Origin of the sequence: Petroclostridium sp. X23 (assembly GCF_030013905.1) — a bacterium.
GTDB lineage: Bacteria > Bacillota > Clostridia > SK-Y3 > SK-Y3 > X23.
This window is the reverse complement of sequence record NZ_CP124862.1, coordinates 2,018,500-2,133,842: the sequence shown is the minus strand read 5'-3', so window position 1 is coordinate 2,133,842 and position 115,343 is coordinate 2,018,500. Positions and strand designations below refer to the sequence as shown.

Annotated in this window: 90 protein-coding genes, 1 pseudogene and 1 riboswitch (1 of these 92 running past the window's edge); of the genes and pseudogenes, 69 read left to right on the top strand and 22 right to left on the bottom strand. The window is 36.5% G+C overall.

Annotated elements, in window-relative coordinates; all coding sequences use genetic code 11:
* The first annotated feature begins 228 nt into the window (after nucleotides 1-228).
* Nucleotides 229-1,863 carry a putative manganese-dependent inorganic diphosphatase gene (locus QKW49_RS10165; protein WP_282867429.1) on the top strand — a complete coding sequence of 545 codons (1,635 nt, stop codon included), beginning with the start codon at nucleotides 229-231 and terminating at the stop codon, nucleotides 1,861-1,863.
* A gap of 108 nt (nucleotides 1,864-1,971) precedes the next feature.
* On the top strand, nucleotides 1,972-3,237 hold the full coding sequence (locus QKW49_RS10160) for a putative glycoside hydrolase (RefSeq protein WP_282867428.1): 1,266 nt from the start codon (nucleotides 1,972-1,974) through the stop codon (nucleotides 3,235-3,237).
* A gap of 153 nt (nucleotides 3,238-3,390) precedes the next feature.
* On the opposite strand, the gene QKW49_RS10155 is transcribed toward QKW49_RS10160, so the two are convergent.
* Nucleotides 3,391-5,100 (bottom strand): methyl-accepting chemotaxis protein, encoded by a 1,710-nt coding sequence (locus QKW49_RS10155; RefSeq protein ID WP_282867427.1) that lies wholly within the window; start codon nucleotides 5,098-5,100, stop codon nucleotides 3,391-3,393.
* Nucleotides 5,101-5,673: 573 nt separating this feature from the next.
* Between QKW49_RS10155 and QKW49_RS10150 the strand changes: the two genes are divergently transcribed.
* Both QKW49_RS10150 and safA read left to right on the top strand, forming a co-directional pair.
* The gene (locus QKW49_RS10150; protein WP_282867426.1) at nucleotides 5,674-6,021 is read left to right on the top strand and encodes a cupin domain-containing protein; all 348 of its coding nucleotides are present in this window, start codon (nucleotides 5,674-5,676) and stop codon (nucleotides 6,019-6,021) included.
* Nucleotides 6,022-6,298: 277 nt separating this feature from the next.
* Entirely contained in the window at nucleotides 6,299-6,910 is a 612-nt protein-coding gene (gene safA, locus QKW49_RS10145; RefSeq protein WP_282867425.1) for a SafA/ExsA family spore coat assembly protein, read from the top strand.
* A gap of 111 nt (nucleotides 6,911-7,021) precedes the next feature.
* Here safA and QKW49_RS10140 read toward each other — a convergent pair whose 3' ends face one another.
* The 5 genes and pseudogenes from QKW49_RS10140 to QKW49_RS10120 all read right to left on the bottom strand — a co-directional run bounded on the left by QKW49_RS10140 (nucleotide 7,022) and on the right by QKW49_RS10120 (nucleotide 10,980).
* Nucleotides 7,022-7,234: a DUF1657 domain-containing protein gene (locus QKW49_RS10140; protein WP_282867424.1), complete on the bottom strand. Its 213-nt coding sequence runs from the start codon at nucleotides 7,232-7,234 to the stop codon at nucleotides 7,022-7,024.
* A 208-nt stretch (nucleotides 7,235-7,442) separates the two neighbouring features.
* Nucleotides 7,443-8,273, bottom strand: coding sequence for an ABC transporter permease (locus QKW49_RS10135; RefSeq protein WP_282868106.1), 831 nt, complete (start codon nucleotides 8,271-8,273; stop codon nucleotides 7,443-7,445).
* Nucleotides 8,263-8,451, bottom strand: a pseudogene (locus QKW49_RS10130) (spermidine/putrescine ABC transporter ATP-binding protein); the annotation flags it as partial. The pseudogene QKW49_RS10130 and the gene QKW49_RS10135, both read right to left, overlap by 11 nt.
* Nucleotides 8,452-8,481: 30 nt before the next feature.
* Nucleotides 8,482-10,092 (bottom strand): recombinase family protein, encoded by a 1,611-nt coding sequence (locus QKW49_RS10125; protein ID WP_282867423.1) that lies wholly within the window; start codon nucleotides 10,090-10,092, stop codon nucleotides 8,482-8,484.
* Between the two features lie 483 nt (nucleotides 10,093-10,575).
* Nucleotides 10,576-10,980, bottom strand: coding sequence for a Nif11-like leader peptide family natural product precursor (locus QKW49_RS10120; RefSeq protein WP_282867422.1), 405 nt, complete (start codon nucleotides 10,978-10,980; stop codon nucleotides 10,576-10,578).
* A 299-nt stretch (nucleotides 10,981-11,279) separates the two neighbouring features.
* On the opposite strand from QKW49_RS10120, the gene QKW49_RS10115 reads away from it, so the two are divergent.
* The 3 genes from QKW49_RS10115 (at nucleotide 11,280) to QKW49_RS10105 (ending at nucleotide 12,044) form a co-directional block, all read left to right on the top strand.
* Nucleotides 11,280-11,552, top strand: a complete 273-nt coding sequence (locus QKW49_RS10115) for a helix-turn-helix transcriptional regulator (protein ID WP_282867421.1) — start codon at nucleotides 11,280-11,282, stop codon at nucleotides 11,550-11,552.
* Nucleotides 11,533-11,712: a hypothetical protein gene (locus tag QKW49_RS10110; RefSeq protein ID WP_282867420.1), complete on the top strand. Its 180-nt coding sequence runs from the start codon at nucleotides 11,533-11,535 to the stop codon at nucleotides 11,710-11,712. The genes QKW49_RS10115 and QKW49_RS10110 overlap by 20 nt, the downstream gene beginning before the upstream one ends.
* 152 nt (nucleotides 11,713-11,864) lie before the next feature.
* Nucleotides 11,865-12,044, top strand: coding sequence for a hypothetical protein (locus QKW49_RS10105; RefSeq protein WP_282867419.1), 180 nt, complete (start codon nucleotides 11,865-11,867; stop codon nucleotides 12,042-12,044).
* Nucleotides 12,045-13,033: 989 nt separating this feature from the next.
* Here QKW49_RS10105 and QKW49_RS10100 read toward each other — a convergent pair.
* Both QKW49_RS10100 and QKW49_RS10095 read right to left on the bottom strand, forming a co-directional pair.
* Entirely contained in the window at nucleotides 13,034-13,423 is a 390-nt protein-coding gene (locus QKW49_RS10100) for a hypothetical protein (RefSeq protein WP_282867418.1), read from the bottom strand.
* 407 nt (nucleotides 13,424-13,830) lie between these two features.
* A complete protein-coding gene (locus tag QKW49_RS10095; protein ID WP_282867417.1) occupies nucleotides 13,831-14,001 on the bottom strand; it encodes a hypothetical protein in 171 nt (56 codons plus the stop codon).
* 361 nt (nucleotides 14,002-14,362) lie between these two features.
* Between QKW49_RS10095 and QKW49_RS10090 the strand changes: the two genes are divergently transcribed.
* The 12 genes from QKW49_RS10090 (at nucleotide 14,363) to QKW49_RS10035 (ending at nucleotide 25,203) form a co-directional block, all read left to right on the top strand.
* Entirely contained in the window at nucleotides 14,363-14,770 is a 408-nt protein-coding gene (locus QKW49_RS10090; protein WP_282867416.1) for a GNAT family N-acetyltransferase, read from the top strand.
* 52 nt (nucleotides 14,771-14,822) lie between these two features.
* Nucleotides 14,823-15,002: a DUF4177 domain-containing protein gene (locus tag QKW49_RS10085; protein WP_282867415.1), complete on the top strand. Its 180-nt coding sequence runs from the start codon at nucleotides 14,823-14,825 to the stop codon at nucleotides 15,000-15,002.
* Nucleotides 15,003-15,136: 134 nt separating this feature from the next.
* Nucleotides 15,137-15,352: a hypothetical protein gene (locus tag QKW49_RS10080; RefSeq protein ID WP_282867414.1), complete on the top strand. Its 216-nt coding sequence runs from the start codon at nucleotides 15,137-15,139 to the stop codon at nucleotides 15,350-15,352.
* A 661-nt stretch (nucleotides 15,353-16,013) separates the two neighbouring features.
* Nucleotides 16,014-17,324, top strand: coding sequence for a putative DNA modification/repair radical SAM protein (locus QKW49_RS10075; protein ID WP_282867413.1), 1,311 nt, complete (start codon nucleotides 16,014-16,016; stop codon nucleotides 17,322-17,324).
* Entirely contained in the window at nucleotides 17,324-18,064 is a 741-nt protein-coding gene (locus QKW49_RS10070; RefSeq protein WP_282867412.1) for a TIGR03915 family putative DNA repair protein, read from the top strand. The genes QKW49_RS10075 and QKW49_RS10070 overlap by 1 nt, the downstream gene beginning before the upstream one ends.
* 139 nt (nucleotides 18,065-18,203) lie before the next feature.
* The gene (locus tag QKW49_RS10065; protein WP_282867411.1) at nucleotides 18,204-18,938 is read left to right on the top strand and encodes a GntR family transcriptional regulator; all 735 of its coding nucleotides are present in this window, start codon (nucleotides 18,204-18,206) and stop codon (nucleotides 18,936-18,938) included.
* 421 nt (nucleotides 18,939-19,359) lie between these two features.
* Nucleotides 19,360-20,397 carry a tripartite tricarboxylate transporter substrate binding protein gene (locus QKW49_RS10060; protein ID WP_282868105.1) on the top strand — a complete coding sequence of 346 codons (1,038 nt, stop codon included), beginning with the start codon at nucleotides 19,360-19,362 and terminating at the stop codon, nucleotides 20,395-20,397.
* A gap of 68 nt (nucleotides 20,398-20,465) precedes the next feature.
* On the top strand, nucleotides 20,466-21,362 hold the full coding sequence (locus QKW49_RS10055; RefSeq protein WP_282867410.1) for a dihydrodipicolinate synthase family protein: 897 nt from the start codon (nucleotides 20,466-20,468) through the stop codon (nucleotides 21,360-21,362).
* 92 nt (nucleotides 21,363-21,454) lie between these two features.
* Nucleotides 21,455-21,907, top strand: a complete 453-nt coding sequence (locus tag QKW49_RS10050; protein WP_282867409.1) for a tripartite tricarboxylate transporter TctB family protein — start codon at nucleotides 21,455-21,457, stop codon at nucleotides 21,905-21,907.
* A 10-nt stretch (nucleotides 21,908-21,917) separates the two neighbouring features.
* On the top strand, nucleotides 21,918-23,393 hold the full coding sequence (locus QKW49_RS10045) for a tripartite tricarboxylate transporter permease (protein ID WP_282867408.1): 1,476 nt from the start codon (nucleotides 21,918-21,920) through the stop codon (nucleotides 23,391-23,393).
* A gap of 61 nt (nucleotides 23,394-23,454) precedes the next feature.
* Nucleotides 23,455-24,429, top strand: coding sequence for a phosphoglycerate dehydrogenase (locus tag QKW49_RS10040; protein WP_282867407.1), 975 nt, complete (start codon nucleotides 23,455-23,457; stop codon nucleotides 24,427-24,429).
* Between the two features lie 12 nt (nucleotides 24,430-24,441).
* Nucleotides 24,442-25,203 carry an aldolase/citrate lyase family protein gene (locus tag QKW49_RS10035; protein ID WP_282867406.1) on the top strand — a complete coding sequence of 254 codons (762 nt, stop codon included), beginning with the start codon at nucleotides 24,442-24,444 and terminating at the stop codon, nucleotides 25,201-25,203.
* Between the two features lie 298 nt (nucleotides 25,204-25,501).
* Here the strand turns inward: QKW49_RS10035 and QKW49_RS10030 are convergent, their stop codons facing one another.
* A complete protein-coding gene (locus QKW49_RS10030; protein WP_282867405.1) occupies nucleotides 25,502-27,937 on the bottom strand; it encodes a helix-turn-helix domain-containing protein in 2,436 nt (811 codons plus the stop codon).
* Between the two features lie 415 nt (nucleotides 27,938-28,352).
* Here QKW49_RS10030 and QKW49_RS10025 point away from each other — a divergent pair, with 415 nt between their 5' ends.
* The 11 genes from QKW49_RS10025 (at nucleotide 28,353) to iolG (ending at nucleotide 41,824) form a co-directional block, all read left to right on the top strand.
* On the top strand, nucleotides 28,353-29,363 hold the full coding sequence (locus tag QKW49_RS10025; protein WP_282867404.1) for a sugar ABC transporter substrate-binding protein: 1,011 nt from the start codon (nucleotides 28,353-28,355) through the stop codon (nucleotides 29,361-29,363).
* 98 nt (nucleotides 29,364-29,461) lie between these two features.
* Nucleotides 29,462-30,958: a sugar ABC transporter ATP-binding protein gene (locus QKW49_RS10020; protein ID WP_282867403.1), complete on the top strand. Its 1,497-nt coding sequence runs from the start codon at nucleotides 29,462-29,464 to the stop codon at nucleotides 30,956-30,958.
* Complete coding sequence (gene rbsC / locus QKW49_RS10015) at nucleotides 30,955-31,905, top strand: ribose ABC transporter permease (protein WP_282867402.1); 951 nt, start codon at nucleotides 30,955-30,957, stop codon at nucleotides 31,903-31,905. Before QKW49_RS10020 ends, rbsC begins: the two co-directional genes overlap by 4 nt.
* Before the next feature lie 76 nt (nucleotides 31,906-31,981).
* Nucleotides 31,982-32,998 (top strand): Gfo/Idh/MocA family oxidoreductase, encoded by a 1,017-nt coding sequence (locus QKW49_RS10010; RefSeq protein ID WP_282867401.1) that lies wholly within the window; start codon nucleotides 31,982-31,984, stop codon nucleotides 32,996-32,998.
* A 250-nt stretch (nucleotides 32,999-33,248) separates the two neighbouring features.
* Nucleotides 33,249-34,250, top strand: coding sequence for a LacI family DNA-binding transcriptional regulator (locus QKW49_RS10005; protein WP_282867400.1), 1,002 nt, complete (start codon nucleotides 33,249-33,251; stop codon nucleotides 34,248-34,250).
* 211 nt (nucleotides 34,251-34,461) lie between these two features.
* Complete coding sequence (locus tag QKW49_RS10000; RefSeq protein WP_282867399.1) at nucleotides 34,462-35,853, top strand: aldehyde dehydrogenase family protein; 1,392 nt, start codon at nucleotides 34,462-34,464, stop codon at nucleotides 35,851-35,853.
* 12 nt (nucleotides 35,854-35,865) lie between these two features.
* The gene (locus QKW49_RS09995) at nucleotides 35,866-36,657 is read left to right on the top strand and encodes a 5-deoxy-glucuronate isomerase (RefSeq protein WP_282867398.1); all 792 of its coding nucleotides are present in this window, start codon (nucleotides 35,866-35,868) and stop codon (nucleotides 36,655-36,657) included.
* 61 nt (nucleotides 36,658-36,718) lie between these two features.
* Nucleotides 36,719-38,653, top strand: coding sequence for a 3D-(3,5/4)-trihydroxycyclohexane-1,2-dione acylhydrolase (decyclizing) (gene iolD, locus QKW49_RS09990; protein ID WP_282867397.1), 1,935 nt, complete (start codon nucleotides 36,719-36,721; stop codon nucleotides 38,651-38,653).
* Nucleotides 38,654-38,773: 120 nt separating this feature from the next.
* Nucleotides 38,774-39,850 carry a transaldolase family protein gene (locus QKW49_RS09985; RefSeq protein WP_282867396.1) on the top strand — a complete coding sequence of 359 codons (1,077 nt, stop codon included), beginning with the start codon at nucleotides 38,774-38,776 and terminating at the stop codon, nucleotides 39,848-39,850.
* A 22-nt stretch (nucleotides 39,851-39,872) separates the two neighbouring features.
* Nucleotides 39,873-40,769: a myo-inosose-2 dehydratase gene (gene iolE, locus QKW49_RS09980; protein WP_282868104.1), complete on the top strand. Its 897-nt coding sequence runs from the start codon at nucleotides 39,873-39,875 to the stop codon at nucleotides 40,767-40,769.
* A gap of 44 nt (nucleotides 40,770-40,813) precedes the next feature.
* Nucleotides 40,814-41,824, top strand: a complete 1,011-nt coding sequence (gene iolG, locus QKW49_RS09975; RefSeq protein WP_282867395.1) for an inositol 2-dehydrogenase — start codon at nucleotides 40,814-40,816, stop codon at nucleotides 41,822-41,824.
* Between the two features lie 312 nt (nucleotides 41,825-42,136).
* Here iolG and spoVB read toward each other — a convergent pair whose 3' ends face one another.
* The 3 genes from spoVB to QKW49_RS09960 form a co-directional block, all read right to left on the bottom strand.
* A complete protein-coding gene (gene spoVB, locus QKW49_RS09970; RefSeq protein WP_282867394.1) occupies nucleotides 42,137-43,711 on the bottom strand; it encodes a stage V sporulation protein B in 1,575 nt (524 codons plus the stop codon).
* 173 nt (nucleotides 43,712-43,884) lie between these two features.
* Entirely contained in the window at nucleotides 43,885-44,874 is a 990-nt protein-coding gene (floA, locus tag QKW49_RS09965) for a flotillin-like protein FloA (RefSeq protein ID WP_282867393.1), read from the bottom strand.
* A 30-nt stretch (nucleotides 44,875-44,904) separates the two neighbouring features.
* Entirely contained in the window at nucleotides 44,905-45,417 is a 513-nt protein-coding gene (locus QKW49_RS09960; protein ID WP_282867392.1) for an NfeD family protein, read from the bottom strand.
* Nucleotides 45,418-45,744: 327 nt separating this feature from the next.
* Nucleotides 45,745-45,836, top strand: a riboswitch (cyclic di-GMP riboswitch).
* Between the two features lie 114 nt (nucleotides 45,837-45,950).
* On the opposite strand from QKW49_RS09960, the gene QKW49_RS09955 reads away from it, so the two are divergent.
* The 11 genes from QKW49_RS09955 (at nucleotide 45,951) to QKW49_RS09905 (ending at nucleotide 57,059) form a co-directional block, all read left to right on the top strand.
* Entirely contained in the window at nucleotides 45,951-47,096 is a 1,146-nt protein-coding gene (locus tag QKW49_RS09955) for an HD-GYP domain-containing protein (protein ID WP_282867391.1), read from the top strand.
* A 786-nt stretch (nucleotides 47,097-47,882) separates the two neighbouring features.
* On the top strand, nucleotides 47,883-48,728 hold the full coding sequence (locus QKW49_RS09950) for a sulfide/dihydroorotate dehydrogenase-like FAD/NAD-binding protein (RefSeq protein ID WP_282867390.1): 846 nt from the start codon (nucleotides 47,883-47,885) through the stop codon (nucleotides 48,726-48,728).
* The gene (gene gltA, locus QKW49_RS09945; RefSeq protein WP_282867389.1) at nucleotides 48,721-50,112 is read left to right on the top strand and encodes an NADPH-dependent glutamate synthase; all 1,392 of its coding nucleotides are present in this window, start codon (nucleotides 48,721-48,723) and stop codon (nucleotides 50,110-50,112) included. The genes QKW49_RS09950 and gltA overlap by 8 nt, the downstream gene beginning before the upstream one ends.
* Nucleotides 50,113-50,736: 624 nt before the next feature.
* Complete coding sequence (locus QKW49_RS09940; RefSeq protein ID WP_282867388.1) at nucleotides 50,737-51,438, top strand: GTP-binding protein; 702 nt, start codon at nucleotides 50,737-50,739, stop codon at nucleotides 51,436-51,438.
* The gene (locus QKW49_RS09935) at nucleotides 51,431-52,204 is read left to right on the top strand and encodes an ATP-binding cassette domain-containing protein (RefSeq protein ID WP_282867387.1); all 774 of its coding nucleotides are present in this window, start codon (nucleotides 51,431-51,433) and stop codon (nucleotides 52,202-52,204) included. Before QKW49_RS09940 ends, QKW49_RS09935 begins: the two co-directional genes overlap by 8 nt.
* Nucleotides 52,205-52,209: 5 nt before the next feature.
* Complete coding sequence (locus QKW49_RS09930) at nucleotides 52,210-53,103, top strand: ABC transporter substrate-binding protein (RefSeq protein WP_282867386.1); 894 nt, start codon at nucleotides 52,210-52,212, stop codon at nucleotides 53,101-53,103.
* A 22-nt stretch (nucleotides 53,104-53,125) separates the two neighbouring features.
* Entirely contained in the window at nucleotides 53,126-53,902 is a 777-nt protein-coding gene (locus tag QKW49_RS09925; protein WP_282867385.1) for an ABC transporter ATP-binding protein, read from the top strand.
* A 17-nt stretch (nucleotides 53,903-53,919) separates the two neighbouring features.
* Nucleotides 53,920-54,516 (top strand): class I SAM-dependent methyltransferase, encoded by a 597-nt coding sequence (locus tag QKW49_RS09920; protein WP_282867384.1) that lies wholly within the window; start codon nucleotides 53,920-53,922, stop codon nucleotides 54,514-54,516.
* 5 nt (nucleotides 54,517-54,521) lie between these two features.
* Nucleotides 54,522-55,556, top strand: a complete 1,035-nt coding sequence (locus QKW49_RS09915) for an ABC transporter substrate-binding protein (RefSeq protein WP_282867383.1) — start codon at nucleotides 54,522-54,524, stop codon at nucleotides 55,554-55,556.
* A 14-nt stretch (nucleotides 55,557-55,570) separates the two neighbouring features.
* Entirely contained in the window at nucleotides 55,571-56,614 is a 1,044-nt protein-coding gene (locus tag QKW49_RS09910; protein WP_282867382.1) for an iron ABC transporter permease, read from the top strand.
* A gap of 217 nt (nucleotides 56,615-56,831) precedes the next feature.
* Nucleotides 56,832-57,059 carry a hypothetical protein gene (locus tag QKW49_RS09905; protein ID WP_282867381.1) on the top strand — a complete coding sequence of 76 codons (228 nt, stop codon included), beginning with the start codon at nucleotides 56,832-56,834 and terminating at the stop codon, nucleotides 57,057-57,059.
* Nucleotides 57,060-57,085: 26 nt separating this feature from the next.
* Here the strand turns inward: QKW49_RS09905 and QKW49_RS09900 are convergent, their stop codons facing one another.
* Nucleotides 57,086-57,373 (bottom strand): hypothetical protein, encoded by a 288-nt coding sequence (locus QKW49_RS09900; RefSeq protein WP_282867380.1) that lies wholly within the window; start codon nucleotides 57,371-57,373, stop codon nucleotides 57,086-57,088.
* 526 nt (nucleotides 57,374-57,899) lie between these two features.
* Between QKW49_RS09900 and QKW49_RS09895 the strand changes: the two genes are divergently transcribed.
* The 9 genes from QKW49_RS09895 (at nucleotide 57,900) to QKW49_RS09855 (ending at nucleotide 68,897) form a co-directional block, all read left to right on the top strand.
* On the top strand, nucleotides 57,900-60,209 hold the full coding sequence (locus tag QKW49_RS09895; RefSeq protein ID WP_282867379.1) for a vitamin B12-dependent ribonucleotide reductase: 2,310 nt from the start codon (nucleotides 57,900-57,902) through the stop codon (nucleotides 60,207-60,209).
* A 374-nt stretch (nucleotides 60,210-60,583) separates the two neighbouring features.
* On the top strand, nucleotides 60,584-61,279 hold the full coding sequence (locus QKW49_RS09890) for a CRISPR-associated endoribonuclease Cas6 (RefSeq protein WP_282867378.1): 696 nt from the start codon (nucleotides 60,584-60,586) through the stop codon (nucleotides 61,277-61,279).
* Nucleotides 61,280-61,300: 21 nt separating this feature from the next.
* A complete protein-coding gene (locus QKW49_RS09885) occupies nucleotides 61,301-63,049 on the top strand; it encodes a hypothetical protein (RefSeq protein WP_282867377.1) in 1,749 nt (582 codons plus the stop codon).
* On the top strand, nucleotides 63,033-63,998 hold the full coding sequence (locus tag QKW49_RS09880; RefSeq protein ID WP_349239103.1) for a type I CRISPR-associated protein Cas7: 966 nt from the start codon (nucleotides 63,033-63,035) through the stop codon (nucleotides 63,996-63,998). Before QKW49_RS09885 ends, QKW49_RS09880 begins: the two co-directional genes overlap by 17 nt.
* Nucleotides 63,979-64,743, top strand: a complete 765-nt coding sequence (cas5b, locus tag QKW49_RS09875) for a type I-B CRISPR-associated protein Cas5b (protein ID WP_282867376.1) — start codon at nucleotides 63,979-63,981, stop codon at nucleotides 64,741-64,743. Before QKW49_RS09880 ends, cas5b begins: the two co-directional genes overlap by 20 nt.
* A 461-nt stretch (nucleotides 64,744-65,204) precedes the next feature.
* A complete protein-coding gene (locus QKW49_RS09870; RefSeq protein WP_282864258.1) occupies nucleotides 65,205-65,591 on the top strand; it encodes an IS66 family insertion sequence element accessory protein TnpB in 387 nt (128 codons plus the stop codon).
* Nucleotides 65,581-65,943 (top strand): IS66 family insertion sequence element accessory protein TnpB, encoded by a 363-nt coding sequence (tnpB, locus tag QKW49_RS09865; RefSeq protein WP_282864257.1) that lies wholly within the window; start codon nucleotides 65,581-65,583, stop codon nucleotides 65,941-65,943. The genes QKW49_RS09870 and tnpB overlap by 11 nt, the downstream gene beginning before the upstream one ends.
* 273 nt (nucleotides 65,944-66,216) lie before the next feature.
* Nucleotides 66,217-67,848 carry an IS66 family transposase gene (locus QKW49_RS09860; protein ID WP_282864256.1) on the top strand — a complete coding sequence of 544 codons (1,632 nt, stop codon included), beginning with the start codon at nucleotides 66,217-66,219 and terminating at the stop codon, nucleotides 67,846-67,848.
* Nucleotides 67,849-67,964: 116 nt separating this feature from the next.
* Nucleotides 67,965-68,897 carry a TnsD family Tn7-like transposition protein gene (locus QKW49_RS09855; RefSeq protein WP_282867375.1) on the top strand — a complete coding sequence of 311 codons (933 nt, stop codon included), beginning with the start codon at nucleotides 67,965-67,967 and terminating at the stop codon, nucleotides 68,895-68,897.
* Nucleotides 68,898-68,983: 86 nt separating this feature from the next.
* Here the strand turns inward: QKW49_RS09855 and QKW49_RS09850 are convergent, their stop codons facing one another.
* The 3 genes from QKW49_RS09850 to QKW49_RS09840 are packed head-to-tail and all read right to left on the bottom strand — an operon-like array spanning nucleotide 68,984 to nucleotide 73,692.
* On the bottom strand, nucleotides 68,984-70,696 hold the full coding sequence (locus tag QKW49_RS09850) for an ATP-binding protein (RefSeq protein WP_282867374.1): 1,713 nt from the start codon (nucleotides 70,694-70,696) through the stop codon (nucleotides 68,984-68,986).
* Nucleotides 70,693-72,843 (bottom strand): Mu transposase C-terminal domain-containing protein, encoded by a 2,151-nt coding sequence (locus QKW49_RS09845; protein WP_282867373.1) that lies wholly within the window; start codon nucleotides 72,841-72,843, stop codon nucleotides 70,693-70,695. Before QKW49_RS09845 ends, QKW49_RS09850 begins: the two co-directional genes overlap by 4 nt.
* 6 nt (nucleotides 72,844-72,849) lie before the next feature.
* Nucleotides 72,850-73,692, bottom strand: a complete 843-nt coding sequence (locus QKW49_RS09840; RefSeq protein ID WP_282867372.1) for a TnsA endonuclease N-terminal domain-containing protein — start codon at nucleotides 73,690-73,692, stop codon at nucleotides 72,850-72,852.
* A gap of 400 nt (nucleotides 73,693-74,092) precedes the next feature.
* Here QKW49_RS09840 and QKW49_RS09835 point away from each other — a divergent pair, with 400 nt between their 5' ends.
* Nucleotides 74,093-75,988: a TnsD family transposase gene (locus QKW49_RS09835; protein WP_282867371.1), complete on the top strand. Its 1,896-nt coding sequence runs from the start codon at nucleotides 74,093-74,095 to the stop codon at nucleotides 75,986-75,988.
* Between the two features lie 101 nt (nucleotides 75,989-76,089).
* Here QKW49_RS09835 and QKW49_RS09830 read toward each other — a convergent pair whose 3' ends face one another.
* A complete protein-coding gene (locus QKW49_RS09830) occupies nucleotides 76,090-76,491 on the bottom strand; it encodes a hypothetical protein (protein ID WP_282867370.1) in 402 nt (133 codons plus the stop codon).
* 473 nt (nucleotides 76,492-76,964) lie between these two features.
* Between QKW49_RS09830 and QKW49_RS09825 the strand changes: the two genes are divergently transcribed.
* The 6 genes from QKW49_RS09825 to QKW49_RS09800 all read left to right on the top strand — a co-directional run bounded on the left by QKW49_RS09825 (nucleotide 76,965) and on the right by QKW49_RS09800 (nucleotide 88,209).
* Nucleotides 76,965-78,152 carry an SIR2 family protein gene (locus QKW49_RS09825; RefSeq protein ID WP_282867369.1) on the top strand — a complete coding sequence of 396 codons (1,188 nt, stop codon included), beginning with the start codon at nucleotides 76,965-76,967 and terminating at the stop codon, nucleotides 78,150-78,152.
* A complete protein-coding gene (locus QKW49_RS09820) occupies nucleotides 78,142-79,923 on the top strand; it encodes a helicase HerA-like domain-containing protein (RefSeq protein WP_282867368.1) in 1,782 nt (593 codons plus the stop codon). Before QKW49_RS09825 ends, QKW49_RS09820 begins: the two co-directional genes overlap by 11 nt.
* A gap of 15 nt (nucleotides 79,924-79,938) precedes the next feature.
* A complete protein-coding gene (locus QKW49_RS09815; RefSeq protein WP_282867367.1) occupies nucleotides 79,939-80,154 on the top strand; it encodes a KTSC domain-containing protein in 216 nt (71 codons plus the stop codon).
* 609 nt (nucleotides 80,155-80,763) lie between these two features.
* Nucleotides 80,764-82,542, top strand: a complete 1,779-nt coding sequence (gene ltrA / locus QKW49_RS09810; protein ID WP_282867366.1) for a group II intron reverse transcriptase/maturase — start codon at nucleotides 80,764-80,766, stop codon at nucleotides 82,540-82,542.
* A gap of 311 nt (nucleotides 82,543-82,853) precedes the next feature.
* On the top strand, nucleotides 82,854-86,927 hold the full coding sequence (locus tag QKW49_RS09805; RefSeq protein ID WP_282867365.1) for a hypothetical protein: 4,074 nt from the start codon (nucleotides 82,854-82,856) through the stop codon (nucleotides 86,925-86,927).
* 328 nt (nucleotides 86,928-87,255) lie between these two features.
* The gene (locus QKW49_RS09800; RefSeq protein ID WP_282867364.1) at nucleotides 87,256-88,209 is read left to right on the top strand and encodes a WYL domain-containing protein; all 954 of its coding nucleotides are present in this window, start codon (nucleotides 87,256-87,258) and stop codon (nucleotides 88,207-88,209) included.
* A 166-nt stretch (nucleotides 88,210-88,375) separates the two neighbouring features.
* On the opposite strand, the gene QKW49_RS26040 is transcribed toward QKW49_RS09800, so the two are convergent.
* The 3 genes from QKW49_RS26040 to QKW49_RS26030 all read right to left on the bottom strand — a co-directional run bounded on the left by QKW49_RS26040 (nucleotide 88,376) and on the right by QKW49_RS26030 (nucleotide 89,638).
* A complete protein-coding gene (locus tag QKW49_RS26040) occupies nucleotides 88,376-88,651 on the bottom strand; it encodes a hypothetical protein (RefSeq protein ID WP_349239102.1) in 276 nt (91 codons plus the stop codon).
* 88 nt (nucleotides 88,652-88,739) lie between these two features.
* Nucleotides 88,740-88,973: a transposase gene (locus tag QKW49_RS26035; protein WP_349239101.1), complete on the bottom strand. Its 234-nt coding sequence runs from the start codon at nucleotides 88,971-88,973 to the stop codon at nucleotides 88,740-88,742.
* A gap of 53 nt (nucleotides 88,974-89,026) precedes the next feature.
* On the bottom strand, nucleotides 89,027-89,638 hold the full coding sequence (locus QKW49_RS26030) for a transposase (RefSeq protein WP_349239100.1): 612 nt from the start codon (nucleotides 89,636-89,638) through the stop codon (nucleotides 89,027-89,029).
* 675 nt (nucleotides 89,639-90,313) lie between these two features.
* Here QKW49_RS26030 and ltrA (QKW49_RS09790) point away from each other — a divergent pair.
* The 6 genes from ltrA (QKW49_RS09790) (at nucleotide 90,314) to QKW49_RS09765 (ending at nucleotide 99,563) form a co-directional block, all read left to right on the top strand.
* Complete coding sequence (gene ltrA, locus QKW49_RS09790) at nucleotides 90,314-91,621, top strand: group II intron reverse transcriptase/maturase (RefSeq protein WP_282863095.1); 1,308 nt, start codon at nucleotides 90,314-90,316, stop codon at nucleotides 91,619-91,621.
* 264 nt (nucleotides 91,622-91,885) lie between these two features.
* Nucleotides 91,886-93,340 carry a hypothetical protein gene (locus QKW49_RS09785; RefSeq protein ID WP_282867363.1) on the top strand — a complete coding sequence of 485 codons (1,455 nt, stop codon included), beginning with the start codon at nucleotides 91,886-91,888 and terminating at the stop codon, nucleotides 93,338-93,340.
* A 15-nt stretch (nucleotides 93,341-93,355) separates the two neighbouring features.
* Entirely contained in the window at nucleotides 93,356-95,818 is a 2,463-nt protein-coding gene (locus QKW49_RS09780; RefSeq protein WP_282867362.1) for a hypothetical protein, read from the top strand.
* Between the two features lie 934 nt (nucleotides 95,819-96,752).
* Complete coding sequence (locus tag QKW49_RS09775; protein ID WP_282867361.1) at nucleotides 96,753-98,117, top strand: hypothetical protein; 1,365 nt, start codon at nucleotides 96,753-96,755, stop codon at nucleotides 98,115-98,117.
* Nucleotides 98,118-98,253: 136 nt separating this feature from the next.
* Entirely contained in the window at nucleotides 98,254-99,309 is a 1,056-nt protein-coding gene (locus tag QKW49_RS09770) for a cell envelope integrity protein TolA (RefSeq protein ID WP_282867360.1), read from the top strand.
* 50 nt (nucleotides 99,310-99,359) lie between these two features.
* Nucleotides 99,360-99,563, top strand: a complete 204-nt coding sequence (locus QKW49_RS09765; protein ID WP_282867359.1) for a hypothetical protein — start codon at nucleotides 99,360-99,362, stop codon at nucleotides 99,561-99,563.
* Between the two features lie 250 nt (nucleotides 99,564-99,813).
* Here QKW49_RS09765 and QKW49_RS09760 read toward each other — a convergent pair whose 3' ends face one another.
* Nucleotides 99,814-101,103, bottom strand: a complete 1,290-nt coding sequence (locus QKW49_RS09760) for an IS110 family transposase (protein WP_282866218.1) — start codon at nucleotides 101,101-101,103, stop codon at nucleotides 99,814-99,816.
* 414 nt (nucleotides 101,104-101,517) lie between these two features.
* On the opposite strand from QKW49_RS09760, the gene QKW49_RS09755 reads away from it, so the two are divergent.
* The 4 genes from QKW49_RS09755 (at nucleotide 101,518) to QKW49_RS09740 (ending at nucleotide 108,351) form a co-directional block, all read left to right on the top strand.
* Nucleotides 101,518-103,218, top strand: a complete 1,701-nt coding sequence (locus tag QKW49_RS09755; RefSeq protein WP_282867358.1) for an S-layer homology domain-containing protein — start codon at nucleotides 101,518-101,520, stop codon at nucleotides 103,216-103,218.
* A 168-nt stretch (nucleotides 103,219-103,386) separates the two neighbouring features.
* Nucleotides 103,387-106,125 (top strand): transporter substrate-binding domain-containing protein, encoded by a 2,739-nt coding sequence (locus QKW49_RS09750; protein ID WP_282867357.1) that lies wholly within the window; start codon nucleotides 103,387-103,389, stop codon nucleotides 106,123-106,125.
* Entirely contained in the window at nucleotides 106,100-106,771 is a 672-nt protein-coding gene (locus QKW49_RS09745) for a response regulator transcription factor (RefSeq protein WP_282867356.1), read from the top strand. Before QKW49_RS09750 ends, QKW49_RS09745 begins: the two co-directional genes overlap by 26 nt.
* Entirely contained in the window at nucleotides 106,768-108,351 is a 1,584-nt protein-coding gene (locus QKW49_RS09740; protein ID WP_282867355.1) for a HAMP domain-containing sensor histidine kinase, read from the top strand. The genes QKW49_RS09745 and QKW49_RS09740 overlap by 4 nt, the downstream gene beginning before the upstream one ends.
* A 270-nt stretch (nucleotides 108,352-108,621) precedes the next feature.
* Here the strand turns inward: QKW49_RS09740 and QKW49_RS09735 are convergent, their stop codons facing one another.
* Nucleotides 108,622-111,120, bottom strand: a complete 2,499-nt coding sequence (locus QKW49_RS09735; protein ID WP_282867354.1) for a LuxR C-terminal-related transcriptional regulator — start codon at nucleotides 111,118-111,120, stop codon at nucleotides 108,622-108,624.
* 218 nt (nucleotides 111,121-111,338) lie between these two features.
* Between QKW49_RS09735 and QKW49_RS09730 the strand changes: the two genes are divergently transcribed.
* Entirely contained in the window at nucleotides 111,339-111,593 is a 255-nt protein-coding gene (locus tag QKW49_RS09730) for a DUF2442 domain-containing protein (RefSeq protein ID WP_282867353.1), read from the top strand.
* Nucleotides 111,594-111,652: 59 nt separating this feature from the next.
* On the top strand, nucleotides 111,653-115,343 hold the 5' end (the start) of the coding sequence (locus QKW49_RS09725; RefSeq protein ID WP_282867352.1) for an S-layer homology domain-containing protein. 4,925 nt of this gene lie beyond the right edge of the window; 3,691 of the gene's 8,616 nt are visible here — the first part of the coding sequence; it begins with the start codon at nucleotides 111,653-111,655; its stop codon lies beyond the right edge, outside the window.

The window sequence follows — 115,343 nt, the reverse complement described above, 5'->3', positions numbered from 1 at the left end:
TTTTTATTTTAAGGAATGATGGAATAATAATCGCGATTTTCAAGCGAGGGATTTTTTGATAGTGCAAGGCGGAGGAGGTGCGAATATATAGATATTTAAGCCGACGACAACGAAGCAATATCGAAAAATAGCCGCTTGAAAAGTGGGAAATTATTATTTTATCATTCCTATAGTTTTAGGGAATACTAAAAAGTGTTTTTACTATTATTTTTTAAGTAGGTGAGGGAAATGGATAAAGTATATGTGACAGGTCATAAGAATCCGGATAGTGATTCCATCTGCGCCTGCATAGGCTATACTGATTTCAAAAAAAAGCTGGGGGCGCAGCAATATATACCATGTAGAATAGGAGAAATAAACGAAGAGACAAAATATATTCTTGATTATTTTAATGTTGATGCTCCGATTTATATTGAAAACGTACAACCTCAAGTGTCGGACATGGATTACTATAATGTAGATGTTATTCCATATGACATGCCTATCAAGAATGCATGGAAGATCATCAGTGAAAAAGGCCAGACTTTACTGCCTATCGAAGATGAAAGCGGAGTATTCAGCGGAATAGTATCGGTAAGTGATATTACGCAGACCTATATTTCTTTGATGGACAATGACTTTCTTGAGAAATATCATGTAAATATCAGATCGCTAATAGAAATATTGGATTCACAGGTTTTATGGGGGGGGGATTTGACGGATAAAATTGCCGGCAGACTTTTTATATACCATAATATCGCTTGGAATGATGCAACTTCTATCAAAGAAAATGATATTATTCTTGTTTCCGGAAATCTTAGCAATGTGATTGAGAGTATGGAATATGACTCGAATTACATATTTGTGGTAGGAGACTTTAAGGACAAGGACGAAGAAGTACTGGCCCAGTATGCCAGCATAAAAAATAAAGTATTGGTGAAGGTAAATTATGATTTGCTATCTGTAATAAGATTAATGAGTCAATGTATTGCTGTAAAAGAGATAATGAAAACTAAAAATATTATCTTTTTTTATGAGAATGAGTATATTGACCGGGTGAAGGATACGATGCTTGAGGCGAAACATCGATATTTCCCAGTGGTTGACTATAATCGACGTATTGTTGGGTCCATATCAAGAAAGCAATTGTTAACCTACAGGAAGAAAAAAGTGGTACTTATAGATCATAATGAAATGAGCCAAACTGTTAAAGGGATAGAACAAGCGGATATATTAGAAATCATTGACCATCACCGGGTAGGAGATATTCAAACAGGAAATCCTATATTTGTCCGGAATGTTCCGGTGGGTAGTTCATCTACGATTATTGGAAATATGTACTTTGAGAATAACTTGAAACCGGATAAGAAAATCGCAGGAATTTTATGTGCGGCTATTATATCTGATACCTTATTATTTAAGTCTCCTACCTGTACCGCTATGGATATAAATACGGCATCATTATTAGCTGAAATTGCTGAGATTGATATAGATACTTTTGGATACGACATGTTAAAGGCCGGTACATCTGTAAGTAAAAAGTCACCTCATGACATATTGAATAATGATATGAAAGAATATAATTTAGGGAAGTATAGATTTAGTATCTCTCAAATTAATACTATGGATCTCAAAGAGCTGCAGGATAAGAAGCTGCAGCTTAGAGAAGTAATGAAAGATAAAGCGGAAAGAGAAAAATATGATGCTGTACTGCTTGTGATTACCGATGTATTGCAACAGGGTTCTGAATTAATAGTAGAAGGGGCGGAAGCAGAAAAGGTGAGGATGGCATTTGGTATTACAGATCTTGAAAAACCAGTATTTCTCGAAGGGGTAGTCTCCCGAAAGAAACAAATTGTACCACGATTGGCAATGACTATCTGAGAAAAACTGGTATTAAAAATTTGCAGGATTTTAGTGTTTTATGTCGAATAATAATATATGCAGGTGTTTATCGATAGGAATGATTATAGAAAGAATATAGGGTGAGTTATGGTAGATTTTATTAAAAAATACAAAGTAATTTTTATTAGTATTGGATTAGTAATAGGGATTGTACTCTTTTCCTATCTAAGCATAGGAAATATCAGTAATCGTTTTTTTTCTAAAAAAGAATCTCCCAAGACTGGACCAATAATTGACCAGGCTGGACAAAAAACTGAGAATATTCCTTTAGGTTTTGAACAATATCTGGTACAGCCAATGGCAAATGTTAAAGTATACCAGCAGCCGGTGAAAGTAAAAGGTATTTATGTTTCAGGATGGATCGCAGGTACAAAAGCACGATTTGATAAACTGTTGCATATGGCAAATACCACTGAATTGAATGCGATGGTCATTGATGTAAAGGAAGATAGGGGAAAACTTACTTATACATCTACCAATGTGGCCTTAGCGAAAGAAGTAGGCGCCCCTGTGAATATGATTGCAGATATCAATGAGATGATGATGATATTAAAACAGAATAACATATTTCCTATTGCACGAATCGTAAGCTTTAAAGACCCTATTGTAAGTGAAAAACGACCTGAACTGGCAATAAAAACAAAAGATGGTTCTATATGGAGAGATGCAAAAGGAAATGCTTGGATGAATCCCTACAACGAGGCATCCTGGCAGTATCTGATTGATATCTCTAAGGAAGCAGCTCAACTGGGTTTTAAAGAGATTCAATTTGATTATGTGCGTTTTCCTACCGATGGAAATGTAAAGATCATCGACTATGGTGAAATTGGCAACACTAAGACAAAAGCTGAGGCAATTTCGGAATTTTTAGCTTATGCAGAAAAGGAGTTAAACCCATTGGGTGTGGATGTATCTGCAGATATTTTTGGTATTGTTCCTGTTGTAAAAGGTGATTATGAAAAAATTGGACAGGATTTAGAGATGATTTCAAAAGATATTGATTATATTTGTCCCATGGTATATCCATCTCATTATGCGAATGTAGCTCAAAATGGTGTAGGGCAAAAGGTAAATGGTGTATTGTTCAAATATCCCGATCTCGACCCTTATGGAGTAGTATATAACACACTGGTTTTGGCAAAGGAACGATTGGATGAAAGCGGAGCAAAGGCTAAAATAAGACCTTGGCTGCAAGATTTTACGGCCTCGTATCTTGGAAGAGGAAATTACCAGGTTTATGGCGGTGAACAAGTAAGGCAGCAAATCAAGGGAACTTATGACGCAGGATTGGAAGAATGGATATTATGGGATCCGGATATGAAATATGCGGAAGACGGATTGATAAAAGATTGATATCACTAATGAAAATGGATTAAAAACCCGAATATTTAGAGAACAGTAATTAATAAGAGATGGGAATCGCCGTAATAAGTTGTTACGAGCAATTCCCATCTTTTTATAACATATGAGCTTATATCATGATCGTGTAAGACTGGAGCATTTTGGTTAACTTATTTTGAATTTCTTTATAGCTTGCAGTAATTCATGAGATATTGTTCGAAGCTCCTCACTCGATGCGGTCATTTCTTGGGCAGATGAAAATTGTTCTTGGGTTGATGCCGCTACATATTCTATTGCTCTTGTGCTTTCTTCAACTAAAGTGGCTATATCATCAATAGTGTCATCAACTTCTTTAGAATTTGCGTCCAAAATTTTGGCCGCCTGCGACATATTATCTATTCGGGTTTTTACTTCTATGAATTCTTGAAGTATACTATTGAAAACTTCTGATATTTTGTCAGTAGCCTCTTCCTGACTTCTGGATATTTGATTAAGATTATTCATTTCACTAGCCGTATAATTTACTGAAAGCTGTATATCATTAATTAAATTCTTGATAGTTTCTGTAGCTTTTTGGGATTGATCAGCTAAATTTCTTACTTCGTCTGCAACAACAGCAAATCCTTTTCCCGATTCACCTGCTCTTGCAGCTTCTATTGCTGCATTTAATGCCAGTAAATTTGTTTGTTCTGCTATAATCTTTATGACATCAATAATCTTGACAATTTCCTTCGATTTTTCTGATAGAGTTGAAACGTAGTCTGCTACTCTTTGTGTAGAATTTCTATTTTCATTCACTTTATTTTTTTGGTGATCAATAACAATTACACTATTGTCAACTGTATTCTTTACGTCGTTTATAAATATTTCTAGTTGCCGGGAGTTATTATTAATCCTATCGATTTCTTGTAATAGCTCGTGAATCTTTTTATTTCCTTTACTAACAGATGACATTTGTTGGTTTGCACTTGTTGCCAACTCTGACATTGTTTGCGCCACTTGCTGAGATATATTGGTGTTTTGCTCAATCATCTCTAACATATTATCAGATGTTGTGCTTACATTGGATCCCATATCAGTTATATCTAAAAACAAGCTTTTTATATTATCTATCATGGCATTAAAGTTGTTAGCGAATATACCTATTTCATCAGTAGTCTTAACATTTACTTTAGCTGTTAAATCTCCGGATCCTAGTTGCTCTGTAATTTGGGTCATTTCTAAAATAGGTTTAATTATTTTAGAAGCAAAAATATAAGAGATTAGCATTGATATAGCTATAATAATCAATGTTGTTATAAGCGTAGTAACCAACAATTGATTTAATTCGGTTTTTACAAAATCCATGCTCATCGATGCATTTATAGTATAATCTCTACCTCTAGCATCTTTAAAGGGAATGGAGACGATATATAAATCACCATATATCGTTTCGAGACTATCTATATGTTTTTTACCTTCTGCTATTGTAATCCGGCTTTCATTACCTAAGGCCTCATCCGGTTGTCCCAAAAATGCATAATGGCCTTCTTCTTTTTCCTTATCAACAGAAGAACCGGAGCTTGTTAGAAGCTCGTCATCTATTACAATCATGGACCATATATATATTAAGTCCAGATCTTTACAAATACTATTCCATCGCCGTACAATATTCATATATTCTTTATCAGATACAGAGTGTCTATTGTAAATTTTATCATGGTATCCGGCCAGCAGATATTTTGCGTTATATACCACAGCTTCTAACTTTTTATCAATTGAATTTAAAAGCGATTTCTTTTGTTTATTATACATTAATAGTCCCAAAATACTGCTAATGAAGATACTGATAAGTATTACGATGAGTATGAATTTTTGTTTCAAGCCTAATTTCATATTATTATATCCATCCTTTCATTTTTAGATAGAAGAGGGTTACAGCTAATGATGAAGGCAGCTCCTAATTATTATCAATAGCGATGACGAATGATGACAGATGAAATGCATGTTGCTATAGGAGGCTGTAATACAATGTGACTCAGCATGTTGAGGAAACTAGGTTAGGGACCGGTACTACTAATATAATTATTCTTGAGGGGTAGATACTCGGACAACACCTATGTTTGATTTCCAAATGGTCAATTACTTTTTTACACCCTCCTATAGCGGTATAAAGAATACTTTTAGAAAAGTATACTTTATTATAATGCAAAATGCGTGCCAAATATGAATGCATCAATAGTCTTTCAATAAAAGCTGAGAAACAGCCTGTTTTTTGAAAAAACAATCATTATTATAGTTGGAAAGAATATATACATACAAAGGAGATTCCCAAAATAAGACCATTGAGTTTTATTTTGGGAATCTTGTGGATAAGTACTCCAGAATTTAATATTGTTTTATCCATATTTTAGTGGTAAAATATACATTATAATTATTTATGCTATATAGTATAAGGGAGGAATGAAGATGTTTAAAAGTCCTGAACAAATGGTTAATGAATATAAGGAAGAGATGAGAGGCGGAAAGGGAACAGTTGAGCTTTTGCATATTTTTCAACAAGATGAGCTTAAAGGTAAATGCCGAATATTTGCAAAAATCACTATGAACCCTGGCTGTTCAATTGGATTACACCCCCATGAGAATGAAGAGGAAGTATACTATATTTTGAGCGGCACAGGTACAGTGAATGATAATGGAAATATAAAAGAAGTCAAGGTAGGAGATGCTGTCCTAACTGGTGGAGGAGCGCAACATAGTATAGAAAATACGGGAGACCAACCGTTAGTACTTATGGCAGTAGTTTTACTATATTAATATGAGATCGTCAATTTTTACAAAGGAGAGTACTCGGTACTCTCCTTTGTAAGTTAGAAAATGTTAACCAAATCATTATAGCAATTTTAGATTTGAGCAAGTTGTTAAGTAATGAGGAAGAAGAGGGATTTGAAAGCATGGAATGTTCAATTCTATAATTTTTAAAATTCTCAAAATTAATAAAATCTTAATTTTATGTTTTTTAATGGTAATTGTAACAAAAAGTAAGTAACATAAAAACATCTCTTTTTTACAAACTAATATAGGAGGTGTTTTTGTGAAAAAAAAGATATTGATCATATTTATAATTGCAATGATGGTTACGGTTCCGGTCTTCGCTCAGTCACTTACCTATACGGTAAAATCCGGTGACAGCATGTGGAAAATCGCAGTGAAATACCAAATAGGACTCAGTGAGATTATCGCTGCGAATCCTCAGATAAAAAATCCGGCACTTATTTATCCCGGACAGAAAATTACAGTTCCCAATATTGACGATATCAAGGTACAGGAAAATGAAGTCATACGTTTGGTGAATGCTGAAAGAGCAAAGAATGGATTACCGGCATTAAAAGCAAATTGGGAGTTATCAAGGGTAGCTAGATATAAGTCTCAAGATATGATTAATAAAGGATATTTCTCACACCAATCTCCAACTTACGGGTCGCCCTTTAAAATGATGGAATCATTTGGAATACGTTATTCTGCAGCGGGAGAGAACATCGCTAAGGGGCAGAGAACACCGGCGGAAGTAATGAATGCATGGATGAATTCACAGGGCCATAGAAGTAATATATTAAGTCCTTCATATACACAAATCGGTGTAGGACTCGCAAAAGATAAAAATGGTGTGGCTTACTGGACGCAGATGTTTATAAAACCGTATTAAATAACTTTAAGTAATAAGAAGACGAATTAATTCATTTATACTATTATAGTATAGAATTAATTCGCTTCTTACTTAATCCTATTACATGTCGGATATCTCTATATAATGAAATTACTGCTGCTGCTGTTGGTTAAGTTGATTATTTTGATTTAAATAGTCTAGTCTACTATTAAGATAATTAATATGTTTGTTAATATCAGATTTCATTTCGTTAAACATATTCTTTGCAGACTGATCTTCAGTAGATAGAGCCATCGTTGCATAACTACCTTTTGCAGCTTCACATGATGCGATTGCTTTTTGTAAATCACTTTGAACTGTCAAATTTAATCACCTCGCTTTCTACCAAAGTTTATTTTAACCAGAATTATATTTTAGATTCTATAAAATTTTAGTAAAATATATATTTTTTAGATGTTCGGTAATACATAAATGCGGATATAAAATTCTAAGATATGTTTGTATTCAGGAAATGAGGTGACATACTTAAACAAGAGGAAACAACGGTGTAATCTCATTGTTTCCTCTTGTTTTATTGTTTCCATTTTAAGAATTTATTTTCAAGCCAAGCGACACCTTGATACATTAGGGCTGCAATAACTGCTAATATAATGACGCTAGTCATTACAAGGTCGAGCTTGAAAACCTGGCCTCCATATACGATCAGGTATCCCAAGCCTGCTTTGGATACAAGAAACTCTCCTACGATGACCCCTACCCATGATAAGCCAACATTGATCTTAAGAGCAGATATAATGGTGGGAACACTTGCGGGAAGAACTACTTTTGTTAGTATTTGTTTTTTAGTAGCACCAAAGGTTTTCAATAGTTTGATTTTATCTTCATCAACTTCCAAAAATCCGCTTAGTACCCCTAGAATGGTTACTACAAACGATATAAACAATGCCATTACTATAATTGCAGGTTGGCCTGCGCCTACCCATACGATAATGATGGGCCCTAAAGCGGTTTTGGGCAAGCTATTCAATACAACAAGATATGGGTCCAGCACTTTTGTAAGAAAATTGGACCACCACATCATAATTGCTACACCTGTACCCAGTAATGTGCCAAGAACAAAGCCAATGACTGTTTCGTAAGTGGTTATGAACGTATGCATATATAAGGAACCGTCATGATGTAAGTTAACTAGTGTTTTCCATACTCTTGACGGTTGGCTCATTATAAATGGGTCAATGATTTTTAGTTGTCCTGCAAGTTCCCATAAGGCAATAAATACAAAGAGTATAGTAATACGTGTTACGTGTATAAGTGCCTGGCGCTGTTTTACCCGTTTGAGCCATAGTAAGTGTTCGTAAGAAGTATTCTCCTGTATATTAATTTTAGTAGTATTATTCAACATGTACATCTAGCTCCTTCCATATTTTATTAAAGTAATATCTGAACTCAGGAGCTTCTCTTCTTCCTAAAGGAGTACAATTTGTGCAGGTAAGTTCTATACTATGTATGTTTTTAATTGAAGCGGGACGTTGTGATAATACCACTACTTTATCCGACATAGACATAGCTTCTGCTATATCTACATAAATGCTACTCTAGATACAAAAAAACTATTCAAAGATCTTTATGTCCAAATGTTTACCATCCCAAATGATTTCTCTTACTATTTCTTTTAATGCCCTTTTCTTTTCATCAAATTCCATATCATCAACAGAACTAGCGAATGATTTTACAAAGTTCTTAATAACCTCAATATTCATTTGCTCAATTATGTTTGATTCCTGGGCATCTTCTGAAGTATTCAATTCATGCTTAATATCCGCAATCTTTTTATCCAGCGTTTCGATCTGCTGGATAATATATTTCGCGGCTGCAGAAGAATTATTCTGAGATAATTGAATGGTTAAGTTACTGATAGAAGTTTCATGTTGCTTAAGTTCCTTCTCTAGCTTTAATTTGTTTGTCGCAGTTTTTTTGGATATCTTAGAAAGTCCTTGCTTCTTATCGTCTAGATCTTTAAGCCACCCATCCGCGTCTGAAGCCATTTTTTTAAAATGCTCTATGACTAATTGTTCCGCTTTTTGTCCATTAAGGTTTTTCATATCACATTGGGTTCCCCGGGAACGCTCTTTCAGTAAACATTTATAATAATGATGCATTATCTCGCCGTTTTGCACTTTATACGATACACGCAGCTTTGATTTACACTTTGCGCATGTAAGGAGTGGAGTGAGTAAGGCAACTTTACTGGTTCCGGTGCGAGGAGCTTTTACACTATTTTCTTCAATCATTTTCTGCACTTTTATCCAATCAATAGAATTGATGATTCCGGGGTGTTTACCAATTGCGATAATCCATTCGCATTTATCTCTTAATTTATTTCTTTTGCCTTTCTTTTCAATATTCTTATTATAAACAAAAACACCATGCTTCCCGTCAAATTCTTTTTTAGTATTCGCGATATCCGAGTTTGCTCTTTCAAAATATTCATATAACAATTCATCAGCTATCGCATATACCGGATTTGTTAGGATAGACCTTAAAGCTGACTTATCGTAATTTTTACTATTTTTCGACTGGATAGTATTTTCAAAGCAGTATCCTTCCAGTTGCGTTAAACTTCCCAATTCAATATATTTAGAATATAAAAGTTTTACCGTTTCAAGTTCTTCAGGGATAGGAGAGAGCGTATACATTTTCTTTTTGTTCATGCTGCTATCATAATATGTTATTGGCTCGCTTTTGTAACCGGTTGGGGTAATACCGCCCAGCCACCTTCCGGATCGTGCGAGCTGCAGCATATTATCCCGTATACGTTCAGCAATCGTTTCTCTCTCAAGTTGGGCAAATACAGAAGCAATGAACATCATCGCTCTTCCCAGGGGCGTAGAGGTATCAAATTGCTCACGTATTGAAACGAATGCTATGTTATTGTCCTGAAGTAAATTAATCAAATTTGAAAAGTCAGATATATTCCTGCTAATACGGTCAAGGCGATAACAAATAAGAACATCGAATTTCTTTTTCTTTGCAGCGTCCATCATTTTTTGGAAATGTGGCCTATCTGTATTTCCGCCGGAAAAGCCTTCATCTTCATATACCAATATATTATCTGCGTTAAAATGCTTTTCCGCATATTCCTTACATAATGATATCTGGTTTTCAACTGATTCACCTTTACCGGTAAACTTAGACTTTCTTGAATAAATAGAAATAATCATATAATCACCCTGAAAAATTAATAGTATCTTTCAATATATACTTATTCATGACAACTGGTTCTTATTTGAAGTTAGATATATTAGTAAAACTTTATCTGCGTTTTTTCAAAAATATGAATCGAGGGCAAGTTATAAAGGTATAAATATCTCTTATTATCTATATCCCAGAGTGGATCCTTTCTTGCCATGAATTTAAATTTCTGCAGTAAGAATTCCGGTGTAACCATAAAATAATCGGCCAGCTGGGGAAGGGAAGTGGAGATAACAATTATATTTTTGTATATGCTTTAGAAAATTAATGAAAGTAAAAGAGAATTGAAAGGAATGGCGAAATAAAAACTTTGACAATTGAACATATGGTTAAGATACATGAAAATACTATGCCGTGTATATAGAAAAAGTATTTCCCTATTATTACACGGCCTGGTATCAAAAGAGACTGTAATAAATATTGTGTATGAATTTGACCAGAAATGAGTCTTTTCAAATCAGATACACAGAATTATGTACACTCCCTTCCGAAGAGAAATATCCTTTGTTACACTTTCGGTATAGCCCGTCAATACTAGAAGTGCATACAAATTCTTTACATTCCTCACATACATCATAAACATATGATTTGCGACACCGTAATGCTATATATAAATTCCTATCAATTTGATGCACAAGATCATCGAGCCAGCTTCCGCCAGCTACTTTATCAAGCTCTTCGTCATATAATTCAGTAACCTTCTGATCAGAGGGTGTAAATTCTTTCAATTCTTCTTGATTGAACTCGTATCCAGCTTCTTTTAAAATAGCAAAAAGTTCAGATTTGGTTTTTACTTCTTTAAGCTTATCTAAAAATACGGGGTCATTTTTAAATTTTTCAATATTTTCTTTTGTCACAATGTTCACCTCGAAGTTTTTTATGTTGTAACTATTTATACGAACCAACTTTTAAAGTAGCTCAATAAGGATGATTAGAAAGTAACTATCGAAATTATTGTTTAAAATCAATCTCAATGGGACCATTAAGTTGCATACTAATCATTTTACAATCTGCACATGCTTCTTAATCTTGAATGTATCTACGATTTTAGAATTAACAATGGAATAAGTCAATGAAATTTTTTTGATAGTAAAATTACCAAATGTATAAGTAGAGATGTTGCGCTTTCCGAAGACATCGCAGAAAGAAAAGTGGGGTGATTCAAATCGACAGTATAGCATCAATCAAAAACAAAATTCAAAAGTATTGTGAACTCAAAGACATCAACCAAGATGATCTTGCACGAGAGTTAGGCATATCAAGAAGCTATCTATCCAAGTTAGAAAATCATAGATATCCTGAGGGGACGGATTTAATAGTAAAGGTATGTTTGTACTTCGGGGTGGGATTGGGGGAGATGTTCTATATTGAAGTAAAGGAAGGGGGTGATGGGGATGGAGAAATTAGTAATGGAGACAGACATTTATAAAGAATATCCAGGGTCATTAGATCAAATTTGTGTTTCGATCTTGAGTAGGCTAAGTAAGGAGCTTAAAGAGATGGGACTACCAGAAATCAGTTCTTTTAAAGGAACATTCAGCTACGACAGCAGCAGTGAAAAAATTACTGTCATAGCAAAAATCAATTAATGTATAGAAAGTTGGGATTAGGTTTTATTTGGGGAGATCATCAAATTATTAATTTACAGTTGATAGCTCTATAAAAATTCAGCTTATTTTTAAGTTGTAGTAATAGGACAAATTTTGCCATTAATACAATTGTACTGATAGGGGTTGAGAGCATGAGCAAGCAAGAAATAGAAGTAAGGATATTTAAACCGTCTGAAGAAAGAGTACGCCAGCTGGTAACAAAAGCTTGGGTTAATTACACAATGGGAAGAATCAACAGACTCCCGGAGGAACAGCGCTTACCAGTTCTTGAAGCTGTAATAGCGGAGGCTAGAAAAACGTTAATTAACTAAACATGACTCATTTAAGGACAATCAGGATAGGGAATGAACTGAGAAGGTTTAGGGTCAGGATGCACCTGCCGCAGGAATGCATAGCCCACATGGGCAATGTAAGCCAGAAGGACATTTCAAAAATGAAAAACGGAAAGAAATACCGCCGGAGTTTTTAAACAACCTAGTGAAAGGTTTCCGGTACGCGGCATCATTGAAAGCGCAGCACGTATTCGAAAAAAAGACGGAGTTCTTCTCGGTACCGTATTTGAATGCGGTGGACAAGCATGTTAGTCAAATTAAAAGATATAAACGGAGCTTGCCGGGGATATGAGCGAAGTCCAAAATGAGAATGTCTTTGAAAGCGATAACTACAAAGTTGCTGACGATGAAGGAAAGAATGAAGACCAAAAGTCAGGACAAGAAAATGAACAGCAGGAGATAAAATAAAAAACCTGCCGGGTTGCCCATCCAGCAGGTTTTGGGGGAAATTAATTATGTAACATGGAGAACATGCTCTTATTACGTCATTGCAAGTTGCTGATACGCCTTTGCATCGTATAGGGGCATGTGACCCAATATTTATAGTATGACCACTTTTATAGCAGATTATTCCTTGTTTTTTTATAAGAGGAGGTATCCGAATGCATATTTTTACACTTATCCATCTTCTGATGGTTCTTATGCGCATTGGGATTTTAGGTTTTACAGCAGTCTTTTTCAAAAAATAATCAGGCAAGATTTGCAGAGCAGCGAATACGGATTATCCGGATGAGGAGGAAATCGAAAGATAAGTGTCGAATATATTAAACTAAAAAAGCTTTTTGGACTATCCTTCTTCATGACATTTGAAAATTTTGCACTGTCCTACTTATCAGCTTACTTTTAACTATTGATGTATAAGTAATATCTGCTATGTTGTAGTGCAAAATATTTTGCAGCGCAAAACTTCCAAATGTCAGCCCTAGAACCGTCCCCGTGTTACATTTTTGAACGAGTATGTAATATACTTAGTGTGACGTATATAGTATGTCAAAAAAGATACCTAGTCTACTGAAAAATAACCAAAAGAATATCGGAACAAGACCAATGAAGTAGAGAAATGTAATTACTCTTGTTACAGAAAACTGTCCTAAAGTCATAAGAAATTTACCTAGAGACACCGATCCGTCAGCATATTGCGTAACCGAATGGAAGTTATGATAGTGACCTCCCGGTGCTTCTATACTTGGGCCAGTAGTAAAGTAGAAATGGTGTATATGACCGTCATCATACGTAGTAAAACTATGCATGATATGCGTATGTCCTGGCATATCACTGCCTGCGTAGGTTACATCAAGATATCTATGTCTGTGCCGGTCATCTAAAGAAGTAGCACCTTCAAAAGTGTGTGTATGCATATAAAAATCACCTCAGAATATTTTATGTTAATCAGAGGTGATATGTTACTAAAGATAGATTAATGGAGGTCTAAGGCAGGACGTAATGCCCTACCTTAGATGAGAGTAAATAAACTGCAATAGTTTGTAAAATAGAAACTTGATCTTACTATGCAACTTTTTTTACCTCCATTATATGGTTAAGTTACATAATATGTTTTGATACTTATATTTGTGTATGTTGAGGCTACATAACAGATTAAACTGAGGGCGAACTATGTTTAATAAGTATGAAGTATATGGAATATATTTTACTGTCTGATAATATAAATAAAATAAATGCTCTTTAAAATATTATTAGCTGGTGTAAATAAAAAACTGCTATTGTGACGGAATAGCAGTTAAAAAATGGAGGGATACTTGTTACCCTAGCTTTTCTTACGATTTTCAAATTGGGATGATAGGTAGATAAGTAAATTTACACCAGTTGATAATAGAAATAAGTCGCGGCTTTTTTCAGAAGGGTTGATAAAAAAATTGGTTAGAGTTCCACTACTTAGGCTCAAAAGAATTTTGGCAAGCACTTCATTCATACTCATTTTGTTCACCTCCTTGTGAACAAATTCAGAGCCTGTGATAGGATGAAATATATATTTGTCCGTATTTAATATTTATGCTTATATGCACAATTTTATGACAAGTTTTATCAAAGAAGACGAGCTTTTATGCTCTTTTTTTATTTGCAAAGGATAGATTAACGTATCATAGTTTCTTGTCGAAATTTGCGATATTTAATTCTTTCTTCTCGCAGGATTTTATATGATGTCCAGAGAATAGATAACTGAATAAAACATACGTAAAACTTAAATTTAATGATGCTGTTTATGCTAACAGCGTATTTTACATTTGTAGAATATTGTGCACCAACAATAATTCACATAATGAAAGGTCTAAACAAACATGGATATAAGATATAACGCACCTTCAGCGATGGAATATATTTCTTTAAGGCTAAAAACAGGAATGGGAACAAAAGATATACTAAAAACAGAGACTGCATTGAAAAACTCATTGTTTATTGTTTCTTTATGGGATAATGATAGTTTAATTGGTTTTGGAAGAATTGTCGGTGACGGAGGTATAACCTATGTTGTTTCTGATATTATGGTAGATCCTGATTATCAACGTAACGGTCTAGGGAAAGTGATTATGAGAGAAATTGATTCTTATTTAAATAAAAATACAGACGAGAATGCATATGTATGTCTGATTGCCAATAAACCAGCAGATATACTATATTGTCAATTTGGTTTTAATTATGTGGATCCTGAGTCATGTGGTATGAAGAGAAAGCAAAATAAAGGGTAAGACGATTTTGCATATGAATAAGATCGGCATGATTTATTGAAAGGGGTTAATTATGTGGGAATATACAACAGAAACTTTTAATAGTCTTTTTGATACGGAAAAAAGTTTAAAGAAAAAAAGTAATAAAGTGCTTGAACAGTATGGAAAAGAAGGCTGGGAACTTGTTAATTTTCAATGTGTGGGTGCATTCGGTTCTATGATGGTATTTGTATTTAAAAGAGAAAAGAAGTAAGAATGAATTATGAGCATAATGTGAAGTACTATTAATTCATTATCTTTTTATTATATTGAACTAAAGTTTAATACGCATTTGTATTATAATGTGCAGTAAAGATTTTTTATATTTTAGCAAAGGAGTTAACATAAATGAAGGATTTTCTTGAAGTCTTTTTAATTTGCTTTATTTTATGCGTAATTGTAACTTTTTTCTTTGGTGGCTTTATTCTAAGCAATATTTGGGCAATTTTTATTGTAGTGGCTCTAATATTAGCTATATTAGTTACCGCTTTTATCAATCAGGATTCCAGGATTGACGAACTGGAAAAGAAAATAGAACAGTTATTGCAAGAAAAACAAAATTAATACACATAAATATGTTGAGACTCTTAAAGCTTCATATATTTTAAACCACCCTGAAGAATATGGAATACCGGTGAGAGGAAAATGATTTACTTATAAAAATAGACTTCATTATCAAAAGTGAAGTCTATTAATCTATATAAAAGAAAACTCTATATCTAAGGGAAGCTTAATATTTATCGTGAATATTAAGCAATGTATGGATATACTCTGCTAGCTGTAAATAATACGAAAACTCCGAATAAAGTAACCATTCCTAAAAAATCTTTCATGTTCTTTCACCTCCTTGAATCTGTATATATTTATTATACAGTGATATTGTTAATTTGTTAACAGGTTATTTTGACAAATATCACAATTTTATATATAAATTTTTATGCATAATGCTAAAAGTATAGGGTTGGCACGTTGTGGCAAAATAGCAATCTAGTGTTAATTTGCCTTCCTTTCCATACAGGGGAAAGAGGTCCAACTATTATAATTATTGTACAGAAATATCAGGTATAAAACTAATTTCTTACTCTATGGAATTAAGTCTTACAAACTGGAATTTAATCTTTCACTTTACCTCTGAATAATTTTATTGATTTTAGGCGAACATACGTTTGAAATATTTATATTTTTATGGTAAAATTTTCTCAGTAAGATATTGGAGGTATTTACCATGGATGTTTTATCTAAACTGCAAATTTTAGCCGATGCCGCAAAATATGATGTTTCTTGCTCATCCAGTGGAAGCACCCGCAAGAATATGCAGGGAGGGTTGGGCAATGCGCATGTGTCGGGCATATGCCACAGCTGGTCGGCCGATGGGAGATGTATTTCGCTGTTGAAAATACTTTTTACCAACTATTGTGTTTATGATTGTGCGTACTGCGCAAATCGGTTGACTAATGACGTGCCTCGGGCAATTTTTACGCCTGAAGAAGTAGTGGATCTCACAGTAAACTTTTATAAGCGCAATTATATAGAAGGCTTATTTTTGAGTTCAGCAGTATACAAAAATCCCAACTATACGATGGAGCTGCTGGTGAAGACTGTGAAAAAGCTTAGAGAAGAGCATCGGTTTAATGGATACATACATTTAAAGGGAATCCCCGGTGCGGATAATCACATTATCCATGAAGCGGGAAGATTTGTGGATCGCTTGAGTGTGAATATAGAGCTTCCGTCCGAACAAGGGCTTCAGCTGCTTGCGCCGCAAAAGAGTAAAGAGTCCATTATCAAGCCGATGGATTTCATACATGCTAAGATTGATCAAAGAGAGGAAGAGAAAAAGCATTTTAAGAAAGTGCCTTCCTTTGTACCTGCAGGGCAGACCACGCAGTTGATGGTGGGGGCAACCGCAGATCATGATATGAAGATATTAAGGCTATCTGAGGGGCTTTATAAACGATTTTCACTAAAAAGGGTATATTATTCCGCGTATGTTCCTGTCATCAGCGGTGCAAATCTTCCAGCCATTACGACAAAGCCGCCTATGCTGAGGGAACATAGATTGTATCAAGCAGATTGGCTGCTGAGATTTTACGGATTTAACGCCAACGAGCTGCTAAATGAAAGTAAACCGGATTTTGATATAGAGTTAGACCCAAAATCTGATTGGGCCATACGAAATCTTGACCTGTTCCCGGTGGAAGTGAACCGCGCGGATTACGATATGTTGCTGCGCATCCCTGGCATTGGTGTTCGGTCTGCCCAAAAAATCGTTTCTGCCCGCAGGGTGTATCCTTTATCTTATGAGAGTTTGAAAAAAATAGGGGTGGTGTTAAAGCGGGCAAGACACTTTATTACCTGTCAGGGGAAATTCTATGGGGAGGTCGGATTGAATGACCGGCTGATACGTCAGTGTTTGATTGCAAAAAAGCCTGAAAAAAAACATGTACCGCCGATGGAACAGCTTTCAATGTTTTCATTATTATCAGGTAACCCTGTACCTGCAGATGCATACACCAGTATTACGGGGGAAATATGATGCTTAACTATATTTATGACGGAACATTCGAAGGTCTGTTAACAGCAATATATGAGGCGTATTACAGAAGGCAGGTGCCGGAGAAAATAGTGTCCCAACACGGTTTTCAACAGGAGTTGCTTTATGAGAATATATATATTGAAACCGATGACGAAAAAGCCGATAAGGTGTATCTATCAATTCGTGAAAAGATATCACCCCAGGCATTACAGCATGTGTTTTATGTCTTTCTTTCGGAATGTGATGAGGCAGGCACGTGGATTTATCAGTACCTCCGTTTAGGATGGAAGGTGGGCAGAAAGGTTGACATGTACGAAGCGGATGACCGTGTATTGGCAATCCACCGTATGAGCAGGAAAGTAAGCGGTGAAGCGCATCGCTTATTGGGGTTGATCCGTTTCAGGCATGTACAGGGAGATATCTATTATGCGCCCATTGAACCGGATTATAATATCATTGCGCTAATGGCTCCTCATTTTGTTAAACGTTTTGGAGCACAAAATTGGATTATTCATGATATAAAGAGAAAGCTTGCAGCTATGTATGATCAGAAGAATTGGATCATTACAGATTTTATTGATAATGCGGACATGAATTTTGAAGAAACCGAGGTTTTTTATCAAAAACTTTGGAAGAAGTATTTTGAGTCCATTGCAATTAAAAGTAGGATAAATCCGCGGCTGCAACGTAGATGTATGCCTGCGAGATATTGGAGATATCTGATTGAATTAAAAAATTAAATTTCTTCTTGAATTGAATAATAGTATGTAGTATAATGGTCATGACCAGATAACCATAAGATGACAGGTACTAGCTGTGATAATGATTGTGTTATTCGGCGATTAATAGAAATATATTGATGATTTATACGGAGGTTTTATGCTTTATCCTGGTAGTGCTAAACCATTATACGAACAATTGAAAGATTATATTAAGCAAGCGATCAGCAGTGGAGAATACAAACAGGGGCAAGCTCTGCCTAGTGAGAGACAGCTCATGGAGAACTTGAGAGTAAGCAGAATTACCGTCAGGCAGGCGATAGGAGAATTGGTCAATGAAGGAGTGCTGTACCGCCAACACGGAAAAGGGACATTTGTAGCGCAAAAGCGTATATTGAGGCCTTTAGCCTCCTTGTTGGGTATAGCGGAAATGCTTAATCTGCAAGGTATTGAGGCGGATATGAAGGTGATTAAAAAGTGTATTACAAAGGCGGATACTGTAATTGCCAGAGAATTAGGCTTGAATACCGGCGATAATGTAATGATGATTAAGAGATTGATATCGACTGGCGATGAACCGTTATTAATCAACTTTAATTATTTATCTCCGCAAGTGGGGATGGTGCTTGATAATGTAGATTTAACCCAAGACCCTATCTTCTCACAATTAGAGCTTTATGGTTACAAAATTAGCGAGGGTTTTCAACGAATTACTGCCAGTAAAGCTACCGGAGAAGAGGCGAGGTATTTGCAATGTGAAAACAATAGTCCTGTACTTATTATAAAAAATACTACCTTTGTAGATAGTGGAAGGCCTATACTCTATTCCAGTGCTATTTTTAGAGGAGATAGGTATGAAGTTAATATTACTTTAAAACGTAATCCCAGTTACTGATTGTAACCGGCCTGTCTGGTTACATATTTAATATTGCAACTGGTAATAACCACATAACCAATTGCGGATATCAGCAGCAAAATTTATATATTAAGCAATACTCCAAAAATCAATACGCATAAAACATACTTTTTTATATTTCAAAAATATCACCCAAATACGCTTGTGTCGTTGGGTGGTAGTCTGTGTGTGAATAACATCTTCTTAGGTATTGGACGGAGGTCTGTAAAGATTAGTTCATGGAAGATGAGATATTCAATAAAACCTAGAAAACCATAAATTATAAGGAGGTGTAGAAAAACATTCACATAGTATTCATTATGTTTTATATAATGAATAAGCAATTTAGCGTCTAGGCAAGAGCAAAAATTGCAGTTAATTCTTGGAATGCGTAACAAAAAAGATTGGAGGAATTAGAGTGATGTTAAGGAAAAAAAGATTCTTGAGTTTGGTGGTTGCAGTCTTTTTAGTATTTACAATTGCTGGTTGTGGGCAGCAGCAAGCGCCTAGGTCTGAAGTGAAGAATGAAGGAACGGCAGAGTCTGCGCCGAAAGAGACGGCAAATAAGAAGGACCTGAATTACCCTAAAAAGCCTATTAAGTTTGTAATTCCTTGGTCAGCTGGGGGAAGTTCTGATTTAATGGCACGTGCATTTAGTTCAATTGCAGAAAAACATCTTGGTCAGCCTTTGGTGATCGTTAACCGTGACGGCGCAGGAGGAACCATTGCCACTACTGAAACAAAGTCTGCTAGCGCTGACGGATACACAATTATCATGGAGGCAGTTGGGGTATTTTCTACTCAGCCTAAAATGAGGAAAGTATCCTATACATTGGATGATTTCGATCCCATTATAGGTCTTTCATATGAACCTATTGTTCTAGCAGTCAATAACGGCTCTGAATTTAAATCTTTTGAAGATTTAAAAAATGCGAAAAGATCTATTAAATTTGGGGGCAATGCGGTAGGTAGTTTGCTCCATATAGGTGGTATGGATTTATTTGCAAAGGCAGGCATTAAAGCAGAGCATGTGCCTTTTCAAGGAAATGCGCCCGGTATTACTGCACTTCTAGGAAAGCACGTTGATGTAGTTGCAGCTCATCCGGGTGAACTAATCAACCACGAGAAAAATGGGGATCTAAAAATAATCGGCATATTATCACCGGAGAGATTTCACTTGATTCCGGATGTTCCCACCTTCAAGGAGCAAGGATACGATGTCGATTACAGCGTATGGAAGTTTATTTTGACACCTAAAGGGGTAGATCCTAACATTACTAAATACCTGAATGAAAAATTCAATGAAATGATCAAAGATCCTGAGTTTGTAAAATTCTGTGAGAATAATAACTTGGAGATGAATCCAATTACCGGTGAAGAGGTAGCAACGAAACTGAATAAAGAAATAACAGTAACCGGAGAAATGATTGATAATCTCGGATTGACAGGTAACAATTAATTCATGATTTCAACAAACTTACCGGGATATCCCGGTAAGTTTGTTGAAGTCAGCATGGAGGAGAAAAAATGGACATTAAGAAGCATTTAACCGGTGTAATTCCTGCTGTAGCTACGCCGCTTACTCATGCAGGAGATATTGATGTAGCAGCTTATAAAAAATTAATCCGCAGACTCATTGAAGCAGGATGTGATGGAGTGATGATTTTGGGAACAGCTGGAGAAGGGACTGTCTTAGATAGAAAAAAATATACTTTAGCTGTTCAGACTGTTGTAGAAGAGGTAAATGGAACGCACCCTGTTATTGTAGGAGTAGGTGCATGTACGTTGGAAGATATTTTTTGCAATATCGAATCAGCCTATAAAATAGGTGCAGATGCGGTATTGAGTGTTCCTCCATTTTACTATCCGCTTCCCCAAGCTTCAATTGAAGACTTTTTTAAGATATTGGCTAAGAAAAGCAAATTGCCGGTTATGGTATACAATATTCCTGCGCTCACCAAAAACAATGTCAGTATCGATACTATCCGAAGACTTAGTCAAGAGGAGAATATTATAGGTATCAAGGATAGCAGCGGAGATTTTATATATTTTCAGCAGTTAATTAAATATGCACAAAGTGATAAGTTTAAAGTCTTTATGGGCAGAGCACCATTGATACTGCCGGCTATGTTGCTGGGAGCGGACGGAAGTATGACTCCCATTCCGAATGTAATACCCGAATTGGAACTGGACATCCATCGCAAGGTAAAGGCGGCGGATATGAACGGCGCGCAGCAAAGCCAAAATAAGGTTATGGAGATTGTAAAGCTGTTTGGATATACCGGTAATCCCGTTAGCATGAATTTAAAAGGTTTGATGTCGGCATTAGATATTTGCGAAAAATATACTGCAGAGACTATTCCGGTGCTGCCGGAGGAGAAAGTAAAGGAATTCGGATCCATTTTCCATGAAATCATTGAATAAATATTCTTCGGTATGATTGGATGCATAAAAAAGGCAATCATTGTTTGTCTGTCTTAATGATTTGGTGAAAAAATGAAGGAGGAATATTGGGGATGATGAAAAGAGATACTGTTTTAAGCATATTTTTCCTTTTGATAGGCTTTTTTATTTGGTTTGCTATTCCCTATCAAATAGAAGATACCGGGATTACTGTGATGGGACCAAGGTTTTTTCCGAAGGTACTTTCTATTATGTTAGTTGTTGTCAGTGGATTGTTTTTGGTTCAAAACATCTTAGCTGGAAAGAAGCAGGGAAAGGAAAAAGAAGATAAAGGTGAGATAAAAGATATTAAGTCAGAATTGAATGTACTTATATTATTTGCTCTAATGATCGCATATGTATATTTAATGCCAATATGGGGATTTATCATTTCAACCATTGTGGTAATTGGGGCTGTTGTTTATTTCCTAGGAACAAGAAAGTGGTATATGTATTTAATTTTTATTGCGATTGTCTTACTTGTTTATTATGTATTTCAAGAGCTTCTATATGTGCAGTTACCATAGGAGGGAAAGTATGTTGGAAAATATTATTTCAGGGTTTATCAATTTGTTTGCATGGAATAACTTTTTGTTTATAAATATTGGATTGGCAGTAGGAATTATATTTGGTGCTCTTCCGGGTTTATCAGCTACTATGGGAGTAGCGCTGTTTATGCCGTTAACGTTTGGAATGGACCCGATTACAGGGATACTGATGCTTTTGGGAATTTACTGTGGTGGGACTTATGGCGGGTCTATTACCGCGATCTTAATTAATACGCCCGGAACACCTGCATCTGCAGCAACTGTTTTGGATGGATATACGATGGCTAAGAATGGCCATGCGGGTAAAGCATTGCAAATGGCGCTTATTGCTTCGACCATTGCCGGAGTATTTAGTGCATTGATCTTGCTGTTTATTGCACCGCAAGTTGCAAGTATGGCATTGAAATTCGGTCCGCCGGAATATTTTGCTTTAGCTATTTTTGGTCTGAGCATTATATCCAGTGTCTGTAGTGACAGTGTTTTCAAAGGAATTATCATGGGAATTCTGGGGATGTTTATATCCATGATTGGAATGGATCCTATAGGAGGGATGCCTCGATTAACTTTTGATTATGATTATTTAGCTGCCGGAATTAATCTTATTCCTGCGTTGATCGGATTATTTGCCATATCGGAAATTTTGAATAAAGTCAGAATATTAGATCATAAAGTTGAACACACAGAAGATTTTATGCATGAGAAAGTATCGTTGAAAGAGGTTGTTTTGCATTTGAAGACCATTTTAAAATCAAGTGCTATCGGAACCTTTATAGGTGCAATTCCAGGGACCGGGGCAGCTATTGCATCTTTTTTAAGCTATAATGAGGCAAAAAGAGTATCTAAAACACCGGAAAAATTCGGTACAGGACATTTGGATGGCGTTGCTGCTTCAGAAGCAGGAAACAATGGTGTGACGGGAGCGACACTGATACCGCTATTGACTTTAGGGGTGCCGGGAGATACGGTTACAGCCATACTTCTGGGTGCGTTGATGATGCAGGGCCTTACACCGGGACCGGATTTGTTTAAAACCCATGGGATTGTTGTTTATACCATCATGATAGGCTTGATATTTGTAAACATATTTATGTATTTGCAAGCCAGCTATTTCATTAAAGGCTTCGTAAGAATTACAAAAGTACCGGTGAATTTTCTGATTCCGATATTGATTATCTTATGTGTTACCGGTGCTTACGCAGCAAATAATACATTGTTTGATGTGAAAATGATCTTAATTTTCGGGGCTTTGGGGTATTTAATGACTCGGTTTGATTTTCCGGTTACTCCAATGTTGTTGGCAATTATTCTAGGTCCCATGGCTGAGGTCAGCATGCGGCAATCCATGATCCTGTCAGAGGGAAGCTACGCAATATTTTTTACAAGACCGATTAGCTTGATTTTTTTGATTTTAGCAGTATTATCGGTAATTTTTTCAAGTATCACAAGATCAAAAAGAATTGCATAACGACATATAAAGTGTATCTATAAAATAATATAATAATGATTGGCATAGGGGGAACATTTTAATGAAAGTACTGGTAACTTCACCTGCATTTAATCAACAGAGTGCGAATATGAGCAAATGCAGAGCACTTTTGGAAAAAGAGGCAGAAGAAGTAGTCTATAATCCGTATGGAAGAACACTGAGCAAAGAAGAAGTCTCTGAAATATGGGAGGGTGCGGATGCTATTATTGCAGGCGTGGAAGTATATGACGCCGAATTTTTGGCTAGAGCACCTAAAACCCTGAAGGTTATTTCAAGATATGGAACAGGTTATGAAGCAATTGATGTTAAGGCAGCAGGTGAACAGGGGATTTTAATAACAAATACGCCGGGAGTTAATGCACCGGCTGTTGCGGACCTGACATTAGGCTTAATGATAGGGGCCGCAAGAAGAATGCCTGCAATGGATAGAAAAATGCGGGAAGGAGAATGGAAACGCCACGTTGGAGTCGGATTGAGTGGAAAAACTTTGGGAATCCTGGGACTCGGCGCAATAGGCAAAGAAGTTGCCCTAAGAGCGAAAGGTTTCTCCATGAATTTATTGGCGTATGATCCGTATATTGATAAAAAATTTGCTATTGAAAATAATATTCAAGTATGTTCTTTGGATGAGATATTTAAACAATCTGACTTTATCACACTGCATTTGCCTGTCACAAAAGACACTGAAAGAATAATCAATGCAGAGAATTTAGCAAAAATGAAACCTGACGCATTTTTAGTTAATGCAGCCCGAGGGAAGCTGGTCGATGAACAAGCGCTATATCAAGCATTAGTGAACGGAAAACTGGCCGGAGCGGGATTAGATGTGTTTGAGCAGGAGCCTCTTGCAAAAAGTCCATTATTTGAATTAGACAATGTAGCAGTATTGCCCCATTTGGGAGGGCATACCCAGCAGGCTGAAGAACTGATGGCAAAGTTGACAATTGAGAATACAATAGCTGTCTTGAACAACAAGCATTGCGCAAATATTGTAAATCAACAATATCTAAAATAAGGAGAATTACTGATGAGCAAATTAAAGGAAAGATTAAAAAACGGCGAAGCAGTCATAGGAACGATGGTAACGCTTTTTGAGAAAGCGGAAATTTCCAAACTTATTAAGGTGAGTGGATTTGATTTTTTTATTATCGACTGTGAACACGGTAATTTTGATTACAGCACGGTAGCAGGTATTTTGGGAATGGCAAGAGAAGCTGGAATTCCTGGACTGGTTAGAATTCCGGAGGTGAAAAGAGAAGTTGTTTTAAAGTATATGGAAATGGGAGCGCAAGGACTTTTGCTTCCAAATACTGAAACGGCAGATCAAGCCAAAGCATTGGTAGAGTATTCTAAATATGCGCCTTTGGGAAATAGAGGTGTTGCACTCATGAGAGAGCACACAGGTTTTGAGAAACCTGAGAGTGTCACAGTGTATATGCAGGATGCAAATGAAAAAACGATTTTGATGGTTCAAATCGAATCAACTGCAGGAATCAATAATATTGATAGTATTCTAGATGTTGAAGGAATTGATGCTGCATTCATAGGTCCTAATGATCTTTCTCAAAGCATGGGTATTATGGGGCAGATAAATAGTCCGGTCTTTATTGAAGCGGTAGATAAGGTAATAGAGACTGCGAGCAAAAAAGGTAAGTTCTCAGGTATTCATTTGGCTTCTCCGGCAGCATTAAAGCCCTGGATTTCCAAAGGAATGTCCTTAAACCTTTGGTCTTCCGATATTAATATATTAATAGGTGCTGCTCAAGAGGGTTTAACAGAATTAAGATAGAAGTTTTAGTGGGATGTTTTATATTCTGCGCTAAAGGAGGCTGTGAAAAAGTGCTTCATCGGTCAGCGCAACACATGGGCGGGGCCCAGGGCCGCAGTCCGGCCAAAAACCAGGCCTGACAGCAGACCAGTCCCCAAGTCTTGCTCTTCTGTGTGCTGAATTAGACTTTTTCAAAACATCCTAAAGATTGGAAAACAAACAAAAAGTCCGAAGCTACTGATTAATAAAGCATATTTCAGTGACTTCGGACTTTGTATATACATGATTTTCGAACAATAAAACACTCGGTCTTATTACCTTATAGGGGTTTAACAGGTTCGTTTTTAAGCATCATCTTACGGTATTGATTAGGTGTGAATCCGTAAAACTTTTTAAATGCGGTGTAAAAATAAGTGTTATTGGAGAAGCCTACGGAATCTGATATTTCACTTACGGGCATCGCTGTGGTTTCCAAAAGCTGTCTTGCTTTCTCCAAACGGAATTCATTAATAAAAGCCGATAAAGATCCGGTTGTCACTTCTTTAAAAATAGTTCTTAGATAATTAGGTGATATATTGACATAATCAGCTATCAATTCGGGTGAAAGAGCCGGATCGGAGTAATTATATTGTATATAGTTGATGGTGTCATTGACCAACTCATTCTTTCTACCGGATTTCTTTTCTTCACGCCGTTGAATGGTGTTGATATATAGATGAAGCAGCCAATTTTTTACTTGATAGATATTCTCAAATTTCTCAAGGTTCCTTCTGAAATAACGGATATCCATATAGAGATTCTCATCGTTAATATCATAAAGCGTTTTTAAAAGCTTTTTTGAATTCACAGTCAATTGGGTAATTGCCAGCAGCATATCTCTATATGAATACTGGGAAATTTCATCCAACATCCTATCTAGTGCCTGTTCTACATCGGTCATATGTCCTAACTTAAGTGCATTGAAAATTTCAGTCTCGCTATCTTCTGGGTAATGATAATCTTCGTTTATACTTGCCTGGATTTTTTCATGGAACAGAATAGACTTCGGACCATATTTGAAACGGTAGCAAGTATTTTCATATGCAGTATTATATGAAAGTGAGATATCGCCTATGTGATGAACCCTGTTTCCGATTCCGACAGTGACAGAGATGTCCAGATATTGGGATATGGACTTTTGTATTTCATCAATGGCATCCACCAATATATCCAGGGAGGAATTATGAGTATCTTTATTCATATTTAATATTACGGCGATATGATCATCGCCCATATCTACCGTATCGCATTTGTAATACTTTGAAGTAATTTCCGAAGCAATATTACCTATGGCGAACCGTATAAGGCTTTGGTTCTCCTTTGAATGCTTTGTGTTAAACTCCTTGAATGAATCAATTGTCAATGTATATACAAGCAGATCTTCAGCGCGAATCCTAATATTTAATTCCTCAAATTTTACAGTTAAGTCTCTTAATTGGAATGATTCATTCAATAAGAAACTTTTCAGCAGCTGCTGCTTTAAAAAATTGATATCAACTTGAGACAGGTTTTCAAGGGAATGCGGGCTGTGGAGCAATTTATCAAAAACCTTATATAGGTAATCCAGCTCATTAACATTGCTGCTTTCTCCCATATTGATGCTGTCTTTCTGTTTTGAAAAATACTGCTGGATATTGCTAACAATCCTATTGATAGGGACATAAATCTTTTTTGAAAAAATATATGATAACACAATGCCGAGCAGCAATAGTATAGCAGCGATGACGATGGTAAGCTGGGTTAAAGCGTTCAAATCTTTTAACAAGTTGGCATAGGGTATGATACTGATAAATTTCAGGCCCAACTTATCAGAGTTAACATAGGTGATTAGAGATTGCTTACCGTCAATGGTATCGATAAAGTGTCCGGTGTCTTTTTTCTTTTCAAGGACATATTGAATATATTTTTGATCTGAAATGTTCTTCATGAACATTTTAGGATCAGAGTGAGACACAATGGTTCCGGAAGAATCAATTATAAAAATATCCGAGTCTTTCGGTGCAATGTTCTTAAACGTATTTTGTACTTCTTTCGCGTCTAAGTTGAGTATTAGCGCACTGTCTTTGAGACTATTTTCCAACGGGTAATCAGAGATCACGATTGTAAGCAAATTAGCCTGATAGCTTGATCCCTTTAGTCCATCAACAGAGAAGAATATTTTTCTTGGAATTAATCTGGTGTTTTCTATATAATCCTTTCTATTTTGTAATATGAAAACGGTTTCCTGATCATAAAAATCACGCAGAAATATTGGGTCGCTTAGTGAAGAATAGAACTTTTTCGAGATACTGTTATAAACATAAATGGAATGGGTCAACGGTATAATATTCACCGACTGCGTCAACTTTCTTTTACCGACTGCTTCATCGGTATGACTAATGTTTTTTCCATACATAAGATTGAAGATATCAGTATCCCTATATAAGTAATGACCCGATGTAGTTGTCCAAGTCACAAGAAAGTCGGTAAAATAGTTTGTTTGTACAAGCAGCTTTTCCGAGACGTTATTAATCTGATTGATTACTTTATTCTTATATCCCATATACATTGATACGCTGGACAAGCTGAGGATAATTGCTGCGAAAATAAGATATGAAATAATAAGCTTTGTAAAGGTACTGTTTAAATTTATATTATTTCTAATTTTATTCAGTAAGGCATTTTTTGTATAAATTTTATTTAAATGTATAAAAAAAGAAGAAAATATTTTTTTCATATACATTCCTCTTTCTAAAAATAAGATTATTGTATTTGGAGATTATATAACATTTATATAATGCAGATATGTATATTATAAAAGTTCTTATATAAAGTATCAATAGGAAAAATTGTAAATCTGTAAAAATTACGAATAGATGATACCATTTTGTTAAAATATAAAGCAATTGTTAAAATTCAAAGTCGGCTTTTATGGGTATTTTAGAGCTTTCTTCGGATTTTATAGTTTTTTTTTAGTTATTCGTGTAGTACGATTGGAAATGTAAGCGGGATGTGCTTACAACATGTTAAATGAGCCTCAATCAATCATTAAATCTTTTCATTTAAGGAGGTGCACTGAAAATAGTCGTATCCAAAATGCTGTATTTTTAACCCTTATCTAACAAAACAACTAAAAATGAGGAGGAATTTAGATGTTTAAAAAAAGTATTAAGTTAGTATGTTTGGTCTTATTGATTGGATTGTTCACTACCATGGTGTTTGGTTGTACACAAAATCAGCCTTCGAAGACTGAAGCACCAAAAGAAACTACAGATAAACCTGCTGGCAGTGCTGCAAACAAGAAATTGCAAATCGCGCTAATCCCTAAAACTTTAAATAATCCTTTCTTTATATCTATGGAAGAAGGCGCGAAGAAAGCAGCAGATGAGTTTGGTGTGGATTTAATCGTTCAAGCAGCAGATAGAGAAGTTGATGTTGAAAAACAGATGCAGATTATGGAAAACATGATCACTAAAAAAGTAGATGCGATTTTGATTTCACCTTCCGGTTCTAAAGAGATTGTTCCGGCAATTAAAAAAGCCAATGATGCCGGTATTCCTGTATTGATTGTCGATACGAAGGTAGATGAAGCAGCAGCTAAAGCAGAGGGCGCAAAAACAGCAACCTTTATCGGTTCCGATAACTACAATGGTGGACAGCTTGCTGCTTTATATATGATAGAACAATTAAAAGGAAAAGGTAAAATCGCCGTCATTGAGGGGATCGCAGGACATGAAACCAGTGATGCCAGAGTAGGAGGCTTTAAGGACAAGATTAAAGAATCCGCTCCTGAGATTGAGATCGTAGCATCTCAGACTGCACAATGGGAAAGAGACAAAGGATACGATGTATTCCAGAATATTTTAACAGCAAATCCTGATGTGCAAGGAGTATTCGCGGCAAGTGACCTGATGGCTTTAGGTGCTGTTGAAGCCATTGCTCAGGCTGGAAAGACCGGAGAAATTATCGTATTAGGATTTGATGCAAGTGATGATGCGAAAACAGCGATTAAAGAAGGTACAATGAACGGTTCTATCGCACAATATGCGAGCGAAATGGGTAAACTTGGTGTTGAAAAGGCTGTGGAGCTGCTCAAAGGCGGCAGTATTGAGAATTATATACCTACAAAAGTTGAGTTGATCACAAAGGATAAGATTCAATAGTTTGTAATTTAACGGTTCACAGTTTATTAAATAATATTTGTTTGATAGGCTGTGAACCGTAAGCTATAAAGCTACTTTCAAGGAAAGGAGTGGGTTGGATGCAAGGTGAAATAGTAGTTCAAATGAATAATATAACAATGGAATTCCCAGGGGTTAGGGCATTGGATAATGTAAGCTTTGAAACACGTAAAGGCGAAGTGCATGTGTTGCTGGGTGAGAATGGTGCAGGAAAATCCACCTTGATGAAAATTCTTACAGGTGTGTATAAACAGACGGACGGAAAGATTTTTCTGAAAGGGCAGCCGTATGAAATAAAGAGTATTAAGGATGCGGAGGAAAAAGGCATCAGCATGATATTTCAGGAATTGAACCTGGTTCCGTTTTTGAGCGTCGCAGAAAACATTTTTCTAGGACGTGAACCGAGAATAGGTATTCAAATTGATTGGAAGAAAGTAAATAGAGATGCGCAAACATTATTAGATAATCTGGGTGTGAAGATTAATGGAAAGACGATAGTGAAAAATCTTACTATTGCGCAGCAGCAGATGGTAGAAATTTCAAAAGCGCTATCCTATAATCCGGATGTAATAGTTATGGATGAACCTACATCATCACTTACCGAAAGAGAGATTCAGGAACTTTTCAAAACTATCAGAGATTTGAAAAACAAGGGAGTATGTATTGTATATATATCTCATAGAATGGAAGAGCTTTTGGAAATTGGTGACCGTGTAACCGTGTTAAGAGATGGGCAGTATGTGGGAACAGTCAATGTAAAGGAAACCAGTATTGACGGATTGATTCAAATGATGGTAGGCAGAACATTGAATGAAAAATTTCCCAAAGAATGTGCGCCGGTTGGAGCGAAATCTTTGGAAGTACGAAACTTGAATCAAGGAAAGAGATTAAAAAATGTCTCCTTTCATGTAAACAAAGGAGAAGTAGTGGGATTTGCAGGCCTGATGGGAGCAGGAAGAACAGAACTTATGCGCGCTATCTTTGGAGCAGATCCGGTCGATAGTGGTGAAATATTTGTAAATGGAGAGAAAGTCACTATTAAATCGCCTAAGGATGCGATAAAGAACAGAATAGGTTTTTTAACTGAAGATAGAAAACATCAAGGTCTCGTCTTGAAGCTTGACGTTAAGCAAAATATCACGCTTTCAAATCTGGAGAAAATCACAAAGAATACAGCCATTAGTTTTAGTGAAGAAAAGGAATTGTGTGATCAATTGGTAAAAGATTTAAATATTAAAACACCGGCTCTACATCAAAAAGTGAAGTTTTTAAGCGGCGGGAATCAACAAAAAGTAGTTTTGGCAAAATGGATTGCCACACAATCGGATATACTCATCATTGATGAGCCTACCAGAGGAATTGATGTAGGAGCCAAGGTGGAAATTTATAAATTGATGAACGAATTAACCAAACAAGGCGCCACTGTCATCATGGTTTCCTCGGAACTTCCGGAAGTGCTTGGAATGAGCGATAGGATCTATATTATGCATGAAGGAAAAATTACCGGAGAACTTACAAGACAGGAGGCAACACAGGAGAAGGTATTACATTTTGCTACAGGAGGGAATAAAAAATGAATGCAGGAGTGAATAAAGCTGAAAAACTTCAGATATTCAGCGTTAGAGATTTTGCAACTTTCATAGGACTCGTACTAATGTGTATTGTAATTAGCATATTTGCACCGGTTTTCCTTTCGCTAAACAATTTAGTTAACGTTGTTATGCAATCATCTATTAATGCGATTATAGCGATAGGTTTAACTTTTGTTATTCTTACCGGAGGTATTGATCTATCGGTAGGCTCCATCGTGGCTTTTGCTGGTGTTGTAATGGGCAGCTCCCTGCAGGCAGGCCATCCTTTGGTTGTAAGCCTATTGATTGGCGTTAGTATCGGGGTGTTGTGCGGATTTATTAACGGATTCTTGATTACCAAAGGGAAATTGCCGCCTTTTATAGCGACATTAGGGATGATGTCTATTTCAAGAGGCCTTGCGTTGGTTTACACAAATGGACGACCTGTATCTGGTTTCGATAAAGCATTTAGATGGTTCGGAACGGGAGATTTATTTGGGATTCCATCGCAGATTATTATTACGATTGTTTTATACGCAGCGGCATATTATATTTTGAAATATACAAGATTGGGAAGATACACTTATGCCATCGGAGGAAATGAAGAAGCTACAAGATTATCCGGTATCAATGTAAATAGGTATAAAGTTGCAATTTATTCAATAAGCGGGTTAATGTCAGCAGTAGGCGCTATCGTTCTAACAGCAAGATTGAATTCTGCACAGCCAATTGCTGGTATGAACTATGAGTTGGATGCGATTGCTGCAACGGTTATTGGTGGTACCAGTACAGTAGGAGGAGAGGGTAAAATTACAGGAACGCTCATAGGTGCATTAATCATGGGAGTACTTCGAAATGGATTGAATATCTTAAATGTATCTTCTTACTTGCAGCAGGTAATTATTGGTGTAGTTATCGTTATTGCCGTATTAATCGATAAATACCAAAAATAGAAAGACTTTATAACAATAGATTTTCTCCATGAAAATATTAATTATAAATTTTGCAATGGTAAGGGGAGAACAAGTAATGAAAAAAATTAAAATCGGTGCAGTTGGCCTTGGAAGGCTAGGAAGAAAACATGCCGAAAATATCGCTTTTAGAATTCCAAATGCGGAACTGGCTGCAGTATGCAGCATCGTTAAAGAAGAATTGGATGAGGTGATGAAAAGCTGGAATATCCCTCATGGTTATACGGATTTCAATGAAATGCTTAAAAATAAAGACTTGGATGCGATCGCTATTTCATCTTCTTCTACGGAACACTGCAACCACATCATTGCAGCATTGGACGCAGGTTTTCATGTGTTCAGCGAAAAACCGCTGGGAGTCGATATTGCAGAATGCAGACGCGCAGAGAAAGCAGTAGAAAAGCATGTAGATCAAGTGTTTTTTTTAGGGTTTATGAGAAGATATGACGATTCCTATGCTTACGCCAAAAGGAAAATCGCAGAAGGGGCGATTGGCAAACCTATCTTAATAAGGTGTTATGGTTTGGATCCAGTGAAGTCTATCAAGGGAGCTATTGCCTTCGCAGAAAAGAGTGGAGGGATATTCCTTGACTTGGCGATTCATGATATTGACTTGGCAAGGTGGTATTTAGGGTCGGAAGCTAAAAGCATCTATGCGGTTGGAGATTGTTTCACATATGAAGAGTTTGCAAAGTACCAAGATATTGATAATGGCGCAGCACTTATACAATTTAAAAACGGTGCGATAGGCATGTTTTATGCCGGAAGAACCTGTGCGCACGGATACCATATAGAAACTGAAATTGTCGGAACCGAAGGAAGCTTGAGAATAGGCACGGTACCCGAGAAGAATCTTGTTACGGTATTTAATGATACCGGTGCTGTAAAAGAATGTGTCGGGGGATTTTTGGAAAGATTTGAAAAGGCTTATCTAAGTGAAATGCAGGAATTTATAAACTGTATCATAGAAAACAGAAAGCCGGGTGTAAATGTTTATGATGGTACCAATGCAACAATTATCGCTTATGGATGTAAAGAATCATTTGAAAACAATAGGCTGATTATATTAGATTAATAAGAGAAAGAGGACGTCGGCGAAATCGTGTTTGCACATGAACAAAAATAACTGCGTCCTTTCCTTTATGCATATGCATAGATATCGTAATTGTAAAAAATATTTGATGTGGAATTATGAATGTACATCAATTAAAACCACTGAATCAGTTTTAATTTAGGTTTAACTATTTCAAAGTTGACATCGATAACTACTGGTGATATAATAAAAACATAAATATTAAACGTTTACGGAACGAAAGAGGTCTAACATGAGTGTAACCATTAAAGATATTGCTAAAGCTGCCAATGTATCATATGCAACCGTTTCCAGGGCGCTTTCGGACCATCCGGAGGTAAGTGGAAAAACCAAAACGAAGATAAAGCAGCTGGCAAAGGATATGGGGTATACCCCAAACGCACTTGCAAAAGGTTTGGTTACAAAAAACACCCATACGCTCGGTCTTATTATTCCCGATATCACAAATCCTTTTTTTACTGAAGTTGCTCAAGGAATTGAGGACTGCGCTAATCGTAATGGCTACCAAGTTTTTTTGTGTAATTCAAACTGGAATTTGAATAAAGAAAAAGAGTATCTAAAAGCCTTATATGGAAAAAGAGTAGATGGGATTGTCATTGGTCCTGTATCCAATGAGGTTTCTTATCTTATAAATGAAAGAAATGGGTATGTACCGATTGTGTTTGCAGCGTATAAGCCTTTGTGCGAAGGGTGTAGCTTTGTAGTAACCGATGATTATAAAAGTGCTGTAATTGCTACAGAGTATGTTATAAAATTAGGGCATAAAAAAATTGCGTTTATAGGTGGACAAGAAGACAATACAACAAACCAGGATCGGCTAAAGGGATATCATGATACATTGGAGAAATATGGGATACCTATATTGCCGTACTATGTACGTTATGGACAGTTCAAACAGCAAAGCGGTTATACACTTACCAAAGACTTATTAATTAAAAATGACGTTCCCACAGCCATTCTGGCCGGTAACGATATTATTGCTTTGGGAGTTATACAAGCGGTAGAGGAATTCGGACTTCATGTTCCAAGTGATATTTCGGTCGTCGGATTTGATGATATCTCTTTTGCTTCATTAGACAAGATTCAGCTGACTACCATTCATCAACCTAAATATAAAATTGGTGAGTTATGTGTAGAAATTATACTTGATCAACTTCAAGATATTAAAAGTGACCCTATACAAAGAATTGTTGAGCCACAATTAATGATCAGAAAAACCTGTAAAGGTGTATAATTTTTTATTTTAGTCCGTAAACGTTTGCGAAAAAAGTCGAAACCGTATAGAAGCTGTATATTCGTAGCGAATGGAATAGTTTTTAAGACCAATAATCGTCAATGAGGGAGGGAAATATATAGAAAAAAGCCTATGATATTTGGACAAATTTATTTTAACAATGATGGTGAAATAGGTATTACTCTCAAACTAATAAAAGGAGGAATGCATAATGAATAGTGAAATGAATGCTCAGGAATATGTAGCGGGGTTGATGCAAAGAGCTAGAAAGGCGCAGGAAATCGCTGAATCCTATACACAGGAGAAGGTAGATAAACTGGTAAAAGCGCTTGCATGGACAGCGGTACAGGAAGGTAACGCGCAAGAAATCTCAAAAATGGCTGTTGAAGAATCAAGATTGGGAAATTATCAGGGAAAATATACTAAGTTGCAAAAGAAGATAAGAGGTCTGCTAAGAGATATTAAAGATGAAAAATCCGTAGGTGTTATCGAAAGAGATGAGAAAAAGGGACTGATAAAAATTGCGAAGCCGGTTGGCGTGATCGGAGCGCTGGTCCCATGTACCAATCCGGAAGCAACACCTTTTGCCAAGGCCATGTGTGCTGTAAAAGGAAGAAACGCGATTGTGTTTTCACCGCATCCGCGTACAAAAAAGACCAATAAGAGAATCGTAGACATGATGCGTGAAACATTAAAGAAATACGGTGCTCCGGAAGACTTGATTGTAACGGTGGAAGACCCCACTTTGGAAATCAGCAATGAAGTGATGAAACAATGCGATTTAATTGTAGCAACGGGTGGAAGCCCAATGGTAAGAGCTGCTTATAGCTCGGGTACACCGGCTTATGGCGTAGGAACCGGAAATGCTGTAATTATCGTGGATGAAACCGCGGATATTAAAGATGCGGCGCATAAAATCATGTTGAGCAAAACTTTTGATTATGCAACAAGCTGTTCTGCAGAAAATTCATTAATTATTCATGAGAGTATATATGAAGAAATGATTCAAGCTTTAAAAGAAGAAGGCGGGTATCTGGTAAGTGCTCAGGAAAAAGAAAAGCTCCAAAATGCACTTTGGGTTGATGGGCATTTGAATCCGAAAATTATCGCGCAACCGGCACAAACTATTGCGCAAGCAGCCGGAATAGAACTGAGTGAAGATAGAAAATTTATCATGGTGGAAGAGCAAGGAATAGGAAAAGACTATCCGTTCTCAGGAGAAAAGTTGTCGGTAGTAGTCGCTTTGTATAAGTACAGAACTTTTGAAGAAGCAATTGATAAAGTAAACGCCATTACCGACTATCAGGGCAAAGGTCATTCGTGCGGAATCCATACCACAAATGATGACCGTATGATAGAGCTGGGGTCTAAGACCAAGGTAAGCAGGATCATGGTTAGACAGCCTCAATGTTACGGAAACACAGGGGATTGGGTCAATGGCATGCCGTTTACCATGACTTTAGGATGCGGTACTTGGGGCGGCAATATTACAACTGAAAATATCGGATGGAAGCATTTTATCAATATAACTTGGATAGCATGCCCAATCCAAGCGGTCATTCCAAGTGATGAAGAACTGTTTGGAGATATAATGAAAAACTAAAGGAGTGATCACATGAGAATACGTCAGCAAGGTTCTTTTAACAATGGGTACAATGCAATAACCCAAATGAATGGGAAGCACAGCGATATGCTGATGGATTTCGGTATTCTTAAGCTGGATCAGGAACAAAAGATGATCAGTGTAGATGACAAGGAAAGAGCGTATCTACTCATAAAAGGCGAGGTAATATTTGAATGGGATGAGCATAAAGTCACCGCAAAAAGGGTTTCCTGTTTCGATGAAAATCCATGGTGCCTGCATGTACCCCAAAATGAAAGAGTCACTATTACTTCGGTTTCAGAAGACTCAGAGATTGCAGTACAAGCGACAAACAATGAAAAATCATTCCCTGCTAAACTGTATACTCCTGAAGAATGTATGAGTGAACAGCGCGGCCAAGGGACCATGAAGGAAACCTCGACAAGAACGGTTAGAACGATTTTTGACAAATCTAATACGGAACATGCCAATCTGGTTTTAGGAGAAGTGATTGACCATCCGGGAAAATGGTCAAGCTACCCGCCGCACCATCATCCGCAGCCGGAGATTTATTTCTATAAGTTCTATCCGGAAAACGGATTCGGATATGCGGAATTAGGTGAAGATGTTGTTAAAGTACGAAACAATGATACCGTTACAATTGCTGAAGGTCTTACACACCCTCAAGCTACAGCTCCCGGATATGCGATGTACTATCTTTGGGTGATCAGACATTTGGATAGCAATCCGTATATCACGCCTACTTTTGTCGAGGAGCATACATGGGTGATGGATAAAGAGGCAAAAATATGGCCGGACAAATAAAGCATTACAGAAAGTATAGTATTTTTAGTGAGTGTTAGATCAGAAGGGAGATGAGAAGAAGATGGAAACCATACGTTTAACAACGGCGCAGGCTTTGGTAAGATTTTTGGATAATCAATATGTCGAATTTGACGGTAAACAACAAAAGTTTGTAAAAGGGATATTCACTATTTTCGGACATGGAAATGTTCTAGGAATAGGTCAGGCATTGGAGCAGGATAACGGGGAGCTTACAGTTCATCAGGGAAGAAATGAACAGGGAATGGCACATGCGGCCATGGGGTTTGCGAAGCAAAAACTCAGAAAACAGATTTACGCATGTACTTCATCCATAGGTCCGGGAGCGGCAAATATGGTTACAGCAGCAGCCACAGCAACCGCTAATAGGATTCCGGTTTTATTCCTTCCGGGAGATACCTATGCCACTCGGCAGCCGGACCCGGTACTTCAACAAGTGGAGCATTATCATGACTTGACCCTTACAACAAATGACGCGTTTAAAGCAGTAAGTAAATATTGGGATAGGATTAACAGACCGGAACAATTGATGACGGCGATGATCAACGCAATGAGAGTACTAACGGACCCAGCGGATACCGGTGCGGTGACCATTGCACTTCCGCAGGATGTTCAAGGAGAAGCTTATGATTATCCATCGCACTTCTTTATGAAAAGGGTGCATAGAATCGAAAGAAGACCGCCTAGCAAGGAAATGATTAAAGATGCCGTTGAGTTAATTAAATCCAAGAGAAAGCCTATGTTGGTTTGCGGCGGCGGAGTAAGGTACTCGGAAGCGGCAGAAACGTTTAGAATATTTGCTGAGAAATTCAATATTCCATTTGGTGAGACACAGGCGGGGAAGAGTGCCATTACATGGAATCATCCGTTGAATCTGGGTGGAATGGGAACAACCGGAGAGTCGGCAGCCAATGTTATTGCAAAAGAAGCGGATTTGGTGATCGGTGTAGGAACAAGATACACTGATTTTACCACAGCTTCAAAATGGCTGTTTCAAAATCCTGATGTAGACTTCCTGAATATCAATATCGCTGCATTTGATGCCTTCAAATTAGATGGTACCAAAGTCGTGGCAGATGGCAAGGCAGCTTTGGAGATGCTAACAGAAACGTTGGAGAAAGAAGGGTATGCATCGGCGTATACAAATGAAATCAAAGAAGCAAAAGAGAATTGGTTTGATGAGTTAAATCGACTGTTTCATATAAATTATACCGGAGAAGCGTTTGAGCCTGAAGTGGCAGGACATATTGATCATGTACTGGCTGAATTTAAAGAACAAACCGGCTCTTGCTTAACACAGACAAGGGTTTTGGGGATTTTGGATGAGCTTTTGGATCAAGATGCGGTGGTTGTAGGTTCTTCGGGCAGTCTTCCGGGCGATATGCAGAGGGTTTGGAGAGCAAAGAAACCGGATACTTACCATATGGAATACGGATATTCATGTATGGGATATGAAGTTACGGCTGCATTGGGTGTTAAGATCGCTTGTCCACAGCAAGAAGTCTATGCAATGGTAGGCGACGGCTCGTATATGATGCTTCATTCGGAATTACCAACGTCTATCCAGGAGAGAAAGAAGATTAATGTACTGTTATTTGATAATATGGCTTTCGGATGTATCAATAACCTTCAAATGGGGAACGGTATGGGGAGTTTTGGAACGGAATTCAGGTATAGAAATGCTGAGACAGGAAAATTGGATGGCGGATTGGTAGCTATCGATTTCGCAAAAAACGCTGAGGCTTATGGATGTAAGACTTATACCGTCAGAACCGAAGAAGAGTTGAAAGCAGCCGTGTTGGATGCCAAGAAGCAGAAGGTATCAACCTTAATTGATATTAAAGTGCTGCCAAAGACTATGACCCATGGTTATGAATCGTGGTGGAGAGTTGGTAACGCTGAAGTAGCAGAGAAAGAGAGTGTCGTAAAAGCTACCGAAGAGTTGAAGAGAGAGCTGGAGAAAGCAAGGAAATATTAATTGGATTTTATTAGAAAATGAGTATATAGATAACCAAATCAGGATTTTAAAATTACCAAGTTATATATCCTGTAAGTTAAAGTTTTTTATCTATAAATAAAAATCTAAGGAGGAATAAGCATGAGCACATCATACAAAAGTCCATTACATGAAATGGCATCAACCACCCCAACCGATTTTTGGAACGATTCTTGTTCCATATCCGAATTGCAGTATGCGTTGGAATACGGTGCGGTAGGCGCGACTACCAATCCGGTCATCGTAGGAGATGTTTTAAAAAAGGAAATGCCTTTGTACAAAGACAGAATCAAGGAACTATGCAGTGAAATGAAAACAGGAACCGAAGATGATATCGCATGGAAGTTAAATGAGGAAATGGCCGTGGCGGGTGCGAAGCTGTTATATCCGATCTTTGAAAAAACCAACGGGCAAAATGGAAGAATATCTATTCAAACAAATACCAAGTACTATCAAAACCCTGATTTGTTGCTGGAACAGGCGGTATATTTCGGTACGCTGGCTCCCAATATTCAAGTGAAAATGCCTACTACTAAAGCAGGGATTTGGGCGTTTGAAGAAGCTACCTATCAGGGAGTAAGCATCAATGCAACGGTTAGTTTTACCGTACCTCAAGCCCTTGCGGTAGCAGAAGCGGTTGAAAGAGGGCTAGAAAGAAGAGAACAGGAAGGGAAGGATACGTCTACCATGCATCCCGTTTGCACTATCATGGTGGGCAGAGTGGATGACTGGTTAAAGGTAATTGCTGAAAGAGACGGAATCATTGTCGACCCGGTTTGCTTGGAATGGGCCGGTGTTGCGGTGATGAAAAATGCGTATAAGATTTATAAAGAAAAAGGGTACAGAACCCAACTATTGGCCGCCGCATACCGGAATCATCATCAATGGTCGGAATTTATAGGTGCCGACATGGCGATGACCATTCCTCATAAATGGATCAAGAGATTCAATGCGTCCGATGTGACTGCTGAAAAGCGTATTGATAAACCCGTTGACCCTAAAATCATTGAACAGCTAACAAAGCATTTTCCGGACTTTATTAAAGCCTATGAGCCTAACGGAATGACAGTTGAACAATTTGATACTTATGGTGCGGTAACAAGGACACTTTTACAGTTCCTTAAAGGATATGATGATTTAATCGGAATGATCCGGGATATTATGATTACGGTAAAATAACCGTTTGCAGGAGGAAAAGATGATGTTTGATGCGCAGAAAGTAAAATTAGGAATAGCACCAATCGCGTGGACCAACGATGATATGCCGGAATTGGGAAGAGAAAATACTTTCGAACAGTGTGTGAGTGAAATGGCATTAGCCGGGTTTAACGGTTCGGAAATCGGTAACAAATATCCAAGAGACCTTACTGTTCTACAAAAAGCATTGGGTTTGAGAGGCATACAGATTTGCAACGCGTGGTTCAGCGCATTTCTAACTACGAAGCCTATAGAAGAAACAATAAAAGCATTTATCGAGCATAGAGATTTTTTGCATGCATTAGGCGCAAAAATGATAGGGGTAGCTGAACAAGGTCACAGCATACAAGGAATGATGGATGTTCCTGTATTCGATAAAAAGCCGATTTTTACAGATGAAGAATGGCAAAAACTTGCGGAAGGCCTCGAGAAGCTAGGTGACCTCGCTGCAGAAAAAGGCATGCTTGTGTCCTATCATCATCATATGGGAACAGGTGTACAAACAACACAGGAAATTGATCGGTTGATGGACATGACTGACCCGGCTTTGGTACATCTTTTGTTTGACAGTGGTCATCTCACGTTTTCAGGAGAGGATCCGGAAGCAGTGCTAAGAAAATATGTAAACCGTGTGAAGCATGTACACTTGAAGGATGTAAGAAAAGATGTGCTTGCAAAAGTAAAATCGGAAAAAATGAGTTTTCTGCAGGCAGTGAAGGAAGGCGCATTCACAGTACCCGGAGACGGGATGATTGATTTTGCTCCATTATTTAAGATACTGGCTGAAAGCGGATATGAAGGCTGGTTTGTTGTTGAAGCGGAACAAGATCCGGCAAAAGCCAACCCATTGGAATATGCCATAAAAGCAAGAAGATATATTAAAGAAAAAACAGGACTCTAATACAAAGAAGATAAGAGTTGAACTGTGACAAAGGAGGCATGGAAATGAGCAAGAAATTAAAAGTGGGTGTGATTGGCGCCGGACGGATTGGCAAAGTTCATACACAAAGCATAACCTATCATATTCCTGAAGCAGAAATAAAGACCATTGCAGACGTTTATATCGATAATGCCAAGGATTGGGCCAATAGCATGGGCATTCAGAATACTACCAATGACTATCATGATATTCTTAATGATCCGGAAATAGATGCGGTATTAATCTGTTCTTCTACAGATACCCATTCCAGGATTACCATTGAAGCAGCGCAAGCTGGCAAGCATATCTTCTGTGAAAAGCCTATTGATTTCGATCTAGACCGTATTCATGCTGCATTGGCGGCAGTAAAAGAAGCCGGAGTGAAATTCCAAGTTGGATTCAATAGAAGATTTGATCATAATTTTAAGCAGGTTCATGATTTGATTAAAGCGGGGAAAGTAGGTGTGCCGCATATTATCAAGATTACTTCCAGGGATCCTGCCCCGCCGCCGGTTGAATATGTGAAAGTGTCAGGCGGAATGTTCCTGGATATGACAATCCACGATTTTGATATGGTGCGTTATTTATCCGGAAGTGAAGTGGAAGAAGTATATGCCCAAGGAGCAGTGTTGGTTGATCCGGCGATAGGAGAAGCCGGAGATATAGATACGGCAGTAATCACTTTGAAATTTAAGAATGGAGCTATCGGAGTAATCGATAACAGCAGACAGGCTGTTTATGGATATGACCAGAGAGTGGAAGTTTTCGGCTCAGCCGGTTGTATAAATGTATCCAATGATACGCCCTCCTCTGCAGTATTAAGCACTGCCGAAGGTGTTATCGGCGAAAAACCGAAGTATTTCTTCCTTGAGAGATATATGGATTCTTTTGCACAGGAAATGAAAGAGTTCTTTGATGCAATTGTGAACGGCAAGGAAACGCCTGTAACGGGAATAGACGGATTAAAACCGGTACTAATAGGTCTGGCAGCTAAAAAGTCTCTGGAAGAAGGAAGACCTGTTAAGATTGAAGAGTAAATAATAAGAGAAGGTGTCTTTAGATAAAAAGCACCTTCTCTTTTACGGTACCGCTATAGGTGGATGTGATAAAGTGCTTAATCGTTCGGAAATCTGACACGGGGACAGGGCCGCAGTCCGGCCAAAAACCAGGCCTGACAGCAGACCAGTCCCCATGTCCGATTTTCTCTATGTGCTGAATTGGATATACGGTTTAGAACGCAGAAGGAGTGAAGCACGGGGACGGAGCTACTGCTGCACCTGGTTTTGGTGAAGCTGAAGCTCCGTCCCCGTGCTTTGCGACTGACCGATTAAGCACTTTTTCACACCCTCCTACAGAGCCTTTCTTTCAGACATCATTTTCCTCAGCTTATTTTTTACCATTTTTATTATTGAATATGGAAGGATGCCAAGCAAGAACAATACTGTAATAAATATCAAAAGACCAACCGTTATGGAGGACATAAATGATATAACGTAAGAGACTTCAAAATCTATTAGTATGAGGTATGAAAGTCTAACTATCAGACCCATCAAAAGTGCAGCTAATCCCGGCTTAATAAACCATTCCATCCATTCTATTCTTAGCTTAGTAACCTGAATGGCAGTAATGAAGTTAAGAAAGGATACGGTGACTGTGTTTAAGAAGAATCCAATAATAAACCCGTTGATACCAATGTCAGGTTGTGCAATTAAATAATATGTGCACAATATTTGTATCGCGCCGCCTATCAGAAAATGGACGGCGGAACGGTTCTGTTTTCCCAAACCGTTTAACACACTTCCCATACTGTGCTGAAGACAAAAGAAAATAGTAGTAAAAGCCAGAGGGACAAGGTATTTTCCAACGTCGGCATGATTGTATATCGCAAGACCCAACGGTTGTCCCAAGGGAATAAGAATAGCCATGGACGGAAAAGCAGATAGACACGTGATAAGGAGGCTTTTTGCCGTCTTATCACGTATATTACTCCAATTCTTTAATGCCACATTCTCTGAGAGATTTGGGATAATGACTACCGATAGTGCGCTGGTTAGGGTAAAAGGGAAAAAAAGCAGCGGCATTACCATTCCGGAAACGATACCGAATGTTGCTATGGCTTCGTTGGAGGACATACCGCTTACAATCAATCTCTGCGGGATGAGGATAGAGTTCGCCGCCATCATCACCGATGAGACCAATCGGGTAAAAGTAACCGGAGCGGCAATAGCAATAATATTCTTCAGTAGGAATGATGTCGATAAGGTAGCTCTATTATTATGATTGAGTTTGGCTGAATGATGATAGCGATAATGCAAGTAAAGCAAGCTGGCTAATTCTCCGATGACCATCCCTAAAACTACCACTGCTGCAGATATTTCAATGCTTAGAGGAGGCAGGCATCGTAACAGCAAAAAAACCAATATCATTCTAACAATTTGTTCAATGATTTCAGCGAGAGCAGAAGGATGTATATCTTTCAGACCATAAAAATATCCTTTCAATACCGCGCCAAGCGCGATCATGATGATACAAGGAGAAAATATAAACAACGAAGGAAGCGTTCTAATATCTTTAAGGATATTGGCTGCAATACTATGCATGTTCATAAATAGAAGAAGTGATATACATACGGATATCAATGAAACGAGAATTAAAGAAACCCTAATGGTTTTCTTTGCCGCGCATTCGTTGTTTACAGCCTTTTGCTGCGATACTAATCGGGAGACCGCTACCGGAATACCGGATGATGTCAAAGTGATGCTCACCATATAGAGAGGGAATATCAACTGCACCAGTCCCATACCTTCAGCACCGATATATCTGCTTAAAAATACACGGTATATAAAGCCAAGAATCCGAACAAAAAAGTTTGCTGCGGTGAGAATAAAAGTACCGTATAATAACGATTTTGTATTGATCTTCAAAACCCATTCCCCCAATAATAGAACTTGTTAATCTATTTTATTCAATGAATGGTACAGGTAGAATGGTATATTTTACTTAGAAATCCTAAATAAACATAATATAAAAATGATTTAATTCTTGAACTTAACTATTTAAATAAATAAGGGCGACCAATTGGTCGCCCTTATACTTGCTATTTTTTTTCTCCACCGGGGACATCATTCTTTCCTATCTTAGAAATAGAGTCCCTCATCTGGGTATCTGCAATGACGTTTTGCATATTATAATAATCCATGACACCCATTTTGCCTTCGCGTAACGCGGCTGCCATCGCTTTGGGTACGTCCGCTTCCGCTTCTACAACTTTGGCTCTCATTTCCTGAACGGCTGCTTTCATTTCTTGTTCTTTCGCAACAGCCATTGCTCTTCTTTCCTCAGCTTTAGCCTGTGCAATACGCTTGTCCGCTTCAGCTTGGTCTGTTTGCAGTTGGGCACCTATGTTTCTTCCTACATCTATATCGGCAATATCAATAGAAAGAATTTCAAAGGCAGTACCTGCATCAAGGCCTTTATTTAATACCGTTCTTGAGATTAAATCAGGATTTTCAAGTACTTCTTTATGAGTTTCCGCACTACCTACCGTTGTGACGATACCTTCTCCAACACGGGCAATAATGGTTTCTTCACCGGCGCCGCCCACCAGACGGTCGATATTGGCGCGAACAGTTACCCGGGCTTTTGCGCGCAGCTCAATACCATCTTTTGCAATAGCTGCTACAACAGGGGTTTCTATTACTTTAGGATTAACGCTCATCTGCACAGCCTGAAGAACATCACGGCCTGCCAGATCGATGGCGGCAGCTCTTTCAAACTCAAGAGGGATATTTGCTCTTTGTGCAGCGATAAGCGCGTTTACGACTCTATCTACGTTACCACCTGCCAGATAATGTGCTTCCAGCTTGTTGGTAGAGACTTGCAAGCCGGCTTTAAGCGCTTTAATCATAGGATTTACGATTCTTGCAGGCACAACTCTTCTAAGGCGCATACCTATTAAGGTAAAGATACCCACATTTACATTAGCAGCCAATGCCGAGATCCACAGCCCAATAGGAATAAAACTAAAGAACAGAGCAAGAACAAAGATAGCAATCCCTAATACTACGAGAATGAGAATAAATTCCATAAAAAAACTCCTTCCATGATGTGTTTAATCTTATTCTATTTCTCTAACCACAATACGTGGTCCGGAAACCATAATGATTTTGACTTTAGTTCCTTTTGCGATGAATGATGATTCGGATACAACATCCAACTTTATACCATCGAAATCCGCTGCCCCTGCAGGACGAAGATTGGTAATGGTGTATCCTTCTTTATTCATAAAAGATTCCAAGTCGGTAGTGCTGATATATCCCGACTCTTTCTTCATTGAATCGGATAGGATAAGTGTTCTGGATAAACGGCCTTTAGCAGCGGAACGAAATACAGCCGCTAGGGCGATACCCAGTATGATAAGAATAATGATAACCATTACAAAAGCTTGAAGCAGTGTTTTGGCAGTCAAAACTACTCCGATAAGAAGCAGAATGGTACCGCTAATTCCCGGAAAGCCAAAGCCCGGTGCGAAGATCTCAATCATCACCAAAACCAAACCTAGTGCAAAACATAAAAAAGGTACCCATCCGATACTTGTAACAAGATTCGCCAAGTCTGTAAATAATTCCATATCTTCCCCCCTGATCAATCACTATCACTTTTATTCTTTATAGATGATATAATCATTATACTATAATAAGATATAAAAAAGAAGAGAAAAAAGAAATCACAATTTAGTATAGGAATAAAGTAGTATTCATAATATATAATTATGTGATATAATAGAGAAGGTTAGGCGTTTGATTAGATATTATTTCTATACTATTCAACTAAATATAACATAACTCTTTGATTAATTTCCTGAAATTATTGACGATGTAAGTCAAAAGTACTATAATAATGCAAGGGTTTGTAGTTCTGGAGCCCTATGTTTAAATGAGAAGTTAGATTTTAATATTATATAAATAGGCAAACTTATTGAAAAATAAGGACGCAAAGCTGCGAGTCTAAGGTGCTGATAAAAAGTACTAGGATAGTCGGGTTGCAAGAGTGAATATATTTTATTATTCATAACAGCGTTGACAGCCGTAGTTAAGTAAAATTCTGCGGCTGTTTTTATTTATAAATATAAAAAATGTTTTTGAAATGAAGGTGGTATTGAATATGCGTATAGTGCCGGTGAATTGTGTGAGAGAAAATTGTACTTTGGGTAAGACCCTTTATAATGGTGAGGGAAATGTGCTTTTAAAGCAGGGGACTGCGCTTAATAACGGGTTGTTAAAAAGAATTGCTGATAGTGGGATAAATACTATTTATATAAATGATGAGTACAGCGACAATGAGATAGAAGATATTATTAAACCGGAAATCAAGCGTAAAGCGGTAAAAACTATAAAAGATACATTTGAAAGCTGCAGAAAGATTTCTACTAATTCCAGTATGGCGGGGAATGGCAAGAAACAGGTGATTGAAGCCAGAAATATGGTCGCCAGTGCAGTAAGCGATGTATCAAAAAGCATCGTGGAAGAAGTTTTAGGCAATAAAAGTACCTTGATAAGTCTTGTAGATATTAAATGTATGGATAGCTATACCTATGAACATTGCGTGAGTGTTGCTACGTTATCACTCATATTAGGTGCAGAACTTGGGCTTAATTATAAACAACTGAATGAGTTATGTATTGGCGCGCTGCTTCATGATATTGGTAATGCATTTATCCCAAAAGAAATATTAAATAAATCCGGTAAATTGACGGATGCTGAGTATGATATTATCAAGTCTCATCCAACCAGAGGCTATGAATATGTAAAGGAAAGCAGAGAATTGCCGGCAGCAGCGAAGGTAATCATACTTCAACACCATGAAAGAGTGGATAAGAGCGGGTATCCTAAGGCTATTGAAGGCCTTGAGATTCATAGTTCAGCAAAAATCGTAGCGATTACAGATATGTATGATGCATTAACATCAGACCGTCCGTATAGGAAAGCGGTTCCGCCCAATGAAGTTTTAGAACTTCTTATGGGAAGTGCCGGCAGACATTTTGACTTTCAAATGGTGCAGGCATTTGTAAGAAAAGTTAGCCCTTATCCTGTTGGGACTTTGGTAAGGTTAAGCAATGGTGAGTTTGGTGTAGTTGAAGAGATCAATCCTAACTATCCTTTAAGGCCAAAGGTAAAAATCATTAAGCAGAATGCAGTCAATATCGAAATTCAAAACATTGATTTACTGACAGAAAAGAATATAGTAATAGAAGGAATACAGTATGAAGCACCTAATTTATCCGTGCCGCATTATTTAAAGAAAGATTAGGCATCATCAAGAAAAAAACTGGTCAATTGTAGCGAGATAATTTTCGTTATACAAGGCGGAGGATTGAGTAATACTCATGTATTGTGATTGACGACAACGCAGCAGAACGGAAAATTAGCCGTTACAATTGGCTTGGTATTTTCTTGATGATGCCTTAATAAGACGAAAGCGATTGAGATCAAAAAAAGGGAATATCATACTACGCTGATAACAATGCAAAAAAATATAGACATGTAGTGAGATTTGTTATAATATATTTTTGTCTAAAAATAAACATTGACTAAATAATGTTTCATAATATAGAAATATATTCAGTTTAGAATGCATCGGATACTCACGGGCTGTGACGATTAATGAGGTATATTGGCCTTATGTATGCAGAGTAACTCATTGGTATTTGAAAATATATTAACGATATTTAAGGTACAGATATAAACGAAATATTCACATTATCACGATTGATTCTTTTTAATATAATAGCGTATTATAACAATTTGGTAATTTGACAAAAATTCTTTTCGTATATCCCAATATTCGATCGGTTTATTCGGGAATATTAAAAACCATATCTGAATTAATCGATTAAATATATCGAAACAATGTTAATCATTTAACAAGGGTGCTTGAAAAAGTAATGAATATGCGCTATATTATATATAGCCAATGAACGCAAGATAATAGGCTATTATTATAGGATTTTTATGTACGCAGGTATATAAAATAATTATAAGCTTTTGCAGAAGTTTTCAGAATTACTGAAATACTTGCAGTTGAGGGAGGGTCAAAATGTATAAAATCGTTAGAAAAGAGGTACTAAACTCCCAGGTGAAGCTAATGGACATCTATGCACCGGCTATCGCTAAGAAAGCACAGCCCGGTCAGTTCATTATCCTGAGAGTGTATGACGGAGGAGAGAGAATCCCGCTTACGATAGCAGACTATGATAGAGAAAAAGGTACGGTAACTATCATATACCAGGAAGTCGGGAAAACTACCAAACTACTGGGTACGCTCAATGAAGGCGACAGTATTTTGGACTTTGTGGGGCCATTAGGTGTAGCATCCCACTTGGATGGATTGAAAAAGGTAGCGGTCATCGGCGGAGGCTTGGGAACAGCGATCGCATTTCCACAGGCAAAGGAGCTGCACAACCTTGGTGCGGAAGTACATTCCATTATAGGATTTAGAAACAAAGACCTGATTATCCTTGAAAAAGAAGTAGCGGCAGTAAGTGATAAAGTATTTGTTACCACCGATGACGGTTCCAACGGCAATAAAGGTTTTGTAACCGATGTGCTTAAGAACCTGATCGAAGAAGGCAATCAATATGATCTGGTCATTGCCATAGGCCCATTGATCATGATGAAAGTGGTATGTGACTTGACAAAGAAATACGGTATTAAAACCATCGTCAGCATGAACCCTGTCATGATAGACGGTACAGGCATGTGCGGAGGATGCCGCGTAACGGTAGGCGGAGAGACAAAGTTTGCGTGTGTGGATGGTCCGGATTTTGACGGACATTTAATAGATTTTGACGAAGCAATGAGAAGACAGCGCATGTACAAGGAACATGAGAAACTCTCGGAAGAAAAACATGAATGCAGGATGGGAGGTGCTCTCAATGGCTAATATGTCATTAAAGAAAGTAGCCATTCCCGAGCAAGATCCTAATGTAAGAAATAAAAACTTCCTGGAAGTAGCATTGGGATACACCGAAGACATGGCAAAAGAAGAAGCCCAAAGATGTTTGCAGTGCAAACATAAACCCTGTGTACAGGGATGTCCGGTCAATGTAAAGATTCCGGAATTTATTAATCTGGTAGCCCAAGGGGACTTTGAAGGAGCATACAACAAGGTAAAAGAAACCAATGCACTGCCGGCGGTATGCGGCAGAGTATGTCCGCAGGAATCACAATGCGAGCAGTTGTGCGTAAGGGCTAAAAAAGGCGAATCGGTAGGGATAGGAAGACTTGAAAGATTTGTAGCCGACTGGCATATGGAGCACGGTAAAGATGAGAAAGTTGAAATAAAACCTAACGGCAAAAAGGCAGCGGTCATAGGCGCAGGGCCGGCAGGACTTACCTGTGCGGGAGATCTAGCCAAACAGGGTTATGACGTCACCATCTTTGAAGCTTTCCATACCCCCGGTGGTGTATTGATGTATGGGATCCCAGAATTCAGACTGCCAAAAGCCATCGTGCAAAAGGAAATAGATGCGCTAAAAGAAATGGGCGTAAAGATAAAGACCAACATGGTCATAGGCAAGGTACACTCCATAGATGAACTGATGGAAGAAGGATTTGAAGCGGTATTTATCGGTTCAGGCGCAGGACTTCCAAGCTTTATGAAGATCTCGGGAGAAAACTTAAACGGTGTTTACTCAGCCAATGAGTTTTTAACTAGAATCAATTTGATGAAGGCCTACCAATTCCCCGACTGTGATACCCCGGTAAGAGTAGGCAAAAAAGTTGCGGTCGTGGGAGGCGGAAACGTAGCGATGGATGCTGCCAGAAGCGCCAAAAGACTTGGGGCGGAAGAAGTATATATCATTTACCGCCGTTCGGAAGAAGAAATGCCGGCAAGACTGGAAGAAGTACACCATGCAAAAGAAGAAGGAATCAAATTTAAGCTGCTTACCAATCCGACACAAATCCTCGGCACAGAAGACGGTTGGGTAAAAGCCATAGAATGTATTGAAATGGAACTGGGTGAGCCGGACGCTTCCGGAAGAAGAAGACCAGTTGCGAAAAAAGGTTCGGAACATGAAGTGGAAGTAGAAACTGTCGTTATTGCGATAGGACAATCTCCTAACCCGCTCATCAAGTCCACCACAGAAGGACTTCAGACCCAAAAATGGGGCGGCATCATCGTAGAAGAAGAAACAGGAGCGACCAGCAAAGAAGGCGTATATGCCGGGGGAGACGCGGTAACAGGCGCTGCAACGGTAATATTGGCCATGGGAGCAGGTAAGACTGCCGCTCAGGCTATTCATGAAAAATTAATGAGTAAATAATAAAGGTTTGCGATTATATTATTACTATAAAAAGTTACTAAAAGCGATAAGGAATTTTCCTTATCGCTTTTCTAGTCACGGTAAAATCATGAAACCATTTCTGTACAATATCCTTTCGTAGTGTGTACTTTCTATCCCCCCAGTGTATTTTTACCCCTTTTGCAAAATCCTCTTAGTCATTTGCAGAATGCTGAAGCGTTTGGTATTCCTGCATTCTACAAATGATTAACCTAGTTTTTATGTTGGGGTAAGTCTTTTATTATAATTATTTGAAATTAGATTATATTACTTTATGTTATGTTATATTGAGTAATGATTATTATTGACAGGTAATATTGCTTGATATATAATGGCTATATTATGTTGTGTTTATTCATCTAATATAATGTTTATTATTGAAAGTCGGAAAATAATTACCATTTATACTTTAAATTTTACATTCAACATCAAATGTTGTGGATGATAGATGCATCATCCTATCAACATAATGAGTGTTGGTAAAATATTGATATATCTACCATAAGTTTGGAAACATAGATTTCCCTATGTTTCGTAAATAATCCTATGCATAGAAAATATTACTTTATGGGATGATTTTAGCAATTATGAGAGGAAGGTGTTAAGGTGCGTTTTGTTATTGTAGCAGGGACGCCGTCGGCGGGAAAAACTTCAGTAATGCTTCATACAATTCGTCATTTGCTGAAGGATGGATATTCAGTGGCGGGCTGCAAAATCGATTGTTTGCAAACATCCGATGATGAGCGGTACCGTGGTTTGGGGATACCGGTAGCTGTAGGCTTAAGTGAGTATATCTGTCCTGATCATTTTTATGTGGCCAACCTTGAAGAAGTAGAGCAGTGGGCTCGGGAGCAGAAAGCGGAGGTGGTTGTTTTGGAAACGGCTGGATTGTGTCATCGCTGTGCTCCGGCAGTGTTTGATTGTTTGTCGGTATGCGTAATAGACAATTTAATTGGTATTGATACTCCGAAAAAGGTAGGCCCGATGTTAAGTACGGCAGATATTGTTGTAATTACAAAAGGAGATATTGTATCTCAGGCGGAAAGAGAGGTATTTCGTTATAAAGTCGAAATGGAAAATCCGCAGGCGCAGATTCTTGATGTTAACGGCCTTACGGGACAAGGTTCATTGACATTGAAAAATAATATTTTGAGTTTTAAATCTTTAACGGGAATTACCGGGAAAGAGTTGCGCTATCCTATGCCGGCTGCCATCTGTTCTTATTGTGCCGGGGAGACTATTGTAGGCAAAACCTATCAGATGGGAAATGTCAAAAAAGTAGATTTTGGGAGAGAAAAAAATGATTAAAACAATAACAATCTTGGGCGGGAGGGATAAAGACGGCTCTCCGGAGAAAATCAAACAGTTGGAAATTCAGGCGGGTGATGTACTGGCAGTCATAGGTCCTACCGGTTCAGGAAAAACCCAATTAATTGCCGATATTGAGCAATATGCCGAAGAAGAAACACTGACAGGAAGAAGTGTTTTAATTAATGGTTTACCTGTTGACAAAAACAAAGATAGAAAGTTAATCCGTTATTTGGTAGCGCAAGTATCTCAAAATATGAACTTTGTAATTGATATATCGATTGAAGAATTTCTGCTAATGCATGCTCGGGTTCGTGGCATTGCTGATCCCAATAAAACCATTAAGGAAGTGTTGAATATAACCAACCAGCTATCCGGTGAACCGGTATCTTTTGCAACAAATCTCACACAATTGAGTGGTGGACAGTCCAGGGCCTTAATGGTGGCAGATGTGGCCTTAATCAGCAATGCTCCGGTGGTGCTGATTGATGAAATTGAAAATGCAGGCATTGACCGATTACAGGCGCTGAAAATTTTGACCGGTCAAGGGAAAATTGTGCTGGTTGTTTCGCATGATCCAACTTTGATGTTGATGACGGATCAAAGAGTGGTGATGAAAAATGGCGGGATGGAAAAAATTTGCGTAACAACGCCTTATGAGAAAAAAATTCTTGAAAGGCTGACAGGCTTTGAAAAGAAGATCGGTGCTTTGCGTGATCACCTCAGACAGGGAAATAGTATTGGAATAGAAGGGAAGGAGGATTAGTTGTTATGGTAAGAGTATTGGTACACTGTCCGTTAAATATCAGCAGATCGCTGGAGGAAATGCTAAAAGAATTTGGTCGTGAGATGGAACAAAAGCATAAGGTTGAAATAGAAGTGATCACCCAGCCCCATCGTCCGACCGAAGAAGGTTTGTTTCAAATGTATCTAAAGGATGACCGGATGCCCGAACTGATTATTGGTCATGTTAATGATTTTGCAGATTTGCCTGCGGGTTTTTTAGAAGAAAACTTCCGATCGTTACCTGACCGTTTTCCTATGCGGAAGGAACTAGTGGACGCTGGTTTTACAGATGCTAAAGGATTTTTTCAACCTTTTGTGGTAATTCCCTTTGCTATGTTTTATAATCCGAATCTGTTAGAAGAAAATAACATTCCGGATTCATGGGAAGATTTACTGCAAACACGTTGGAGAAAACAGATCTTGATGCCGGATGAGTATCGGATGGTTTCTAAAATAATCCGAACCTTTATGCAGGCGCATTATCTGGATCGATTTGCTGATTTTCAGAATAATGTAATACATGAGGGTGCGCCGATTGATGTTGTGAATGGGGTGGATGAAGGCCGCTATCCGTTAGGGATTACTAATATTGCATTTGCACGCATTTCCCGTAATAAAAATACTCGATTAATTTGGCCACGAGATGGGATTTTCTGTATGCCACAGGTGATGGTTTGGAGCAAGAAAGCCGATGACCGTTTGCTGGAAATCGGTGATTTTTTGCTATCTAAACAGGTACAGGAATATCTGGCACTGCAAACTTTTGTTCCTGCTTCACCTGAAGTTGCTATTCCCAAAATTCTGGCTGAACACCACCTTCATTTGCGTTGGGAAAGCTGGGAGCATTACCTGAGTGTAATAAAAGGAGCCGGGGAGTAGCTGGCCGGCAGGAGTGATTGAAATGCTGCAAATTAAAAACTTGAATTTTTCTTATAAAAATCAAAGTATTTTAAAAAATGTAAATATGTTAGTCCAACAAGGAGAAATCATAGCACTCATTGGCCCTAATGGATCGGGAAAGTCAACGCTGTTGCGTTGCTTGAACGGTTTTTTGCAACCAAATAACGGTCAGGTTTTATTTAAGGGAGAAGATATTAGATTAAAAACCCGGAAGTGGATTTCCTGTCATATTGCTCTATTGCCGCAAAATTTGGAGACTATTCAACATACCACTATATACGACTTGGTTGCTATGGGGAGAAGCCCTTATCTTAAGTTTGGGTGGTTTTTGGGGGAAGAAGATAAAAAAATAGTAGAAGAAGTGATTGAATATATGAATTTGCAGGCAATCAGGGATCGGCCGTTAAGTAAAATTTCCGGTGGGGAACGGCAAAGAGCCTGGATTGCAATGATTCTTGCCCAAAATACTGAGATTGTATTGCTAGACGAGCCAATCACTTTTTTGGATTTAAAATATCAATGGCTTTTACTGGATATTATTAAGCAAGTCCGTAGGCAGTATCAGAAGACTTTTATTCTGGTTTTGCATGATATTAACCAAGCAATGACGGTTGCCGACAATTTTGTTGTTTTGAAAGAGGGGAATGTGCGGGCTTATGGTAAACCGCGGGATATTATTACCTCCCATCTTTTACATGATGTCTACGATGTTGCCGCAACTGTCTGCAGTATTGGCAAAGATGAATGTTCCGTTGTCTTGCCTGCCAAAATTTCTTGAAAGGGAGGAAGTAATGAATGGCAAATCCATTTGGGCACTTGATGCCTATTTATCCTTTGATTGCCCAGCAAATTCTAGATGATTATCAAATTTCCAGCGGAAAATGCCTCGATATCGGAACCGGTCATGGATTTTTGGGTATCGAGCTGGCAAAGATTACAGAGTTGGAAATGTATTTTATAGATATTGATCCTGAGGCATTAAATAAGGCTAAAAATAACGTGCTGGAGTATGAATTGAATAATGAAGTCCATTTTGTTGGTGCCGATGTTACAGCATTACCGTTTGAAGATAATTTCGCCGAGCTGGTAATCAGCAGGGGGTCGCTTTGGTTTTGGCATGATCAGGTCAAGGGGCTGCAGGAAATATACAGAGTTCTCAAGGCAGGAGGTGCTGCTTTTGTAGGTGGTGGTTTAGGCCGATATACCCCGCCGACAATGCGTCGGCGTCTTCAGGGAGAAGGCCGCCAAAGGCTGGAGGCAAAAGGTGAAAAAGGTTTTTTAAGGGGTAAAAAACTAGAAGAGCTATTGTTTAAGACAGGGATTAAAAGTTATTTTCTTATTTCCGACGTCGAAGGCGAACCTTGCCATTGGATTGAAATTAGGAAGGAGTAAGATATATGAAGAAAACACGAGGATTGTTAGCTGTATTATTGGCAGTATACTTGATTGTTTTGCAGGCAGGTTGCGGCAACAGTCAAAGCTCAACTGCAAGCAATGGAGAAGAGAGTACTCAAACACAGGTGAGAGCAATTACGGATGATCTTAATAGGAAAGTACAGGTTCCTGCTCATCCCAAGAGGGTATTAGCCTTAAATTCAAGTATGATGGAGACGCTTTTTGATTTGGGCGTAGTGCCCGTAGGAAAAGTCATTGAATATGAGATTCCGCGGCCAGAAGCGCAGGATTTACCGAGTATTTCTAATGAAAATTCGCCGAATATTGAGATGATCACCAAGCTGGCTCCTGATTTGATTATAGCGCATGCCCGCAATCATGCTCAAATTCTTGATAATCTCGAAGGGACCGGAGCGGCTGTTGTTTACATAGATTCCAGTAAAGCCGAAGATCAGTTGTTGGGAAGGATAGACTTGATTGCCGAAGTTTTGGAATGCCAATCTGAAGCGGCCGCTTATATGCAAAAAGTTGAAGAAAAAGCTGAGCAGCTCCGGACGAAGATAGCTGATTCACCGATTAAAACAGCTTTATTCATTCAAGGAGGAAGCCAAAACATCATGGCTGCCCAAACATTTTGTTTCTGGGGAAGATTGATGACTTGTCTGGGTATTGAAAATATTGTACCGGAAGAAGTGGCTAAAACTTCTAAAGCCGGATTTGTGATTTTTGATATGGAAACAATTATACAAAAGGATCCTGATGCTATTCTGATCTTGCAGCCCGGCTTTCGCAGCACAACCGGTCAAGGCAGCGGGAAAGGTAACGGTCAGGAAAATAAAGGGAATCAACAGAGTGCAGGCAATATGAGTGCCGAAAAATTACTTGCAATGTATAAAGATGATCCGATGTGGAAAGGATTATCTGCCGTAAAAAACGATCAAATTTATATTGTTCCGATTAAGGTGTCGCCAGGTAAAATTAATGTTTTAGATGCTTTGGATGTTGTGGCAAAACTGATTGTTCCTGAGAACAAATAGGCAGGAAGGATAATATGTTAACAAAAAATGTTGTATTGCCGAAATTATTACACCATCGGTACAGGCAAAAAAAACGCTGGTTTTGGGTTTCGCTCTTCGTTTCTATGTTATTCTTGGCAGTTTTGATGAGTATCTTTAGTGGGACTTTACAGTTTTCTTTGTGGGATGTTATGGAAGTTTTTTCAGGAAAATGCGAAGATCAACTGACTCGGAATATTATCTGGAACGTCAGATTTCCGCGAACAATGACAGGTCTATTGGTGGGAGTAAATATGGCAATTTCCGGTGCTTTACTCCAGGGGCTGCTGCGTAATCCTTTAGCTTCGCCGAATATCATAGGGTCAAATTCCGGCGCAGGTTTGGCTGCTGTAACAGTGATGTGCCTGTTGCCGGGAAATATCAAGCTTCTTCCACCGTCTGCTTTTTTCGGAGCTTTACTAGCAGGACTTATTATTTATGGATTGTCCAGGCGGGATGGGAGTAGCAGCAGTGTAACGATTATCTTAGCTGGAGTAGCGTTGGGAGCACTGTTATCAGCTTTTACTTCTGCAATTATGATCCTGCATACCGATGAACTTGGAATTACTTATACCTGGATGGCCGGAAGTTTAATCGGCCGCGGCTGGCCATATTTTCATTTAATCTGGCCTTACAGCTTGGCAGGGATTTTGTTTGCTGTTTATATGAGTCCCAAGATTAATCTTTTTCTTCTTGGAGAAGAAGTAGGAAAGAATTTAGGACTATCTATTGAGATTTACAGACTGTTGATTATTATAACTGCCTCCGTATTGGCAGGCAGTGCGGTGAGTGTGGCAGGAACAATCGGGTTTATAGGCATCGTATCTCCCCATATTGCTAGAATGTTGGTAGGCAATGATTATCGCTATCTTACTTTAATGTCGGCTGTTACAGGAGGGCTTCTGCTTGTTTTAAGTGATACTTTGGCCCGAACGCTTTTTCAACCTATGGAAATACCGGTTGGAATTATTACTGCTACTTTAGGAGCACCATTTTTCTTTTTCCTCCTTTATAAAAAAAGATCCAGCTTTCCCTTGTGAAAGGATATTGGAAATAAATAGGTTCGTGGTTTTATCGTGCTTTTCTGGTATAATCCTATTGACGGATGTGATAAATTCGTTTATTCTAATTCTGCATGTATAAACATTAAATAGAAGAAGATTTTGGGGGCTGAGGCCAAGGGATGCAAAACGTTTGCATTAATCCCTTTCGGGGAAAGAGTATTCCTAATACCGTATATGTAAAACCTGAAAAGCCATGGACTTGGTGTTTCAGATAGCCACCGAGCTCGGCATTAATCATGCAGGGTTTGATATTGCGATGATGGACGATTACTGCTACATCTTTGAATTTAATATTATGTTTGGCTTGCAGGGAATTAATGAAATGAATATTGATTTGGATAATAAAATCTACCAATACTTATTGAGGCAGGATGATCCGGAAAAACCGTTTTTTCATTTCCCGGGAAAAAGAGTCGGTTAATATCAAAAGAAACAGCGGCAAAAAGATCATCGCTGTTTCTTCTTCTTTTCTTCTCTTACTAATTCAATTTCAAAGGTGTCAAAATCTATTTCTTCAATAAATGCGTCTTGATTAAAGGAGGCTCTGCCATAAATAGCAAAGTCTTTTGTATGCACATGGAACCACAGAGGCTTTTGAATATCAAATTCGCGGCATATTTCTTCCAAGCATACCTCCAACATTTCACTTTGAGAGATATCATTTTTTGCATATTGTGCAATATATTGATTGGTCATCCTGTTGTTTTTAATAATCTTTCCCCATAATCTAAACATCTTATCATCCTTTAGTAAATTAGTTCACAGGTCACGGTTTAATAGTTTACAGTTCACAGTTCACAGATATAGAAGCGGTATCTGCAAATATAGATAAAAAACTTTAAAGTTATTATTAACCAATATATTAATTCTTGTTTCAGTATATCTGTCGTATTATCGTAGGAGTGGACGATCCTGTCCACCTGTACAGAATCTTAACTATTAGCGTGATATACAATTTGGTAAATTACAAGCCTAAAGTTCGTTATCTATATATTTTGCTCTAGTATAAGAACTTATGTTATTCGTATAGATTTATAAAGTTTATATGTAGTATAACAGATTTATACATGGATGAAAAGAATCATTTTTCAATAAAGGTTTCTGTGAACCGTGAACTGTGAACTGTGAACCGAAACTCATCTAGGCCCAAATACCTATAGAAAATATTTCTAATTATATTGACAGTTATTTCATGTGTGATACAATATATAGCGTAACTGAATTAAAACACATACAAAATATAGCAACAGGAGTGATGGAAGTGGGTCTAACTGAAAATGCTGTCAAGGTATTGGAGAAAAGGTATTTAGCTAAGGATGAGAATGGCAAGTTATTAGAGACACCGGATAAAATGTTTAGAAGAGTAGCGAGCGCTATAGCGCAGGCAGATAAATTTTATGATGAGAACGCCGATGTGAAAAAAACTGAGCAAGAGTTTTATGAGATGATGTCTAATCTGGAATTTCTTCCGAACTCCCCTACGTTGATGAATGCCGGAAGGCCATTGGGGCAGCTTAGCGCATGTTTTGTGCTTCCTATAGAGGACAGTATGGAAGGAATATTTGAAGCCATTAAGCAGGCTGCAATGATACATAAGAGCGGTGGTGGCACGGGGTTCAGTTTTTCCCGTTTAAGGCCTAAGGGTTCTACGGTTAACTCTACAGGTGGTGTAGCCAGTGGTCCTATAAGCTTTATGAAGGTGTTCAATGCGGCAACCGAAGCGGTTAAGCAAGGAGGCACCCGCAGAGGAGCCAATATGGGCATTCTAAGAGTAGACCATCCGGATATTATAGAATTTATCACCTGTAAGCAGGAAAATACGGAAATCAATAATTTTAATATAAGTGTTGGGATAACAGAAAAATTCATGCAGGCTGTAGAAAGTGACAGCGCTTATGATCTAATTGATCCACATTCAAAAAAACCGGCAGGTAAGCTGAATGCGCGGGAAGTGTTTAAGAAAATAGTAGACTCCGCATGGCAGAACGGTGAACCGGGTATTATTTTCTTAGACCGCCTAAATAAGGATAATGTGGTGCCTGAAGTAGGCGAGATTGAAAGTACTAATCCCTGTGGGGAACAGCCGCTGCTGCCTTATGAATCCTGCAATCTAGGATCAATCAATCTTGCATTGATGGTAAAAATGAATGAAGGTAAAGTAGAGATAGATTATGAAAAATTAGCGGGTACGGTTCAAAAGGCAGTCCATTTTCTTGATAATGTGATAAATGTAAATCAATACCCTCTACAAAAGATTGATGAGGTAACCAAGTCCACAAGAAAAATCGGACTAGGGGTTATGGGATTTGCTGATTTACTGTTCAAGCTGGGTATACCGTATAATTCTTCTAGCGGTGTACAGCTTGCGGAAAAAATCATGCATTTTATCAGTGAAGAAGGTAGAACTGCAAGTATGCATCTAGCAGAACAGAGAGGAACATTCCCACTATTTGAAAAAAGTATTTATAAGGCTTTAGGGGTTAAGGTAAGAAATGCGACGGTGACTACCATTGCGCCAACCGGAACACTTAGCATTATCGCGGGGGTATCCAGTGGTGTTGAGCCTGTATTTGCATTATCATATATCAGAAACGTAATGGATAACGATGAATTGGTAGAGGTAAACCCCATCTTTAATCAAGTAGCTGTTGATGAAGGTTTCTACTCGGAAGAGCTTATGAAAGAGATTGCCCAAGCGGGGCATATTGAGGGATTTATCCAAATTCCCCAGCGGGTAAAGGAAGTATTTGTTACTGCTCACGAGATCTCCCCGGAATGGCATATTAAGATGCAGGCAGCATTCCAGAAATATACCGATAATGCCGTATCAAAAACGGTTAATTTTAAAAATGAGGCGACCCGGGAAGAAGTGGCGCAAGTATTCGAACTGGCATATAAGACTGGATGTAAAGGGGTTACCATCTATCGTGACGGGAGCCGTGACCTTCAGGTGCTTAATATCGGTAAGGTAAAAGGGAAAGAGGACAATGAGCAGGAAGAAAAGCAGGATGGTGAATATCATATCATGCCTAGACCTAGACCGGAGATTACTACCGGCTTTACTGAAAAGGTAGGAATCGGATGCGGTAACCTATATATCACAGTAAACTATGACCAGCAAGGGATTTGCGAAGTGTTTACCAATACCGGCAGAGCGGGAGGATGTCCGTCGCAGTCCGAAGCAACCAGTAGATTGGTATCCATAGCGCTAAGGTCGGGGATGGAAGTCAAAGCGATCGTAGAACAGTTAAAAGGGATACGATGCCCGTCTACCATTAGACAGCGTGAATTGAAAGTAACATCATGCCCCGATGCGATCGCAAGGGTGATCGAAAAAGTCGTCAAGCTGCAAAACGGCAATGCCAATAAGGAAGTACAACTGACCACAGAAGAAAAGAAAAAGACAGGCAGTGTGTCCGGCGATGCGGTATGCACTGTGAGTGATTCCTGCAGTAACCCTGAACATCAGTCCGTTGCCGTTGGTAAATATTGTCCTGACTGTGGAAAGATAGTGGAGCATGAGGGCGGATGCGTGATTTGCAGGAATTGCGGATATTCCAAATGTGGGTAAGAACTGAACATATTGTGTTGGATTCAAAGAATAGAGTTGGAAACTCAAGAATAAAGTTGGAAACTAAAAGAGACAAAATAAAAAATAGAGTTGGAAACTGATTAACATATGTAGTTTTATGTTTATAAAATATATTCATCACAAAAATCTTTGTGTGTTAATGATTATATAATCTCAGAATATTAAATTTAGGCTTTGAATGAGTTTATCCTTCAGAGCCTTTATTTTTTGCTTTTTGTTTGGGTAATATTTCCATGAATAAAAAGTATTTTACTCAATCATAATAAGTAAAAAAATTAGAAAAATTTAAATTTAATTGATAATTATACTAAATTAGTTGTATATAAAGAGAAGGAAGAAGGGTGAGATGTAGTATGAAATATTATGAATTAATTAATACAGTATATTTAGTAAAAGATTTACCATATGATGAGACAAACAGAAAGATTGGGCAATTTATAAATAAGGCATTGCTATATGATGAGGATTTAAAAGACTGGCATAAAGTAAATTGTTATAAATTCTATGTCTATAATTCTTTATATCCGATTGAATCAGGAAAAATATATAAAGCTGGTAAAACATATGTTTTTAGGATACGAAGTTTAAGTAAAGAATTTCTTGCTAAGATTGAGAAGATACTTCCAGTGGTTACTGATGATTGCATAAAGATCCTTTCGGTTCAGCAAAGAGATATTCACCAACGACACATTATTGGTCTACGTACAATAACGCCGGCCATAGCAACGATAGATGGAAACTATTGGAGACAACGACATGATGTATTAAAATTGATTGAGCAAATACAATTGAATCTTTTAAAGAAATATAAAAGCTATTATGGAGAAGATCTCATTATAAATAATAATTTCATTAAGTATATAGAATTTGATAATCATACGCCTATAGCTTTAAAGTATAAGGATATGACCCTGATAGGAAATAAATTTCACTTAATTATTAATAACGATGCGGTATCTCAAAAATTAGCTTTTATTGCGCTAGCAGCAGGAATCCTGGAAAAAAACTCGAGTAATGGGATGGGCTTTTGCCTTCCAATATACGCATAAATCGGAGAGGGGTTATGATTTTTGCTATATGATCTTATTTGCATTTTTGAAAACGCCTATAAAAACCATGGGGATAGTATTATTCTAAATGTATACAGATTTAAAAGAGGTATATACATTAGAATTAATCAAGATTATTCTCAGGAACGATTAATCATTGATTCAATGGCAGAACCCTCGGAATTATTGGATTGGTTTAAGCGGGCCGACTATTATAGTAGTTTAATAAGTACGCAGAAAGCTGTAGACAAAAATAAAAAGATTCATAGTAATAATTATTTTTCGCTATTTATTAAGAAAGATACAGTTTTCGGGACAGTTAAGAAAAAGGCATTAACACGACTAGAAATTAAAGAGATCGTCGATAACTACTTTAATATCTTAGAAAGTAATAAGCAGGGTGTTAAAGGGAAATTAGTAGATGAGCTATTAAGTCAAATACCGGTTGATGTTGATACTATCATCTTAAATAGATTTAGAGAATATCTACTAAAAAATCTCGATAATATTATAAATGATCTTCAATCAATAGAGAAGAGCTTTGAAGGTTATATTAAATTGTTTTTTTATGTAGATATGGAAAAATACAAGCAGGAGTATAATCGTTATCTTATTCCAAGAGTATTCAATACTAACAAATATAATATAAAAATTGATGGTGATATTTATGGTGTTTCTAATAACAATATATCAATGAATTCTAAAAAGCCGTACCTTGAATTAAAAACAATGAAATGTAAAGCACCTTATAAAATCCGGTTTGATGACGCAATAATCCATAAGAAATTTTTCGATTGGCTGAAATTTCAGAAAAATAGAGTGGGATATATCCCAATGGATTTTGATTTTAGTATGCCACTCTTAAAATTTGCTGATATAAGTAACGGCAGCTATTATTATTTGAATACAATGGTTAAGAATGATGAAGTTATTATTACCGATTATGAGTATTTTCCAAATTTTAAGCAAACTATTAATTTGAAAGTAAAAGATTATTTAAATATTATACAAGATGATAACCAAACGGTGACATACAACCTTAATACCTTAAAAGATTTAGAAAAAGAAATTGATAATGAATATTTTGAAGGTAATCTGAGAAAGGCGTATTTTTCCGATATTAAAACGGGGAATATTAACAAAAAAGTACTTGAACTGTTGCTACTATCAAAGGATGCCTTTTATAGCTTTTTTAGAAAAAATAATCCCTATCTAATACAATCTATTTTTAAATTTATTAGTAAAGAGATTATAAAGCAAAAAATATTGGACTATGACCGGTTTGCTGCAAAACAGATTTATAATCTTATGATAACGATTAGTCAATACATTGGCTTAGGAGATAGAGATTCAATGGGTGATAATATAGAAAAATTGTATAACAGCATAAGTGATAAAATTAGTACTAAAGACTTTGCAAAATGCAGCTCGGATGAAGAATACTTTTTTTTATGCGGTCAGCTCCTCTACTTTATTTCATCTAAAAGCAAATCGGACAAAAGTGACTACCGTATGCTGGAGCAGTTTATGAATTTAAAAAATATTAATAATCTTAATAGAGAACTAGTATCTATTTTAAATCGTTATAAATATGCAATATCAAGTAAAGATAAAAGATTTAAGCAGGCATTTAGTATGATTATGGGATATAGTGCTTCTGAAGAGTTGAGTCATATGGAAGATATATTCTTAGCCGGCTTTTTATCAAAAAACTTAATATATAAAGATTACAAGATGAAAGAAGCGATAGTATATGAAGATGCGGAATAGAGTATATGGTATCATTGGCATAAAGAGTAGTATGTCCAATTGGAATGCAGATTTTACTGGCCGACCGAAGACACTTGGAAATGGAGAAATATATGGAAGCGATAAAGCAGTGAAATACCCAATGAGACAGTTATGGAGAAATCAAGGAGATAAAGTTTTTTCCATTAGGACATTTAAACAAACTGAAGAGAAAGATAATAATTCAATAAAGAAACTGCACCCTAAGAGTCTTTCTGAAAGGTATACAGAGCTATTCAATGAGGATGCTCGGAGGCAGTCAACAACAACAGTGTTGAAAAACTTATTTTCTACAGTTGATATAATGAATTTTGGAGTGACTTTCGCTGAGGCCGGTCAGAACATTTCTATAACAGGGTCAGTACAAATAATGCAAGGAATCAATAAATATAAAAATAGTCAAATAATTGTGGGAGATATTATGTGTCCTTTTAGAAATTCTAAGTCTGATGAAGCGGAGGCTACTACACTTGGAACAACAGTTTTAACGGATGAAGCGCATTACTTCTATTCATTTGTAGTTAACCCTGGAAATTACGAAGATTATATAGGATTAATTGAAGGTTTTGAAGGATATACAACGGACGCATATGAAAAATTCAAGACTGCATCACGCATATCGGCTACCGTATATAATTCAGTTAGTAAGGTAGGATGCGAAAACGAATTTGCGTTGTTTGTGGAATGTAAATGCGGAGAAGATGCTTACTTACCTGAGTTAGCGCAATTCGTGCTTTTTAGTAAAGGAGAAGAAAAGTGCTGTATTGATATAACAAATCTTTCGTTTTTAAACCAAAATAAAATAAGAAGTGCTATAGAGCAAGTAGAAATTTACTATAATCCTTATACAACAGAGATTAAAGAATCTATTCAAGCAAAAAAATATAACATATTTACAAAGGAAGAATATCGTGAAAGCACTTATGTTTGAATTGAGCGGGAGAACTGCTTTTTTTAGGAAACCGGATGTTAATTCATATATAAATTTTACATATAACCATATTCACAAAATTGCATTGCTCGGATTGTTAGGGACGATTATAGGGCTAGGAGGTTATAATAAGCAGTATAAGTATAGAATGGGCAATAGAAATGATGTCTATCCGGAATTCTACCAGCAGCTCAAGGATTTAAAAGTTTCGATAATTCCTTTATGTACCAATGGAGTATTTCAAAAAAGTAATCATGTTTTTTGTAATACTACAGGGTTTGCAAGTAAAGAGAACGGAGGGACTTTAGTTATACGAGAGCAATGGCTTGAAAAGCCTGCGTGGAAAATATTTATTTTAGATGATGGATCAATAGATAGAATCGTTTTTGATATATTAGTAAAAAATATCATGTGCATGCAATGTAAGTATATTCCTTATCTTGGGAAAAAGAATCATTTAGCAATAATAAAAGAATGCAGTATTGTCGAGCTCGACGAAGTACATGATGCAAAATTTATTTATTCAATGTTTCCAAGATTTAATTATGACATAAAACATCAAGATGGGAAAACGCATGACGGAGGTATACCATATGTGTTTCGAGAATATTTGCCATTACGGTTGAGAAAAGAGGATAATGCTTATGAATATCAGGAATTTATATATACAAACGTAGAAGTCTGCTATCTTCAAAAATTATACAGTGTATATACTTATAAGAATTGTTCAATAGCTTTTTATTAAATATTTTGCCAAATAGAATATTATTAATCAGTTTTTCCAGCTTGCTATCAAATAGAAGAAGGTGGATACTTGAAAATACCATGGTGTAAAGCTATGCAATAAATACTTGGACTTAGAGCACTTTGGTTGGAAAAAAGTTTCACAAATATAGGGTTACACTATTTCTCTATAGGACTAAGTAAAGAGTATTGCTAACTCTCTTAGTTTAACCAGGACATATAATGTATTTAAATGAGTAGTGGCAGGTGTAGCATTGGTATCATTACCTGTTTAACCAGGACATATAATGTATTTAAATTAGGGCAATAAACAAAGCTAACCTGCTCCCTAATTGTTTAACCGTAAACGCTTCATAGTAAGTACCTTTTCTTTAAGTATTATATTTGAGATAATGCTCTCATGAACTATTCAGTCAAAAAAGTTTAGTACTAAACTTTTTTGACTCTAGGGAAGGAGAACATATGAAGACTCAAACAAGTTTAGTGGCAGAGCAGATTCGTATACAAAAATGGTCGGAGCAAATTAAAGATTGTCAGGCTCGACCGGCTGGAATGAAAGTTGATACCTGGTGCGAACAGAATGGTATAACAAAAGCAGCATACTATTTTAGGCTACGACGTGTGCGCGAGGCGTGTTTAGCCCATGCTCAGAATAATGAGTCGCACTTTGTGGAATTGCCTGTACCAACAAACTCAAAACCTGTACATTCATGCCCAAGCGAAAAAACGCTGGCATCTGACACTGTTGCAATACTACATGGAACAAATGATATATCGATTGAATTACTTTCTACTGCATCAACTGAGTTTATTAGTACTCTTATCGGAGCTATCGCTCATGTTAAATGATGGAAACGGATTCAAGAAAATTTATCTGGCAACAGGGTATACCGATCTCCGCAGGGGTATTGAGGGATTAGCCGCCATCATTCGCTTTCAATTTCATCTCGATCCTTATGACACAAACACGTTATTCTTATTCTGTGGAAGACGGTGTGACCGTATCAAAGCGGTCTTATGGGAAGGTGATGGCTTTTTGCTGCTGTATAAGAGACTTAATACAGGTGCCTTTAGTTGGCCAAGATCTGCAGATGAGGCGATTGAAATATCAGAGGAACAGTACCGAATGTTAATGCAAGGGCTAGAGATTGTTGCAAAACGTCCGATTACAGAATTAAAGGATCCACCAAAGGCTATGTAGTTTTTGTGCATTTCGTAGAATTTAAAATTCTTGAAAAGCTGAAATCTGAAAATACTTTTCTATTATCCACACACTGCAATTCTGACCGTGAATTGTTAAGGCCAATTATATAAGAATTATCGGTTTGTGTGGATAACCATTCTAAGATGTCAAAGATTTTTGACCTTTTAGAAAGGTTATCCACCGTCAAAATGACGGAAGGCTAACGAACACAGATTAGCGTAATTACGCTGTATCTGCTATAATTAAGTCCAATAAAAGGAGTTCTTGATTATGGCATTTAAATATACAGAAGAACAATTGAATACAATGGACAAGTCGCTCCTTGTCTCGATGTTTCTTGGTCTGCAAGAACAAATGGATGCGCTTACTCAGGAGACGCACGCTCTTAATGAGAAGATGCAGCTCATGATGGAACAGCTAGTTCTTGCTACCAACCATCGTTTTGGCAGATCCACCGAGAAGATGGAGGATGTTGCTCAGATCCGCTTTATGGAAGTCGATGGGACCATCGTATTCTTTAACGAAGCAGAGGCAGTCTGTGATCTGGATGTGCCGGAACCTGAGGAGCTAGAACAAAGCCCCTCAAAGAAGACAAAGCAGTCCGGAAAGAAAGAAAAAGATTTAGCAGGTCTTCCAACGAACAGAATCAATCATTACATGACAGAGGAAGAATTGACTGCTGAATTCGGTGAAAAAGGCTGGAAACAGCTTCCGGATGTGATTACCAAACGGTATAAGTTTGTCCCTGCAAAGGTAGAAGTCGATGAGCACCATATTGGAGTCTATGCAAGCAAATCAGATGAGCATATGGTAAAAGCAGCGTATCCGAAGGGACTGCTTCATGGTAGTCCGGTATCTCCTTCACTTGGGGCAGCTATCATGAATGGCAAGTATGTGAATGCAGTTCCTCTTTATCGTTTGGAAAAAGAGTTTGAACGTTATGGACTGGCAATTACCCGTCAGAATATGGCGAACTGGATGATCCGTCTTGGAGAAGAATACCTTGGAATCATGTATGATCATCTTCACAAGCTACTCTATGATTATCATGTCATCCAGGCAGATGAAACTCCGGTTCTCGTTAATCGTGACGGTCGACCGGCAGGAAGTAAGAGCTACATGTGGGTATACCGTTCAGGTTTCATGTATAGAGCCAGGCAGATCGTGTTGTATGAATACCAGAAAACGAGGAATGCATCACATCCAAGGACATTCCTAAAGGATTATTCTGGTATCTGCGTAACAGATGGATATCAGGTCTACCACACTGTAGAAAAACAACTTGAGGATCTGACGATTGCTGGGTGCTGGGTTCACGCAAGACGGCGTCTTGATGAAGCACAGAAAGTGATTTCGGAGCCTGCAAGGAAAGAATCCATGGCATATCTGCTCATGAAACAGATCCAGGCCATATATCGTGAAGAAGGCAAGTTAAAGGACCTTACTTCTGAGGAACGACTTAAGCAACGCCAGGTTATAATTAAGCCCATGGTGGATGCTCTATTTGTGTACATCAAACAGCATGAATGTGAAGTCCCGGGAAAAGGAAAACTTCGCGAAGGATTCAATTACTTAATAAATCAGGAACGCTATCTTAAAGTATTTTTAACTGATGGTGATGTTCCAATGGATAACAATGCAAGTGAACGAGCCATTCGTGGCTTCTGTATAGGAAAAAAGAATTGGCAAGTTATCGATACGATAAGAGGAGCAACCAGTTCTGCTATCATCTATAGTATTGCTGAAACTGCAAAGGCGAATAACTTAAAGCCTTATGAATATTTTGAATATCTGTTAACAGAGATTCCAAAACATATGGAAGATACAGATAAATCATTTTTGAATGATCTGCTTCCATGGTCAGATAAGCTTCCGAAAAACATCAAAAAGTCAGAACAATAAAATCAAATGGCTATGAATAATGGTCTAACATTTGTCAAGGTACCGAGAATGGAGCGTTTACGTTTAACCAGGACATACTGTATTTAATTCTACATGGTACTCGAGAAGGAGAAACAATGCTAGGCCATTTTTTAGAAATATATCCTAATGAGATTTTTTATAGTATTTGTGTAAGATATCATAACTTAACCGGTCAAAAAAATTATCAAGGGACAGCTAAGGAACTGTTTGATAAAAAGCATAGTGGTAGAGGACTATTTTTCCCAAGTAATATCAGTGTATTTACAGATGTAATGAATCAAAGCATGGGGAAGAACTGTATGAACGCAATTGATATTATCAATAATAATACAATTTTTCCTCTGATTAAACCCTTCATTTCTAAACAGCAAAAAATTAGATTGATGTCCAGTCTACTGTCAGGTATACCTAAAATTTGCGGAATTGCAGATTTACTTGCTATACCAGAAAATGATAAAGGAGTCATAAAGTTTTGTAATAAATGTATGAAAAAATTTTTGAAAGAAAGGGAAGAAGGGTATCTAAACAGATTACATCAGGTGCCGGGAAACGATTTCTGTTTAATACACAATAATGTTTTAAGTAGATATGAGAAAAGCAATAAAAGCGGTAAAATAATTAATATACTGAATATTGATTGTGATTCACATGTTCCTGAGAAAGTTAGTAAATCATTACAGGAAGAAAAGAGAAATTTTTCCGTCGATATTGAATACATTATGACTAATAAATTAAGAGATGAGAGTATTGAAATAATACGAAAAAGATATATAGAGCGCTTGGCAGAATTAGGATTTTATAAGATATTTGAGTTTATGGATTATAAGCGATTATATGATGTGTACATAAATTTCTTTTCTAAAGAATTTTTGAATGACATAGGTTTCTATGATAGTGACAAAGACTACAACTCATGGGTCCAAGATATTCCATTTATAAAAAAACAATCAAGTCCCATTAGACACTTACTGTTTATTAGACTGCTATTTGGAAGTGCAAAAGCATTTTTTGAAGATCTCAGTCTATAAAATCATAGCTCAGTTTATGCGGTTGAGTTTGTAAAGGGTATTATTGGCTTTAACATCAACCGCATTATAGAGTTACTTGTTAATCATTATATACTTAGCTTATCAAATTCTAAAGGATTTTTAATAATATCTTTATCTTCTAAATACTTTCCGATTTCTTGAGGAGATTCGGTGACATCGATAGGAATACCAACTAATCCCTCGGAATAATTCTGTTTTTCAGTAGTTTCAATAGCTTTTGGAGTATTTTTGCTATTGTCTGATGGAATAGTTTGCGTTTCTGAACCTGCTAATGTAAAAGCTTCTCGTAATAAAATACTGATATTTGTATCACATCCTAGTTTCTCAACAACGTTCTTTGCAACTTTCTCGCTTTTTTTTCGTTCTGTTCCGGATTGAACGAGCCATAAAGAAATTTGAGCAACGATAGAAGAAACTTTTTTTTCTTTCGTATCTACTTTTTCATCTTTTTTGGATTCTTTGCTATCGTTTAGTGAGTTTGAACTTCTCTTTATACATTTGTTTTTGTAGCTTTCTAGGTAGATGTCGGGAATATATAAATCGGGATACTTAGATAATTTATTATTACCGGAACGAAGTAAATTTAGTGCAGGACTAATTAATGTCAAACTGTCTCTGGCAACTGAAGTTATTGCCTTACGGCTCATTTTTTCTTCTCCGGTCGTAATAACACGCCATTGCGCTAAAATGAATAGTTTAACAGCAACATCCGGTATTCCTTGACTTTCTTCATATAAAATATCACTAAATTCTGGAGTGAGAGAGGTTTCAATCCTATTCCACTGATATCTCCAAAGTTCTCTAACAAATGTATCCCATTCATTATCTTTTTCCATTCGTGCCCATATCGGTATGATTTCGCCTGTTCCTCTGCGACCGTTCTTAAAAACTTCACTAATTGTACCAGTTGCTTCCGGAGTCCCTATCAACACAACCGGCATTCCAATCTTGTTTACTAGATTGACAAAGAAGTTTAGTAGTTCGTTTGCTCCACCAGTTCTTAGTAAGCTTAGATTTTGAATTTCATCTATTACAAGAATACCCATTGAATGAAGAATAGAAACATGACTCATTGCAGGAAGCATTGCATTAGCTGCTCTACCTGACCCATACTTACGACAGTAATCAGTTTGAATTAAGGAATCTACCGTTTGGAAAAAATCTAAACATAAGCCCTTTGTGCTTCCATCATGAGGACAATCGAGCTTGATCCATACAATTTGCTTTTTGAATAACTGTCGATCTTTATAATTGGAATGCGTGATAATTTGAGGGTATTGAAGAAGTACTTTTTCTATTGCTGTTGTTTTTCCCATTCCGCTTAGACCAATTAAGGTGAACCCTGTAGAGGTAGATCTATTTGGGCAGAGGTCTAAGACATAATTTATATCTTTTCTTCTGACAGCCTCTGAACTAATATTTAATAACTTAGTATATTCTTTTGTTAACGGATTTCGGTGCTTTGCTATATAGCCATGACGTATAATTCTAGAAATTGCTTGTTCAATTTCAATATGTTTATTGAGTGGCTCAACAAAATCCCTAATACGTTCTACACAGTGTAGTCGGAGATAGGATGGAAGCTCTTTTTCCTTAACATCAAAGAAAGGTTGATATCTTATTTTAGATATAGCTTCTTCAGGAGATAATATTGGAGGTAGAGCCTCTATCATGGGATTGTTTGAATAGTGTATCAAAAGTTGTTTTTTATATTCAGCATCAACAGTGTCGCCAATAAGAGTATTATTAAAGCTGGTATTTTCATCATGTGCTCTCATGGGTTTTCCTCCTCGTAGCGAATATAGCTTTTTGGAGCAAGATAGTCATCTTCATTCTCCAAATCGTCAGATAAGATATTACTAGTATCAGGAAGCTCAAAAGCTTCTTCTTTTGCAAGTCTTTGCCTCTCATCAGCTGTTGCTTCTCTGATACCTTTTATTGTCTTTCTACCAGAAATGCTTTTTTCTTGCTTTGCTGCTTCGGTGTTAGATATACCGGTATTGATAGTATCGGTATTTAATGCATCAAGTTCTGCCTTTTTTTGAAGTTCTGTATATTCATCAAAGTATGCATTTTTCTTTTCATTATTAACGTACTCATCTACTTCTTCCAGATAAGCATTTTTATACATATAAGATGATTCAAGAAGATAACATTTTTCGTAGTCCCTTCCATTATCAAGTCTAATGTATGCATATTTCATATTTCTAGGGTCATATGATATAGGAATTTTCCAAGAGTTATTAGATCTAGCTTTTTGAAACCAGTGGTCTCTTTTTGCTGTTTCACAAGTATAAAAATATTTTCCAAGCTTGATTCCCCTAAAGGTAACAGTTGCAGAATTACTTGGTAAGAGATTAAGCTTTATAATATCTTCATGGTATTTCTTCAATTTTCCTGTCCGATTTTTCATTCCCCAGTTCCATAACTCTAATGGAATCGGTTTTATGCGGTCTGAAATTAGGAACTCATTCTTCTTATACCATTTCATGCGATGTACGTTGTTGTAGAATAAAACACATCGTATAACAACAGTAGTTAATTCCTTTAGTGTTAGTGCAGCACCTAGACGATAATCTTTCTCGCCACGTTCTCTATATTTCTTTTTTACTGCACCGGGTAACCATAGAAGAACTCCAAGATCAAGCCTTCTGAAAACACATTCAACAATTCCTTTCCAGTCTGCTCTATAGGGTGGTAATATTTCAACATCGACGCCAAGTGTATCAATTAGATTATTTGCGTTATCACTTAGAAACTCAAATCTATCCGCTGTAATTAGCTCCGGCAAATACTCGCACGGCCAATCTTTTTGTTGAATATTGATTCCATATTCTTTACAATATTCAACTTTGTTCCGTGCGGCATTCTCCAATGCCATCATGGCTCCTACCCAGCTAGGACCTTCTAAGCCTATGTATAAGCCTGCTATTAGTCTACTAAAAACATCAATAAGGACATATATAACTGCTCTTTTTATAACTTTTGTCCGATCCAGACTATTAACCATATATACTGATGCGATTGTAGAGTCGATTTGAAATCGGCTGCCGGGTCCAAACGCTTGCACTGTCGAGTCGCCGAGGACCTCACGATGGCGGAGAGCATAACCTTTTTCTCCTTCACGAGCAGCAATTATTGCTTGAATATCGGTATCCTTTTTTACCCAGTACACAAATTGTTCAAAAGTAGGTAAACTATCAAAGGGTTTTAATATTGGTACCTCAACTCCGTCGCAAAGCTTGTAGCCAAGTATATATTGACTAAATATCATTTTTTCATAGACATGTAGTAAAGGCCGTTTCTCTGTAGATTTATAGAAATTTTCTATTGCTTTTTTAAATTCCATTCTATCCTTTAATGTTATATTGATTCCCGTTTTCTTATTATCATCCCTTTTTCTTTCGCGTCCTCTTTTCGTTCCTTCAGTTGGTTTTTCCTTTCCTTTATTGCCGCAATGTTCATAGTCAGGCAATAAGCAATTTTTTGATAAGCCACCTTGCCAATACTTTCTTAAATATAGATAAATATATTTTTTTGATGTTTGATATTTTTCAAAAGCCTGTTTTATAAGTTTTCCTCTTGTTTTTTCATAATAGATGTCAGGCACACGTATTACACAATCTTTGATAATTTTCCAGTTTTTATCCCGTATTTGTTTGTATTTTTCCGGTAGTAAATCGTCATTCGTGATAAGTTTATCTTTATAGTGAAAATTAATTATTCTTATGGTACATTCTTGTACCAGTGTTTCAATCTCCACAAAGCTACGTTCTTTTGGTAAAGCCTTTGGATTATTAATTTCAATAACGATCACAAGTTTGTCTACAGGATTAACCCATAGAACTCGTTCTAATTTCATATCGGTATTTCCATCAATAGGGTCCCATTGGATAACGCTATTTATTGCTAATATGTCTTGCATGAATAATCACCTCGTTTTCATTTTATAGAGCTTGTTAATGTCTAGCTTTAGTAAGTTTAATTGAGTTATAGGAGTGATAGGTTGATGCATATCTACTTGCCATATTTTATTTGCAATAAGAAATCTAACAATAAACATACCGGTGCCGGAAGACATACCGTATTCATCGCTAATTGTTGAGGCAATTTTAGCAATCTCTTTGTTGTTCTGAAGTATTGCTCGTCGCATAGATTCTTCGATGTGGATTATCTTATCAATATCTAATTCAGGGACACCATCTAAACTTTTTGCTTTGCGAACCCAAATAATATTCCCTATAAATACCTTATCAATATTTTTTTCGGTGATGATCCCCCAATCTATTCCATGCCTTTCATAATAAATACGTTCTATTTCAAGTTTTTCACGGGTTCTTTTCTTAAGTAAATCTTTCTCATATTTTACTGTTCTTGCGATAGTTTTGGTTTTATCATCTACCTGAATTTCAATCAAAAAATCGGTGGTAATAGGTACGATAACTTTTGTTTTTGGAGCCGCTGGATGTTTAACACCAATTTCATGAGCAATTTGAATAGTTTCATCCATATTTAAAATTGCATATTGTTCCTTGATATCCTTTATAACATCTTCGTACCATTCTAAAGTCATATAGTAAAAAGACTCCAGTCTTGAAAGCATGTGATGTTGTCTTTGTGTTTGAATATTATAAGTGCGCAAAGAAGTTCCTCTTGAAGGAATTTCCGGCACCTTGATCCATGGAATATACTCCTTGCCATCTTTGAGGCAGCGTCCTTCTTTAATTCTTTTTTGAATGGATTCAGTACTTGTGATATGTCGATATCTAGCCATATAGAACACCTCATCAATCTAATCTTATATTTTGATGTTAATCATTTCCTTTATCTTAATCAATTATTCAAAAAATAAGCAAATTAATAAGTATATCCTAAATTTTTTTATCTTATACATCATTTATAAAGAATTACACAATACATGTATTGCATTCTTATACCTATACATAATTTTTTCATTTCATATCCAATCCAATCACTTTATTGAATGTATTTTCATAGGATTCATAAAGTTAGTCCAGAAAAGAAGGAAACATAAGAAGTATCTATGCTGATAAAATACTACAAGGAATGATACATAGTAACTAAAATTTTTAAGCTGGATGTTTTGTCAGGTATGTAATACATTGATATGGGTAAAAATCCCATATGAATAAATATATAATGGAGGAATAAAATTGATCGGTACTTTCCCAACACCCTATAAAGATGAACTTCTATATAGTGTTATAGCACGGTATCACGTTATGTCAGGAAATCTAAGTATCACAGCTACAATACGAGATCTTTTTAATTCTTCAAAAGTTACTGCTATTGTCGATTTCCCATGTCATTTGGATGCATTATGCAACAATATATCACTCGCATGGGATTGTTGTCTTGAAGATTTTATCCGAAATCATACACTATATCCATTTTATGCAGCATTTTGGGTTGCTGATAGAGCTCAATCTATTAAAAAGATTATGAAGAGTGATTGCAGTCAAATGGCTCATCTTAAAGCAGGTGTTAATTCAAGTGCAATGAAATTATTTAAGAAGTTACGCTTTTGTCCTAAATGTATTGAAGAAGATTTGGAAAATTATGGAGAACACTATTGGCATCGTGTTCATCAGATACCCGGAGTTTATATATGTCCCAAACATGGTATTCTGACTTATGATAGTACAGTGCCGGTTTACGATATGAATCCTAATTATTATCACGCTGCACATAAAAAGAATTGTATACCGATTAACGAGAAACTAAAGTTTTCATGTGAAATTGAACGGAAGCTATATTTGCTGGCTATAGATATTGAATGGATATTAAATAATAGTACAGTTAATAGAGGGCCAGATTGGATTCGTTCTTGTTATAGAGAAACCCTAATGGATAGAGGGCTTGTTACCCCTAAAGGTCAGATAGATCAAAAGAGATTATTAGCGGAATTTATGGAATTTTACTCTTCGGCTTTTCTCCAAGAGATAGGTTTGATGCCAAATGCTCAAAATAACCATAACTGGGTGGCAATGATGGCGAGAGAAAAGGGAGATAACGCTCATCCGATAAAACATCTTTTATTCATCAGGTTTCTTTACGGATCAGTAGAGAAATTTTTTAATAATAGACATGGATATCAGTATTTTGGAACGGGCCCTTATCCATGTTTGAACGCAGCTGCAAGTCATTTTAAGCAGCGTATAATTACTGATGTAACATATGCTTGGAGTAGAGATAGAAAACCTACAGCGACATTTCGATGTTCATGTGGGTTTAGTTATTATCGGAAGGGGCCGGATCAATGTGAGTCAGATCAATATCGGTATACAACGATCAAAGAATATGGACAATTATGGGAAAATAAGCTAAAGGAGCTCATTGAGCAACAGCTATCATTAAGGGAAGTTTCTAGGCGATTAGATGTTGATTTGCAAACGGTAAGAAAATATGTATGCAGGTTAGGTCTGAAGACAGATAGAATGAATCAAACAACAAAAGAAAAATTGATAATGCCTCAGCAGAAGACAGAGAAATTTACGCAAAGAAATGGAAAACTTCGTGAAGATTATAGAAAGAGATGGACTGATTTAATAAAAGATAATCAAGATATGTCAAAATCTAAACTAAAGACTATTGATTCACATACATATAATTGGCTTCATTACCATGATAGGCAATGGCTTGACGATCATTCCCCTTCTGTACAAAAAAGTATAAATATAGTATCCAACGTAGACTGGCGGAAAAGGGATATTTATATAGCAGAAAAGATTTCTGATCTTGTTAGTGATATGTTGTTATCCCAGGACAAACCAAAAAGAATTAATAAGGATACCGTTGGTAAAGCATTAGGTATGTTATATCTGTTAAGAAATCACTTAGATAAATTGCCAAATGCTAAAGAATTGCTGGATGCAGTATGTGAAAGCCGAATAGATTATCAAATAAGAAAAGTTCAATGGGCCGCTGGGAAAGTTAAAGATGATAATCAAACTCTTAAACCTTGGAAGGTGAAACAAGTAGCAGGATTATCAGGACCCCTGCCGGTAGAGGTCGAAAGTACCATTAATAATATAACCGTAAATGAATAAAGATTTAATACAAGTAATGATAGATAAAGGATAAAATTATTCCCTAGTGGATTACAATAAACCTTTTTATAGATTCAAGATTTTATAACATTACCAATGTGTTATGATATTTTTCCATTGACCATTAATGGCTTAATATTTGTATCTGTCTTGAAGTCGGTAATTCTAGGAGTATATGTTCTATTTTTTTGATCTTCGATTCTTTTTTCAATCTTTTCTGTTATTTTTTTAAGATCTTTTTGATTTTTTGCGATAATTGGATAGATTGATTGAAAAATTTCATATTCATTTTTAATCAATCTTCGAGCCTGTTGGATTTTCTGGATCTTTTTAGCATAGTGATAGCCTTTTACAACGTTGAAGGTATCGTTTTCAATTGCGTGCAAAAGGTCTTGAATTAACAAGTCGGAACAGCGCAATTCTTCTTTTAGAACATCAAAGTGTTCAATTATTTGATTATAAGCCTGAGATATATTATCAATTAATTCTTTTGAAAAATACATAAATATTCTCCTTGCATCAAAGTCTCATGAGAACTGATTTTATTTTGATATTATTTACAGTATTTATAAGAGTTAATCAAATATTTTCCATTTGAAAGAGTTTTTTAAAATGTAATATATTTAATGATTGATTTTAGACTTTTAAACGGGTTACTTTGAGAGTGGAGTAAAATCTTATATAAAAATATTGTCGAAATTTGCGATGAAAAGTTAACTTAAGTGGCAGGGAATAGCAATAGTTTTGTAGAATAATAATTTGTTGTGGCAAAAAATAGAAGGAATGCTTAATTAGAATAAAGAAGACTCTTAGCATGACTGTTACGAGGATATGAGTACGGTGTAATTATGCCTATTAGGTGAAGTTGATGATTAGTTGTATTGGTAAAAAATTATCGCATAAAGATACAGCGTATTCATGAACATGTGCCTATAAACTTATAAAATTGTAAGATGATTATGAGTGGGGGATGAAAATGGAAGCCATAAACATTATACAAGAAATAGAGGAGTTTAAAAAGCTATTATCTTACTCAAAAAATATTGGATTCTTCTTTGGGGCTGGAACTTCATGTGCTTTTGGGTTACCTAATGTTATTTCACTTACTAATGAAGTTGAAGCTATGCTTGAAAGTGAGATGAAGGCATATTTTCAGAAACTCAAAATTAGCTTAGAAGGGCTTCATGGCAGAAAAAACATTAGTGTGGAAGAAATACTTAACTATATTCGTCAAATCAGGGATATTACTGGAGAACTTAAAGATCGTGAATATGATGGTATAAATGGAGGAAATGCCCGAAAATTAGATGAAGCAATTTGCAAGAACATCTTTGAAATTATTAAGAAGAAAGAGGAAAAAGCAGATATATCTGAATTAAGAAAATTTATAGCATGGCTAGATTTATGGAATAGAAACTATGTAAAAGAAATCTTTACAACTAACTATGATATGTTAATAGAAAGGGCAATGGAGAAAAATAATGTTCCATATTTTGATGGATTTGTAGGAGCCTACGAACCGTTCTTTTGGCCTGAGAGTATTGAAGCATTTGTAGGACATAGCGACTTGACTTATAACTGGGTAAGAGTATGGAAACTCCATGGCTCGTTAAATTGGGAGTTTAGAAAAGATTCATCAACAAAGAGTTCGAAAATTATAAGAATTGGGAAAATAGGTTCGCCGGAAAATGAGTTAGTTATTTATCCATCTAAAGAGAAATATAATTTGTCACGCAAACAACCCTTTATTGCTTATTTTGATCGGTTGAAAAACTATCTACTTCAAGGGGAATTATTATTTATATTTTCTGGATATTCGTTTTCTGACCAGCATATAAACGAAATTATTTTTAATGGTCTACGGCAAAATCCAAGATTATATTCAATAGTTTTCTGCTTTTCTGATGATCAAATTGAAGCAATGAAAGAATATTGCACATCATATTTAAATTTATGTGTAATGAGTCCTAAGCTTATAATATTAAATGGTAAAGTCCACGAATGGAAGTATGATGAAAGCGTTGGTAATACTGATCAAAGCGATACATATTGGGACAAGTCTTCAGAAAAACTTATTCTTGGAGACTTCAAAAAGCTAGTCAATTTTTTATTGATAAGCTCTGGAAGAATTAATAGGATTGGGGAGGTTATCAATGGAAAGTGAAATTACCTTCCTTGGAAAAATCATTAGAGTAGATTCAAGTATTGTTGAAGTAGAAGTAAGTGACCAAATTCCATCGTCAAGTCCTATTATTAGGGGAAAAGTTTATAAAATAGGACAGATTGGCACTTTTGTAAAAATACCTGTTGGTAATATAAACTCATATGGAATTGTAGCTAGTGTGAGTAATACACCAAGTAAAGTAAATGATAGTGATATTAAACAAAAAGTGGGTTCAAGGTTCTTAACTGTAAACTTAATAGGTGAGAAAGTTGGAAACGGCTTGTTTGAGAAAGGAATAGGACTTTATCCAACCATTAATGATGAGGTACATATTGTTACTGATACTGATTTAGAAGAGATTTATGGTAAAAGGGACGATGGCGCGATAACAATTGGAAAACATTCATCATGTGATAATTTAGAGGTTTACGTAGATATTCATAAACTTGTGTTAAGACATGCAGCAATTTTAGGGTCTACTGGAAGTGGAAAATCTAATACAACTGTTACTGTCCTTAAACAGATAATTAAAGATTTTAATAATGCTAGAATCGTGTTAATTGACCCACATGGCGAATATGAATCGGCATTTCCAGAGGCAAAAGTATTCAAAATAAATGATGAAAGAAATCCTCTATACATTCCGTTTTGGCTTATGAATTTTGATGAATTAGCTTATTTCCTTGTTGGGGCCAAACCTACTGATGATCAAAGGCCAGAGTATAGAATGTTCAGAGAATTAATAACACAGTATAAGCGTGAACATTGGAGTTTAAAGGCAGGGAATGTAAATCAGAATTTTATTACTGCAGATTCACCAATTCCATTTAGCTCTAGAAAAGTTTGGCATGAAATGAATTGGTGGTTAAACGCAAGCTTTTCATCTACCAAGAAAGATGAGCAGACGAAAGAAGACTCAATGAAATATATCGTAGATGGAGATACTGGCAATTTCGAAGAGTTAAAGGGTGCTAAGTTTAAGTCGCATCTAGATACTGCAAATAATGCTCCGCCGTATAAAAGCCAACATAATGAGTACTACTCATATGAAAAAAGATTATTAAATAGATTAAGAGATAGTAGGTATAATTTCCTTTTTCATCCTGGTGATTATAAAGATGAAAACTCACCTAAAGATTTGCATGATTTACTTAATGAATGGATAGGAAATGAAGAACGTCTTACAATTCTTGATTTAAGTAATATACCGTTTGAAGTATTAGATATTACGGTTGGTTTAATAACAAGATTTATATACGACAGTATGTTTTGGGGGAGAAACGAAAAGAAAACTGGTAGAAGTAGGCCTTTGTTATTAGCTTATGATGAAGCTCACTCATATCTTGGTAATGATGATAGTACAAGTTATTCGAAAGTTGCAGCGGAACGAATTTTTAAAGAAGGCCGTAAATTTGGCGTTGGAGCATTAGTTATCTCTCAGCGGCCATCGGAAATTTCGGAAACAATCTTAGCTCAAGTAGGAACATTTATTGCTTTGAGATTAACGAATTCTTCAGATCAATCTATTGTAAAATCACTCGCGCCGGATAATATGAATAGTTTAATTGATTTATTACCATCATTACGCATTGGGGAAGCCATTATTGTTGGAGAAGCAATAAAGATTCCTTCAAGAGTAAAGCTGCCATTGCAAAATCCTAGACCTGATAGTGCCGATCCTAAATTGGCTAAATGCTGGAAGGAGGAATTTGCATGTGAACTTGATTGTTATAAGGCTGTTGTAACAAAGATTAGGGAACAAAGATTATAAAGAGGGGTTAATGAAATGGAAAGAACTTATATAGAATCAACAATGATAACAAGTATTGGATATGATTTTTCACAAGCAATTCTAGAAATTGAATTTAAATCTAACAGACAGCTTTGGCAGTACTTTGATGTACCAGAATATATCTGGTACGAATTTGAGAGTGCACTTTCGATCGGGAAGTATTTCCATGCAAATATTAGAGGTAGATATACTGAAAATAGAGTTGGTTAATTCAAGGTTACCATTATCAACTACCAATTAGGCTAATAATTGGTGTGCGACAAGAAGCGGCTTCTTCTTGAAAAATTAGTACAGACTGGTGTCTGATGTCCTAGTAGTAGGGATATTCCCATCTGAAACTGCGTCAGGAGTAACCCTGAGGTGGGTTGCATGAGGAAACGCCTAACTGATTGCCTAGTATCCATGGCAATCATGGGAAAGGTTGGTATGGTTTACGATTAAGCATCGTCATTAGCAGCAATGGTTGGGATATGTTAGCCATTGTATTGTAGATTAGAAAACGTAACTTCGCATGTACGTATGTTACTACCTACATATCTGCCGGTGTATTGAATAAGCCTAACCCAACCGTATCTAATAGAAGCTGAACTTGGTAAGTCCTATGGAGTCCATTAATGGTAGGTCAACCGTAAGGAAGATACAATCTTCAGAGGATAACGGAGCGTTGGAAAAAGCAAAGGTCGCCAGGGTGCAAACCAACAGGAATAAGAAATAACTGGGCGAATAATGTTAAATTACATACCTGAAAGGGTGCTGACTTCCAATTGGTAATCAACACGGAATAAAACGAAAAGCAAGATTTCAAAAGTGAGGTAACAGATGCGAAAAACTTCAAATTATAGGAAGTCCACATTATCTCCCGATACCAAATGGAAACTTATTGACTGGTTCCATGTTAACAGGTATGTAGAGAAATTGCAACAGCGGATATACCGTGCCGAATGTCTTGGTGATAAACGCAAAGTAAGAAATCTGCAAAGACTCTTAGTAAGAAGTAAGGCAATGCTAATGGTATCTATAAAAAGAGTTACGCAAATTAACAAGGGCAAAAAGACAGCAGGTGTGGACGGAGAGATAGCTTTATCCAACGAAGATAGATTAAAATTGTTCTATGACTTATCAAAATTGGATATAGAAAAACACAATCCAAAACCGTCACACAGAACCTATATCAAAAAGAAAAACGGAAAATTAAGACCACTTAGTATACCTACACTGCGAGACAGAATATATCAAAATATTATTAAAGGAGCACTGGAGCCACAATGGGAGGCAAGGTTTGAACCGATATCATATGGTTTTAGACCTAAAAGAGGGTGTCATGACGCTATTGCAAGAATTTTTCTATCCTGCTGTAGAGGCAATAAAAGATGGATTTTTGAAGGGGATTTTAAAGGTTGTTTTGATAATTTAAATCATGATTACATTATGGAACAGATAAAAGAATTCCCATATGGTAAATTGATAGGCAAATGGCTAAAAGCAGGATATGTTGACGATGGTGTATTCAATGAAACCGAATTTGGTTCTGGACAAGGCAATATTGTATCACCGCTACTTGCGAATATTGCATTAATGGGTATGGAGGATATACTTGGAATAAAGTATAAGCCTGCGAAAAGCAATGGCGAAATTGCATGTTATACAAATGTGACCAAATATACATTAGTGTTCTATGCAGATGATTTTGTGGTAATGTGTAATACGAAAAAAGATGCGGAAGATGTCTATGGACTATTAAAACCATATTTAGAAAAAAGAGGTCTGGAGTTATCAAAAGAAAAAACAGGAGTAGTAACAATAGACGAAGGCTTTAATTTTCTGGGTTTTAATGTAAGATTGTATCAAACATGTCAGGGTGAAAAACTGCTGATAAAACCATCAAAGGAGTCTATCAAGAAAAGTAAAGAAACCATTTCAAAGGAAATACAGAAGCTGAAAGGCAATAACGTTAGTGCAGTAATAGACAAGCTTAATCCCATTATTAGAGGTATAGGTAACTACTGGTCGCCATCGGTTGCAAAACAGACATATTCATATATTGACCACCATATCTGGGGGTGTACATTTATATTTTTAAAGTATCTACATCCAAAGAAAAGCAAGACTTGGATAATAGATAGATACTACAAGCCAGATATAACGGGGCAAAGCAAAAATCGATGGATACTGACTGATCCAAAAGAACACAAACAACTTACAAGAATGTCATGGATACCAATAGTTAGGCATATTCTTATTAAATTCAGAGCAACACCATATGATGTTGGCCTTAAAGAATATTTTGAGCGTAGGGATGAAAAGGAATTCAATAGAAACAGTATTAAAAGCAAACAGAAAATGGCTAAAATGCAGAATTATAAATGCCTTATATGCAAAATAAGTATCACAGATTTTAGTGAAAGACTGGTAGTACAAGAAAAAGTACCAGAGATACACGGCGGGACAAGGAAATATAACAACTTACAATTGGTACATGGATATTGCAACAGACAATATTATAAAATGTTTCCGCTAAAAGGTAAGCTTCCGACAAAACAACGCAAACAGGAAGGTTGCAAAACTATAAGGCAACTAAGATTTGCAGGAATATCATAAAGACAAATGGATAAATGAGAGCTTGAGCTGTATGTCGTGAAAGTGACATGTACAGTTCTTAGGCGAGAAGGAGGGAGTAATCCCTCTGACTTAGCCGACAGTTCAGTAATGGTGGTGTTATAGCAATAATGGGAAGTTTTAGTTTGAGAAGCATTGTGTCTTTGACTGTGAAAATGCCAGACAATTTGAAAAAAGTATCTATTGACAACTTTAGAAATTTTGAAGATGTTACTCTAAATTTATAAAAAAACGTACTTTTCGGTTTGAAAATTTCATCTATATAAATGACAACTGATAAGGAGAAATAATTGATGGTAGATATAAATTGGAAAGCTTTTGAATTAAAGCATTCAAAAGTAACAGAAGCATTTGAAATGTTATGCTATTTTTTATTTTGCCGTAAATACAATCTTGCAGAAGGGGCTCGCACCGACTTTAATCAAGTAGGTCTGGAAACAGAGCCTATTAAGAATTCTGATGATAAGTATTGTGGATTTCAAGCTAAGTTTTTCGATAAAAACATCAATTATGCAAATATTAGTGAGTCTATTGATAAAGCATTAGCAAATTATGATAAACTGAACCATATCATTATATACATTAATCAACAGGCACAAACTTCTTGCAAAAGCGCTAAAAACATAGAGGATAAATGCAAAAAGAAAGGTATAACTGTAGAATGGTTTTTACCTAACAATTTTGTAATCAGTTTAAATCAACCAAACAATATAGATTTGGCGGAATTTTATTTTGGGAAAACAGATATCTTAAAAAAGCTATCTGATAGCAAAAGTGTCCGAATGAACACCCTAATACAGTCAAAAGAGTATGTCGAGCTAAATTTATTAGATAACGATACTGTGTTAACAGTTAGGGAATACAGTGAGGCACTATTAAAGTCTAAAGATAAATTGCATCTCTTTACTGGCGCTGCTGGTTCTGGCAAAAGTGTATGTATGCGAAAATTATTTAATATTTATGGAGGATATGATAAAGAATCAACAGAGGAACAGCTTGAAGTGATAGATAATGTAGGGGCATTATGCATATTTATTAATTTAAATAATACGCCGCTAGATTTAGTAGAACGAAATATTGTTGCGGATTTGAATAATAATAATTTCATATTCTTGCTTGATGGTCTTGATGAAATTTCGAACAAAGCTATAACTTCAACTTTACTGTTTATTGAGAGTCTATTAGAAAAAGAAACAACTAAAAAAATAATAATATCGTCCAGATTATCCAGCTATAATAAATTAATTTTAAAAGCTACATTTCCTGATATATCAGAACACACAATTGAAAATTTGAATAAAGAACAAATACAAAAATATTTTGACGACAAAGATGATGATGATAGAAAAACTAGGCTTATTGAGTTGAGTGAAAAGAACACTCAATTTTACGAAGGTGTTACAGATATATTAACGCTTGCACTTTTATGGAAACATATTTATAACATTAAAGCTAATAATTATTTTGCAGATTTAATGGAAGTTAGCGTGTCAACAATTTTAAATGATATACACCATAGGAAATATTTAGAAGAACTAAACATACCAAATCCCAAAGAGAAAGCTATTATTGAAATAAATAAAAAACTGGCTTTTTATTTATTTGAAAATGAAAAGTTTTGCTTCACTCAAAAGGAATTGCAGAAAATAATAAATAGTGTTTATTCTAAATGTGATTACACTTCAACAAATCAAATTGTTTCATATATGGCGGATAATTTTTTTGATACTGTTATAACAGAAAATACACAAACTTTTTCATACAGACATAGACGGTTTGCGGAATATTTTACACTGTTATGTCTCGAAAATAAAATACAGGAAGACTTGAGTTATCTCCGCCAAAACAATATTATTATTAACTACGATTTGTTTGAAAAAATGCTCATTCCATATCTACAGAGTAAAGCTATACGTGGTAAAAACATACCACTGGCTTTTAAAGTTGGATTGTTTAATGTCTATTTAGGGAACGATAATGCTTGGGGTGTAGATAAAGCTTTTTACTATTGGTCTCGCTGGATTATATACTCAATAGCGGCATTACCAGATGATATTTTCATAAATGTGGTTGAAGATAAAGCTATACCAATTTATAAATTCCTTTACGATGTTCCACAAAAGATTATTTCTTTATTATCAGAAGATAAAAAACTTTCGTTCAATGAGGATTTTCGTCAAAACTATATTAATTATATATTGCTCATTGCTTTAATGCATAAATTTAATAAAAGAGAATTTTTAGCTAGATTGTTGTCCAACTATGAAAAGATTACTGCACTTATAAGAGAAAAGAAATATTATTTTAACAGTATTTCTAATAGAGATAATTATCTAGTTTGGCAATGCCTTTTGTATATTAAAACAGTAGTTATTGAGGACAATATTAACGGTAAGATTGAGAAGATTATTAAAACATCAACGGAAATAAATGTGGATAATTTATTTGCAGAGTACATTAGTACTGATATTTTTTATCTTAGTTCATTCTACTACAATCTTTTATTGTATTATCCTGATAAGTGTGCAGATATAGTTACAAAAATGAATTTAAATCAGTTAAGCGTCTTTGTCCTAGCGGTTTCTAATCCAGAATGTTTAGATAGGATTGCTAAAAATGAAAGCATAAAAAATTCTCTCGCGTCGGTTTTTAAAGAGCAAATCAGTGGGCAAGGATTTGGGACAATTCTCTGCCTTGCTTTGAAAAAAATATTAGGATGTTGTTTGACAGAAGACGAGATTGTCATTGTGACCAGCTATCTGAACACTAATGAATTTAAAAGTCACTCAATTTTTTGGAAAGAACACTGTGATGTGGTGGGATTTGTTCTTATGGCATTTAATGAGCAAATCAACTCAGAAAAAATAGATTCTGCTGTAAGGCAATATGTAAACGCCTATAATCAATATTTTCAATTGATAAATGGATCATACACAATTTCTAAGTTTGTTAGTTGTATCAAAAAAAATCTTTATGGTAATTCAGAAGGGATTTACTATATCAGAATTCTATTAGGTAAAGCTCTTGCATTATCTGATATGGACGAAGAGTCAATAAAAGGAGCAGTGGATTATCTTAACGATTCAATGAAAGAAGGCGGGCTTTTAATCATATACCATACAATGAAATTATTTAACCCAACAAGGTTTAACAAATTAATAAGTATATCAACCATTAATAAACTGGACAATCCCCGAATATATCAAGATATAAATTACACAAGTACAAGCGACTTGTTATTTATGTTATCATTCATAACTTCTTCTCACAATAGAATAGGTGGATACGAACAACTTTTAAAGGGACTTAGTAATGGAATGATGAGAATGAATGATAGAAAAGACACCATTGGTGATTACAAATTGCTAGAAGGTTTGGAAGTTATTCTAAAAAATAACTGGGTTTCTACAGATGAGCTAATTGGTTATTCGGATAGGATTTTATTGATTGCAAATAAGATGAATGCGTTTCACATTGAAAATGATGTTCATGGAAAGACTATGGAATTATTACAAAAATACGATTTTGATGCAGCTGAATATTACTATAATCAAATTTCGGGTATTGCAGAGTGTTACAATTCGATTTATTATGATTTCGCTTGTGGCTTAGTTTGTAGAGGAAGGGGTGTCGATGATATTGAGAACTGCCTTAGTAATATTAAGGCATCGTTTGACAGGTATCATCAAAAGGTCGAATGGGACAGCTTTTATTTCAAAATATCTATATATTTAAGAATAGCAATATGTGATTTTTATTCGAGTAGTGTACAAAATAAATATTTTATAAAGGCTTGTGAGGAAATAGATGAATTAGAGTATGCAGGCTGGAGCAGAGAATTGAAAGCTAGAGAATACGAGATATATGCGAAATTATGCAGTGCAAGAAATAAAGAAATGGATGTTGATAAGGAAAAAGAAATTGAATATAGTAAAGGCTCAAAAAAGCAAGAAAATAATACGTTTAAAATCCTCAATGATATTAATTCAAAAGAAGAGTTAAAAATATTTATTAGTAAATTGAGGAGAGAATATCGAATTGACAGTTTTGAAGTTAATGATATGCTTATTAAAAAATCGATTGATTTGATTGGGAATATTGAAGATATTATTAAAGTGCTTTCTGAATCACATTATCCAAGTAATATATCATATTCGACTAATAGCCCCAATTTTTGGATGACAGTTGTTTCTGCATTGAAAAATACAAAAACAAAAGGTAGTATCTTCGATTATTTAGTTAATCATGGCGGTGGGCATGATGGTTTTAGTGAAGTGATAAAAATATATGGATATCTAGGCAACAAAGACATTTGTTTAAAAACATTTGATACAATGATAGACTGTATAGAGTTTTTACTGTGCTAATAAATTACATTTGAACTTCATGTTATGTTTATAACCGATTAATCCTGTCGAGTTGTGAACTGCGCATTATCCATATACTGCCGAGTATATGTATACAACAGTGAACCAGAGAAAATTAGAATGTGTGGAAGTTGCCTATGATTGGTATTGTTAGAAGGATGATGAGAACATGGGAAAAATGAATATAATTTTACAGAAATGCTCGAAAGTTAAACTTCCGAAAACCATCAAATCTGTATAGAGATTTGTAAAAAAAGTATTTAAGTAGACAATATATGTCCAAGCGAGTTGATATAATGAATGTACGAAAACACTTGGAGATGATTTTATGAAACAAGAATCAACAAATAAAAATCAAAGGATATTAAACATTTATGCCAGGTTAATAGATGGGTATGCAGTGAATAAGGCAGAAGAAGCTGCGCGATATAATGTTAATGAAAAAAGCATTCAACGCGACTTGCGTGATATATGTAATTTTATAGAAAAAAAGGCAGTAGAAGATGGTTGCTTAAATAAGATGGTTTATGATCGGAAAGAAAAAGGATATAGACTGGAAAGAATAAGTCGAATGAAATTTCAAAATAGTGAAGTACTTGCTGTTTGTAAAATACTTCTTGATAGTAGAGCTTTTCGTAAGGATGAGATGGTACCAATGATAGATAAACTATTAGATTGTTGTGTACCAAAAACTAGTCATCAAATGGTAAAAGAGTTAATTGAGAATGAGAAATTTCATTATATAGAACCAAAACATAGAATGAAATTTATAGATAAAATGTGGGATTTAGGAATTGCAATAAAGAATACTCAATTAGTTGAAATAGAATATTTAAGATTAAAAGATAAACAGTATGTTAAAAGGATAATTAAGCCTGTGGCTATTATGTTTTCGGAATATTATTTCTACTTAGCAGCATTTATTAATGACTTAGAAAAAGCGAAACAATTTGAAAGGCCAAATGATCCGTATCCAACGATATATAGAATAGACCGAATTGTAACGTTTAAAGTACTAAAAGAACATTTTAAAATACCTTATAAGGACAGGTTTGAAGAAGGTGAATTCCGGAAAAGGATTCAGTTTATGTTTGGAGGTGAACTGAGAAAAATAAAATTTAAATATTCAGGACAATCTTTAGAAGCAATATTAGATAGACTTCCTACAGCTAAAATAATCAAAGAAGAAAAAGATGGTTGCTATTTAGAAGCGGAAGTGTTCGGAAAGGGAATAGATATGTGGCTTAAAAGCCAAAGTGAATACATACAGGTAGTTGAATGAAATGAGGTGTAGCGTGAAAATAATATTCTGCACTAAACTAGTGACTCAAACCTAAAAAAGGCAATACCAAATAAACCTTATATCTGGATTATTGTGGGAATTTTTAGCAGGTAAAAGGATACATTAAACTGAAATCTTTAGATACTTGAAAAGATCAAACTTTAGTTTAAGCCACAGAAATGTCGGTAGCTTTAATTACACCTTGGGCAATTAGAAGTTTTATTGCCTGTTTAATAGCTTTCTCTTTCTGCTTTTCCAGCACTTCTTGTGGCATATCAATTTTATAAAGATCACTTGGATTCCACTCTTCGCCAGTGACAAGCATATTATAAATGGCGGTGAGTATCATCCTTGCGATAACGATTATGGCTCTTTTCTTGCCTCTTCGTTTATAAAGGCGTTCATATTTGATTTTGTAGTAAGGAGACTTGTCCGACTTCACGGCTGCATGAGCAACTTGTACCAATGCTGGTTTGAGGTAGACACCGGCACGTGTTATACGGACTGATTTCTTCTTACCGGCAGATTCATTATTGCCAGGCGTTAAACATTAAACCCGCCCAGCAGCACAAACGCTTGGAATTGGCAAATTGAGACATATCAATACCAATCTCGGAGATGATAGTAATTGCAGAGGTTCTGTCAACTCCGGGAATGGTGCAAAGAAGAGTAATAGCACTCTCATAAGGAGTGACTATATTATCAATTTTTTTATCTAGCTCTGCAATGGACTGTTGGACAAAATTAAGATGGGAACGAACCATTACAATACGCTCTTTTTGTTCCTGAGTTATTTGATATCCTTCGATAGATTCAACTACAGCATTTGCTTTTTTTTTAGTGATTTTTGGAGAAGGGAAGTACAATATTTCGGGTCAAAGGTATCAGAATTAATCAGGTAGTCCGTGATGGAAGAGGCAGATTTACCAAACATGTTGGAAACGACAGCATCAAGGGCTACATTGCAAACAGTGAAGGCATTTTGAAAACGATTTTTTTCACTGCTTTTACAGGAAACAAGCTTGAAACGGTAACGAGTGTATTCACGAAGAATACGAATTGGTTTGTCAGGGATAAAACTTCCCGGAACTAAACCTAAACGGAAAAGGTCTCCAATCCATTTGGAATCTTTAACATCATCCTTGTTACCTTTTACAGCTTTTACCCACTTTGGATTTGCAACAGTAACACGGATGGTGTCTTCCAAAAGGTTATAGACTGGCACGTAATACTTACCAGTTGATTCCATACACACATCATAGCAGTTGTTATCAATCAACCACTGCTTAAATTGGAGAATGGAATTGTTAAAGGTGGAGAACCTCTTTTTGGAATAGTGGGGAGTAATCCCCTGAGAAGTGATGATTGTGGCAACGAGAAAAGTCTTATGAACATCGACACCACAACAGATAGGATAAACGACTTTCATGACACTGCCTCCTTTCATATTTGAGGAGGAAGACATTGACTGAATCATCACACATTTAACGAGTAGCTAAAACAATGATTAGCGTGCGGTCTTATAGAACCACTTATTTGTGCTTGGTGCGAGCTGCGAATGCAGCGGGGGGGATACTCCGCAAGCGTTCCACTTGCTTTTGAATATAACAAGGAAGCAATTGTAAGCTTCTGAATCACAGTGGAAATATCCACCAGGTAAAGTCTAACCAGCAGCCTGTACCTAGTCCTTGGATGCAAAACGGTAACGTCAGTATTAAGCGTAGGACAGGAAACAGACCGAGCCGAAAGCGAAAGTTGAAGCGATTTAGCCACGAAATAAATAAAATGACGAAGAGGCCGATGTCGTCAAGCAGACAGCAGGCAGCATCAACATATACGAAATGGTGAGTGTATGTTGGCTCTTCCGGGGTTTAAAAGCTCGGCGAGGATGTAGAGGGATTCAGGAGAACAGATGAGACCCTGCTGAGTCTGCCATTGGCAGTATGGAGAAGCAAATCCTACAAAGATGAGCCAACCAGACGCTCAACAGGGAGTCCGACTACCTCATAGTACTGTAGAAGTCCGTGAAAGCGGATAGAGGGAAGGGGGTAGCAACAACTGAACTGTGCAATGAAATTTTATTCCAGACAGGAGCTGAACAAGAATGACAATAGAACTGCACAGGATAAGCGAAATTGCAAAAAGGAACGTAAAAGTACAAAATCTAGCACATTTTATTGACGAAGCTAGTCTAAAACAAATTCATCGAAGAATGGATGGCAAGAAGGCTAAAGGCATCGACAAAGTGAGCAAGGATGAGTATGCTAAGAACCTGGAGGAAAATATTGAACAGCTAGTTTTGCGTATGAAAAGACAAGCGTACCAACCGCAACCCACACGAAGGGTCTATATAGATAAGCCGGGAAGCAAGAAAAAGAGACCATTGGGAATTTCTTGCTACGAGGATAAGTTAGTGGAAAATCGGGTTGCCGAAATTTTATCTGTAATATATGAGCCAAAGTTCTATGAATTTTCCTATGGATTCCGACCTGAAAAGAATTGCCATCAGGCAGTACGGAAGCTGATAGAATGTATCCGCAAGAATGTAGGTTATGTAGTAGAGGCAGATATTCGGTCATTCTTTGACACCATAGACCATGAGTGGATGATTCAATTTCTGGAACATGACATAGCTGACAGAAAATTTATCGATCTTATCAAGAAGATGCTGAAAGCAGATGTGCTAGATGGAGGGGAATTACTGGAACATGAAGTCGGCAGCCCGCAGGGCTCAGCTGCATCTCCAATCTTTGCAAACATCTATTTACACTATGTACTTGACTTGTGGTTTACCATAAAGATAAGCAAAGAGTGCCGAGGGGATGCATATATTATCCGATATTGTGATGATTTTGTATGTTGCTTTCAATACAAAGAGGATGCAGAAAAGTTCTACAAGGAGCTACCGAAACGGTTTACGAAGTTCGGACTTGAATTAGCGGAAGAAAAGACACGGATATTGGAATTTGGTAGGTTTGCGGAAAAAGACCGGGCAGCAAGGAGCGAGGGAAAACCAGAAACGTTTGATTTCCTTGGTTTTACTTTCTATTGTAGCATGGACACTAAGAAAAGATTCTTTCGTGTCAAGGTGATATCGTGCCGCAAGAAAACTACAGCAAAACTGAAAAAGCTGAATCTGTGGTTAAAGGAGCACCGAGATTGGTCTGTCAAAGATATAATTACCAGATTTAACCAATCGCTGCTGGGGCACTATCATTACTACGGAGTTACAGATAACTTTGAAAGTATTGCGAAATTCCGATTCATGATAGTTAATCTACTGTTTAAGTGGCTGAACCGAAGAAGCGAGAGGAAAAGCTATACTTGGGATGCATTTCGGGATGGATTGTTAAAAACCTTCCCAATAGCTAATCCAAAGATATATGTAAGCCTAATTGCAAATAACGCGTAAAGTTGTTGGGGAGCCGTATGCGTTAGTTGCGCACGTACGGTTCAAAGAGGAGCAAAGTCGGTAACGGCTCTGCTTACTCACGGAAGATGATTCTTACACTGGTTAAGATACTGATTTAAGCTGAGAAGAGCAGTCTACGACTCACCCCAACGTGCTTTGTAGTCTATCTTCTCCCCAATATAATTATAACAAAATGGTGAAGACCACGCACCATTTTTCATTACTATTTGTGCCGCCGGTGGTAGCGGCGGAATGGAGGTTAAGATGAACGATAATACTATAATAGAAGAAATACAAGATGAGATAAAAAAAGAAATCGAAAAATATGCTGATGGTGATCAAGTTATATCCCTTAGTGAAGTGTTAGATAATTGTAATGCAGTTGTCACAAGGAATATTTTAAGTGCATTTGGAATAGGTGCGTTTGCAGATCAGGTCGGTGGCGCAGTAACGACAATACATAATTTTAAAGAGGGGATAACCGCTACTAATGCAGACTATAAAAAATATTTACAATATAAAACACCATATTCCAAGGACAGAGATAGGCCGGACTATGATAAGCTGCAAAAGCTAGAGAGAAATAGCCGACTGAAATCCGGAGAAGCATTAGTAAGTGGATATACAGGAAAAGAATTACCTAAAGATGAACATGGACGTTATGATGGAAGATCACATCTTGAGCATATTGTGCCAGTAGGAGAGATAGAATCCATGTCTGAGAATTTTCTATTTATGAACAAAGAAGATAGGGTCAAACTGGCATATATTGAAGAAAATCTTACTATGTTGGAATCATCAGTGAATCAATCAAAAAATGATATAGATCTAAGAGAGTGGCTGAATAAGATAAATCGAGGACAAACAGAAACAAACGCAGTAAGATTTGGGATTGATGTAAATATGGCAATTGAGGCTTATGAAAAAGCTAGAGTAGCTATTAAAAAAGCTCAGCGAAAGGCAGCATATAATAAACAAGCTCCAGAACTGATTTCTACAGGTATGAGGGCAGGTGCTATTATGGGGATAAGAGAGGTGCTTGCTTCAATTCTAATAGATTTTAATCAAGAAGCATCTGTTAGCATTAAAAGGCTTATGATAGCGTATAAGCAAGAAAGCATGAAGTTCAATGATGTAATCGATGAAATTAAAATTACGCTAGAAAATACAAAAGATACAGTGCTTGAAAAATATCAAGGTTTAATAAACATTTTTTTTACAGGTATGTGTAGCGGTTTCTGTTCAAATATATTGACTTTTATTATTAATAGCTTTGTTACAACTGGGAAAAATCTGGTAAGGATTCTTCGTGAATCGATATATTCCATTATAAGAGCAGGAAAAATCATGAATAGTAACGAGTATGAAACACAGGAAGAAAAAATAAATGCAGTAACAAATATAATATTATCATCAGCTGGGATTTGTCTAACTGTTTTATTGGGGGAAGCAATAAAAAGATATATTGCAACGATTCCTTATTCTGAAGAAATATCTCAAGCAATTTCAGGAATTGTAATTGGTGTTGGGTGTATTATGATTGTTTACTATTTTGAAGCCATCTCACAAGAAGTTCTGGCGGCAACAGCGGCAACAGCAAGAGCAGAAATGACGTTAGTAGAAACAGCTGAAAAGGTTCAGAAACTTCAGGATAAAAGTAAATTAAGGCAGAGTCAACTAAAAACAGTTAATAAAAAATTAAAAAATTTGAGATTCTAGTGGGGGTTGATACTTATGAGTGAAAAGGATATGATTTTAGTAGAATCGGTAGATACGAATAATTTATCAATAGAAGAAGTAAAGAATATAGCAAAAGAAATGTTTTCAAGCACTGAGACAGATTTTAATGATATAAAGAACAGACCATGGTATAGGAAATTTCTTAATACAATTACACTAGGTATCAAGGATAGAAAGGTTAGTATTAAGAATGTTAGAAATTTAGCTAATTTGCAGACACTTTTTTTGACTCTCTATATGTCTCAAGAGATTACCCATGATGAGGAATTAGATAGTATTGTTGAAAGTGTTCAAGTTGTATCAGATTCGGTAGTGGCATTGCATAGAAATTGTGTAATTAAATTGTCAACAATTGAAAGTCCATATACGTTATGTGAAGATGATCAACAGGTATTGCTATGGTTTTTAACACTAAGTAATGAAGGTGATTTTTCTAATGAACAAAAAGATAAGTTTCAAAATTATAATCTTCATATTAGAAAAGCATGCAAGGTATCAGGTTCTGAAGAGCGCCCCTTAGAAGATATGCTAAAGAATGTGAACTCACCGAAGGTATTTTATCGATGTGCATCAGAGCAGTCATATTATATATGGGGTGATTTTCGCTATACAGAAAGTATGAAGAATGCTCTTGCGAAACTAGCTGTGAGTGAAGACGATAAGGATCTAATATTGAAATCAATTAAGAAAGAAGTAGAAAATTATTCTGGAGAAGTATTAGTGCAAAAATATCAAGAAATAGATGGAATGCTTCAAGCGGAGTGGTTTGATTTAGAGGAAAAAAAAGAAGAAATAAATGACGAAAGAGGACAATCTACTGAAAAAATAGAAAGTAAAGTAATTGGATATGAATATATAATAGAATGTATCAAAAAATATACGAAAACCGAAAAATTAGGGAAATCATTGATAAAAACTGATACAGATAAAGAAAAACAATTAGTAAAACTGATCCCCACGATTTTACCAAAGACAGTCGCAGATATTTTAAAGACTGATAACGGAAATCTGCTATTTACAACGTATGCAGTTTATATATTTGAAAAAGATGAAGTGAAACAAATAAAGTATAAGGATTTATCTGAAGAAAAAATAGGAATTGATTTTAGTCGTGGAACTTTAACGTTTGAAGTCAATTCAACAGAAAAGATTATTTTAAATGATAAGAAGATTGATAATAAAGAACTGCAAGATTTGTTTTGTGATTTAATTAAAATTGGCGATTTACCAGAATCTGATACAGCAGTACCAGTTAAAGAAATGTCAGATGAAGTAAAAGAGCGGTATATGAAGTTGCTTTATTATGTTGTGTCAGCATCAAAATGCGAAGATTATGAAATATATAAAAAAGCTAATGAATATGGTGTAACTTCAAAATGGGAAGAAATTAAGAATGCTGTTCGTGATGATAGAGAGTTTAAAACAGTATTATCTGAGTGGAAAGAAAGTCTTATGTATCCATCGGAAGAATCTACGGAAGTTCAAATGATTGTAGATATTTGCAAGGTGATCCAGTACACACGAAATAATGATACTATTCCAACAACATCTGAAAAATATTTTAATCAGATTTGTGGGTTCGACAAATACAAAGAAGATTCTATTATAAGCTATGCACTATCAGAAAAGCAGTCGATAGAAAAAAGAATATCTTTTGATGCTTATAAAAAAGTGCTAGAGGTATTTGCTGTGGCGTTAGGTGGAATAGGTATTTCTGTAGCAGCGTATTCTTCTATATTTACAATGTTTTGGACAGTGTGGTGGTTTAATTTAATACCAGGATTTGGAACGATATTGACTGCAGGACTAACCGGGGGTTCTTTAATTAAGAGTACTTTTGACCAGAAGCGAAATAAAAAATTTAACGAAGAAGAATTGAGAGTAAAACTTTATAAAGATGAATATGAAGCATATATCAAAGCAATTGAGGATGCAAAAGAAAGAGAATACGATAAAATTGCAAATTTGTTAGAAAATGCACAAAGCCAGTTGAGTCAAGCTGCTAATATAACTTATAAAGTTGAAATTGTGGATGACGCGATTTACGAGGATATTAGAGAAAAGGTAATTGGTTATATAAAAAACACTGAAATACGTGGCAAAATTTTTAGTGATTTGACTGCTAAAGAGCAGAATAAACTGTTAAACGATATGGTAATACCAGGTGTAGTCGAGGATAAAGACGATGTTATAGGATATTTTAATCCTAATGTATTTTTTGTCATTACTAGAAGTAGTAGTGGTTTGTTATTTGTAAAAAAAGGATTTTATTATAAGGCAAAACCATCTTCACATATTATGTACATACCATATTGTGATATTCGTGGAGTAAATGAAAGTAATACATCTTTAGAGTTGTTTACTAGAGACGGGAAATATATAAAGCTTAAAGATGCATTATATAAAAGTTTTGGATTGTCCAATCTCTTTAATTCTGTGTCAGCTATGTACAATTAACCTAGCATATAACTGTTTGAAAATAACCAAACACAGTAATAGAAAAAAATAAAAATATGAGTTCCAAGTAAGCTGAAATATATTTCGCAATAAATAGAAATATAAAATATCAGATAATAATAAATTGATTAAAAGAATAATGTGACAGAGTTAAAAAGTTACTTCTACCGAAAAGTTGAAAAATAGTTTCCAACTTTATTCTTGAAAAAATATGCAATTAGTAAACTAATTTAAATTTTAGTTTCTAACTCTATTATTTGAAAACGAAATTACTAGTATGATGCTAAAATGATTTGAAGGATGTAGTAGTTTCCAACTCTATTCTTTGAATCCATGTGTGTGGATTCAAAGAATAGAGTTGGAAACTAAAGAATAAAGTTGGAAACTAAAAGAGACAAAATAAAAAATAGAGTTGGAAACTGATTGACATATGTGGTTTTATGTTTATAAAATATATTCATCACAAAAATCTTTGTGTGTTAATGATTATATAACCTCAGAATATCAAGTTTAGGCTTTGAAGGATGTAAGTCCTTCAGAGCCTTTATTTTTTTAGCAATATTACCATGAATAAAAATTTACAATTAATCAATAATTATACTAAATATAACTATGTATAAAATATGATCCGAATGAACTAGTAATACTGATTTTTCTCCAGTTCTTGGGTTGAATCGTAAAGCAATAAAAAAGATGCTCATATCGAAGGAACTTTCCTAGACTGCTTAAAAAGTTATCTTATATCATACAAAGGGGTTTTTTGATGCAGTTTTATAGAAATATATTCAACATTTTACAATATTCATAAAATATCTTTCGGTAGTCTCACCTGTCCTTGTGACATGGAATTAAAATCTTACTTATTGGTAAGGTTTTAAAATTGCTAGAAAAAATTATGCTATAATAGCACACATATGAAATCTAGGAGGGGCATATGAAAAGATTAGTTAGCTATTTTATGATCTTATCTATAGTGTTAGGCCTTGTTGGTTGTGGCGCTAAGGAAACAGCAAAAACAGAGGAAGAATTAAGAGCGAAAGTAAAAGCTGAATTAGAGGCTGAAGAAGCAATGAAGGAAAAGTTCAAGGAAGAAATGAGAGAAGAATTAAAAAAGGAATTAAACAATGGAGCGTCTGAAAAAGCAATTAAAAAGTCAGTATCAATAGATGATAAAGATGCTATATTCGAATTTTTAAAGCAGAAATTGGATATACAGCAGTATATTCCTGAATACAGAATAGAGATGGGATATACATTCAATAGAGAAAATTTTGATAAATGGCTGTGTGAATACTTTGATTTTACAGGGGATGGAAATAATGATGTAGTGTATTTCAATACATATTTTGATGGTGGGCTTGGTAAAGCAATATTTATTTCGGCTGATAGCGGTAAATATGAAATTGTCCCAAGTGATGTAGATCTTGCCAAATATGATAACGGGTTCTTTTACGAAGATGGATTTATTATGCTGCGTCAAAAATCTGGGGGTAGTGGAATGGGTGATATATACCAATGCATATTCGTGTATGATGGAAAAATCATAAAAAATACCGGAGGAAGTTTGCAACTGGAAAGTTATTTTGCAGGACCAAAGGGATATGGCAACAGCAAGGGGAAAATTACTGAAAAAATAAATGGTTATAAGGAATTCATATTTGAAATACATTCAGAAGAAGGCAGTAATGAATCTGATCAAGTTACTACTTCGGTTAAAAGAACAAAATATACTTATGATGAAAAAACACTTACTTATAAAGAGCTAAACCTTAGTGATTCTGATAAAGAAACAGTAAATAAAGAGATAAACAAAGAATCGGCAAATTCTATACCTGATGTTCATCTTGAAGGATTTGAGAATGAAACTTTATATTCAGAAGATAGTCCTTCTACTATAGATTATTCAAAGTATTCGCTTGTGATCGTGCCTATGCAGGAAAGTAAAAATTTAGATAAACTTATGCCGAAAGTTGTTGAGGTTACAGAAACCGGTAAAGAGGGAAGGCTTAATTTTTCAGTTTTTGGAACACTTTATAATGTTAATTTAACATATACAAAAAATGCACTTGATAATTCGGAAGAGTCTAAAGAGATTTTTATAGGGGATAAAATAGAGAATCAATGCGTTTTTGTAAATGTCGAATTGCCGACTGACTTTTCCTCTGTTGTAGTAACGGGCAGTTACCAGTCTCGATCAGGCATGGAGGGCATAGAATTTTCCCTTGATGATATGAGGGATCTTAAGTCTTATAAGATACTTACTGTGGATGCTTATTCATTTCCGGATGAAGATTATTAGAAAATAAAATGTGACATTGGACGGCAGACTGTGTGAGAACTCATTATGATAAATTGAGGTATACAAATCACCATAACAATATGTCCAAGGGAATTTGATAATACGTTAAAATTATTTAAAGACGAGGGGGATTATCATGGAGAAAAACTTTTGTTGGTTATTAGTATTATCTATTCTTCTGACTTTTGTTGCATGTTCATCAAAAACTTCAAGTCAAAAGTCGGAAGAAGAAATACGGGCAGAAGTTAAGGCCGAAATGGAAGCCGAAGCGAAATTGAAAGAAGAGCTGAAGGCACAGATGAAAGCTGAGATGGAGGCAGAGCAAAAGAAGCAAGAAGGAGAGAAAAGTGACCAAGAATCTAAGGAAGAAAAAGCCGTAGGTCCTGTAAATACGGCTATAAAGAATTATCATGGAGAAGGGATGGAAAGACTATCCAAAGTCACGGCAGAATACAAATACGATAACCCGAATAATAGAGAAGATGTACTTGAAACATTAGCAATATTTGGTGAAGTAACAAATGTTAGAATAGGGTATATCCGTTTGGGTACCGAAGGGAATTATACGTTATTGCAGGAATTTGATGCGCTAAAAGATACGGAGTTAACCATACCAAGAAGTAAAAGCAACGAGGACATGATTACTGTAGCTTTTTATGATAAAGGGCTTAAAGAACATATTTTTGCATTTACCGTTGAAAAAGACCATTACCTGTCTGATAAAACGCCGGACAAGCAGGAATTGGCGGCCAGCCTTGAGGAAAAGTATAAAGCAGCGACAGCATATCAAGACAAAAGTGATTTGGTTTTACAATTCATCGGATTGTCTGAAAAAGAATTTGAATCAAGCAGCATATTTAATAAATTTACAGAACAAATTGATGATTTTGATGACTCGAAATATTATCAAGTGGAAAACGAACCTTTAGGATATAGTTTTATTTTAACAAAGGGGTATGACAATCCCAATGATGTCAGCATTCATAAAATTCACATCACTCCAAATGAAGATTATTCAGCAATTAAAGAGGATGCAAAATGCAGCTTCTTTGGTGTGGATTTTGACATGGCTATCTATCAAGCACGGTATAATTTGAAAACGCCTAAAGATAATATTTTTATTGAATTGGTCGAGTCTTATGAAAGAGCCGGAGAACTGGGTGCAATCAATGTTTCGGTTGTACGGAAATAGTGTAAAAGTTATTAATGAATGCATGTTGATGAATCAGTAAGGAGATGGCAGTGAAGGAGATGAGTTTTTCAGTGAAGGCAGTTTCATCATTAAAGATGATAAGAAAAACCAGACTTACGATATTGCTTATAATATTGGAAATGAATTTATTCAGATGTCTACCAGGTATGCTATCTCAGACCGATGAAGTGAAACATAAAGACATTTGGAAAACCAATATCATCATTGTTTCTGAAAAGATTAACTATTATTAACAATATAAGATGTCTAAAGAAAACTCTTACTTTTTCGTAAGATTCCATGAGAATAGAAGAGTTTATGCTATAATTTTTTTATTAATTTAAGACCAGCTAATTGTTGTCAATAGGTTTTAAGAAATTTTCTTTAAAAATATTTTAAAGCAAGTGCCTTGAATATAGGCATGACAACAAAACCACCTACTTTTGGTAAACATAAAATAGCCGGTCTCTGGACATTGAAAACTAAACATTGAGCATGTATGTATTAAGCCGCTGAATTCTTTGCTATAAGCATTTTTGCATGTTCTTCAGGCATTCTTAAAACAAATGGTTTTCTATCTCTGAGAACAGCAAAGATGATTGAAACCAGCTTATGCATTACTGCACCTAGTGCTACTTTTTTAGGCTTACTTAGGCATTTTTTTCGGTAGTATTCATACAATACCGGATTGTGTTCCTGGCCATTACGTTTCTTACGTACATTAGCCAGAGCGGTCGTGAAAACTACTCGTCTAAGCAATCTAGGACCCCGTTTGGACATCTTGTTTTCAGTACCTTCAAATTGACCTGATTGAGTAACAGAGGGGTCTACACCGAAGTAAGCAACCAGCTTGTCCGGCTTGGAGAAAGCACTAAAATCTCCGATTTCAGCTATAATAGTAGCTGCAGTCAGTAGTCCGATACCGGGGATGGAGCACAGTAGTTCGATCGTCAAAGATAGAACCGGCATATCCTTTGAAGCATCCTTGTCCAAAAGCTCGTGGATAGCTTCAACGGCTGCATCCAGAGATTGCATCAAGGTTTTAATCATGACAATATTGGCTTTAAGCATTGCAGCATTGGCAATGGAATTAATGCTCAAAGGCTTGAAGTTGCTGGCCTTGGAACAAAGTGATTCGTATTTACCTGTAGCCCATTTAATGTTTTTCCTGGCGGTCTTTTGTATAAGAGAAATCAATTTCTGTCTATCGGCTTTGAGGATATCCTCAGGTGTAGGATATTTTTCAAGAATCGCTAGTGCAGTGCAGGAGGAAACATCCTTGAAGACTTCGGTAAAGCTTAAGAAAAGCTGGTCAACAATACCCAAGAGCCTGTTCTTATAGGCAGTAAGCTGGTCAGAAAGCTTGTAGTAGTGGCGGCAAAGGCTTCTTAGGCAATCTATGTCTTCGTGAGGAATATTGGTGGTTTTAAGCTGTCCGAAACGGTACAGTAAGGCAATCCTCTTAGCATCCACTTTATCATTTTTTACTTTCCTAACCCGAATATTTTTGATAGAATCAGATTGGATGGGGTTTATGACGCAAACCTCATATCCATTCTTCGTGAGGGTTTGGAAAAGGATTTTGTGGTAATGGCCGGTGGATTCCATGATGACGACAGGCTTTGCTTCAAACTCCTTTTCTGCTTTTCTAAGGAGCTCAAAGGCTCTGTCAAAGTTGGAATAGGCATCATGGTTAATCCGGATGCGGGCATACACCTGATTTGAAGGTGAGAGAATTGCCATCTCTGAGAACCGCTTACCCACATCGATCCCGGTAACAGGAACCTGGTTCATAAAAAAGCCTCCTTCATTTTTTTGTATTGTGGACAATGGAGCATCCATTCCTACTCCTGTAAGTATGCAACCTAGCATGTGACACGAGGAACCAGCTAAAAAGCCGGCCTCAACCAGCCAAATCATGTAAACTTACCGGAATGGATAGACAGTCTTAATTACGGGTAGTCGTCTCCATGAGGAGCCGTCCCAGGAGGAATTCCATCAACCCTCCGAGTCCGAAAAGCATTATACATGATTGTCAAGGTACAGGCCAGCCAAATACTGGCAGTAGGCTAAGGTGAGAAGCCTATTGATTTGCTTAAGGTTTAGATACGATATGTTCAAAGTTATGTTAAGTATTAAGATTTGGTAATTCCAGCAACTAAAGTGTTGCTGATTGATTACAACTATATTGTACTAGGAGGGTACATTATGAGAAAAATTTTAATCGTATTTCTAACAATGGTGTTTTTAACATCTACTGTTGTCCATGCAGGTGGATGGACATTTGCCAATTCCAGCGATTGGGCTGAGCAGGAGCTGGGATATGCGATGAGCAATGGAATCACAATGCAAGAATATGATGATTATCAACGGGATATTACGAGAGGTGAATTTGCAGAACTTGTAATGAATTTATATTATCAAACAAAAGGAACTTCTCCACAACCGGCAAGCGGTTCAACTTTTAAGGACACTAGTGATGATAATATACTAAGGGCCTATCGATTAGGCATTATTAATGGAAAAGGCAACGGAATCTTTGCACCGAATGCTGCGGTCACGAGACAAGAGATGGCGATTATGATCAAACGGGCGATTGATAGTATGAGTGTAGATTATATTGCGGCAGATGGCAAGCTTACCGTATCCGATAAGAACCAAGTGGCTTCATGGGCAGTAGACGGAGTTGATTTTGCATTTGAAAATGGTTTTATGAAAGGGGACGGGTTCCACTTTAATCCGCTTCAAACAACACCTGTAGAGCAGGCTGTAATCATTGTGAATAGGGTCTATGAAAAATACAAGAAGAACGTATCCAGTGAGCCTAATGATTACTCCAAAGGATATACAACTCAAATCACATCAGAAGGATTATTAGTTACATATAATAATAATGGACAAAGTGAAGTTGTCGTGAGTTTGACTGGAGCCAATCCTCAAAAAGGAGGGGGCTCCATGAACTTTGGTGGAATAAAGGATATTAAGACTATCAATAAGGATTTATCAAAAATTTATTTCCTTGACAGCATGAACCGGATGTGGTCTTATGATTTTAACGATGAAACTTGCTACCAATATAGAACTTCTCATGGCGGTGCATTGAATGTACAAGAATATGAAGTCGTTAGTTCCGGTCAGTATTATGGTTATGTAGCTGTTGAATCTTTAGGATATGTTTCGAAAGAAAGTAAACGATATGTCTATGATCGATATGGAACCTACCTAGGGGAACTGGAAATGATGACCGATCTAAACTATCAAATTTCTGAGATCTACAATCAAGAAGAAGAGGAAGCCGATAAATTTGCCATTCAAGTGAATAATGCTGTAAATTTCCCCGGTGATTTGGATATAGATGAAGATTTTATGTACTTTTTTAGTAATGCAAATCATCAATCCTTTGTAAAAGATGGCGTTGGGTATCTTAGAATGTATCCTTATTATTATGACGATGATGCTTACACGGGTCCTATGGGAAGAGCAGGATCAAAAGACGCACAAGTTGGATATAATGGCTATGGTGGGATCTATCAAGTGGATATGACATTTAATAATGAAATAGGTAATGCAGGAATTGTATTTAATTTAGTAAATGCTTCAGATGGTAATGATAATTATAGAGGTTATTATGTTGGAATATCACCTGAAGAAGATACTGTCACATTTGGTAAATCTGAGTGGAAGTGGACGAACCTGAAGGAAGTTCCATTAGGATTTGATGTTGAAAAAGGTGATACAGTTACATTGCAAGTTACCAAAAACGGTACGGATATCTGGGTTTCAGTGAATGGACATCAATATATCGATATGACAGATAAAACCTTTAGTAAAGATGGCGGATTTGGAATAAGAAGTTGGAAATGCGACGTGTCATACAGCAATTATACCATTAAACCGCTTCCGTATTAATTTGATATGGACTATATTTGCAAGATTGCAGATGGAAATAGTCCGTGTTGCAGAATGAGGCAGTACTGGCACTTTCAAAGAAAATATTGTATAATTTTAGAGGGCGGATGATCCGCCCTCTTATTGATAGAAAAACAATCAAGATGCTATAATAAGGATGGGGGAGCTATGAAAAAATACATCATCATATCAATTGCTTCTACAATGCTTATATCAGCGTGCGTTGCTCTGTTTTTTGCTGGAAAACCCCATAAACTTGAACTGAACCAAGAAGAAAAGAAATTTATTCAGAATAACAGAAAAAACTATTTTTTTATGGGATATTATGTTACGCCATCAGAAAAGCTGATGATTCATAAGCTTTGCGCCCAAATTTCTGATGATACAGGATTGAATATATCGCCTTTTGAAGGAAACTGGGATGATAATATCACATTGCTCCGGAGTGGGAAACTTTCCCTTTTGGCCAATATGAATATTACAGAGGACAGACTCAAGTATACGAATTTCACAAGTTCTTTTGAGGGGATGCCGATTGGTGTATATTCCCGTTATGATAATAAAATAGTGAGTTATGAAAGTCTAAAAGGCAAGATCATTGGCATTGAAAAAAATGTTTGCTTAATGGATGAATTCAAAATGAAGTATCCTGAAATCCGGTTTGGTGAAAAATATTATGATAATCTTGATGAACTAAAAAAAGCCTTATTCTATGGTGAAATAGATGGTTTTATATCATCGGATAGTTATAGTGAAGATTTACGGTTCTATTATTTTTTTAAAATCGACAGTCTTTCAAAGAATAATAATCATATAGGGGTCAGTAAAAATTACCCGGTCCTTTACAGCATCATGAAAAAAGAAGTGGATTATTTGATTCATACGGGTTGGGGCCAAGAGGTTAGGAGTTTGGTCAATCTTGACATTGAAACGAGACTTGTCAAGTTAACGGATGATGAAAAAAAGTATATAAAAGAAAAAGAAGTACTAACGATAGGGATACCGAAGGATTATAGTTACTATGCTTATGGAGAGCCCTATTACCCTCAAGGGATCATCCCTGCATTTTTCAGAAAAATAGAATTTCTTACAGATTTAGGTTTTATCTGTAGCTATGATAGTTATGAGAATCTTATAAAACGCGAAGATATAGATATTATTATCAGTCCTGAAAACTTACCTTTTGATTCTACTGCACCCATTTTTTTTAATGAATTGATCGCTGTATCCAATGGAAAATGGAATGTGATCAATGAGATTTATGAGTTGGAGCCCTATACAATAGGAATGGTAAATAATACGGTGCTTATCAATGATATGAAAAGAATGATGCCTTATTTAAGCATCAAGATCTATAAAACTTATGATGAATTATATAATAATTTAGTCAAAAAAAAGATAGATTACGCCATTTTACCAAAAAAGTTGTTTGAGAAAAAGAAAACCGGTTCTAATCTAGCGAATAATGGACCGGTTAAACGGAATTTTCATTATATATACAGCAAAAATAATGAAGTACCATTAATAGATATTATTAATAAATGCTTGCCGACCATCAATGTAGATATTCTTATGGATGAGGAATTGTCCAAATTGATCCAAGACGAGAAACCGTTTTACAGAATTCTTTCATTTCAGATAATTATGCTTGCAGTCATTGGAATCATGATTCGCGAGATTATTAAGAGAATAGAGATCAGGAACAAACAGCTTTATTTTGATGAAGAGACCATGCTGCATAACGAATGGTGGCTGAAAGACAAATTGAAATTAAATTATTCGGATTATGTATATTTCTTAGTTCAACCTAGAAATTTAAAGATGATATTAGAAAGATATGGAGGAAACGCTTATAAAAAAGCACTTAAAGTAATGATAACAACCTTAAATGACAATATAGGAAACCATGAATATGTTGTTAAACTGCGAAGCAATCAGTTCCTTATTATCAAGAAAAAAATGACAGATCAAGATGGAACAGCGTATATGCATAAATTAAAAGACCTTTTTAATAGGAGGTTTACAATTTTCGATATCAATTATAGTTATGAAATGGATGTTGTTGCGTTAAAGCCCGAAGATGAAGTCTATAGCTTGGGAAAATTATTAAAGGAATTAGATATAGGGTTGCGGTATGCCCGGTATGCTGGAGATGCGGTCGCTTATACATATGAGGTATATAGTAAATATCAGGATAAAATAGATTACGATACCCGGTTGTCATCAGCCATTATGAATGAAGAAGTTTCTCTCAAACTGCATAAAATAGTTGATCATAACGGGCAGCTGTATGGATACGATGTTTCTTACAGCTGTAAACTGGACGAATGGGAGGAGATAACCTTTGTCAATTTAAAAAGAAGTGTAAAAAAACTGGGGTTAGAAACCATTATCGATAAAATTATATTCAAAAAACTACTTGATATGATCCGTGATGTTTCCTATATCAATACCAAAATATTTATTGAAGTCAACAAAGAAACCATTCAAAGTAGTAATTTCTTTGAATGGTTAAAAGAAAAATCGGAATCATTAGAGAATATTCAATTGTTTATTAAAATAGACATCGACTCTTACGAAAAGATATTTGAAACAGTTGACCATATTAATAACAGTCAACTGGATTTTGTGCTCTCTAATTTTACTCAAAATCTTATGGATAACACAGTAATTAAAGATTACGAGATTCCACTTGTGGAAATAGATGCCGGATTATTTTCAGATTTAGAGCGAAATAAAGAAATCATTGATTTTATCGTCTCTTTCAGCAGGAAATACAACAAAAAAATTTTAGTATCAGAAATAAAAACAGTGAATCAGTACCACGCCATAAAAAATTATGATATAGACTATTACGTGGATATTTTGGGGGGGTGTGAAGATGAAAGTATTGATCGTAGAGGATGATAAAAATCTTAGTATAACAACAAAAGCCGCATTAGAAAAGGAGTTCGTAGTTTATACGGCTTTGGACGGAAAGAGTGCAAAGCGCTTGGTTTATGAACATAAACCCGAAGTTATTCTTCTTGATATTATGCTTCCGGATATTAGCGGCTATGATCTTATACCTTATTTTAAAAAAGACTATGAACCTATTGTGATTATAATTTCTGCTTTAGAGGAAGAAAAAACAAGATTGACAGCCTATAAAAAGGGTGCGGATGATTATATGATAAAGCCCATTACACTCTTTGAAATAAGATACAAATTAAAGGCATTAAAGAGTCGGTATATTAATAAAGACGATACCGTCATCCATATAGGCGATATTGTTTTTAATACGAAGAATAACGAGTTATCTTGCCAGCATAATCGTATTTTATGCACACCTGGCCAAGCCACTATATTTAAATTGCTTTATGAAAAATATAAAGACGGACAGGTATTATCTAAAACAGAAATACTTGAATATGAAGGTGCAAATAAGACCATGAGTGTTAGAGTGCATACCGCTATTTCCAGGATTCGAAAGAACTTGGAAAGTATCGGCTGTGAAAAAATATTTATAGAAAATATATATGGTGAGGGATATCAATTGGTGGTAATAAAATGAAAAAGAATATTATTTTTCTGATTGTGCTTGTTTTATTGCAGCTAGGAATTCATAAAACCTTAGATGATTTTAACTTTTATATAGTGGGGCATACAGATGTAGGGAGTTACCTGAATGGAGATGAGCTGGATGATGAGAGAGCAACGATGTTACACTTTTATTCGAGTAAAATTATTGTTCGTTCTGACCGTAACAAGCCAATTTCGTTTGTTAAGTTTGATTTAAAATCTCCATTTAATATGTACATTAATAAATATATTGTTGTCCAAAATCATATGAAAAACTACGATAAGTACATGAATGAAAATTATATAAAATATACCATAGGGTCTGGTGATTACATAAACGGTGAAGCAGTTACAGATATAGATATTGTACCAAGTACTAAAAATCATTATGCGACATTCTTTGCAGGTAATGATATTCAGATCAATCGCCTCATCATTTTTAAACATACGGTTTCATTTGCAATTATTTTATTGATATGTATTGCTGCGATCATAGGATTGGCTGTGAATTATCAAAATAAATGGTTTGTTGCTTTCTGCATATCATTTTTCATCATATTTGTAGATTTTGAAGCCGGTTTAATTATATTAAGTACACTCATGTATTTTGTAAGTGGAAGTATCTTGAGAAAAAAACACAACATAACTGCATTCATGGTTATGAGCTTTCTTGGTGTATTTATTATAGGCAGTACGGAGTATTTACTTCTACTATTATTGCTCCTATTCTATCGGTTATTTCATTCCTATAGCTATAAAACAGTTGCAACATTATTTTCTTTAGGGCTATTGTTTTCAGTTCACATATATGACTATGAATTTGATTTTTTTAGAATGTTCTACAAAGAAATTCACTTAATTCCTTTTATTGTGTTCATTGTATTGATGAGCTACAAAAGGTTTGTACAGAAAAATGAAAAGATCGGTGTTGAGTTGTTAAGAGGAATTAATCATGATTTTAAGATCCCACTGTCTGTGTTAAAGCTAAATAATGAGATGCTTCACAGTAACCGTTTTGAAACAGAAGCAAAAAGAAATGCTTTACTAAACTCTTCTTCCGATGCTATTAAGACTTTGGAAAATATGCTGAGTTCTATTAATGCATTTTTATCAAATACTAGTTATGTATCTAAAAAATATAACACAAGCATATTGGATTGTATCGAAAAAACACAAAATATATTTCGTAGGAAAGATAAAAAAGTCGAGCTTTTCGTGCATTGTGATACAAAGGATACCTTGCTGCCTATCGATTCGGTATGGTTGGAACGGCTTATTTTTAACCTTTTAGATAATGCTTATAAGTATACAGATGATTATGGAACCATTACACTAACCTATAAGAAAGAGAAACATTTTCTGTTGCTGAGTGTTGAAGATACGGGGATAGGTATGACAAAAGAGGAACTTCAAAAGATTACCATGCCTTTTTATAGGGCAGATAAATCCAGAAGTGTATCAGGCCTCGGCCTTGGACTTTCTATTGTTAAAAATATTATAGATCAGGTAAAAGGTGAATTGACGATTCATTCAACTCCCGGTGTGGGAACAACAGTTACTGTTAAAATATAAATGCTTTCTATTTTTCTCAAGGTTACCTAGTTCGAAGTTATTAATAAGATAAGATTGTAACTGTTCATCATTTCCGTATCCACAATGCTGTATCCTCGGTTTTCCTATATTTTGAACACAGAGGATTTAGTGCTATCTTGGCTATGCCGAAATCTTGAAAAGAATTTCAAGAATATAGATTGATGAAAGGATGAAAAGCTGCAGACTTATACTTATGATATAGGTCTATTGCTTTTTAGACGGAAGACTTGAACGTGTTAAGAGAGAGGTCTATATAAATGGATACATATCAGCCATCTCTAAATATCCACGGTCCCGTGCAACTTTTACTGCAAGGATTTTACTGCTTACTCCAAGCTTCTGATAGACATTTTTGAGATGTGTTTTTGCTGTTTCATCAGAAATGCACAATTGTGCCGCTATTTCCTTTCTGCTCAGTCCTTCGGCCGCTAGAGACAGAATGTTGATTTCACGCTGCGACAGGTGAACCGGCAGGGACGATAGTCCTTGGACCGTTTGTTCGTACTTTCGGCAGAGTGTTAAGATATGGTTTACATACTTGTTGTTGGTGTTACTTTGGACAATTGACTGCAGCATTACAATGATGTGTGGCGCACTTTCGACAAAAGGCATGATCAATCTGTCGGCCCAGGCTTCATTCAATGCAGCTTCTAAAACGGCAGTACCGGTGTCTATACCATATAAATTGCACTTGGCTACCGCTTCAAATATTTGATTGTGAATGAAGCCGAGCCGATTGTTGTATAGAGAAAAATACTTTTTAAACTGTCTAGTCAAAACCTCAAGTTTTGCGTATTTTTTTGATGCCATTACTGCTTTTCCATAGACAAGGTAACTGTAAGCGATTCCCTGATAATAGAAGTTGGCGACCGTCATATCGCCGATTTGCAGCCATGATGGAATTCGTTTAGGGTGGCAAATACTTGCGAAAATATAGCCTTTGCACAGGTCAACTGCTGTATTGTAGAGAGGTCTGTTAATTTTATCCATATCCAGTTGCAATTGGCTCAGCAATTCTATAGCTTCAGCAAGCCTGCCTTGTACGATGCGCAGTCGTATTAGGCAGAATTTGGCACAGACAATGATACTTATTTGTGACATAGTTTCCGCTTTTTGGATTGCCAAAAGGCTGTTTGTTTCCACAGTGTCAAAATCCCCTGTCTCAAGAGCATATTCGGCGAGAGATAGAGAATCGCAACCTGTTCCACATCCGTTTGAAAATTCGGTAAATCCGACATATTCAGCGAGCATATCCGACAGATCCTTAAAGCTGCCGGCGTTTCTGAAATAGATGTAGAGATATTGGGGTGAACCAAGGGTAAATACATACTTTCGAAGCGCTATATAAGAATTTTGTCCGTTCAGGAGCTTGATGATTTCTTTATCGGATGCAATCATTTTGGGTAGGTGATTAAAGTCGGTGAATTTGCGGACGATCAATATTTCACCCAGGATACGGTTCCGGTAGGGTTCATCGATGTCATCCTGCTTTTCGTAGTATTGCTGCAGCTCATCCAGCCGTTCCGTCCATCCCAAAATAGTGTTTTGCTTACCCTGTATAATGGAATGGAAAATATACAGTAGATAAGCCAAAGGATATTTGAATAGTATATCACGGGGTGTACTGTCAAACATTTCATCCGCACCTTCAAATTTGATCAATACATCTCGAATATTTTCCGGGATATTCAAGTGCGATAAAATGCGTTCGGTTTGGCCGGCCCGGTTCAAATACCCATAAGCTGTTTGAAATTCTTGCTTTTTAAGATACCAATCTCCAAGGCGGCCATACAGTTCGCAGGATTCTTCAATGGAAAAATTCTGTCTCAACCTTAGATAATCAAGCAGAACACTGTGAATTTTGTACGTGCTGCTTTTCTCATCAAAAAAAACAAATGCATTTTCTCTGTTTAGTTTTTTTAATATCAACTTTGCATTTTCATTTCTGGTTACAAATTCAGCCTGATTTGCCGTAAAGATCTCCATGATCGAGAGCTTTAAAAGAAAATCCTGTGTTTGTTTGTCATAAGAGGAAAACAGTGCCTTCTCAACCAATTCCTCCATGGTTATACTCATACCTACAGGGATACCGCTTTCAAGGCCCAGTAAAATAATATATATAAATGAAATCCATCCATCGGTATATTCACATATTCTTCTTAAGTCCGCATCGCTTATACCTTCATGCATCATCCGGCAGTAATCTTCAATTTCAAAATCGGTGAACTTCAAATGGTGCCTGGATATGATACAGCATAAACCTCTTGAAAGCAGCTCAACAAAATCAATATCAGTCGTGTCTCTCGTAATCAGTAGGATGTGCAGATGGTCGAGCTCTTCTTGTGCAAGTCGTAGAATTAGTTTGTTTAGTCGTATATCAGAGGAAAGATGATAATCGTCCAGCACCATGAGGAATTTTTCTCCGAATGATATATCAGCAAGTGTCAATAAAACCTTCTCCATCTGTGGAGCATCATCAGGAAGGCCAAGTGACTTTAAAGCAAGTCCTGCCTGTGCTTCGATTTTAATGATTTCATCGGTGAATTTATTCCAAAAGACTACCTCGGAATTTTTAAAGTCAGGGAATGTAAACCAAAACGGTTTTAAATTTTCTGATTCAATGAACTTTTTTACTGCGGTGGTTTTTCCGTACCCCATCGGAGCTTCCAGTATCGTAAGAGGATATTCGTATACAGCAGACAGAATGGTATTAATCCGGGCTCTGGCTAATAATTTCGTATTTTTCAAATGATTCCCTCCATTTATGGATAGTTAACTTTACAATTAACAATCTATTTAATTATATCAGAAGAATTCCAATACGCCAATTTTTTATGACGACTTTTTGGGAAACGGCTCAATTTTTGACGAAAAAAATCCCCCGTATGGGGGATACGCAAAACTCGTAAATTTCTTTAAAATAATTATGAATACAATAACAATTTATTTAGAAAGTTGGCGGAAGTATGAGTAAGATGGTAAGTGTCTATGCAAGTGATGATTATAAACTTCTGATAGATTTTGAGGATGGAAGCAATATCACCTTTAATATGCAGAAACTGGTTAGAACCATCCCCTATTTCAGATTGAAGGATCTGCCAAGCTTTCGGATGGTCAAATTTGACGAAAAGTCCGTTTATTGGGATGCTGTGGATGGAATCCCGGAGTATCTTCCGTTAAGACTCAGTATTGACACAATTTTATTCTCTCTGAGAGATTAAGGAACATTACAGATAAGTTTAAGTGGTTTGAAACTCAAATAGAAAGAAGGAGGGTCAAAATGAATAAAATCAGATTTATATCAATGCTTCTTGTGTTTTTAATGTTTTTTAGTTCAATGCCTATTCAAGTACTGGCAGAGGAGATTGGAGAAGAGCAGCAGAAGGAGCAGCTGCTTAAAGAGGAATTAAGAAACGGAGCTGACGAAACCAAGTATCCGAACGGTCTCTTTGAGTTCCTGGCAACGAGGATAAATACGTCGGAAGACATACCCTCGGTGGAGTTTGCAATTGTAAGGAAGGGAGGTACGGCGGGAAAAGCCAGTGTTACCTTCAAGACAATCGATGTTACGGCCAAATACGGACAGGATTATACTATCAGTGTTCCGAATGGACTCTTTACACGAACCTTATCTGAAAATGAAAGTGCAAAATCTTTGATAGAGAGCTTCGAAGGTGCTGAAAATTCAGTGAGCGGTGCGGTCTATTCCGGCACGACCGGTGCAGAGCAAAGTATTTCGGTGGCGGATGAAGTGTACTCTGAGAACGGCGCAGCTGAATTTACGGAGCTTCCGGCATTACAGGCGGCGGAAGAAGGCGGGCTCCGTGCGGCAAGAGATGTCTTTACGGGGACGACTTCTGAGCGCAGGACCTGGCGTGAAATGGAGCAGGCCTCAAAAGACAGTACCTCAGAGATGCAGAATAAGATGTACGAAGAGGTACCGGGTGTTACATATACATTTAACTTTGATGATGGCGAATATATGAAAACAATCAGGTTTAATGCCATAGATGACGCAGTTTCCGAAGATGAGGAGCAGGTTGTGTTTGCGCTCTTGAACTCAGAAGGAGGAGCACTTGGAGAAGCCGTCAACGGCTTTATCAATATCCAGGATGATGAGGAAAAAGAAAAAGTCGAATTTGAAATGGCGGAGGACCAGATATCGGTGAAGAGGAGTGCGGGCTATGCCGAAGTCACTGTAAGGCGCACGGCCGGCTTGTACAGGTATGGGATGATCCATGTGGGTACGGCTGCTCTTACGGCACAGCCGGACGAAGACTACAAGCCGGTTTCCACCCAGCTTCGATTTGTACCGGGACAGGAGTCTCAAAAGGTCAGGATTCCGCTTATGGAAGGTAAAAATAGGGATGAACTGCAGTTCTTGGTCAAGCTTGACCCTGAAAGTCCCAATCTTTCTTCCGGTGGAAGAGCCCAAACAGTTGTGACAGTAGAAGCAAGTCCGAGATACCTGATGCAGTCGGAGGATAAAAATGTGCAGATGCTGTCCGATACGCCGCAGCTTTTGAGCAGCACGGGAAGGACCACAGAGGAATATCAAGGCAAAACCTACCGTGTCAAAACGCTTACCGCAGATGATATAACAGAAGGCGACTATGATAACATAAACGGTTGGGCAAGGATAATTTCTGATGGTAAATCTGATAATGGGATATCTTTTACCGAAGATTTATCCCGGGTTGAATTTATTAGGTTCCAATGGAATGCCAATGTTAAGCATACTTATAAGTCAAAAATTCCGCCTTTCTCCGTTTCACGCATGTTTGTCGGGGATCGGGAATGGCTCTTCCTCACTAAGCGGTCTGAACAGACCCCTTTTGCTTCACGATGGGAACATGCTGAACTAACGGATATAGATAGAACGCAAAACAAAATACAATTCAAACTGGACTATTGGCTTGTCCCGTGGTTGGCTGAGCTTAATATCGGTGAAGTAAAGCTATATTACAAGTCACACACTTTTATAATAGATAACCTTCCAGAAGATTTAGATGCAAACATCACGCCCAAAGTATGGACGTCGGCAACAATGAGTAAAGATGCCGATACTGTGCACGTAGGCTCGCTTGCTTTTGAGGATGCCTTCGAGGCATCTGAAAATACATACGGCATAGATGAAACCATTTCACTAGTGCCCAAATTCACTAATGCCGGCTTGGATACATCAAAGGTCTACCTTTGGGGCTATAAAATCGAGCAAAAAGGCGGGCGGAGTTACAAGCCGTCCAACCCGTTCCATCCGGACGCTCCGGATAATATATCATATTATTATATCAAAGGAGACCGGTTAGATGTCGCTTCTTTACATAACGGAAAACTTGAGGACTACACCGGAAAATGCATTCCCCTGGATGAAGTTTTGATGGAGGGAAATAAAATCGCATTACTGCCTGTATTCAGACCGAGGAATGCATTTGTAGAAATAAACTTTGACCCCGGTAAGGGTGGCATGGCGGATAATGGTTTTTCCAACGGGCAGGTAATAAAAGTCGGGATGCTTGACACTGTGAAGTTCAATGCATATGCAAAGGCCACGAATGCAGTTACAGGGTATGCCAATGGGCACACAAACAACATTAGCTTTTTGGAGGTTATATATGTTCCTGGAATATTTAGTAAAAAAAAGTTCCAAAGGAGTGTTTATCAAAAAGATGCTATTCCTACATATAATATGGAACGCACACTTGAAAAAGAGAGCGGTGGACTTGAACACAAGGTTATAATGCAGAAAGAAAATCTATGGAAGTTTACTCCCATAGATGATATAAATATTAATCCGGCTTTGCCCGGCGAATTGGATTTCAAGCCGCAGAAAACTTATTCCAAGTTAACGGTGCAGTATGGTGACTCATCGTTAAAAGTAATGATGGATCCGCAGAGCGGAGAACGGGACAAGGGGAGTATCGCATATATCCCCGAAGAAGGGAAGGCGATGTCAGGGGATAGTGAGAACCCCATTATTGTTTCTCCTATAGAACGGAACAGGATATATACATTTAATGGTGCGCCTGCTGAAGGATATAGAATGACATGGAAGGATTTTTCGGGTGATTTGGACGAGAATGGGAAAATAAGTAGACAGGAGTCTAATAATTTAAATGAGTATGAATTTAATAGAGACGCTGTTGTCGGAGATTTTTACACCTATGTTGCTAACTATGACAGACCTCTTGTCTACTACAGCTTCGAACCAAAGCCGACCGGGGGGAAGGCTGCAACCATATCGGGCAAGGTTGCCTTAAAAGGCGGAACTGTTTTAGGCAAGAGCAGTGTAAAGGGTTCAACTACCGGTGGTAAAGTTCTTGCCGGCGTTGAGGTAAATGTAAATGGACACATTGTTGCTACCGATGAAAATGGTGAGTTTGAAATAACAGACAGTGATTTTGAAACCGGTAAAAAATATAGCCTGATTATCAACTATATGGGACTCAAATACACAGGGCAGGTAAATTCAAATGTTGACACCAATATTACAGTCGAGGAGTATGACACCTTTATTCCGTATAACTTCACTGTAAGTGACGCTAAGAATAAGGAGGTTGATCTTGAACTCATAGACAACAGAGATGCAAATTTCAAATTCAGCTTTGAAGTAAAATCAAACAAGCAGGGAATCGAGGCACAAAAGGCAATAATCCGCATCTATTCAAAGGAAGGAGTAGCAAGAGGAACCGGCATTGAGGTTATACCAAAGCAGGGGAGATATACATTTGATTTCAATCCGGCAGCTTTTGGCGTTGTGGCCGGAGACAGCATGACCCTGCAGATTGTTGATCAGAACGATATCCAATATTTAGAGCATGATGTCGGATTTTATTTTAAAAAGTATTTAGATACATTTTCACTTTTATCTTCCTTCAAGTCTCCGTTAAAGCCTGCCGTCGATATGGTGGGCAGAATTGATGCGGCGTTTGACTTGGGGCTTGCCGGAAAGGCAGATAATTACATAAAGA

What these genes read in the sequence shown, in the direction of transcription:
- QKW49_RS10075 (WP_282867413.1), top strand. Translation starts at nt 16,014, where the DNA reads ATGGATGTTTTATCTAAACTGCAAATTTTAGCCGATGCCGCAAAATAT.
- QKW49_RS10035 (WP_282867406.1), top strand. Translation starts at nt 24,442, where the DNA reads ATGAGCAAATTAAAGGAAAGATTAAAAAACGGCGAAGCAGTCATAGGA.
- QKW49_RS10060 (WP_282868105.1), top strand. Translation starts at nt 19,360, where the DNA reads ATGTTAAGGAAAAAAAGATTCTTGAGTTTGGTGGTTGCAGTCTTTTTA.
- QKW49_RS10095 (WP_282867417.1), bottom strand. Translation starts at nt 14,001, where the DNA reads ATGAGTATGAATGAAGTGCTTGCCAAAATTCTTTTGAGCCTAAGTAGT.
- QKW49_RS09870 (WP_282864258.1), top strand. Translation starts at nt 65,205, where the DNA reads ATGAAGACTCAAACAAGTTTAGTGGCAGAGCAGATTCGTATACAAAAA.
- QKW49_RS09890 (WP_282867378.1), top strand. Translation starts at nt 60,584, where the DNA reads ATGAAATATTATGAATTAATTAATACAGTATATTTAGTAAAAGATTTA.
- QKW49_RS09775 (WP_282867361.1), top strand. Translation starts at nt 96,753, where the DNA reads ATGAAAAGATTAGTTAGCTATTTTATGATCTTATCTATAGTGTTAGGC.
- QKW49_RS09935 (WP_282867387.1), top strand. Translation starts at nt 51,431, where the DNA reads ATGATTAAAACAATAACAATCTTGGGCGGGAGGGATAAAGACGGCTCT.
- QKW49_RS10065 (WP_282867411.1), top strand. Translation starts at nt 18,204, where the DNA reads ATGCTTTATCCTGGTAGTGCTAAACCATTATACGAACAATTGAAAGAT.
- QKW49_RS09785 (WP_282867363.1), top strand. Translation starts at nt 91,886, where the DNA reads ATGAACGATAATACTATAATAGAAGAAATACAAGATGAGATAAAAAAA.
- QKW49_RS09930 (WP_282867386.1), top strand. Translation starts at nt 52,210, where the DNA reads ATGGTAAGAGTATTGGTACACTGTCCGTTAAATATCAGCAGATCGCTG.
- QKW49_RS09745 (WP_282867356.1), top strand. Translation starts at nt 106,100, where the DNA reads ATGAAAGTATTGATCGTAGAGGATGATAAAAATCTTAGTATAACAACA.
- QKW49_RS10160 (WP_282867428.1), top strand. Translation starts at nt 1,972, where the DNA reads ATGGTAGATTTTATTAAAAAATACAAAGTAATTTTTATTAGTATTGGA.
- QKW49_RS09855 (WP_282867375.1), top strand. Translation starts at nt 67,965, where the DNA reads ATGCTAGGCCATTTTTTAGAAATATATCCTAATGAGATTTTTTATAGT.
- QKW49_RS10005 (WP_282867400.1), top strand. Translation starts at nt 33,249, where the DNA reads ATGAGTGTAACCATTAAAGATATTGCTAAAGCTGCCAATGTATCATAT.
- QKW49_RS09985 (WP_282867396.1), top strand. Translation starts at nt 38,774, where the DNA reads ATGAGCACATCATACAAAAGTCCATTACATGAAATGGCATCAACCACC.
- QKW49_RS09880 (WP_349239103.1), top strand. Translation starts at nt 63,033, where the DNA reads ATGAAGATGCGGAATAGAGTATATGGTATCATTGGCATAAAGAGTAGT.
- QKW49_RS10080 (WP_282867414.1), top strand. Translation starts at nt 15,137, where the DNA reads ATGAAGGATTTTCTTGAAGTCTTTTTAATTTGCTTTATTTTATGCGTA.
- QKW49_RS26030 (WP_349239100.1), bottom strand. Translation starts at nt 89,638, where the DNA reads ATGAAAGTCGTTTATCCTATCTGTTGTGGTGTCGATGTTCATAAGACT.
- QKW49_RS10055 (WP_282867410.1), top strand. Translation starts at nt 20,466, where the DNA reads ATGGACATTAAGAAGCATTTAACCGGTGTAATTCCTGCTGTAGCTACG.
- QKW49_RS09850 (WP_282867374.1), bottom strand. Translation starts at nt 70,696, where the DNA reads ATGAGAGCACATGATGAAAATACCAGCTTTAATAATACTCTTATTGGC.
- QKW49_RS10110 (WP_282867420.1), top strand. Translation starts at nt 11,533, where the DNA reads ATGGAGACAGACATTTATAAAGAATATCCAGGGTCATTAGATCAAATT.
- QKW49_RS10085 (WP_282867415.1), top strand. Translation starts at nt 14,823, where the DNA reads ATGTGGGAATATACAACAGAAACTTTTAATAGTCTTTTTGATACGGAA.
- QKW49_RS09950 (WP_282867390.1), top strand. Translation starts at nt 47,883, where the DNA reads ATGTATAAAATCGTTAGAAAAGAGGTACTAAACTCCCAGGTGAAGCTA.
- QKW49_RS10025 (WP_282867404.1), top strand. Translation starts at nt 28,353, where the DNA reads ATGTTTAAAAAAAGTATTAAGTTAGTATGTTTGGTCTTATTGATTGGA.
- QKW49_RS09780 (WP_282867362.1), top strand. Translation starts at nt 93,356, where the DNA reads ATGAGTGAAAAGGATATGATTTTAGTAGAATCGGTAGATACGAATAAT.
- QKW49_RS10135 (WP_282868106.1), bottom strand. Translation starts at nt 8,273, where the DNA reads ATGTTGAATAATACTACTAAAATTAATATACAGGAGAATACTTCTTAC.
- floA (WP_282867393.1), bottom strand. Translation starts at nt 44,874, where the DNA reads ATGGAATTTATTCTCATTCTCGTAGTATTAGGGATTGCTATCTTTGTT.
- iolG (WP_282867395.1), top strand. Translation starts at nt 40,814, where the DNA reads ATGAGCAAGAAATTAAAAGTGGGTGTGATTGGCGCCGGACGGATTGGC.
- QKW49_RS10010 (WP_282867401.1), top strand. Translation starts at nt 31,982, where the DNA reads ATGAAAAAAATTAAAATCGGTGCAGTTGGCCTTGGAAGGCTAGGAAGA.
- QKW49_RS09755 (WP_282867358.1), top strand. Translation starts at nt 101,518, where the DNA reads ATGAGAAAAATTTTAATCGTATTTCTAACAATGGTGTTTTTAACATCT.
- QKW49_RS10000 (WP_282867399.1), top strand. Translation starts at nt 34,462, where the DNA reads ATGAATAGTGAAATGAATGCTCAGGAATATGTAGCGGGGTTGATGCAA.
- QKW49_RS09750 (WP_282867357.1), top strand. Translation starts at nt 103,387, where the DNA reads ATGAAAAAATACATCATCATATCAATTGCTTCTACAATGCTTATATCA.
- QKW49_RS09760 (WP_282866218.1), bottom strand. Translation starts at nt 101,103, where the DNA reads ATGAACCAGGTTCCTGTTACCGGGATCGATGTGGGTAAGCGGTTCTCA.
- QKW49_RS10040 (WP_282867407.1), top strand. Translation starts at nt 23,455, where the DNA reads ATGAAAGTACTGGTAACTTCACCTGCATTTAATCAACAGAGTGCGAAT.
- QKW49_RS09840 (WP_282867372.1), bottom strand. Translation starts at nt 73,692, where the DNA reads ATGGCTAGATATCGACATATCACAAGTACTGAATCCATTCAAAAAAGA.
- ltrA (WP_282863095.1), top strand. Translation starts at nt 90,314, where the DNA reads ATGACAATAGAACTGCACAGGATAAGCGAAATTGCAAAAAGGAACGTA.
- gltA (WP_282867389.1), top strand. Translation starts at nt 48,721, where the DNA reads ATGGCTAATATGTCATTAAAGAAAGTAGCCATTCCCGAGCAAGATCCT.
- QKW49_RS10090 (WP_282867416.1), top strand. Translation starts at nt 14,363, where the DNA reads ATGGATATAAGATATAACGCACCTTCAGCGATGGAATATATTTCTTTA.
- QKW49_RS10030 (WP_282867405.1), bottom strand. Translation starts at nt 27,937, where the DNA reads ATGAAAAAAATATTTTCTTCTTTTTTTATACATTTAAATAAAATTTAT.
- QKW49_RS10125 (WP_282867423.1), bottom strand. Translation starts at nt 10,092, where the DNA reads ATGATTATTTCTATTTATTCAAGAAAGTCTAAGTTTACCGGTAAAGGT.
- QKW49_RS09800 (WP_282867364.1), top strand. Translation starts at nt 87,256, where the DNA reads ATGAAACAAGAATCAACAAATAAAAATCAAAGGATATTAAACATTTAT.
- QKW49_RS10165 (WP_282867429.1), top strand. Translation starts at nt 229, where the DNA reads ATGGATAAAGTATATGTGACAGGTCATAAGAATCCGGATAGTGATTCC.
- QKW49_RS09770 (WP_282867360.1), top strand. Translation starts at nt 98,254, where the DNA reads ATGGAGAAAAACTTTTGTTGGTTATTAGTATTATCTATTCTTCTGACT.
- QKW49_RS09830 (WP_282867370.1), bottom strand. Translation starts at nt 76,491, where the DNA reads ATGTATTTTTCAAAAGAATTAATTGATAATATATCTCAGGCTTATAAT.
- QKW49_RS09825 (WP_282867369.1), top strand. Translation starts at nt 76,965, where the DNA reads ATGGAAGCCATAAACATTATACAAGAAATAGAGGAGTTTAAAAAGCTA.
- QKW49_RS10105 (WP_282867419.1), top strand. Translation starts at nt 11,865, where the DNA reads ATGAGCAAGCAAGAAATAGAAGTAAGGATATTTAAACCGTCTGAAGAA.
- tnpB (WP_282864257.1), top strand. Translation starts at nt 65,581, where the DNA reads ATGTTAAATGATGGAAACGGATTCAAGAAAATTTATCTGGCAACAGGG.
- QKW49_RS10155 (WP_282867427.1), bottom strand. Translation starts at nt 5,100, where the DNA reads ATGAAATTAGGCTTGAAACAAAAATTCATACTCATCGTAATACTTATC.
- QKW49_RS26035 (WP_349239101.1), bottom strand. Translation starts at nt 88,973, where the DNA reads ATGGTTCGTTCCCATCTTAATTTTGTCCAACAGTCCATTGCAGAGCTA.
- QKW49_RS10045 (WP_282867408.1), top strand. Translation starts at nt 21,918, where the DNA reads ATGTTGGAAAATATTATTTCAGGGTTTATCAATTTGTTTGCATGGAAT.
- QKW49_RS09900 (WP_282867380.1), bottom strand. Translation starts at nt 57,373, where the DNA reads ATGTTTAGATTATGGGGAAAGATTATTAAAAACAACAGGATGACCAAT.
- QKW49_RS09845 (WP_282867373.1), bottom strand. Translation starts at nt 72,843, where the DNA reads ATGCAAGACATATTAGCAATAAATAGCGTTATCCAATGGGACCCTATT.
- QKW49_RS09910 (WP_282867382.1), top strand. Translation starts at nt 55,571, where the DNA reads ATGTTAACAAAAAATGTTGTATTGCCGAAATTATTACACCATCGGTAC.
- QKW49_RS10150 (WP_282867426.1), top strand. Translation starts at nt 5,674, where the DNA reads ATGTTTAAAAGTCCTGAACAAATGGTTAATGAATATAAGGAAGAGATG.
- QKW49_RS09960 (WP_282867392.1), bottom strand. Translation starts at nt 45,417, where the DNA reads ATGGAATTATTTACAGACTTGGCGAATCTTGTTACAAGTATCGGATGG.
- QKW49_RS09920 (WP_282867384.1), top strand. Translation starts at nt 53,920, where the DNA reads ATGGCAAATCCATTTGGGCACTTGATGCCTATTTATCCTTTGATTGCC.
- QKW49_RS09995 (WP_282867398.1), top strand. Translation starts at nt 35,866, where the DNA reads ATGAGAATACGTCAGCAAGGTTCTTTTAACAATGGGTACAATGCAATA.
- rbsC (WP_282867402.1), top strand. Translation starts at nt 30,955, where the DNA reads ATGAATGCAGGAGTGAATAAAGCTGAAAAACTTCAGATATTCAGCGTT.
- QKW49_RS09915 (WP_282867383.1), top strand. Translation starts at nt 54,522, where the DNA reads ATGAAGAAAACACGAGGATTGTTAGCTGTATTATTGGCAGTATACTTG.
- QKW49_RS10070 (WP_282867412.1), top strand. Translation starts at nt 17,324, where the DNA reads ATGCTTAACTATATTTATGACGGAACATTCGAAGGTCTGTTAACAGCA.
- QKW49_RS10050 (WP_282867409.1), top strand. Translation starts at nt 21,455, where the DNA reads ATGATGAAAAGAGATACTGTTTTAAGCATATTTTTCCTTTTGATAGGC.
- QKW49_RS09815 (WP_282867367.1), top strand. Translation starts at nt 79,939, where the DNA reads ATGGAAAGAACTTATATAGAATCAACAATGATAACAAGTATTGGATAT.
- QKW49_RS10020 (WP_282867403.1), top strand. Translation starts at nt 29,462, where the DNA reads ATGCAAGGTGAAATAGTAGTTCAAATGAATAATATAACAATGGAATTC.
- iolD (WP_282867397.1), top strand. Translation starts at nt 36,719, where the DNA reads ATGGAAACCATACGTTTAACAACGGCGCAGGCTTTGGTAAGATTTTTG.
- QKW49_RS09740 (WP_282867355.1), top strand. Translation starts at nt 106,768, where the DNA reads ATGAAAAAGAATATTATTTTTCTGATTGTGCTTGTTTTATTGCAGCTA.
- QKW49_RS09905 (WP_282867381.1), top strand. Translation starts at nt 56,832, where the DNA reads ATGGACTTGGTGTTTCAGATAGCCACCGAGCTCGGCATTAATCATGCA.
- QKW49_RS09805 (WP_282867365.1), top strand. Translation starts at nt 82,854, where the DNA reads ATGGTAGATATAAATTGGAAAGCTTTTGAATTAAAGCATTCAAAAGTA.
- ltrA (WP_282867366.1), top strand. Translation starts at nt 80,764, where the DNA reads ATGCGAAAAACTTCAAATTATAGGAAGTCCACATTATCTCCCGATACC.
- QKW49_RS09955 (WP_282867391.1), top strand. Translation starts at nt 45,951, where the DNA reads ATGCGTATAGTGCCGGTGAATTGTGTGAGAGAAAATTGTACTTTGGGT.
- QKW49_RS10100 (WP_282867418.1), bottom strand. Translation starts at nt 13,423, where the DNA reads ATGCATACACACACTTTTGAAGGTGCTACTTCTTTAGATGACCGGCAC.
- QKW49_RS09925 (WP_282867385.1), top strand. Translation starts at nt 53,126, where the DNA reads ATGCTGCAAATTAAAAACTTGAATTTTTCTTATAAAAATCAAAGTATT.
- QKW49_RS09860 (WP_282864256.1), top strand. Translation starts at nt 66,217, where the DNA reads ATGGCATTTAAATATACAGAAGAACAATTGAATACAATGGACAAGTCG.
- QKW49_RS09730 (WP_282867353.1), top strand. Translation starts at nt 111,339, where the DNA reads ATGAGTAAGATGGTAAGTGTCTATGCAAGTGATGATTATAAACTTCTG.
- iolE (WP_282868104.1), top strand. Translation starts at nt 39,873, where the DNA reads ATGTTTGATGCGCAGAAAGTAAAATTAGGAATAGCACCAATCGCGTGG.
- QKW49_RS09820 (WP_282867368.1), top strand. Translation starts at nt 78,142, where the DNA reads ATGGAAAGTGAAATTACCTTCCTTGGAAAAATCATTAGAGTAGATTCA.